General features: G+C 65.3%; 97 protein-coding genes and 1 pseudogene (2 of these 98 running past the window's edge). 51 read left to right on the forward strand and 47 right to left on the reverse strand.

The features are described from left to right. Positions 1-1147, forward strand: partial view of a putative bifunctional diguanylate cyclase/phosphodiesterase gene (locus C7453_RS06550; RefSeq protein ID WP_114726755.1) — the 3' portion only. 983 nt of this gene lie to the left of the window's left edge; only the last 1147 of its 2130 coding nucleotides appear in the window; its start codon lies off the left edge, out of view; the stop codon is at positions 1145-1147. 93 nt (positions 1148-1240) lie between these two features. After that, positions 1241-3745 carry an ATP-binding protein gene (locus C7453_RS06555; protein WP_114726756.1) on the forward strand — a complete coding sequence of 835 codons (2505 nt, stop codon included), beginning with the start codon at positions 1241-1243 and terminating at the stop codon, positions 3743-3745. 172 nt (positions 3746-3917) lie between these two features. Here C7453_RS06555 and C7453_RS06560 read toward each other — a convergent pair whose 3' ends face one another. Together C7453_RS06560 and C7453_RS06565 are read right to left on the reverse strand one after the other, a co-directional pair. Continuing rightward, entirely contained in the window at positions 3918-4871 is a 954-nt protein-coding gene (locus C7453_RS06560; protein WP_114726757.1) for a crotonase/enoyl-CoA hydratase family protein, read from the reverse strand. Between the two features lie 194 nt (positions 4872-5065). Next, positions 5066-5893: an exonuclease domain-containing protein gene (locus tag C7453_RS06565; protein WP_114726758.1), complete on the reverse strand. Its 828-nt coding sequence runs from the start codon at positions 5891-5893 to the stop codon at positions 5066-5068. Positions 5894-6015: 122 nt separating this feature from the next. Here C7453_RS06565 and uvrB point away from each other — a divergent pair, with 122 nt between their 5' ends. The 8 genes from uvrB (at position 6016) to C7453_RS18895 (ending at position 14255) form a co-directional block, all read left to right on the forward strand. Next, positions 6016-8253 carry an excinuclease ABC subunit UvrB gene (uvrB, locus tag C7453_RS06570; RefSeq protein ID WP_114726759.1) on the forward strand — a complete coding sequence of 746 codons (2238 nt, stop codon included), beginning with the start codon at positions 6016-6018 and terminating at the stop codon, positions 8251-8253. 27 nt (positions 8254-8280) lie between these two features. Beyond that, positions 8281-9180, forward strand: coding sequence for an aldose 1-epimerase (locus C7453_RS06575; RefSeq protein ID WP_114726760.1), 900 nt, complete (start codon positions 8281-8283; stop codon positions 9178-9180). Positions 9181-9195: 15 nt separating this feature from the next. Further along, the gene (gene greB, locus C7453_RS06580) at positions 9196-9744 is read left to right on the forward strand and encodes a transcription elongation factor GreB (RefSeq protein ID WP_114726761.1); all 549 of its coding nucleotides are present in this window, start codon (positions 9196-9198) and stop codon (positions 9742-9744) included. Between the two features lie 91 nt (positions 9745-9835). Further along, complete coding sequence (gene gshB, locus C7453_RS06585; protein ID WP_114726762.1) at positions 9836-10831, forward strand: glutathione synthase; 996 nt, start codon at positions 9836-9838, stop codon at positions 10829-10831. 114 nt (positions 10832-10945) lie between these two features. Next, a complete protein-coding gene (locus C7453_RS06590; RefSeq protein WP_114726763.1) occupies positions 10946-11677 on the forward strand; it encodes a class I SAM-dependent methyltransferase in 732 nt (243 codons plus the stop codon). Between the two features lie 153 nt (positions 11678-11830). Further along, positions 11831-13165 carry a cbb3-type cytochrome c oxidase subunit I gene (locus C7453_RS06595; protein ID WP_114726764.1) on the forward strand — a complete coding sequence of 445 codons (1335 nt, stop codon included), beginning with the start codon at positions 11831-11833 and terminating at the stop codon, positions 13163-13165. Continuing rightward, a complete protein-coding gene (gene cyoE / locus C7453_RS06600) occupies positions 13162-14106 on the forward strand; it encodes a heme o synthase (protein ID WP_114726765.1) in 945 nt (314 codons plus the stop codon). The genes C7453_RS06595 and cyoE overlap by 4 nt, the downstream gene beginning before the upstream one ends. A gap of 11 nt (positions 14107-14117) precedes the next feature. Beyond that, positions 14118-14255, forward strand: a complete 138-nt coding sequence (locus C7453_RS18895) for a hypothetical protein (protein WP_170143148.1) — start codon at positions 14118-14120, stop codon at positions 14253-14255. 20 nt (positions 14256-14275) lie between these two features. Here C7453_RS18895 and C7453_RS06605 read toward each other — a convergent pair whose 3' ends face one another. From C7453_RS06605 to C7453_RS06615, 3 genes are all read right to left on the reverse strand, one after another. Then, positions 14276-15736, reverse strand: a complete 1461-nt coding sequence (locus C7453_RS06605) for a transposase (RefSeq protein ID WP_170143149.1) — start codon at positions 15734-15736, stop codon at positions 14276-14278. A gap of 72 nt (positions 15737-15808) precedes the next feature. After that, positions 15809-16462: a VC0807 family protein gene (locus tag C7453_RS06610; protein ID WP_114726767.1), complete on the reverse strand. Its 654-nt coding sequence runs from the start codon at positions 16460-16462 to the stop codon at positions 15809-15811. Further along, positions 16459-17901: an 8'-apo-carotenoid 13,14-cleaving dioxygenase gene (locus tag C7453_RS06615; RefSeq protein WP_114726768.1), complete on the reverse strand. Its 1443-nt coding sequence runs from the start codon at positions 17899-17901 to the stop codon at positions 16459-16461. Before C7453_RS06615 ends, C7453_RS06610 begins: the two co-directional genes overlap by 4 nt. Positions 17902-17929: 28 nt before the next feature. Here C7453_RS06615 and C7453_RS06620 point away from each other — a divergent pair, with 28 nt between their 5' ends. After that, a complete protein-coding gene (locus C7453_RS06620; RefSeq protein ID WP_211311031.1) occupies positions 17930-18502 on the forward strand; it encodes a TetR/AcrR family transcriptional regulator in 573 nt (190 codons plus the stop codon). Between the two features lie 60 nt (positions 18503-18562). Here C7453_RS06620 and C7453_RS06625 read toward each other — a convergent pair whose 3' ends face one another. From C7453_RS06625 to C7453_RS06635, 3 genes are read right to left on the reverse strand one after another with little or no spacing between them, the layout of a single operon-like run. Next, complete coding sequence (locus C7453_RS06625; protein WP_114726770.1) at positions 18563-20389, reverse strand: peptidoglycan-binding domain-containing protein; 1827 nt, start codon at positions 20387-20389, stop codon at positions 18563-18565. Positions 20390-20438: 49 nt separating this feature from the next. After that, complete coding sequence (locus tag C7453_RS19110) at positions 20439-21077, reverse strand: hypothetical protein (RefSeq protein ID WP_114726771.1); 639 nt, start codon at positions 21075-21077, stop codon at positions 20439-20441. Next, entirely contained in the window at positions 21032-22150 is a 1119-nt protein-coding gene (locus C7453_RS06635; protein WP_141288806.1) for a hypothetical protein, read from the reverse strand. The genes C7453_RS19110 and C7453_RS06635 overlap by 46 nt, the downstream gene beginning before the upstream one ends. A gap of 249 nt (positions 22151-22399) precedes the next feature. Between C7453_RS06635 and C7453_RS19610 the strand changes: the two are divergent. Further along, positions 22400-22795 (forward strand): annotated as a pseudogene (locus C7453_RS19610) (nitronate monooxygenase); the annotation flags it as partial. Between the two features lie 79 nt (positions 22796-22874). Beyond that, positions 22875-23441, forward strand: a complete 567-nt coding sequence (locus tag C7453_RS19615; RefSeq protein ID WP_255318171.1) for an NAD(P)H-dependent flavin oxidoreductase — start codon at positions 22875-22877, stop codon at positions 23439-23441. Here C7453_RS19615 and C7453_RS06645 read toward each other — a convergent pair. The 5 genes from C7453_RS06645 to C7453_RS06665 form a co-directional block, all read right to left on the reverse strand. Then, entirely contained in the window at positions 23383-24342 is a 960-nt protein-coding gene (locus C7453_RS06645) for a Tim44 domain-containing protein (protein ID WP_245948890.1), read from the reverse strand. The two genes, C7453_RS19615 and C7453_RS06645, sit on opposite strands and share 59 nt — an antisense overlap. Before the next feature lie 34 nt (positions 24343-24376). Next, the gene (locus C7453_RS06650) at positions 24377-25705 is read right to left on the reverse strand and encodes a TldD/PmbA family protein (RefSeq protein ID WP_114726774.1); all 1329 of its coding nucleotides are present in this window, start codon (positions 25703-25705) and stop codon (positions 24377-24379) included. Beyond that, positions 25702-26967: a M16 family metallopeptidase gene (locus C7453_RS06655; protein WP_114726775.1), complete on the reverse strand. Its 1266-nt coding sequence runs from the start codon at positions 26965-26967 to the stop codon at positions 25702-25704. Before C7453_RS06655 ends, C7453_RS06650 begins: the two co-directional genes overlap by 4 nt. Positions 26968-27031: 64 nt before the next feature. Further along, the gene (gene thrC, locus C7453_RS06660; RefSeq protein WP_114726776.1) at positions 27032-28429 is read right to left on the reverse strand and encodes a threonine synthase; all 1398 of its coding nucleotides are present in this window, start codon (positions 28427-28429) and stop codon (positions 27032-27034) included. A gap of 44 nt (positions 28430-28473) precedes the next feature. Then, a complete protein-coding gene (locus C7453_RS06665) occupies positions 28474-29784 on the reverse strand; it encodes a major royal jelly family protein (protein WP_245948892.1) in 1311 nt (436 codons plus the stop codon). 378 nt (positions 29785-30162) lie between these two features. On the opposite strand from C7453_RS06665, the gene C7453_RS06670 reads away from it, so the two are divergent. Further along, positions 30163-30387: a hypothetical protein gene (locus tag C7453_RS06670; RefSeq protein WP_114726777.1), complete on the forward strand. Its 225-nt coding sequence runs from the start codon at positions 30163-30165 to the stop codon at positions 30385-30387. 481 nt (positions 30388-30868) lie between these two features. On the opposite strand, the gene C7453_RS06675 is transcribed toward C7453_RS06670, so the two are convergent. The 3 genes from C7453_RS06675 to C7453_RS06690 all read right to left on the reverse strand — a co-directional run bounded on the left by C7453_RS06675 (position 30869) and on the right by C7453_RS06690 (position 34809). Then, on the reverse strand, positions 30869-31738 hold the full coding sequence (locus C7453_RS06675; RefSeq protein ID WP_141288808.1) for an SIR2 family protein: 870 nt from the start codon (positions 31736-31738) through the stop codon (positions 30869-30871). After that, complete coding sequence (locus C7453_RS06680; protein ID WP_114726779.1) at positions 31735-32709, reverse strand: ParA family protein; 975 nt, start codon at positions 32707-32709, stop codon at positions 31735-31737. Before C7453_RS06680 ends, C7453_RS06675 begins: the two co-directional genes overlap by 4 nt. A 594-nt stretch (positions 32710-33303) precedes the next feature. Further along, positions 33304-34809: a carboxypeptidase M32 gene (locus C7453_RS06690; RefSeq protein WP_114726781.1), complete on the reverse strand. Its 1506-nt coding sequence runs from the start codon at positions 34807-34809 to the stop codon at positions 33304-33306. Positions 34810-34887: 78 nt separating this feature from the next. Between C7453_RS06690 and C7453_RS06695 the strand changes: the two genes are divergently transcribed. Beyond that, a complete protein-coding gene (locus C7453_RS06695; protein ID WP_114726782.1) occupies positions 34888-36762 on the forward strand; it encodes a tetratricopeptide repeat protein in 1875 nt (624 codons plus the stop codon). A 9-nt stretch (positions 36763-36771) separates the two neighbouring features. Here C7453_RS06695 and C7453_RS06700 read toward each other — a convergent pair whose 3' ends face one another. From C7453_RS06700 to C7453_RS06735, 8 genes are all read right to left on the reverse strand, one after another. Then, positions 36772-38052, reverse strand: coding sequence for an MFS transporter (locus C7453_RS06700; RefSeq protein WP_114726783.1), 1281 nt, complete (start codon positions 38050-38052; stop codon positions 36772-36774). A 139-nt stretch (positions 38053-38191) separates the two neighbouring features. Beyond that, on the reverse strand, positions 38192-39562 hold the full coding sequence (locus tag C7453_RS06705; RefSeq protein ID WP_114726784.1) for an NAD-dependent succinate-semialdehyde dehydrogenase: 1371 nt from the start codon (positions 39560-39562) through the stop codon (positions 38192-38194). 124 nt (positions 39563-39686) lie between these two features. Then, positions 39687-40094, reverse strand: coding sequence for a lysozyme inhibitor LprI family protein (locus C7453_RS06710; RefSeq protein ID WP_170143150.1), 408 nt, complete (start codon positions 40092-40094; stop codon positions 39687-39689). Between the two features lie 174 nt (positions 40095-40268). Beyond that, the gene (locus tag C7453_RS06715) at positions 40269-40964 is read right to left on the reverse strand and encodes a VIT1/CCC1 transporter family protein (RefSeq protein ID WP_114726786.1); all 696 of its coding nucleotides are present in this window, start codon (positions 40962-40964) and stop codon (positions 40269-40271) included. A gap of 214 nt (positions 40965-41178) precedes the next feature. Further along, positions 41179-44070, reverse strand: a complete 2892-nt coding sequence (locus C7453_RS06720; protein WP_174787937.1) for a [protein-PII] uridylyltransferase — start codon at positions 44068-44070, stop codon at positions 41179-41181. A gap of 83 nt (positions 44071-44153) precedes the next feature. After that, complete coding sequence (gene mutS, locus C7453_RS06725) at positions 44154-46802, reverse strand: DNA mismatch repair protein MutS (protein WP_114726788.1); 2649 nt, start codon at positions 46800-46802, stop codon at positions 44154-44156. A gap of 88 nt (positions 46803-46890) precedes the next feature. After that, positions 46891-48459 (reverse strand): murein biosynthesis integral membrane protein MurJ, encoded by a 1569-nt coding sequence (gene murJ, locus C7453_RS06730; RefSeq protein WP_114726789.1) that lies wholly within the window; start codon positions 48457-48459, stop codon positions 46891-46893. Positions 48460-48567: 108 nt separating this feature from the next. Then, a complete protein-coding gene (locus tag C7453_RS06735; RefSeq protein ID WP_114726790.1) occupies positions 48568-49053 on the reverse strand; it encodes a glutathione peroxidase in 486 nt (161 codons plus the stop codon). Positions 49054-49222: 169 nt separating this feature from the next. Between C7453_RS06735 and C7453_RS06740 the strand changes: the two genes are divergently transcribed. The 4 genes from C7453_RS06740 to C7453_RS19115 all read left to right on the forward strand — a co-directional run bounded on the left by C7453_RS06740 (position 49223) and on the right by C7453_RS19115 (position 53649). Next, positions 49223-50464 (forward strand): NupC/NupG family nucleoside CNT transporter, encoded by a 1242-nt coding sequence (locus C7453_RS06740; protein ID WP_114726791.1) that lies wholly within the window; start codon positions 49223-49225, stop codon positions 50462-50464. Positions 50465-50718: 254 nt separating this feature from the next. Next, a complete protein-coding gene (locus tag C7453_RS06745; RefSeq protein WP_259648931.1) occupies positions 50719-52077 on the forward strand; it encodes a M20/M25/M40 family metallo-hydrolase in 1359 nt (452 codons plus the stop codon). 79 nt (positions 52078-52156) lie between these two features. Continuing rightward, entirely contained in the window at positions 52157-52888 is a 732-nt protein-coding gene (locus C7453_RS06750) for a DUF3108 domain-containing protein (protein ID WP_141288810.1), read from the forward strand. Then, a complete protein-coding gene (locus C7453_RS19115; protein ID WP_174787938.1) occupies positions 52888-53649 on the forward strand; it encodes a hypothetical protein in 762 nt (253 codons plus the stop codon). The genes C7453_RS06750 and C7453_RS19115 overlap by 1 nt, the downstream gene beginning before the upstream one ends. A gap of 39 nt (positions 53650-53688) precedes the next feature. Here C7453_RS19115 and C7453_RS06760 read toward each other — a convergent pair whose 3' ends face one another. Genes C7453_RS06760 through tsaD form a run of 3 tightly spaced genes read right to left on the reverse strand, consistent with a single transcriptional unit; the run spans position 53689 to position 56595 of the window. Continuing rightward, positions 53689-54648: an NAD(P)H-dependent glycerol-3-phosphate dehydrogenase gene (locus C7453_RS06760; RefSeq protein ID WP_114726793.1), complete on the reverse strand. Its 960-nt coding sequence runs from the start codon at positions 54646-54648 to the stop codon at positions 53689-53691. Between the two features lie 4 nt (positions 54649-54652). Beyond that, complete coding sequence (locus C7453_RS06765) at positions 54653-55480, reverse strand: 23S rRNA (adenine(2030)-N(6))-methyltransferase RlmJ (RefSeq protein WP_114726794.1); 828 nt, start codon at positions 55478-55480, stop codon at positions 54653-54655. Then, entirely contained in the window at positions 55477-56595 is a 1119-nt protein-coding gene (tsaD, locus tag C7453_RS06770; protein WP_114727046.1) for a tRNA (adenosine(37)-N6)-threonylcarbamoyltransferase complex transferase subunit TsaD, read from the reverse strand. Before tsaD ends, C7453_RS06765 begins: the two co-directional genes overlap by 4 nt. A 77-nt stretch (positions 56596-56672) precedes the next feature. On the opposite strand from tsaD, the gene hemC reads away from it, so the two are divergent. Both hemC and C7453_RS06780 read left to right on the forward strand, forming a co-directional pair. After that, a complete protein-coding gene (hemC, locus tag C7453_RS06775; protein WP_114726795.1) occupies positions 56673-57773 on the forward strand; it encodes a hydroxymethylbilane synthase in 1101 nt (366 codons plus the stop codon). Beyond that, entirely contained in the window at positions 57763-58515 is a 753-nt protein-coding gene (locus C7453_RS06780; RefSeq protein WP_245948895.1) for a uroporphyrinogen-III synthase, read from the forward strand. Before hemC ends, C7453_RS06780 begins: the two co-directional genes overlap by 11 nt. Before the next feature lie 87 nt (positions 58516-58602). On the opposite strand, the gene C7453_RS06785 is transcribed toward C7453_RS06780, so the two are convergent. Next, positions 58603-59922, reverse strand: coding sequence for an MFS transporter (locus C7453_RS06785; protein ID WP_114726796.1), 1320 nt, complete (start codon positions 59920-59922; stop codon positions 58603-58605). A gap of 637 nt (positions 59923-60559) precedes the next feature. After that, positions 60560-61078, reverse strand: a complete 519-nt coding sequence (secB, locus tag C7453_RS06790; RefSeq protein WP_114726797.1) for a protein-export chaperone SecB — start codon at positions 61076-61078, stop codon at positions 60560-60562. Between the two features lie 221 nt (positions 61079-61299). Here secB and C7453_RS06795 point away from each other — a divergent pair, with 221 nt between their 5' ends. The 5 genes from C7453_RS06795 to C7453_RS06815 all read left to right on the forward strand — a co-directional run bounded on the left by C7453_RS06795 (position 61300) and on the right by C7453_RS06815 (position 66308). Further along, positions 61300-61980, forward strand: a complete 681-nt coding sequence (locus tag C7453_RS06795; protein ID WP_141288812.1) for a Tim44/TimA family putative adaptor protein — start codon at positions 61300-61302, stop codon at positions 61978-61980. 107 nt (positions 61981-62087) lie between these two features. Next, a complete protein-coding gene (gene mltA, locus C7453_RS06800; protein ID WP_174787941.1) occupies positions 62088-63221 on the forward strand; it encodes a murein transglycosylase A in 1134 nt (377 codons plus the stop codon). Further along, positions 63221-64075: a DNA-methyltransferase gene (locus C7453_RS06805; RefSeq protein ID WP_114726799.1), complete on the forward strand. Its 855-nt coding sequence runs from the start codon at positions 63221-63223 to the stop codon at positions 64073-64075. The genes mltA and C7453_RS06805 overlap by 1 nt, the downstream gene beginning before the upstream one ends. 96 nt (positions 64076-64171) lie before the next feature. Continuing rightward, a complete protein-coding gene (locus tag C7453_RS06810) occupies positions 64172-65596 on the forward strand; it encodes a cytochrome-c peroxidase (RefSeq protein WP_114727048.1) in 1425 nt (474 codons plus the stop codon). A 121-nt stretch (positions 65597-65717) separates the two neighbouring features. Beyond that, positions 65718-66308 carry a Smr/MutS family protein gene (locus tag C7453_RS06815; protein WP_114726800.1) on the forward strand — a complete coding sequence of 197 codons (591 nt, stop codon included), beginning with the start codon at positions 65718-65720 and terminating at the stop codon, positions 66306-66308. A gap of 24 nt (positions 66309-66332) precedes the next feature. Here the strand turns inward: C7453_RS06815 and C7453_RS06820 are convergent, their stop codons facing one another. Both C7453_RS06820 and hemF read right to left on the reverse strand, forming a co-directional pair. After that, complete coding sequence (locus C7453_RS06820; RefSeq protein WP_114726801.1) at positions 66333-67427, reverse strand: type 2 periplasmic-binding domain-containing protein; 1095 nt, start codon at positions 67425-67427, stop codon at positions 66333-66335. Between the two features lie 159 nt (positions 67428-67586). Continuing rightward, positions 67587-68489 (reverse strand): oxygen-dependent coproporphyrinogen oxidase, encoded by a 903-nt coding sequence (gene hemF, locus C7453_RS06825; RefSeq protein WP_114726802.1) that lies wholly within the window; start codon positions 68487-68489, stop codon positions 67587-67589. Positions 68490-68637: 148 nt separating this feature from the next. Between hemF and C7453_RS06830 the strand changes: the two genes are divergently transcribed. Genes C7453_RS06830 through C7453_RS06840 form a run of 3 tightly spaced genes read left to right on the forward strand, consistent with a single transcriptional unit; the run spans position 68638 to position 71556 of the window. After that, positions 68638-69870: a cytochrome b gene (locus C7453_RS06830; protein WP_114726803.1), complete on the forward strand. Its 1233-nt coding sequence runs from the start codon at positions 68638-68640 to the stop codon at positions 69868-69870. A gap of 8 nt (positions 69871-69878) precedes the next feature. Beyond that, on the forward strand, positions 69879-70649 hold the full coding sequence (locus C7453_RS06835; RefSeq protein WP_114727049.1) for a cytochrome c1: 771 nt from the start codon (positions 69879-69881) through the stop codon (positions 70647-70649). Continuing rightward, positions 70639-71556: an S-methyl-5'-thioadenosine phosphorylase gene (locus tag C7453_RS06840; protein WP_114726804.1), complete on the forward strand. Its 918-nt coding sequence runs from the start codon at positions 70639-70641 to the stop codon at positions 71554-71556. Before C7453_RS06835 ends, C7453_RS06840 begins: the two co-directional genes overlap by 11 nt. Before the next feature lie 113 nt (positions 71557-71669). Here C7453_RS06840 and C7453_RS06845 read toward each other — a convergent pair whose 3' ends face one another. Together C7453_RS06845 and C7453_RS06850 are read right to left on the reverse strand one after the other, a co-directional pair. Continuing rightward, positions 71670-72869 carry an MFS transporter gene (locus C7453_RS06845; protein WP_211311032.1) on the reverse strand — a complete coding sequence of 400 codons (1200 nt, stop codon included), beginning with the start codon at positions 72867-72869 and terminating at the stop codon, positions 71670-71672. 12 nt (positions 72870-72881) lie between these two features. Then, the gene (locus C7453_RS06850) at positions 72882-73550 is read right to left on the reverse strand and encodes a dienelactone hydrolase family protein (protein ID WP_114726805.1); all 669 of its coding nucleotides are present in this window, start codon (positions 73548-73550) and stop codon (positions 72882-72884) included. A 46-nt stretch (positions 73551-73596) separates the two neighbouring features. Here C7453_RS06850 and C7453_RS06855 point away from each other — a divergent pair, with 46 nt between their 5' ends. Next, positions 73597-73797, forward strand: coding sequence for a DUF4169 family protein (locus C7453_RS06855; protein WP_114726806.1), 201 nt, complete (start codon positions 73597-73599; stop codon positions 73795-73797). Between the two features lie 31 nt (positions 73798-73828). On the opposite strand, the gene C7453_RS06860 is transcribed toward C7453_RS06855, so the two are convergent. Then, on the reverse strand, positions 73829-74089 hold the full coding sequence (locus C7453_RS06860; RefSeq protein ID WP_114727051.1) for an usg protein: 261 nt from the start codon (positions 74087-74089) through the stop codon (positions 73829-73831). Positions 74090-74359: 270 nt separating this feature from the next. Between C7453_RS06860 and C7453_RS06865 the strand changes: the two genes are divergently transcribed. Both C7453_RS06865 and groL read left to right on the forward strand, forming a co-directional pair. After that, positions 74360-74650, forward strand: coding sequence for a co-chaperone GroES (locus C7453_RS06865; RefSeq protein ID WP_114726807.1), 291 nt, complete (start codon positions 74360-74362; stop codon positions 74648-74650). Positions 74651-74703: 53 nt separating this feature from the next. Next, a complete protein-coding gene (groL, locus tag C7453_RS06870) occupies positions 74704-76344 on the forward strand; it encodes a chaperonin GroEL (RefSeq protein ID WP_114726808.1) in 1641 nt (546 codons plus the stop codon). A gap of 97 nt (positions 76345-76441) precedes the next feature. On the opposite strand, the gene C7453_RS06875 is transcribed toward groL, so the two are convergent. Further along, positions 76442-77335: a LysR family transcriptional regulator gene (locus C7453_RS06875; RefSeq protein ID WP_114726809.1), complete on the reverse strand. Its 894-nt coding sequence runs from the start codon at positions 77333-77335 to the stop codon at positions 76442-76444. A gap of 109 nt (positions 77336-77444) precedes the next feature. Here C7453_RS06875 and C7453_RS06880 point away from each other — a divergent pair, with 109 nt between their 5' ends. Both C7453_RS06880 and C7453_RS06885 read left to right on the forward strand, forming a co-directional pair. Then, complete coding sequence (locus C7453_RS06880; RefSeq protein WP_114726810.1) at positions 77445-78503, forward strand: YeiH family protein; 1059 nt, start codon at positions 77445-77447, stop codon at positions 78501-78503. A 220-nt stretch (positions 78504-78723) separates the two neighbouring features. Continuing rightward, positions 78724-78927 (forward strand): cold-shock protein, encoded by a 204-nt coding sequence (locus C7453_RS06885; protein ID WP_012225746.1) that lies wholly within the window; start codon positions 78724-78726, stop codon positions 78925-78927. Positions 78928-78935: 8 nt separating this feature from the next. Here the strand turns inward: C7453_RS06885 and C7453_RS06890 are convergent, their stop codons facing one another. Beyond that, complete coding sequence (locus C7453_RS06890) at positions 78936-81893, reverse strand: ATP-dependent DNA helicase (RefSeq protein WP_114726811.1); 2958 nt, start codon at positions 81891-81893, stop codon at positions 78936-78938. 108 nt (positions 81894-82001) lie between these two features. On the opposite strand from C7453_RS06890, the gene C7453_RS06895 reads away from it, so the two are divergent. The 3 genes from C7453_RS06895 to C7453_RS06905 all read left to right on the forward strand — a co-directional run bounded on the left by C7453_RS06895 (position 82002) and on the right by C7453_RS06905 (position 86556). Further along, positions 82002-83624 (forward strand): lysine--tRNA ligase, encoded by a 1623-nt coding sequence (locus tag C7453_RS06895; RefSeq protein ID WP_114727052.1) that lies wholly within the window; start codon positions 82002-82004, stop codon positions 83622-83624. A 42-nt stretch (positions 83625-83666) separates the two neighbouring features. Continuing rightward, positions 83667-85730 (forward strand): lysylphosphatidylglycerol synthase domain-containing protein, encoded by a 2064-nt coding sequence (locus C7453_RS06900; protein ID WP_114726812.1) that lies wholly within the window; start codon positions 83667-83669, stop codon positions 85728-85730. 94 nt (positions 85731-85824) lie between these two features. Next, positions 85825-86556, forward strand: coding sequence for a MarC family protein (locus C7453_RS06905; RefSeq protein ID WP_114726813.1), 732 nt, complete (start codon positions 85825-85827; stop codon positions 86554-86556). Here C7453_RS06905 and C7453_RS06910 read toward each other — a convergent pair. From C7453_RS06910 to thpR, 5 genes are all read right to left on the reverse strand, one after another. Next, positions 86531-87163 (reverse strand): uracil-DNA glycosylase family protein, encoded by a 633-nt coding sequence (locus tag C7453_RS06910; RefSeq protein ID WP_114726814.1) that lies wholly within the window; start codon positions 87161-87163, stop codon positions 86531-86533. The genes C7453_RS06905 and C7453_RS06910 overlap by 26 nt on opposite strands. Next, the gene (locus C7453_RS06915) at positions 87160-87882 is read right to left on the reverse strand and encodes an NAD-dependent deacylase (RefSeq protein WP_114726815.1); all 723 of its coding nucleotides are present in this window, start codon (positions 87880-87882) and stop codon (positions 87160-87162) included. The genes C7453_RS06910 and C7453_RS06915 overlap by 4 nt, the downstream gene beginning before the upstream one ends. A gap of 91 nt (positions 87883-87973) precedes the next feature. Further along, positions 87974-89371 carry a c-type cytochrome gene (locus tag C7453_RS06920; protein ID WP_174787939.1) on the reverse strand — a complete coding sequence of 466 codons (1398 nt, stop codon included), beginning with the start codon at positions 89369-89371 and terminating at the stop codon, positions 87974-87976. A gap of 57 nt (positions 89372-89428) precedes the next feature. After that, complete coding sequence (locus C7453_RS06925; RefSeq protein WP_114726817.1) at positions 89429-91636, reverse strand: PQQ-dependent dehydrogenase, methanol/ethanol family; 2208 nt, start codon at positions 91634-91636, stop codon at positions 89429-89431. 372 nt (positions 91637-92008) lie between these two features. Further along, positions 92009-92551 (reverse strand): RNA 2',3'-cyclic phosphodiesterase, encoded by a 543-nt coding sequence (gene thpR, locus C7453_RS06930; protein WP_114726818.1) that lies wholly within the window; start codon positions 92549-92551, stop codon positions 92009-92011. Positions 92552-92745: 194 nt separating this feature from the next. On the opposite strand from thpR, the gene C7453_RS06935 reads away from it, so the two are divergent. From C7453_RS06935 to cyoD, 5 genes are all read left to right on the forward strand, one after another. Continuing rightward, positions 92746-93528, forward strand: coding sequence for a Bax inhibitor-1/YccA family protein (locus tag C7453_RS06935; protein ID WP_114726819.1), 783 nt, complete (start codon positions 92746-92748; stop codon positions 93526-93528). Between the two features lie 658 nt (positions 93529-94186). After that, a complete protein-coding gene (gene cyoA, locus C7453_RS06940) occupies positions 94187-95110 on the forward strand; it encodes a ubiquinol oxidase subunit II (protein ID WP_114726820.1) in 924 nt (307 codons plus the stop codon). Positions 95111-95115: 5 nt separating this feature from the next. Next, the gene (cyoB, locus tag C7453_RS06945; protein ID WP_114726821.1) at positions 95116-97110 is read left to right on the forward strand and encodes a cytochrome o ubiquinol oxidase subunit I; all 1995 of its coding nucleotides are present in this window, start codon (positions 95116-95118) and stop codon (positions 97108-97110) included. Further along, a complete protein-coding gene (gene cyoC / locus C7453_RS06950; protein WP_114726822.1) occupies positions 97110-97715 on the forward strand; it encodes a cytochrome o ubiquinol oxidase subunit III in 606 nt (201 codons plus the stop codon). Before cyoB ends, cyoC begins: the two co-directional genes overlap by 1 nt. After that, a complete protein-coding gene (cyoD, locus tag C7453_RS06955; protein WP_114726823.1) occupies positions 97715-98053 on the forward strand; it encodes a cytochrome o ubiquinol oxidase subunit IV in 339 nt (112 codons plus the stop codon). Before cyoC ends, cyoD begins: the two co-directional genes overlap by 1 nt. A gap of 136 nt (positions 98054-98189) precedes the next feature. On the opposite strand, the gene fdxA is transcribed toward cyoD, so the two are convergent. The 3 genes from fdxA to C7453_RS06970 form a co-directional block, all read right to left on the reverse strand. Further along, positions 98190-98522 carry a ferredoxin FdxA gene (gene fdxA, locus C7453_RS06960; protein WP_114726824.1) on the reverse strand — a complete coding sequence of 111 codons (333 nt, stop codon included), beginning with the start codon at positions 98520-98522 and terminating at the stop codon, positions 98190-98192. 173 nt (positions 98523-98695) lie between these two features. Beyond that, positions 98696-99013 carry an RNA-binding S4 domain-containing protein gene (locus C7453_RS06965; RefSeq protein ID WP_114726825.1) on the reverse strand — a complete coding sequence of 106 codons (318 nt, stop codon included), beginning with the start codon at positions 99011-99013 and terminating at the stop codon, positions 98696-98698. Beyond that, positions 99010-101655: a helicase-related protein gene (locus tag C7453_RS06970; protein WP_114726826.1), complete on the reverse strand. Its 2646-nt coding sequence runs from the start codon at positions 101653-101655 to the stop codon at positions 99010-99012. Before C7453_RS06970 ends, C7453_RS06965 begins: the two co-directional genes overlap by 4 nt. A gap of 133 nt (positions 101656-101788) precedes the next feature. Between C7453_RS06970 and C7453_RS06975 the strand changes: the two genes are divergently transcribed. From C7453_RS06975 to C7453_RS06985, 3 genes are all read left to right on the forward strand, one after another. Then, entirely contained in the window at positions 101789-103207 is a 1419-nt protein-coding gene (locus C7453_RS06975; protein WP_114727053.1) for a leucyl aminopeptidase family protein, read from the forward strand. 167 nt (positions 103208-103374) lie between these two features. Next, entirely contained in the window at positions 103375-103782 is a 408-nt protein-coding gene (locus tag C7453_RS06980; RefSeq protein WP_114726827.1) for a MarR family transcriptional regulator, read from the forward strand. 193 nt (positions 103783-103975) lie between these two features. Beyond that, entirely contained in the window at positions 103976-104440 is a 465-nt protein-coding gene (locus C7453_RS06985; protein ID WP_114726828.1) for a hypothetical protein, read from the forward strand. Between the two features lie 32 nt (positions 104441-104472). Here the strand turns inward: C7453_RS06985 and C7453_RS06990 are convergent, their stop codons facing one another. Further along, entirely contained in the window at positions 104473-105516 is a 1044-nt protein-coding gene (locus tag C7453_RS06990; RefSeq protein WP_114726829.1) for a glycosyltransferase family 4 protein, read from the reverse strand. Positions 105517-105589: 73 nt separating this feature from the next. On the opposite strand from C7453_RS06990, the gene C7453_RS06995 reads away from it, so the two are divergent. Genes C7453_RS06995 through C7453_RS07010 form a run of 4 tightly spaced genes read left to right on the forward strand, consistent with a single transcriptional unit; the run spans position 105590 to position 109823 of the window. After that, positions 105590-107581 carry a polysaccharide biosynthesis protein gene (locus tag C7453_RS06995; RefSeq protein ID WP_245948896.1) on the forward strand — a complete coding sequence of 664 codons (1992 nt, stop codon included), beginning with the start codon at positions 105590-105592 and terminating at the stop codon, positions 107579-107581. After that, on the forward strand, positions 107578-108723 hold the full coding sequence (locus C7453_RS07000; RefSeq protein WP_114726831.1) for a DegT/DnrJ/EryC1/StrS family aminotransferase: 1146 nt from the start codon (positions 107578-107580) through the stop codon (positions 108721-108723). The genes C7453_RS06995 and C7453_RS07000 overlap by 4 nt, the downstream gene beginning before the upstream one ends. A gap of 18 nt (positions 108724-108741) precedes the next feature. Beyond that, on the forward strand, positions 108742-109224 hold the full coding sequence (locus C7453_RS07005; protein ID WP_114726832.1) for a hypothetical protein: 483 nt from the start codon (positions 108742-108744) through the stop codon (positions 109222-109224). Then, a complete protein-coding gene (locus C7453_RS07010) occupies positions 109221-109823 on the forward strand; it encodes an HAD family hydrolase (protein WP_114726833.1) in 603 nt (200 codons plus the stop codon). Before C7453_RS07005 ends, C7453_RS07010 begins: the two co-directional genes overlap by 4 nt. An 86-nt stretch (positions 109824-109909) precedes the next feature. On the opposite strand, the gene C7453_RS07015 is transcribed toward C7453_RS07010, so the two are convergent. Then, complete coding sequence (locus C7453_RS07015; protein WP_114726834.1) at positions 109910-111040, reverse strand: AI-2E family transporter; 1131 nt, start codon at positions 111038-111040, stop codon at positions 109910-109912. Positions 111041-111292: 252 nt separating this feature from the next. Beyond that, complete coding sequence (locus C7453_RS07020; protein ID WP_114726835.1) at positions 111293-113176, reverse strand: ABC-F family ATP-binding cassette domain-containing protein; 1884 nt, start codon at positions 113174-113176, stop codon at positions 111293-111295. 171 nt (positions 113177-113347) lie between these two features. Here C7453_RS07020 and ndk point away from each other — a divergent pair, with 171 nt between their 5' ends. Further along, on the forward strand, positions 113348-113770 hold the full coding sequence (ndk, locus tag C7453_RS07025; RefSeq protein WP_114726836.1) for a nucleoside-diphosphate kinase: 423 nt from the start codon (positions 113348-113350) through the stop codon (positions 113768-113770). A 357-nt stretch (positions 113771-114127) separates the two neighbouring features. After that, positions 114128-114814, forward strand: the start of a protein-coding gene (locus C7453_RS07030) for a GGDEF domain-containing protein (protein ID WP_220791189.1). The gene runs 1038 nt beyond the window's last position; 687 of the gene's 1725 nt are visible here — the first part of the coding sequence; the start codon lies at positions 114128-114130; the stop codon falls past the right edge of the window.

The raw sequence follows: 114814 nt of genomic DNA on the forward strand, positions 1-114814 counted from the left end.
GCAGGTAGCGGCCAGGCTGCAGTCGCTTCTGCCGCATGCGGGCCTGATTGCCCGTCTGGGTGGCGATGAGTTCGCCATTCTTCATGATGTCGACGACATGAACGATGCCGGCGAACTGGCCGAGCAGATTACCGGGGTTTTTGTTGCGCCCTTCATTCTGGGCGACCTGGTAATGAATGTCGGCGCCAGTGTCGGTATTGCCTTGTCCCCCGATCCGGCCCTGACGTTCGAGACGATGCTGAAGCGTGCGGATCTGGCGATGTATCGCGCCAAGAACGAAGGCCTGCAGCATTATGCCTTTTTCGAAACCGCAATGGAGCATGCGGTTTCCGTCGCGGCCGACCTGGAGCAGGCATTGCGTCAGGCGACCGAGAACGGCGCGTTCACGTTGCATTATCAGCCCGAGATCGACCTGGCATCGGGCATGGTGACGGGGGTCGAGGCGCTGATCCGATGGGTGCGGCCTGATGGAGAACTGGTTTATCCCGGTCATTTTCTGCCGCTGGCCGAAGAAACGGGGCTGATTGTGCCGATGACGGTCTGGTCGTTGCGTGAAGCCTGCCGTCAGGGGACCGTCTGGGCGCGGGAGGGCATCAATATCCGCATTGCGGTCAATCTGTCCGGCATGTTGTTCCGTCATCACGATGTTCAGAAACTGGTGCTGGACGCAATTACCGAAACAGGCCTGGACCCCGCCTTCCTTGAACTGGAACTGACCGAGACGGCATTGATCGAAAATCCCGAAGTGGCGGGACGGCAACTGGCGGCGTTGCAGGACATGGGCGTCTCCGTGGCGATCGATGATTTCGGGACGGGCTATGCGTCAATGATTTATCTGACGACGATGCCGATCCGTAGGTTGAAGATCGATGCGCTCTTTGTTCGGGAAATCGATTCTTCGTCGAGTAGCCGGGCGATCATCAAAGCGATCATCGCGCTGGGCAATAATCTGGATATTCGCGTGATCGCGGAGGGCATAGAACGCGAAGACCAGTTGCTGTGGCTGAAGGAGCAGGGATGCGATCAGGCACAGGGATTCCTGTTCAGCCGTCCGGTTCCGGCCGAGAAGTTCCAACAAATGGTGCGCGCCGGCGTTCTGACCGTGTCGGACGGTCAGGGGGCGACCGAACGACCTGATGGGCGTTGAGGCATCGTGGATCGCGCGTATGCACCAGGGTCGTGCGGTGCCTCCGGGCGGCGTGCGTGCTGTCCGGGTTGCGCAACCTGAGGGGCGGAGCAGATGGGCGGACGTGACCTGCTGGCGCGTATGCGGCGCGGGGGCGATGGGGAGCACCAGATTGTTCTGAACAGGTTGGTGATTGGCGTCATCCTGCTGGTCTATGTCGTCGGGCTCTTTCTTTATGGTGGATTCGCGACACGGGCGCTGTTCGTCTGGTCGATCGTCTGTGCGACCCTGTATCTTGCAGGCGGTCTGGCAATCGCTGCGACCCTTGTCGCGTGGCCGCGTCCCTCGCCGGCGCGGCGGATTATCCAGATGACAGGAGATATCGGTTTCCTCTCGTTTGGCATGTATCTGGACGGGGTGGCCGTCATTCCTTTTTATCCTCTCTATCTTTGGGCGATTCTGGGATACGGCTTCCGGTTCGGCCTGCCTTACCTGACGGCCGCTGCCGTCATGTCGGCAGGCGGGTTTACGCTGGCCGTGCATGCGTTGCCCGTGTGGCGGGATGCCGGGCATCTGCTGATGGGGCTGACGCTGGGCCTGCTGGTCGTCCCGCTTTATTCGGCGTCGCTGATCCGATTTCTGTCCAATCTCAGGCGACGTGCGGAGGAGGCCAGCCAGGCGAAGACGATGTTCCTGGCCAGTGTCAGTCACGAACTGCGCACGCCGTTGAATGCGATGATCGGCATGACGCGCCTGCTGAACGACACGAAGCTGGATTCCGACCAGCACGAGATGGTGCAGACGGTACGGATCGCGGGAACGTCTCTTCTGGGAATGGTCGAGGGGTTGCTGGATTTCGTTCGGATCGAGAATGGGCGCATGCCTGTGCAGATGCAGCCCTTTGGAGTGCTGGGAGTGCTGGAGGCGGTCCGGCGCATCGTGGGGGTGGCAGCACATGAAAAGGGGCTGCTGCTGACCTGCCATGTTACTGCCCGCACACCGCTCTGGCTGGTCGGTGATGAAAAGCACTTGCGGGACGTGCTGCTGAACCTGGCTGGCAATGCGGTCAAGTTCACGCAAAGCGGGCATGTGCTCATTGCGGTCGATGGCCAGCCTGTCGAAAATGATGGACGGACCCGTCTGGCGATCACCGTGATGGATACCGGTATCGGCATTCCCCAGGCTGCCCTGGAACGGATTTTCGAGCCGTTTACCCAGGCGGATGCGACCATGATCGACCGCTTCGGCGGGGCTGGGCTGGGGTTGTCGATCTGCCGCCAACTGGTCACGCTGATGGGAGGGGAGATCGGTGTGCGCAGTCGGGAAGGGCAGGGCAGCACGTTTCGTGTTATCGTGCCGTTCGGGATTGCGCAGGGGGAGCGCGACGAAACCGGAAGGGATCTGCCACCTCTGCTGTTATGGACGCACCAGTACGATCGTTATCATGCGCTGCATGCCCGTCTGGTGGCTCTTGGGGCAAGGATTACCGTCATGTCTCCCGATGAGGGGAGTGCTGAGGCTTTGGAACGGCTCGTGCGCCCGCATATCGTGCTTACCGACCTTGCGGAGGAGCGGGTGGATCTGCCGGCCGTCGTTCCGGTGGTGTTGCTGCGGCCGGCCGGTGCCGGGGAGTTGGCGTCCGAAGCCGCGCAGCGCGAGTACGTTTCGACGTTGACGGCCGATGCCGATGACCGGTCGATCGTGACGGCGTTGGCCGTTGCTTCGGCTTTCATGCCCATGCCCGTAGGGGGCGTGTCCGAACCGGATGCTGCTATACCCGATCGTGCCGCAGGCCCTTCGCTCTCGATCCTTGTGGTCGAGGATAATATCGTGAACCGGAAGATCCTGTGCAGGTTGCTGACGCGTGTCGGGCACCGATGGGAGGCTGTGGCGAATGGGGAAGAAGCGCTCGATATCCTGCAGGAACGGTCGTTCGATCTGGTTCTGATGGACCTGAACATGCCGGTCATGAACGGGATCGAAGCCACGAAGCTTCATCGCTTTTCCGAGGTCGGAGGAGTGGAGGCACTTCCGATCGTGGCTTTGACGGCCGATGGTACGCCGGAAACCCAGCAACGATGTCGCGAGGCCGGGATGAATGCTTTCCTGCTGAAGCCCGTGATGCTTGAGGATCTGGTATCGACGATCGCGGCGCTGGTGCCTTCCGAGGCCGGACGATCGCATGCTGTCGGCAGATTGCCGGCCGGTGGCCAGCCGTCTGAGGACGGAGGCGCTGCCGTGGTGGTGCCGTTTCCGGTTCCGACCATCAATCGCAGGTTGGTGCAGGATCTGCTCGATCTGGGGGGCGCGCATTTCAGGGCCGAAGTCATTGGCGATTTTCTGCGGGATGCCGAGGAGATTGTCGGGCGAATGGCGCAGGCACTGCAGGAGGCCGATCGGGAGCGCCTGCTGGATGAGGCGCATGCGTTGCGCAGCGCCGCCGCCAATGTCGGAGCGGAACGACTGGCGGCATTGTGTCATGAATGGCGGATCGTTCCCCATCAGAACGGGCCGGAAAGGCCGCAGGCGCATCTGAAGACGATCCGGCTGGAGATGAACGCGGTGCAGGATGCGCTGCGGCCTTATGCGACCGTGCCGGCGGCGGGCGGCTTGCCCTGAAAAACGGACAGAGAAGTCGAGCGTTCTCAACAGGATGAAGCCTGATGAGAACGCTCTTTCCTGCCGTCCTGGAGCATTTCCACCGAAAACCGGTTCGGTGGAAGTGCTCTAGTATATTGTTTTTGTAAGCATCTTCACCTGTTTGAATGCACGCATTCAAACAGGATCTGCTCTAGCTGGCGACGCTCTTGGGTTCCGGCGTGGCGATGCGACGGTTCTGGGCGTTGACCAGGCGCAGCATCTTGCGGAGGTCGGCCTCTGTCAGCTTCAGCGCGGCATCGACCCAGATATCGGTAATGTCGCGTAGTTCCTGATGGCTGATCGGATTGACCATGCGCTTGACGTGCTGGATCGCATCATGTGCATTCTGGCGCTTGCCGATGCGGGCCAGATAGTCGCTGACAGCGGCTTCGCCTTCTCCCGTTTCGGCGACGACGTCGACGATGCCCATCTCATGCAATTCCATGGCCGTATACATCTGGCCGCTGAGGATGATTTTCTCGGCCATGCGGGGATTGAGGCGCCGCGACAGCAATGTGAATGCGCCCATGCCGGGGAACAGGTTGAACAGGATCTCCGGCAGGCCGAACTTGGCATGTTTTTCGGCAACGATGACGTCGCATGACAGAGCCGCCTCGAACCCGCCGCCGAGTGCGTCGCCCTGCACCAGTGCGATGGTGGTCAGGCCATGGCCGTAGCCGTCGGCGTTGGCGAAGACCACATCGACACAATGATGGGCGTAGTGACGCAGGCCTTTACGGTCACCCTGCATGATTTTCTCGGCGAACAGGGACAGGTCGCCGCCAAGATTGAAGATGCCGGCGACCCGTGATCCCACGACGATATTGCGAAACGGCAGGGCACCATCCGTTTCAACGGCCAGATGGTGGATATCCTGTTGCACGGCATGCAGGTCGCGCAGCAGGGACGGCGAAAAGCTGGGGCGACCGCTGGGCCGCATGAAGGTCCATAAGGTCTTTGCGGCATGATCGAGTCGGATCTCTACGTGGGGCAGGCTCTCCAGGGTGGGGGCGGCCTGATCGGGCAAGGCGCCGCCGGGCGCCAGGTGGGCCGGGTTGCTGGAGGAAGCGGGCGTGACGGCTCGAAGGCTGGATTGCAGTGACATGGCATTCTCCTGTGCGGAACCGGATAGACGCCGCCCTGTGGGATGGATGGGCGCGTTTCGGTTCGTCGTGGAGCCTAGCGGCCAGTCGAGCGCCGTGGCGATCACCAAGTGAATCGATCCCGTTTCTTGTACCGGCAGAGTGAATATTGTTGATGGATTATTCTGCTCTGACGGTGCTTGTGGACTGTTTCCGGCTACGGCGGGTCGGAGTCTTTCAGGCCCGAGGCCTTGGTAAACGGCAGGGATAATTGTCCCGAAGGGGGAGGTGTATCTTCGTCCATGCTCCGTCGGGCGCGTTCGGAGCGCAGGGTAAACGCCATGTCGGGCCCGATGGGGCGGGGGCTCGCCAGCAGTCTGTCCAGGTCTTCCGTGGCCAGGGTCCGGATGCGGCGCCCGCGTAGCGGGCCATGCGGGACCCGCACCAGAAGGGCCGGTTGGCGTGACCAGAGTAGCAAGTGCTCGATCGGAGCCATCGTCAGCATGTCGCGCAGATGGTGGGCCGTGACGTAGGCATCGGGAGCGGCGCGGTGGGCGGGATTGCCCAGATGTTTTTCCAGCCCGGCCGGGCGACGGGAATAGCGCAGACCCTGGTTGGAGTGGCCGGGCTCGTCGGGCCATAGGCGCAGCGCGCATTTGTAGGTACAGATCCACCCCGTGCCGGCCATCAGTCGGGGCGACAGGAGCGCACGCAGCCAGTTCTGCTCGAAGCTGGCGCGGTGGGCGGCGAAGGCAAGCGGACGGGCCGGTGGACGCAGGATGTCCGGTGCGACGGCGGTGATGGGTGGTGCGTCGTGTACGTCGTGATCGGTGATGTGGTGAATGGCCGTGGTCCATGGAGCAATGGGACCGCCCGGATTGGTCAGGTATGCGTGGGGCCCCTCCGTCACCTGCCAGCCTTCGGATGTGCGCACCACGTCCTGCCAGCCGATTTCGACGATCCCGCCCTGCGTGGCGTCGCGGCCGCTGGTTTCCAGATCGATGACCCGGACATAAGGCCGGGCATTGGGCTCGTCACCATGCATCAGGGCAGTCTAGGGGACTGGCCGGGCAGTTGCCAAAAGTGAATTGGCTTGTCCGGCGTTTGGGCTGATGCGCGCACGATGGCTCTTGCGCTGGCGCCGGGTGATCCCCACAGTCCTGAACCATGCCCGCGCCCGCCCGCAAAAAGACCCGCCGTCCCGATCCGTCGGAAGAGATCGTGACCTTCGAGCCCGAACGCCAGCCGGCGAAGGAGAAGACGCGGCGACTGGTCATCCAGTCGCCCTACGAGCCGGCGGGCGACCAACCCCGCGCAATCGCCGAACTGGTGGCCGGGGTCGGGGTGGGGGAGCGCGACCAGGTGCTGCTGGGCGTGACCGGGTCGGGCAAGACCTTCACGATGGCGAAGATCATCGAGGCCACCCAGCGGCCGACGCTGATCCTGGCGCCGAACAAGACCTTGGCGGCGCAGCTTTATGGTGAAATGAAGCAGTTCTTCCCTGATAATGCGGTAGAATATTTCGTCAGTTACTACGATTACTACCAGCCGGAAGCCTATGTACCGCGCTCGGACACGTATATCGAGAAAGACAGCCAGATCAACGAGCAGATCGACCGGATGCGCCATGCCGCGACCCAGGCTCTGCTGGAGCGCAACGACGTCATTATCGTGGCCTCGGTGTCGTGCATCTACGGTATCGGGTCGGTCGAGACCTATTCGCGCATGGTGGTGCGGCTGGAAACCGGGGGCGAGATCGACCGCGACAAACTGGTCAAGGCGCTGGTCGAACTGCAATATCGTCGTAACGATGCCGCCTTCCAGCGCGGGACCTTTCGTGTACGTGGCGAGACCGTCGATATTTTCCCGGTGCAGAACGAGGACCGGGCCTGGCGGGTTTCGCTGTTCGGCGACGAGATCGACTCGATCACCGAATTCGATCCACTGACGGGCGACAAGACCGGCGATCTGCAGGAGGTCAGTGTCTACGCCAACAGCCATTATGTGACGCCGCGCCCGACGCTGACCCAGGCGGTGACCAGCATCAAGCATGAACTGCGCCAGCGGTTGGCGGATTTTACCGCCGAGGGGAAACTGCTGGAGGCCGAACGGTTGCAGCAGCGGACCACGTTCGACCTGGAGATGATCGAGACCACCGGTGTCTGCAAGGGGATCGAGAACTATTCCCGTTACCTTTCCGGTCGCAAGGCGGGAGATCCGCCGCCGACCCTGTTCGAATATCTGCCTGAGGATGCGCTGCTGATCGTCGATGAAAGCCACGTGACCGTGCCGCAGATCGGCGGCATGGAGCGGGGGGATTTCGCGCGCAAGTCTATCCTGTCGGAATTCGGGTTTCGGCTGCCGTCCTGCCTCGATAACCGGCCGCTGAAATTCGCGGAATGGGACAAATTCCGTCCGATGACGGTGTTCGTCAGCGCCACGCCGGGGCCTTGGGAGATGGGGCGTGTGGGAGGGGTGTTTGCCGAGCAGGTGATCCGCCCCACAGGATTGATCGACCCGGTGACCGAGATCCGTCCGGTGGAGCGGCAGGTGGACGATCTGCTGGCGGAATGCCGCCTGACGATTGCGGCGGGAGGGAGGGTGCTGGTCACGACCCTGACCAAGCGCATGGCCGAGGATCTGACCGATTACATGAACGAGGCCGGTATTCGGGTCCGCTACCTGCATTCCGACGTCGATACGCTGGAGCGGATCGAAATTATCCGCGACCTGCGCCTGGGGGCGTTTGATGTGCTGATCGGCATCAACCTGCTGCGCGAGGGGCTGGATATTCCGGAATGCTCGCTGGTGGCGATCCTGGATGCGGACAAGGAGGGCTTCCTGCGATCGCGGACCTCGCTGATCCAGACCATCGGGCGGGCCGCGCGCAATATTGACGGGCGGGTGCTGCTGTATGCCGACACCATGACGGATAGTCTGCGCTATGCGATCGAGGAAACCGCGCGACGGCGCGCGAAACAGTCGGAATGGAATGCCGAGCATGGGATCACGCCGCAATCGGTCCGCAAACATATCGGCGAGGCGCTGTCTTCTGTCTTCGAGCAGGATTATGTGACCGTTACGCCGACCAAGGACGCTGATGTGGCGGAATTCGTCGGCAAGGATCTGGGCAGTAGCATCGCGGAACTGGAAAAGCGGATGCGTGCGGCGGCGGCCGACCTGGAATTCGAGACCGCAGCGCGGTTGCGCGACGAAATCAAGCGGCTGGAGGCGTTGGATCTGGGGCTGGACCCGGTGCCCGTGCCGGTTTCGACCGCGGGTGTCGCCGGCAGCACCGGCAGGCCAGCACGGCGGAAAGGGCAAGGGCCCGAACCCTTGGGGCCGGGCGGCGGCGGTTATGACCCCGCCAAGGGACGCGGTGGCCGTCGGCGGGGTGGACGCTAGAGAGAACACGGACGGGAACAGAGACGGATGATCGAACTGAAGGCGGGAGCAGCGCGGCTAGGCCTGCTTCCTGAACTGGGAGGGGCGGTGACCTTCTGGAAAAGTGGGGAGGTCTGCGTGCTCGAGGCCGTCAGCGACCCGAATCTGCTGGCACAGAAGGGGCACAGGGTTGCGGCCTATCCGCTGGTGCCGTTCTCCAATCGCGTCGCGGACGGACATTTTCGTTTTGACGGGGCGGAATATCGGATGAAACCGAATTTTGCCGGCGAGCCGCATGTCATCCACGGCAATGCCTGGCAGCATCCGTGGGAACTCGCGCTGCTGGCCGACGACAGCGCCACGCTGCAACTGGAATGGCATCCGCCCTATGACCGCCCCATGGATGAGTGGCCGTTCGCTTACCGGGCGCAGATCCGTTTCGACCTGCGTGAGGAGAGCCTGGCGGTGGGGATGGTGATCGAGAATATCGACCAGCGGCCGCAGCCGGTCGGGTTGGGGCTTCATCCTTATTTCCCCCGGCGGGGCGGGGTGAAGGTGGGATTTTCGGCTGATACGGTTTGGACGAATGACGAGCGTCATCTGCCGGCGCTGCGCGTGCCGGCCACGGGGGAATGGTCGTTCGAGCATATGCGGGCCATCACGGACCAGGCGATCGACAATTGCTATGCAGGGTGGGACGGTGCGGCCTTCCTGCGCTGGCCCGATGACGGGCTGGCGCTGACCATTACGGCTAGTCCGACTTTTCGGCATCTGGTGCTGTTCACGCCGCCGGACAGGAATCCGGACAGGAATTTCGTCGCGATCGAGCCGGTGAGCAATATGAACGATGCGTTGAATCATGCCGGCGTGATGGACCGGGGGATCACGATCCTGGCGCCGGGGGAGCGGCTGGAAGGGCACATCCATTTTGCACTGACCGCCTGCTGAGGCACTATGCGGCCTATGACGCATAATGATGACGACGATGACGAGGCGCGGCCGCGTGCCATAGACGGGGTCTCGCGCTATATCACTCCGGTCGGCATGGCGACGACGCGGCGGGAACTGAGTGCCCTGCTGTATGAAGAGCGGCCGCGTATCGTGGAGATCGTGTCGTGGGCCGCCGGCAATGGCGACCGTTCGGAAAATGGCGACTACCTGTATGGTAAAAGGCGCCTGCGCGAGATCGATCGGCGGGTGCGCTTCCTGACGCGTCGGATCGAAAAGGCGATTGTGGTCGATCCGGCTGCGCAAACCCAACGGAATCGGGTCTTCTTCGGGGCGACCGTGACCTATGTGACGGAAGAGGATCTGGAGCGTACGGTCGTGATCGTGGGGGTGGACGAGGCCGATCTGGCGGTAGGGCAGGTCAGCCTGGCATCGCCGATCGCGCGAGCGTTGCTGGGCGGTCGGGTGGGGGACGAAGTGCGGGTGATGACGCCGGCGGGAGCCGAGTTGATCGAGATCCTGGCCATTTCCTATCCCGATCCTGTCGGGATGGATGCGCTATGAGGTTTTTCGCGGGCGAGAACTCGACTAAGAAGCAGGGGCTGGTGACAGATCGTGTCATCAAGGTATCGGATTGTGCCTGGAGGTCGCGTTCATGTCCCGCTCGCTGAAGGTTGCCGTGCAGATGGACCCCCTGTCGGGGATAGACATCAATGGCGATTCGACTTTTGCCCTGATGCTGGAAGCTCAGGCGCGGGGGTACGATCTGTTCGTCTATCAGGTGCCGGGGTTGAGCCTGCGCGAGGGGCGTGTGGCCGGCGGCGCGCGAGCCGAGCGGTTGACGGCGCGGGCACGTCCGGCGCGGGTTCGGCGGGTCGCGGGTGATCATGCCGAACTGGGTGAGGAGCAGGTGATCGACCTCGCCGCGATGGATGTGATCCTGATGCGGCAGGACCCCCCCTTTGACATGGCCTATATCAGCGCCACCCACATGCTGGAGCATGTGCATGGCGTCGGGCCGGGCAAGGCGCTGGTGGTCAATGACCCGGAATGGGTGCGCAATGCGCCCGAGAAGCTGCTGGTTACCCATTTCCCCGACCTGATGCCACCGACCCTGGTGACATGGGATGTGCTGGCAATCCGAGCGTTTCGCGCCAAATGGCGCGATATCATCGTCAAACCGCTGTTCGGCAATGGCGGGGCGGGGGTGTTCCGCATCCGCGAGGATGACGAGAACCTCAATTCTCTGCTGGAGATGCATTTCGCGCGCTCGCGCGAGCCGCTGATGATCCAGCGTTACGAACCGGCGGTGCGTCGGGGGGACAAGCGGATCATCCTGGCTGACGGTGCGCCGATCGGTGCGATCAACCGTGTGCCGGCGCAGGGCGAGGCGCGGTCTAACATGCATGTGGGCGGCAAGGCCGTGAAGGTCGAACTGAGCCCCCGGGACCGCGAGATCTGCGAGGCGATCGGGCCGATGCTGCGCGAGAAGGGCCTGATCTTCGTGGGAATAGACGTGATCGGCGATTGGCTGACGGAGATCAATGTCACGTCGCCCACGGGGTTGCAGGAAATCGATCGTTTCGATGGCATCAATTCCGCCGGGTTGATCTGGGACTGCATTCTGCGACGGCTCGACGGTGGCGAATAACGGGCGCCGGGACGGCGGACGAGGAAAAGGAATGGGTGATTTGCGCTGTGGCATGGGGCTTTGGTCCGCTATCCCCTTGAAGACAAGCGCCCGGCAGGGCACAGAGGGTTCCCGATGAGCAACGTTCTTCAAGATGCGCCGGCCGAAGCGGATGCCTCGGCCGGCCTTGCCTGTGCCCCGGCTCCGCGTTCGGCCCTCGATGCTGCGGCCGTCAAGGCCGCCTATCGCCGCTGGGCCGGTGTTTATGACACGGTATTCGGTGGCGTTTCGGCCTTTGGCCGGAAGCGGGCAGTCGCAGCAGTGAACAGCCTGCCGGGCACGGCGGTGCTGGAGGTCGGTGTTGGAACTGGCCTGGCCCTGCCGCATTATCGCGCCGACAAACGCATCACCGGAATAGACCTTTCGGGTGACATGCTGGATCGCGCGCGACAGCGGGTGGCGCGGATGAATCTGCGCAATATCGACGCCCTGTTGGAAATGGATGCCGAGGAGACGCGGTTCGCGGATGCGTCATTCGACATCGCGGTGGCGATGTTCGTGGCGTCGGTCGTGCCCAATCCCCGTCGCTTGCTGGCGGAATTGAAGCGCGTGGTGCGGCCGGGCGGGCATATCCTGTTCGTCAATCATTTCCTGGCCACGGGCGGCGTGCGGCTGGCGGTCGAACGCGGCATGGCGCGGGCATCGCATTCGCTGGGCTGGCATCCGGACTTCGCAATGGAAGCGTTGCTTCCGCCGGACGATCTGGCCCGCGCGACCATTCAACCCGTGCCTCCTGCCGGACTGTTCACGCTGGTGACCCTGCCGCGCCTGGGTACCCCGGCCCGGGTGGAGAAGCCCGCCGCCTGAAACGGCCCTGCCATGTCGTCATGACCGGAATGCCGGCCATGCCGCTGGTGGGGGCTGGTGGCTCTCGTCTTGGAGGGCGGGTTTCGGTAACATGATCACGATTTCGAGCACGGTCGCCCCCTGGGCGGCCCATCGGCCCAGGAGAAGTGGCGTATGCCGGCAGAGAGACAGGTCCGGATGAAGGTTGCAACCGGCGGTTTCCTGACGCGAAGCGGCGGGCTGAGCGGCCATAAGGCGGTTGGAACGCTTTATCTGGTCATGGCAGTCTTGGCCGGTCTGATCGGGGGCGGTCTGGCGTTGCCATTGCGCATCGGGGCGGAGGGTACCTCCTGGGGGCGGATGGCGATCGATCATGGTGCGCTGATGGTGCTGTTCTGCGCGCTGCCAGCACTGGTCGGTGGGTTCGGCTCCTGGTTTGTGCCGCTGCTGGTGGGCGCGCCCGACCTGGCGTTCCGTCGCCTGAATCTGGCCTCCTGGACCGGTATCGCCGTCAGTTTCGGGCTGGTTGTAGCCGGAATCTCGACGGCGGCTGCGATGGTGCTGTGGTGTGTGGCGATGCTGGGGCTGGCGATCAATATCGTTGCAACGGCTTTGAACATGCGCGGCCGTATGGTCGCGCTGGGTGCCATGCCCCTGTTCGTCTGGGCGCAGGTTCTGACGGCGATGATGATGGTGATGGTTCTGCCTGTGCTGGCGGCGGCGCTGACGCGCGGCCTGCTTGCCGGGACGGGCACCGATATCGTGGCCCGGGCGCTGCGTGCCTTTTCGGGCCCGGAAGCAGGGCTGCTGCTGCTGCCTGCGGCCGGTGTGATCTGCCAGTTGGTCGAAACCTTCTCCGGTGTGGCGCTGCGATTTCGCGAAGCCGCCCTAGGGGCGATGGTGGTCCTGTCGGTCGGTGGAGCATCGGTCTGGGTGCATGATGTATTCGCCACCGGGTTGGCGGCGCAGCCTGCGGCGCGGCCGCTGGTCGAGCAGGCCGTCATGGCATTGCCGATGCTGATACTGCTGGTGGCGTGGGGCAGGACGATTTTGGCCGGGCGGCCGGTCTTCCGCGTGCCGATGCTTTGGGCGGTCGCTTTCATGGCGATGCTGGTTGCGGCACCGTTTCAGGCGCTGGCGGATGGTGGAGCCGATGCGCATGCGCTGGTGCTGCCAGCCGCGCTGTTTGCCGCATTCGGCGGATTTTACTACTGGATCGGCAAGATGGCCGGCGGTGCCTATCCTGAATGGATGGGACGCGTGCATGTGGCGCTGGCCGTCGGTGGCAGCATCACGACTCTGCTGCCGGGTGGTGTGATGGCGGGTGTGGCGATGCAGGGCCTGTCGATGCTCGTCTTTATTGCCGTGCTGGCCGTGGCGTTGCTGGGATATCGCCGTGTTTCTGGCAATTACTGGGGGGCGGGTGCGCGTACCCTGGAATGGACGCTGCCCTCGCCCGCACCGCGTGATTCCTTTGCCGGCTTCATGGTCGGAGGAACCGGGGCATGAGTACTGGCGCCGCCGCATCCGAGGTACCGCGTTTCGACGCGGCGCTGGTCGGGACCGAGGCCCGTGACTGGTTCGCGCTGCTCAAGCCGCGCGTGATTTCGCTGGTCGTGTTTACCGGTGCGGCCGGCATGGCCATGGCACCGGGCCATCTGAACCCGGTGATCGCCTGTGTTGCCATCCTGTGCATCTGCATGGCGTCGGGCGCGGCTGGTGCGATCAACATGTGGTACGACCGCGATATCGACGCGATCATGACCCGTACCGCGCGCCGCCCCATTCCCGACGGGCGCATTCGTCAGGACCAGGCGCTGGGGTTCGGTATCGGCCTGTCGACGGCGTCGGTGTTGCTGATGTGGCTGGCGACGAATGCTCTGGCTGCGTTCATCCTGGCATTTTCGATCTTCTTCTATGCCGTGATCTACACGATGTGGCTGAAGCGTTCGACGCCTCAGAACATCGTGATCGGCGGGGCAGCCGGCGCGTTTCCGCCCATGATCGGCTGGGCGGCGGCGACTGGGTCGCTGGATGTGATGCCGATCGTGATGTTTGCGATCGTGTTCCTGTGGACGCCGCCACATTTCTGGTCGCTGTCGCTCTATGCGTGCAAGGATTACGGCCGGGCGGGTATTCCGATGCTGCCGGTAGTGCGGGGAGCGAGGCATACGCGTTGGCAGATCCTGATCTATACACTGATCCTCTCGGCGGTGTCGCTGGTGCCGTCGGTGCTGCATCAGGCGGGGTGGCTGTATTCCGCGACTGCGGTTCTGTTGGACGCGGGCTTTGTGGGCTGTGCCATCCGTGTGCTGCGGGACCGGCAGGATGCAACTGGCGTCAGCCTGACCGGTGATGGTGCTGCCCGGCAGGCTTTCCGCTTCTCGTTGCTGTATCTGTTTCTGCTGTTCTGTGGCCTGCTGGCCGATCATTTCCTGATCATGGGCTGAGGAGGCCGGTGATGGATCAACCGCTTGTCCTGACCCCCGACCAGACCCGTGAATGCATGCGCCGTCATCGCGGTCGGGTTCTTGGGGTGGCCTTTACGCTGCTCGGGCTTGCTGCCGTGTTTTATGGTCTGGCCTTGGTGCGCATGTAACGGCCTGCGGTTCGGGAATCTTAAGAGACTGTTTTTCCGGCTGCGTTCAGGGTCATGAAGAGGAACGCAAGTGCGGTCTGATCGTTGGGGAAATGACCGTATGCCCGGGCGGCCTGCCTGAGCATTGCGTGCATCGCCTTGATGGCGTTTGTGGCGGACAGGAGCATTTGTCCCCACAGGCTGTCAGCAAGCGTAGCGGAGGACATTTTCCCGGCCGGGAGTGGGTGGCTCTGCAAGGCGACGAAATCCGGTAAATGATGCAGTAGGTCGTCGATCGAGGGATGGATCTGTGCCTGTGGGAAAGCCGCGTGGATGGCAGCCGGAAAACCGTCATGTTCATCGACTACGGCCATAAGAATATCTTCCACACCCCGTTGCTTCAGCGCGCCCATGATATGTTGCGCTGCCGATGCCGGGTTTTCCTGATGTTCGATCCATAGGCCGAGAATATCCACCGTACCGTCGAGACGCATGCCCAGCACAAGATGGACCGGTTTGTCGCGCATGATGCCGTCGTCACGGATCCTCACTGACAACGTATCGAGGAAGATCACGGGATAGAGTGCACTCAGCCGGCGCCCTTGCCAGGCGGTGGCTGTGTCGAGAAGAGGGGCCGTTACTCCAGCGGTCGGCTCCGGATGCGGCTCTTCATCTTCCGGCACAGGCTCCCGGATCGTGCGGTTGCCCATGGGAGGGGCATACATTGCGACCATCCGTTCATCGATACCGGGTGGATATTGGATCTCCGGAGCGAGTGACTCGGCGGTTTTTTCCGAGAGGTCGCGGGAGAGGTCCGTCACCACGGCATCGGTACCGGCCTGTGTGATGCGCGACGTGTCGGCGCGATCGGTATGACGACCGGTCAGGAGATGGGTGCCCGGGTTTTCATCCAGGCCGCTGTCGAGCAGACGTTCGGCCAGTATCTTTTTCGTTTCGGTCGCACGGATACTGCTCTCTGCCATATTGGGGGGCGTGGAAGCCGTTTGACCCTGATTTGGCGGGTGGACGGTTCTTTCCGCGCTGGTGGGCGAGGCGGTCTGATCCAGCGCCGACATCAGGGTGCGTTCGTAGGCGCGTTCCCGAAGGGTTGGATTGGACATTTCCTCATCGGTCGCCATCATGAAGAAAGCTTGGTCCATACCGGCTTGCATGGCCTCGTCGGCGGTTGGGAAGATCTGGCCTGCCGGGACAGGTGGCGTGTCCGGGTCGCTGATATGGTCTGCGTCGGCAGGAAATGCGTTCGGCGGGATTGAGGCGCTGGGGAGGAGGGCCGGGCCGTCGGGAGCCTCTGCCGAAAGCAAGGCCAATGCCGCGATGGCTTCCGGCGACAGGGTGACGGTATCGCCTTCCGTGGAGATCGGAGAATTGTCGGAGCGGTTGCTGACGCCGGACGGAGTGGTGCCGGCTTTGGAGGTATCGCTCTCTGCTCCTGGAAAGGAGATGGGGACCGACTCCGGTTGTATGGGGGCGATCCTGGTCATCGGGCTTTCCATTGGCGGATGGTAAGTTGGTACGGTCCCCTTCAAGAATTAGCAAATCGTTAAGGGGATGTATTATGTCGTGGTCGTGGCCTGACTTATGGTGCCGTGCCGTATCCGGTAGCGCCTATAGAGAACCGTCCATAGCGCCAGCCCCCCCATCGTGGTGTAGCCGAGGATCGGGCCGAGCATGAGATATGTGCTGATCGACAGGCTATAGATGAGCGCGACCGAGACGACGACGTTTGCCAGCAGGCCGAAGCCCCATACCAGCGTCATGGCCATGATGGTGTGCCGGACGGAGGCGTCGTTTCGGCCCGCGTCGAAATCGGCGAGGGCCTGACTGGATTGGCGTGCCATTGTGGCCCGTGCCAGCGGGTAGATCAGTGGTTTGCCGATTGCAGCCGAGAGGAGAAAAGCGAGGCCGATCAGAAAAGTCACCGCCTGTTCGCGAAGTTCGAGAAGTCGTGCCGATCCGCTGCCGATGAATGCGAGCAGGGAGAGCGCGATGCCGGCCAAGGCAATGAGGGAAAGCGCATCGATCCGTCTTCTGACCAGAAAGCCGCCGATGCTCCACGCCAACGGTGGTATCGACGAAGCCATGAGTGCGTCCACATCGCCCCGGACTGCCTGCATCTGGTTATAGATCAGCATGGGAGCGGCGAAATTCACCGCCATGTCGACCACGAAAAGCGCAAGGCTGGGGCCGCGACGGCGCAGGGTGTTCATCGTGTTTCATTCCTGATCCAGTTGCCGTGGAAGCCGGGCGGTATGCGGTGGGGCAGATGGATGGTGGCGACGGGCGGTTCCTGAAACCGGCGGGCATCGAGGATGACGAGGTCGGTCGTTTCTGTTGCCATGTCGATGACGAAGCCGATCAGCCAGCCATGACCTTCGGGACTGTCCGCAGTCTCGGGCACGAAGACGAATTCGCCGGGATGGCGGTTGGTGCCGAAATCGTGGATCTGCCGTTCGCCCGTTGTGAGGTCGTGCGCGTAGAGCGCCGTCGCGCCGAGGAAGCGGCTGGCTGGATCGGCCGGCAGGGCGAGGCTCCAGACATGCCGATAGGGCTGGCCGAAGAAACGTTCGTCCGGACGGGGGAATTCCTGCGGAGCGGCGTCGAGCGTGCGGATTGTGACCGTGCGGCTGGCGGGGGCGATGGTCCAGCGCTCCAGCCCGCGCGAGCGTGCATCCGGTCCCTGCGCATCGTCTCCGAACATCGTATCATACACACATAGATCCAGGATTACCTGTCCGTCTTCCGTGTCATGGGCGTTGGCGACGTGGAAGGCATACCCCGGTGTCACCGGGCACCAGATGATGTCTTCCTGCCTGCCATGGCGCGGCATCAGCCCGACCCGCGCGGCGTGTCCCGGGTTCCAGCGATAGGGGAAACCGTGGCCCGAGATGAGGGCCTTCATCGAAAAAGTGACGGGAAGATCGAGGATAATCACGAAGCGATCGGTGATTGCGCAATCATGGATCATCGGGCCGTGCTTCACCGCGACAGGTTCCTCGCGGATCACCTGCCCGGTGGCATCGATGACGACGTGGCGGATGGTGCCCGGCTCGCGACCCTCGTAACAGATCGCGTGCTGTTCACCGGTTTTCGGATCGCGGTGTGGATGTGCGCTGAAGGAACCCTGCAGCGTGCCGTCGAAAGGGTTGTAGCGCTGGTCGTCGAGTGTTTCGCCGAGTTCGACCGGGTAACTGCCTGCCTCGACTAGGGCGAAGGTACGGCCATCGATATCGACGACATTGGTATTCACCGTATCGAAGACGTGGCGTGGGCCCGGCGCAGGAACGACGCCGCGCGCGCTGGCGACGGCGTTCGAGCGGATCCAGCGGTTGCGATACCAGAGCGCCCGGCCATCGGTGAGCGCCACGCCGTGGACCATGCCGTCGCCAATGAACCAGTGATAGGCAGCCGGGTCGGGCGCGACCGGATTGGGACCGATACGCAGGTAGCGCCCGTCGAGTCCGGCGGGGATCGTGCCTGTCACGACCAGTTCGGTGAGTGTCCGTTCCTCGGTCATGGGCGCGTGTATGCCGGTCAGGAACGGGTTGGCGTGCGTGGGGGCGGGCATGCGTTTGCGGTTGAACGTGGCCAGAGCCTCAACGCCCCTGGTTATTGCGTCACGGATCAGCGTTTCGATCGGGCTTCCCATGGCAGCCTCCAATGTTTACACTGTTAATATGTGTGATAATGATAACAGTGTCAACATAAAGAAGGTCGCCTATCATCACGGTGATCTGCGTGCGGCATTGATTGCCGAGGGGCTGCGGTTGCTGGCGGAGCGGGATGTGGACTCTTTGTCGCTACGTGCGGTGGCGCGGGGGGTCGGGGTCAGCGCGACCTCGGTCTATCGCCATTTTCCGGACAAGGAGGCGCTGCTGACGGCATTGGCGCTGGAGGGGCTGGAGCAACTTGGTGTGGCGCAACATGCGGCGGCGCAGGAGGCAGGTGACGGTTGCACCGGCTTTGCGGCGACCGGCCGGGCCTATGTGCGCTTTGCGCTGGCCAATCCGGCCCTGTTTCGCCTGATCTTTGCGTCGCCGGTACTGGCGCCGGCGAAGGCTGCCGGTAAATTAGACACGGAGGTCGCGAGATTGCTTCAGGCCAATGCGGCGGTGGTGGCCGCACAGCGTGGGGGAGAGGCTGCTACCCGCGCCATTGAAGCCTGGGCCTTGGTCCACGGCCTGGCCATGCTGATGCTCGACGGCCAGATTCCGCAGGATGAGACGATCATTGATAAGGTGATCGGGTAGAGGGGGCTGTCATATGCTGATCGCCGGGATCGGCGACAGGACAACCCCGTTTGCACTCGGTTACGAATGATCGCGGTCGCCGCGTTTGCGGCTGACGCGGATGGCGATCAGTGCCGCCATGACGCATGCGATTACGAGGGGAAGGATCAGCCCGATGGATACGCCAGCGGATCCGTGTGTGCGTGCAGCCGGTGATGTGGCAGGTGCGTGGGCAGGGGCAGGTGATGCGTCCGTAGCTGTGGCCGTGGCTGCTGGCGGGAGCGGGGTGGCTGGAGCGGTCTCGGCCGGTGGCGGGATCAGCGTGGCCGCGTCGTCGTCGGAGAGGAATCCGTCGGTTGCCGGGCGGTGGGCTGCCTTCTGCCACGCCGTGATTGCCGCGCGCGTAGCTTCGCCATACACGCCGTCCACGACTGTATCCGCCGGCAGGTAGCCGAGTTCGACCAGCTTTTTCTGGAGGGCGATGTGGCGGTCTAGTGGACGCTGGCTTTCCATGAGCGCGGCGCCGGAGAGCCTGACGCGATATTGTGCGGCCAGCCGGTCCATGGCGTCGTTGTAGCAGGTAGCGCCGTTCTGCGGCAGGTCCTGTGGTCCGTCGCCGGGAATGGGTAAGCCACAGGACTGGTTGGCCGCATTTTCATCGAGGACGACCTGCTGCTTCAGGTCTTTCCATCCGTCCTCCCCGGCCTGATGACGCAGTGCGTAATAGACCTGGTCGAACATCAGTTCGTGCCGCGCGGCCTCGCTGTCATGGCATAGCATCGAGGCTACGCCGTTGCCGGCCGGCGGAGGGTCGCAGGAGAAATCGGGATGGTAGGGGCCGGAGGGCGCGGAGCCGGCGCCCGTCGCGGGCCTGTCGGACAGGAGTGCGCGGGCTTGTGCCTGTGAAATATAGTCGTTGCGGGTGAGGAAGGCAGCCAGCCCCTGCGGAAAGGGAAGCGGGGCGCGATTGGCCTTGGAGCAATATCGGCCGTTCGCTGTTTCCTCGGAGGATTTCAGACTGCATGCGGATACGCCGAATCCGCTTTTGGCGGTGCTTTGCGCGCGTGGCAGCATGTGCGCCCAGGCGGTGGAGAGTTGACCGAGGCGGGCTTTGGTCGCGACGTAGTAGGCCAGATAGCCATTGGGCTCTGACCGACCGGAGGCTTCCCATTGCCGGGTCTGCTTCGCCAGCTCCTCTTTCAGGTAGGCATGATATGCCGGGTCGTTGCTGACGTTTATGAGTTGGCCGTCATGATAGCGATAAAGAATGACCGGGGCAAAGGAACCGGCATGCGAGGCGAAGGTATAGAGAAAAGCCTGATCGTACGTCACGATGACCGGGTCGGGCGCGCCTGGTACGGCAATGATGCTGGGAGGGCCGCCGCCATCCTGCATGCCGAGATCGGCATGTGCCCATTGACCGTCCGGACGCAGGCCGAAGATGGAGGTCGTCTCGCAGCAATGCGCGCCGCCGGTATAGGCCGAGACCATGACCTGCGGCAGGGTGGATGTGGCATCCAGCCTCTGGATGCTCAACTTCAGGTCCATGAAGCCGGCATCCTGTCCATAGGGGGCCAGCGGAAACAAGGCCGGACGGGTCTGGCCTCTGGCCTTGATGGATAACGTGGCGATGCGACAGGAGGGGGACGGGCTGGGATCGGCCGGTTGCCATACCATGGCCACGCCGCATTGCGTCGAGGATTTCAGCGTGACCGATGCCGTCAGGCTGTCGGCCGTGAGATCGAGCCGCGGCTGGTCGCCGAGGCCCGCTTCCGCCAGAGCAGGTAAGACACGCGAGGCGTCGGCATGCGCCAGCCGGCTGCCTGCCGCCAGCAGGGCAAGGGTGAGGAGGCCGGACGTGGCAAGCCGGTTGCCAACCATGGTGCGTCTGGGAAATGTCTTGGGCATCAAGCCGCCTTTCCGCTTGCAAGTTCCGATGACGTCCTGCCGTCGAACGTTATTTCGGCTTTCTGGGGGTGTTTTTGCGTGGGGTTTTGTTGAAGGACGATCGTAGGGGCGCCTTTTTGGGGGAAGACATGATATTCATCATAAGGGTCATGAGTTCTTCGTCGGCTTCCTCGGGCATTTCGTCATCCATCGGGGGATGGTTTGTAAGACGTGCATCGAGAGACTGATCGAAAATCGTGAACATTATGGGAATCTTCTGTAGCGGCCGGCCCCGGGTGATTTCGTGGGCCGTGATCGCGAAGGAATGTGCGAGAGGATCCTGGCGGTTCTGCAGGAGCAGGGCCGTGCGCGCAATAATGGACGCCCAGAAATTTCGTTGTGTTTCAAGATGTTTCCATAGCGCCTTCGCTCGGGCTTCGGTGGATGCGGCGCCGTCGAATATGTCGTCCTTGTCCTCGAACCAACTGGTGATAACGGGATAGCGGGCAGCCCAGTTCTTGCTGGCGGCAACAAGAATCTCGCACTCTTCCTCGTCGAGGGATGCGAGATCGCCTTTGGGATCATACCTGTCGAGTAATGTCTGGACGGATGCGTCATTCATCGGTCGTAGCGCTATTATAGTGCACGCATCCACGATATCGATCAGGCCGGGTGCCGGGTACGTGTCGTTCTTGAGGCCGTCGGCCAATGCGATGTCCAGGACTGTCTGCAGATAGTCCGCCGAGATGTCGCCATCCTGACCGGGACCTGAAATCTGTTGCAGGATGCCGCGCTGGCGCAAGGAGCGATGTAAGCATCCTTGATGCCGAATTCCTGCTTGAGCAGGATCAGGGCGATGGAGCGTGTCCGCCCTTTCTGAAGCGCGATCGCGAGACTTTGGGCGCCTGCACCGTCGATGGGGCTGGAGACGCATCCCACGATCCGGTATGGCGACACAGTTTCCTGATCGGGGGCAATGCCGGACCGGATGGCGTGTCTGACCAGAGTGTCCAGGCGTCGTCGAACGGATTTATCGACGATCCACGTTTTCAGAATCGCCAGGCGGCCGAGTGCCTGAGCACTGAGAATTCCGGCGGCCAGCCGATCGCCCAGGCCCTCGATCGCGCCGCTTCTGACGGGTTCGGAGGGATCAAGAAGCCACGCGCAGGCCAGCGGCTCGAAGCGCCAGTCGGGATTGGTTGCCGCCAGTCTGCACAACATGCGTCTGCCGACCACCGGAATCCCGGGAAGAACTTCCGCAAAGGTTTGATGCAGCATCGAGGGGTCATCGCCGACGGCAGTGATTACCTCGTCGAGAATAGTCGCGAACGCTGCTTCAGGATGCGCGTCTTCCCCAATGGAAAGCGAGGATGCCGCCTCCATGGCCGTATGTTCGTCGGGAGCAAGGTGTTCGGGAACCGGTACGCCCGCCCGTACGTAGCATCTGGTGATCGCGATGCCGCCACCGAGGGTGAGCGCATTTTTCCCGGACAGGGCGGCAAGATGCCGGGATACGGCATCCAGGCATTCAGTGCCGAAACGCTGGCCGCTTTCCTGCGCCATCCGGGCCTGGTCGAGGGTCAGCGTCAGAAGTTCGCAGAGTTCGTCTTCCGGATCGGATCCGGTTGCCGTGGATGCAATCGCCTGCGCGAGTGCCAGGACATTCTGGGGATCCATGGCAAGTGCTCGCGCTGCTTCCACCTTCATCTCATGAAACAGGCGGTTTGAGTCCGAGTTTGCCTGAGAGGTCGGAGGAGTGCTGGATTTCTTTTTCTTGACCATGTTTCCTCGCGGCTGCCAGCAGGCGCTTCGAGATTCTATGGGGCACTTCCCGGCCGGGTCAACCATACTGCGCGGGCAGGGCGCGTATGGTTCGGCGCTCTTCGTGGTGGATGTGCGTGCCGTTGGTCGCGGTGCAACGCGGTAGCCTGATGCCGCACGTGCAGGAGAGGGTTCATGTCCGGTCTTGATCGTATTGGCTTGGTTCTTCCGCTGATTCAGGCGCCCATGGCAGGTGTTGCTACGCCCGCCATGGCGGCGGCGGTGTCGGAGGCGGGGGGCCTTGGGTCCATCGGAGTCGGTGCGGTCGATGCGGCCGGTGCGCGGGCGATGATCGCCGAGATCAGGGAACGGACGGATCGTCCTTTCAACGTGAATCTGTTTGTTCATCCCGCACCGTGTCGCGATCCGGTGCGGGAGAACGCATGGCGGGGATGGCTCGCGCCATTGTTCGCCGGGTTTGATCGGCCGGTTCCGGCGGAATTGGGGGTGCCCTATAAAAGCTTTACCGACGATCCGGAGATGCTGGACATGCTGTGTGCAGTCCGGCCGCCGGTCATCAGCTTCCATTTCGGTATCCCTTCGGCGGAGATCGTTGCAGCTTTGCGAAAGACCGGGGCGGTTCTGCTTGCCACCGTGACCAGCCTGGACGAGGCGCGGGCGGCCGAGGATGCCGGTATGGACGCGGTTGTCGCACAGGGAATCGAGGCGGGGGGGGCATCGGGGGATGTTCGATCCTGCCGCGCCGGACGATGGGTTGGGCACTTTTGCGTTGACGCGGCTGCTGGTCCGGCAAGGGCATTGCCCGGTAATCGCCGCCGGGGGGATCATGGACGGCGCGGGTATTGCTGCCGCGCTCGATCTGGGCGCGGTAGCGGCCCAGTTGGGGACGGCCTTTATACTGTGCCCCGAATCTGCTGCCGACGCGGCCTATCGTGCGGCACTGATTGGGCCAGGGGCCTTTCATACGCGCCTGACCAGCCTGATTTCGGGACGTCCGGCGCGGGCGTTGGCGAACCGTTTTACGGCTCTGGCCGATGAGGAGAACGTGCCGGCACCGCCGGATTATCCTGTCGCCTATGATGCTGGGAAGGCTCTCCATGCCGCCGCGAAGGCTTGTGGAGAATACGGGTTCGGTGCGCAGTGGGCCGGGCAGGGAGCGCCACTGGCCCGTTCAATGCCGGCGGCGCACCTGGTCGCCTGCCTGGGCGACGAACTTGCCGCCGCCCGTGCTGTCAGCGTGTCTGCTGGATTGCCGAAAGCAGCCAGCTGCCCCCGCGTGACGGGCGCATGAACGTCCAGAGTTCGGTGATGGTGACCCGTTCGGTCGAACTGCCGTCGATGACGCGGCCGGTCATGTCGGTGGTGATATCGACCATCGAGTAGCGCATGGCCACGGTGGCGTAGTCGAATCCGTTCTCGCTCCATGCCTCGGACAGGTCACCATGTTCGAAGCGGACATCCGAGACGACGTTGCGAGCGCCACGGCTGGCCAGGTCGGAAAGCTGGGCGTTGAAATAGCCCACCATTTCCGGCGTTGCCATATGTTGCAGGGCCGGGAGATTCTGCTGGCTCCACGCGGCCTGAATATCCATCAGCAGGCGCTGGAAGGCACGGTAATCGTCCGGTGTGATCGTCACCTGGGCCGCCGCCGAGGGGCCGGCCTGGCCGTAGGAGGGGGGAGCCGCGATCGTGGCACTCCGGCGGGCGCCGCTGCCGAACCGGCGCACCAGCCAGCCGATCAGCAGTCCCAGCAGCAGAAGCTGGATCAGCAGGCCGAAGAAGCTGCCGCCACCGGTCAGGCCGCCGGCGATGCCGTGGCCGAACAGTACGCCGAACAGACCGGCGCCCAGCATGCCGCCCAGGAAGCCGCTGGCGAACGGATGCGGTCGCGCGGCATAGGGCGAGCCGTAGGGGGCACCGTAGGGCGAGCGCGGATAGGAGGACGGCCCGTTGGCGTAGCCGCCGGACGAAGGCTGGGTGATCGAGCGCTGCATCGGCGACGCGCCGTAGGGCGAGGTCTGGGTGGGGGCGGGCGCGCTGTAGGTGCGCGAGCCGCGGCTGCCCATCGAAGAGCCGCCACCGGGCCGGGCATCGGCGCCGTGCGACAGGAGGGGCAGGACGGCCAGGGCGGCGCCGAGGAGCAGGATGCCGGAACGACGGGCGTTGCGGACGGGCTGGTGCGGTTTGGTCATTGCTCTGTCCATATCCTGTCGCGAAGGGCGGCGTTCAAGCCCCGGCGATCATCATATCCTCGATGCGGATCGTGGGTGCGTTGATTCCACGACGGAATACCAGGTCGTTCGCCAGGATCAGGCGGGCGAACATGTCGTTCAGATTTCCGGCGATGGTCAGTTCCGCGACCGGTTCGGCCAGCGTGCCGCCCCGGATCATGAAGCCGGAGGCGCCCCTGCTGTAATCGCCGGTCAGACCGTTGATGGCCGAACCCATTAGTTCGGTCACGTAGATGCCCTCCGGGATATCAGCCATCAGTTCCGCCGGGGTGGGCGCGCCGGGGCGGGCATAGAGGCTGCCCAGAGACGGGCTGCCGCCACGGCTGGCCCGGCCGTTGCCCGGCAGGCCCAGTTGCCGGGCGCTGCGGGAGTCCAGCGCCCAGTTGGTCAGCACGCCGTCCCGTACGATCACCAGTTCGCCGCAGCGCACGCCCTCGCCGTCGAACGGGCGGGACGACAGGCCGCGCAGCCGGGTGGGGTCGTCGAGGATATCGACGCCCTCGGGGAGGATACGCTGGCCCATCTTCTCTTTCAGGAACGACGTGCCGCGTGCGATGGCGCTGCCGTTGACGGCCCCGGCCAGATGGCCCAGCAGGCTGGATGACACGCGGGGATCGTAGACGACCGGCAGGCTGCCCGTGCGTGGGCGGGTGGGATTCAGCCGGGCTACCGCCTTTTCGCCGGCGCTGCACCCGATCGTTGCGGCATCCGCCAGGTCCGACAGATGGACGGTGGCATCGTAATCGTAATCGCGCTGCATGCCTGTGCCCTGGCCGGCCAGCACGCTGACGGACACGGAATGGCTGCTGCGGGCATAGCGGCCGGAGAAGCCGGCCGATGTCATCAGCACGATATCCGCCAGCCCGAAACTGGCCGAACCGCCGCTGCTGTTCGTCACGCCCTTCACCGCAAGCGCTGCGTCTTCGGCCGCGCGGGCGCGGTCCATCAGGGTTGCCGTGTCGGGGCGGGCCGTATCCAGCAGGTCGAGCCCGGCGGCATCGACGAAGCCCTGTTCGGTCTGGGGCGATAGGCCGGCATAGGGGTCTTCCGGCAGGACGCGGGCCATGGCCAGGGCCTGGTCGACCAGCGCGTCGAAGCGCGCGGGGTCGAGGCTGGTGGCCGAGACGGTGGCGGATTGCCGGCCGAGGAAGACGCGCAGGCCGAGGTCGCACGTCTCCGAGCGCTCCAGGTCCTCGGTCTTTCCGTTGCGGATCTGCACGCCGTGTGCCGTGTGCGCCGAATAGGCGGCGTCCACCGCGTCGGCGCCGGCGGCGCGGGCCTTGGCGATCAGGGTGCCGATCAGGTCGAGCGGGTCGGTGCTCATGCCGCCAGTGCCTCGGCGATCGACCCCAGGGTGGGGATATTCTGCACCGGGCCCAGCGAGGCCAGCGTGGGCGTGCCCCGGAACACGCGGGCGGCGACGCGCTTGACGTCTTCGATCGTTACCTTGTTGACCAGGCTCACCGTTTCGGCCGTGGGGACCAGGCGGCCGAAGACCTGCAACTGCCGGGCCAGTTGCTCGCACCGGCTGCCGGTGCTTTCCAGCGACATCAGCAGAGAGGACTTCAACTGTGCCCGTGCGCGGTCCAGTTCGTCCTGTCCGACCTGAAGCTGCACCTTGCGCAGTTCCTCCAGCGTGACGGGCACGAGTTCGCCGGCCTGGTCGGCGCCGGTGCCGGCATAGATGCCGAACAGGCCGCCATCGCGGAACGGGGCGTTGAAGGAATAGACCGAATAGACCAGCCCGCGTTTCTCGCGGATTTCCTGGAACAGGCGCGATGACATGCCGCCGCCCAGCAGGGTGGAGAGCAGCAGGACGGGATAGTAATCGGGATCGCCATAGCCGACCGAGGGGAAGCCCAGCACGACATGGGCCTGGTCCAGATCCTTCTCGCGCCGGAATTCGCCGCCGGCATAGCGGGAGTCGAAGCTGGCGGGGCTGCCCAGCGTCGGCAGGTCGCTGAAATGACGCTCGGCCAGGGCGACCACATCTTGATGATGCAGGTTGCCGGCCGCCGCGACCACGGTGTTGGCGGTCGTGTAATGGCCGCGCATGTAGCGCATCAGGGTTTCGCGGCTCATGTCGCGGATCAGCGCCTCGGTGCCCAGCGTGGGGCGGCCCATCGGCTGCTCGGGGAACGCGGTTTCCTGGAAATGGTCGAAGATGATGTCGTCGGGCGTGTCGTTGGCCTGCCCGATTTCCTGCAAGATCACGCCGCGCTCGCGTTCGACTTCCTCGGGGGCGAAGCTGCTGTGGGTGAGGATGTCGCCGATGATGTCGGCGCCCAGGGCGAGGTCTTCCTTCAGCAGCTTGACGTAGTAGGCGGTGTGTTCGCGCGCCGTGTAGGCGTTGATATGGCCGCCGACATTCTCGATTTCCTCGGCGATGCCGGAGGCGCTGCGGCGCTCGGTGCCCTTGAAGGCCATATGTTCGAGGAAATGCGAGACGCCGTTTTCCTCGGCGTGCTCATGGCAGGTGCCGGCGGCGACATAGGCGCCGAACGACACGGTTTCGACCCTGTCCATACGCTCGGTGACCACAGTGAGGCCGGAAGGGAGGCGGGTAACGTTGATCTGGTCGGTCATCAGGGTCCTGCGTGACGGTCCGGCCGGCTGGGCCGGACGTCCGAAGAAAGGGGAGGTGAAGGCTTCAGCTATTTTTCATTGCCGCCGCGCGAACGCGGTTTTCCACCGTATCCAACTGGTTGGGCACGACATCATAACGCTCCGGCCGGTCGAACAGATCCGCCAGGTGGGGCGGAAGAGCGGGCCGGATACCCACCGCCTGTACCATCGCGTCGGGGAATTTGGCCGGATGGGCGGTTGCCATCGCCACCATCGGAATACCGGGCTCGCGGAACATCCGCCCGGCGGCGATGCCGATGGCACTGTGCGGGTCTGCCAGATACTGGCTGGAGCGGTAGAGATTACGGATTTCGGTCTTCGTGTCCTCGTCTTCAAGGGCGAGGGCGTGGAAGAGGCCGGATGCCTGACGCCAGACCGCATCGGGGACGCTCATGCGGCCGGTGCGGCGGAAATCGGTGACGGTGCGTGCGCAGGCCTCGGCGTCGCGGTTCAGCAGTTCGAACAGCAGGCGCTCGAAATTCGAGGAGACCTGGATATCCATAGACGGCGACAGGCTGGGCACCACCTCGCGCGCGCTCATGTCGTTGTCGCGCAGGAAGCGGGTCAGGATGTCGTTGCGGTTCGAGCCCACGCAGAGCGCGCGGACCGGCAGGCCCATGCGGCGGGCGGCCCACGCGGCGAGGATATTGCCGAAATTGCCGGTCGGGACGGCGAACGAGACTTCGCGGTCGGGCGCGCCGAGATTGAGCGCGGCGTAGACGTAATAGGGGATCTGGGCCGCGATGCGTGCCCAGTTGATCGAATTGACCGCCGAGAGGCCCATTTCCTGCCGGAAGGGGGCGTCGGCGAACATCGCCTTCACCAGGTCCTGGCAATCGTCGAACGTGCCCTGGACGGCGAGGTTGGTGACGTTGGGTTCCAGCACCGTGGTCATCTGCCGGCGCTGTACGTCCGACGTGCGGCCCTCGGGGTGGAGGATGACGATCCGCACGCGCTCGCGCCCGCGACAGGCCTCGATCGCGGCCGAGCCGGTGTCGCCCGAGGTGGCGCCCACGATGGTGACGCGCGCGTCGCGCTCGGTCAGCACATGGTCGAACAGCCGGCCCAGGAGTTGCATCGCCATGTCCTTGAAGGCGAGCGTGGGGCCATGGAACAGTTCCTGGACGAACAGGCCGTCTTCGACCTGGACCAGCGGCACGATGGCGGCGTGGTCGAACCCGGCATAGGATTCACGGCACAGGCGCAGCAGCACGTCCGGCGCGATGCAGCCGGCGGTGAAGGGCGCGATGATCCGCGCCGCCAGGTCGGGGTAGGGCAGGCCACGCAGGGCCCGCCATTCCTCGGCGGTGAGGACCGGCCAGCTTTCCGGCAGGTAGAGGCCGCCATCCTCGGCGAGGCCGGCCATGAGAACCGAGGAGAAATCGCGGACGGGGGCCTGTCCCCGGGTCGAAACGTAGCGCATGCCCCCTTCATACCGCCAAGCGGGCGCCACGCGAAGGGGTTGCGTCAGCGTACTGGTGCGGGAAGGGCGGCGGTGTCGATGCGGTAGATCGTCAGCGGCCATTGCACCGCCATCTGCCCGTGATTGAAGCGGGGCGTGCGGTCGAGTTGTGCGGTGGGGATATAAAGCTGCCCGGTCGCAGTGATGGTGGGGGTGGCCGGCCAGCGGAGGCGCGGATCGACGATGATGCGTTGATAGACGCGCCCGGCGGTGAAGCGGAAGATGCTGCCGGTCGAAATGTCGTCGAAATACAGCGTGCCGTCGCGGGCGACCGTCATGCCGCCCAGCGGTGGCGTCTTGTACCAGAGGGTGGGGCTGTCATCGAGTTCGAAGCTGGTGATGGTGGTGTCGGTCAGCAGGTCGGTGCCGAGCCGGTAGAGGGGGCCGCCGGTGGACTGATAATACAGCCATTGTTCGTCGGGGCTGATTTCGATCTCGTTCGCATTGACGATCGCGGTGTGGCCGGTCGTGTCCTGCATCACGCGGCCGTTTACCGTGATCGGGTGTTGGGCGGTGAGTGACGGGTTATGGTCCATCAGGCGCCGTTGGGTGCCGTGCTCCAGATTGACGACGATCAGGCCGGGCACGCCGGAATCCAGGATGAAGGCATGGCCCTTGCCGACCCGGACGCCCGCCACATGGCTGCCGGGGCGGAGCACGGCGGGGTCGATCGTCCAGCTTTGGGTCACGCTGGCGGTGTGGGTGTCGAACTTTACCAGTTTCGCGGGGGCGACGGCGTGATCGGTGCCGTCGAAACCGCTATCGAGGGCCCATAGCGTGCCGTCATCGGCCAACTGGATGCTTTCGGCCGAGATCAGGCGCTTTTCCGCCAGGGTGGCGGGGTCGTTCCATCGGGCGTCGGGATAGGGGTGGATCGTGCCGTCGGCGTCGCGCAGGGCGAGCGTGGGGCCGGGGGCGCCGGTCCAAGCCGGGGCGTCGAGGATCATGCGGCCATCGGGCAGCACCACCAGTGCTGTCCAGACCTGCGTGGTCGATTCGGCCACGGCGACCATGGGCGCGGACGGGTCGAGCGGGGGCGCGGGCTTGGCGGCCAGGGCCGGCATGGCGGCGGTGAGGATCGAGACGGCCAGCGCGGCCGGGATCACGCGGGACGGGAGGGTGCTGGTGCGGAACATCGGCGCCATGTCGCCACGATCGGCCGCCGAAGGCAACCGGCCACGCGGTATGGCGGCTATGGTGTTGTTGACGTTGGCCTGCTCCTTGCGTCGCCATTCGGGCGGGGGCTGGGTGGATACGTCGTTCAGTCCCGGATTTCGATGGTGCAACCTTTGCGCGAGGGCCGCTGCAACAGCCATGGGGCAAGTTTGCCGGAGGGCGCCGCTTCGAAGACCATCACGACCGCGTAGCATCTACGCCAGCCATTCCATGCTGATCGGCCGGGAGGTGACGGGCGGCTTTGTATCGTGCTAAACTGACAACGGCGCGTGATAACGCCTTTTCAAAAGGGCGGCCTCCTATGTCGGGTGGCCTGCCGAATACAACACCCGGACCTATGGTCCAGCGGTGCGCGGTTTCTGCCGCGTGTCGTCTGGGAAATAGGCAGGGCGTGCTTTTGCCCTTTTGAAACACGTTATCACCCGCCCGACGCCAGGAAGGGGGTGCGATGCGTGTGCAGATTCGCCTCTGTTTCGTTCTGCTGACGTCGAACGCCGTTGGTCGTGCATGAGGTCGAAATGGTGGATCGGGACAAAAGCGACGCGCTGCACATGTCCGCCCATGACGTTGCGGCGTGCCTCATCAGAGGCTTCGGGCCGGACGCCTATCTTGCTGTCCGTCGCCAGATCGTCCGGTGTGTGGAACAGAAACTTGCCGACGAAGCAGTATTCTGGGTGAAAGTCAGAGAACAAGTTGAGTTGCTGACGCGCGTCGTTCGGAGGAAAGATGAACGACTTCAATGAAGATGCTTTCGTTTCTTCATGGCGGTAGAGCCCGGTCGAGAAGACGGTGGTTTTCCGGCTGACCGGGTATCGGCACGCGGAGAACGCCGTTATCGCAAAATGATCTCGGGCGTGTTGGAGGCAAACGAGGCCATCGTCTGGAAGGGTGGGTTCGCCGGAGCCAGCGCTATCGGGTCTTGGTGGTATCTGGTAAAACCTTGCTGAAAGTGATCATTACAAATGCCTTAAATAGATTAAACGATTCATACGGAACTGGATAGTCCGTTTTCGCCTCATGTCGGACATCGAAGTGGTGATGGCAGCTGCCCGAAAGCCGTCATTCCCTGCGACGGCGGCTTCTGATGGAAGGAGGCGTTACCACCCGGACCGATTCATCGGCGCGGAACGTGCAACTGTGGTGGCTTTTTGCCCATCCGCTTCCAGGGATCGAAAATGGTCGCTGAGAAGCCGGGCGCCGTCAGTACCCTATTTCCTTCGCTATTCACCAGTTGGTAGTGCTAACCAACTCGAAGCGCTCAGCCTCGACCGCTCCGTTGAGAGCTTCAAGTTCAGTTACGAGTCCACTATGATCCGCGTCGACCGGATCATATTCTAGCACTTTAAGGTTACGGTTCTCACGTAGCGAGTATTGACGATCTTTATTGAAGCCGTGGGAGGTTACAAAATAGTGCGGGGCTTGCTCCTGATAACGAAAATTTTGGTTTTCAAGTAGCAAATTGACATCGGGGTCCGAAATGCCGCAGCCTAAAAATATAAAAGTATGAGTCAATAGCGCGGCATCGAATGCCTGATAAAATGCCGAGTTATTAATGCGGGCTTGAGAATAGTCTTTTTGGGTAAATATTAGATCTGCCGTTGAGTTCAAGTTTCCATGGACTTTAATTATGTATCGCCCGGGTCCACGAAGAAATTCCTCAACGTCTTTATCGTAATAGTTTTTGATGATATGTGAGCCCCGATGGATGCTATCAGCATGGCGCTCATAAATATCGTCAAAATTGAGTGTAAATACTACCCGGCTATCCAATTTAAGAATCTGTTCGTGAATAGGGGCGGGAGAGTAGCCAGGCGTGGAAAACGTGTCGCGCAAATATTTTGCCCAGCGAGAATCGTACCGCTTCTTTAGCCATTCACAAGCATGAAGGAAATCGCCCGACGCAAGGGCCTCTTCGATCGCCGCCATGTCCGACTTATCCGGACAATCCAACGCTGCTTGCGCGAGAAAGTCTTTCCATGTTGGAGGCTTTTTGCCGTTGGAACCAGTGGAGTGACGCGAAATGCCACTGCCGAGTACTAGAACCGCTTTGCGGCGGCCTAAGTCTGGCGCGACTTCACTCCAGTCGATGCTCACTGGGTCCGCTCCAAGAACTCAGCGGTTACGTTGCCAAAAATGTCCCGGGCCTCTTTCACCTTGGCAAAATGCGCTCCGACAACGCCATCGCCTGCCGTAAGGGAAAAAATGGGCGCATGACTTGACTGAGACATAGGAACCAAGCTGAACAGGTTTGGAACCGTACCGATCTCGAATGCCCGTCCGTTCAGATGCGTGGCCAGCCCATTGTCGATGATAACTTGGTCAATCTTCTGCCGTATGTTCTCGTAAGCTTGGACGGCTCTCCGCTGACCCTCTTTATCTCGCTTCGCGAGATAGCTTTGGGTTACGTAACCAATAAATTCGGGTCGGGAATATGCTAGATTTGGGATAAGTTCAGGGCGGCGAGTAGTCTTAAGGCCATTTTCCCACTCTCTCCACCAGCCCTCGATCCACGACGCTATGTTTTCGAACGCTTTGAGCGAGAAGATGTCGAGAGATACAGGACTAATAAAATAGTCAGCGCTTAGCATGATCGAACGATTTATCGCACCGAGCGACGGGCTGACGTCAAACAGGACATAATCGTAGCGGGACAGCTGCTTCAAGAGTTCTGAGAACGCGAGACTAGTCCTAATGCCTCGCACATCGCCAGCTTTAGCGCTCCCCCAATCGTTTGCGAGCAAATCCTCAGTCAACGCGAGACGAGGATCTCCGGGCAGAACGTCAACTTCAAACCGTGGCGCCTTTCGGACCATGACTTGATCGCTGTAGCCCTCGCCGAGTGAAAGCGGCTCAAGCATCTTGTAAACGGTAAACTCGCCCGAATTCGAATAAAACGAGTTTACGGATTCATCGTCGAAGAAATACTGAGTGGCATTGCACTGCGGATCAGCGTCAACGACGCATACTTTTTTTCCGTAGTTTTTAGCGATGAAAGCTGCCACGTTACAGAGGAGCGTGGTTTTGCCTACGCCACCTTTGTTATTGAAAAACGCGACTGACTTCACCCGAACCTCCTGACATGTTGATCAAGGAATAGACCCTCATTGCTGTCAATGACAATCGGCCACACCGTTATGCTGTGGAATAACGAGAAAGCCAGATTGACGAGCGGCGGCGTGTTGCGACCAAAAAGCTAGCGAAGGGGCTTCAAATGACGGCCAAGTGGCGAGGGCTGACGGTGAGACGACAAAGCAGTAGGTTGAATGTCTACCATATGCTGTCTGCTTCCACGGCGCCAGTTTAGGTATCGCTTTATCCTGGCATGAAAGTACGATGGCTTTCGAGCAGGTCCTGAGCCTACCTGGACGGCCGGGCGCGGGGGTGCAGACCGACGGCTTCATGACGCTAGATCGGCGGCTCTTGTCAAATCTTGACGTTCGCATCCCTACGGGGGACGGCGATATCTGGTCGGTAGGCGCCAAGAATATGGGCGCAGGCTATGTCTGCATTCGGCTAATCGCTTCCCGATTGCCGACAACCCGCTTACCCCCCCCATAGCTGACTGCCTTCCGCCTGGAACAGTTGCTTCAACGCATAGGGGTGAAGGGGACAGCGGTCCCCTTCCGGGTCCAGGGCGGCGCCCTGGTCTTGGGGTGTTTTTATTGTGGGGTGGCGCCGCAATAGCGTTCGCGCAGGTGAGTGCGGTAGGCGTCGGTTGAAGGTGGTGTGCCGGTGGCGGCGGCGACGATGCCGGCGGTGGAGAGGCGGCTGGCCTGGGTGTGCACATGGGTGCGCAGCCAGGCCAGGAGTGGGGCGAAATCGCCGTGTGCGATGCCTTGGGGGATGGCGGGATCGCTGTCGAAGGCGGCTTGGCGGAGTTGGGCGGCGAGGATGGCGCCCAGTGTGTAGGTGGGGAAATAGCCACAGGCGCCGGATGGCCAGTGGATGTCTTGCAGGCAGCCGAGGCGGTCGTTTGGCACGGTGAGCCCCAGCAGGTCGTGGATGCCGGCGTTGAAGGCTTCCGGCAGGTCGCGCAGGGCGAGCGTGCCGTCGATCAGCGCGGCTTCCAGTTCGTAGCGGACCAGGATGTGGGCGGGGTAGGTGATTTCGTCGGCGTCGACGCGGATGAAGCCGGGTTTGACCTGCGTGACCGTGCGATACAGCGCGTCGGCCGACCAGCCGGCGTCGGCTTCGGTGGCGCCGAAGGTTTCGCGTAGCGCGGGTGCGATCCAGTCGATGAAGGGCCGGGAGCGCGCGATCTGCATTTCCATCAGCAGGGACTGGCTTTCGTGCAGGCTCATGCCGCGTGCCTGGCCCACGGGCAGCGTGTGCCATTCCGTTGGCAGGCCCTGTTCGTAGAGTGCGTGTCCGGTTTCATGCACCACGCCCATCAGGGCGGAGAGGAAATCGGCGTCGTCATAGCGGGTGGTGATGCGGACATCGTCCTCGGCGCCGCCGCAGAAGGGGTGGATGCTGACATCCAGGCGGCCGCGCGCCATGTCGAAGCCCAGCGCGGTCATGATCTGGCGACCCAGGGCTTCCTGCCGGGCGACGGGGAAGGGGCCGGCGGGGGAGACGATCGGCGGGAGCGTGGCCTGGTGGGCCTGGGCTTCGGCGATCAGGCCGGGCAGGTCTCGGCGCAGTTCGGCGAAGACCGGGTCGATATCGGTGCGGCGGGTGCCGGGGTCGTACTGGTCCAGCAGGGCGTCGTAGGGGGCGAGGCCGAGGGCCGCGCCCTTGACGATGGCGAGTTCGCGCGTGCGGTCCAGCACGTCGGACAGCAGGGGCAGCAGGGCGGCGAAATCGCCGTCGCGCCGGGCCGTGCGCCATGCGACCTCGCACCGTGAGGCGGCGCGGGAGGAGGCTTCGACCAGTTCGGCGGGCACCGAGGCGGCGTGCAGCCAGGTGCGGCGCATTTCGTGCAGGTTCGCGGCTTCCCATGTGCCGGCGGGGGCCTCGGCGCGGTCCAGCAGATCGCCGATGCGCGGGTCGGTCAGCATGTCGTGGCACAGGACGCTGAGGGTGGCGATGCTGTCGGCGCGGCTGTCGGCGGCGCCCGAGGGCATCATGACGTCCTTGTCCCATCCCAGGATGCCCAGCGCGTTGCGGATGCGCCCGATGCGGGCGAAATGGCTGGTGAGATCCTGGTAAGCGCTTTGTGGCATGGTCTCTCTTCTTGCGAACGGGACGGGCTGCCGCACTGTGGGCGATGGCGGGCGGCGGATGCAACCGGGACGGATGGAATGGACGGACGACAGGACAAGGTGGCCGGGGCGATGAAGCTGCTGGCCGATGGCGACCGTGAGGGCGCGACGGTGTTGCTGCGCGCGGCGTTGGCCGACGTGCCGGACGACCCGGATGGCCTGCATGGCATGGCCTGCGTTGCCCGCGCGTCGGGCCGGCCGGATCTGGCGATCGGGCTGGCGGGACGGGCGATCGCGATTCTGCCCGCCGCGCATTTTCACATTACGCTCGGTTGCGCATTGCAGGAGCAGGGGCATCTGGAACCGGCCCGCGCGGCCCTGCATGTGGCGACCCTGCGCGAGCCGCGTGACCCACGGGCGCATGCCGCGTTGGCGGCGGTGTTGGGTGAGAGCGGGCGTTGGGCCGAAGCCGAAGCGAGCCTGCGTGCCGCGCTGGACCTGCGCCCGGCGGATACCGCTTTGCTGCTGGATTGGGGGCGGGCGGCCATTCTGGCCGGTGGAACGGATGTTGCGCCTCGGTTGGCGGCGGGGCGGTTTGTCGCGGAGGATGCCGGGCGGCTGCATGAACTGGCCGGGCTGCTGTCGGAGCGGGGGCGGAATGCGCAGGCGGAGAGACTCTATCGGCTGGTGCGGGATCTGTGCCCGGAACGCGGTGCCGCGTGGGCCAATCATGGGGCCGTCCTGTTCGCGCTGAACCGGCATGAAGACGCATTGGCGGCACTGGAACAGGCTGACCGGCTGGCGCCGGATGTGGCCGAAACGTTGAACAATCTGGGGCTGGTGCTGATGGCGCTGGGGCATCTGCCACGGGCGGGTGAGGTGCTGGCGCGGGCACGGCGTGCCGCACCGGACGATGTGCGGATTGCCATCAATGATGCGACCGTCCTTGCGGACCTGGGAGAGGATGGGGAGGCGGACCGTCTGTTGCGTGGCGTGCTGGCGGACCCGGTTGCCGCGGGGGGCATGGAGGGGGTGCGGGCGGTGTTCAACAGGGGGACGCTGCTGCTGGCGAGGGGTGATCTGGCGGAAGGGTGGCGGTCTTTCGAGGCGCGCACCCTCCTGCTGCCGGAGACACGCTGGCCGGATATCGGTCCATGGGATGGATCGGCGCTGCCGCATGGCCGGCTGCTGCTGCATGCCGAGCAGGGGATCGGCGATGCGATCCAGTTCCTGCGTTATCTTCCGTTCTGTCTGCGTCGGGTTCGGGTTGTGCTCGTGTTGCCGCCCTCGTTGCATCGGCTGGTGCGGACCATGCCTGACCCGGATGGGCTGATCGCGTCGCGCTGCATGGTGCTGTTGCCCGGTGCACCGGTGCCGGATGATGTGGTGGCCCGGTGTGGAGTGCTTAGTCTGCCGCATCTGCTGGATATGGCGGAGGTGCCGCCTTTTGCGCCCTATCTTTTGCCGTCCGGGTTTGAAGGGGCGGTTTCCCGGGTTGGAGTGTGTTGGGCGGGTAATCCGGCATTTCGTTTCGATCGCAGGCGGTCGATCGCGCCTGCGATGCTGGCGCCTTTGGGTGATGTTGCCGGATTGACCTTCGTCAGTCTTCAGCATGGGGCGGCTGGCGCGGATCGGCCGTTTGCGATGGAGACTGCGGCCATGGGGGACTGGCTGGAGACCGCGCAGGCGATCGCAGGGCTGGATCTGGTCGTCACGGTCGATACTGCGATTGCGCATCTGGCCGGGGCGATGGGGCGGCCGGTCTGGTTGCTGAATCGGTTTGGTGGTGACTGGCGGTGGTCGGCCGGGTTCGATCGGGCGGAGCCGCCATGCTGGGGGAACGGGACCAGCCGGTGGTATCCGTCGCTGGAGCAGTTCAGGCAGACCGAGCCCGAGGGGCTCGGTGATGCCTGGCGGGCGCCGATCCGGATGCTGTGCGGTGCTCTGGCGGGTTGGCGGCGTGCTGATTTGTGAAGATGCTGATTATTTCGCGATTTTCATATCGACGCCCTGCAAGGCGCGCAGGCGGAAATAGCTGAAGAGCCCCAACGCGGCGGTTGCCGACATCATCCAGCCCGGGATCATTGGATTGCCGCTGATGGCGATCAGCCAGGTGACGGCGGGTTGGGTGAGGCCGCCGAACACGGACACCGCGAGCGCGTAGATGACGCCGAACAGAAAGGAGCGGTTGTGGGGAGGCAGGGCATCGAGCAGAATCTTCCACATGCTGGTCATCACGAAGCCTGAAAGCGCGAACATGGAAATGTTGAGTGTCAGTTGGCTGCTCATGCCGGGATCGTGGATGGCGTAATAATAAATGAATGGCGACAGGATGCCCGTCAGGATGGTTACGCCGATGACCGCGCCTGACGGGTGCGGATGGCGGGCGATGTAAGCCATGCTGGCCAGTACGCTGAGTGCGCCGGCGGCAAGGCCGGCTGTCATGGCGGCCATTCCGGTTGCCGGTGAGAGATGCAGCACCGATATCGCGTAGCTGACGCCGAACGTGCGCAGATAGGTGGAAACGGTTCCGCTGACGATGGCGAGGAAGACGAACAGGATGATCTTGCGCACCGCAAGCCGTTCCTCGGGGGAAGGCGGCTCTGCGGGACGGTGGGCTGCGATGGCGTGGCCGGCGGCAACGCGGCGGAGGAAAAGACCCGCCGGAACAATGACGAGGCCGAAGACGAAGGGGACCCGCCAGCCCCAGGAGAAAAGGGCATCGTGCGACATGCTGACAGACAGGACGAGGCCCAGCAGGACGGCAAGCAGGCTGCCGAGCAACTGCGTCATGTACTGGAGCGTGCTGTAGACGCCGCCGAGACCGCCGGGGGCGGCTGAATAGAGCAGTTCGGTCGCTGGCCCGACCTCGCCGCCATCGGAAAAACCCTGTAGGATACGGGCGAAAATGATGATGATCGGGGCCACGATGCCGATGGAGGCGGCCGGAGGTGTTGCGGCGATCAGGAACGAGCCGACGCCCATCATGCCGAATGTCAGCATCAGGGCCGCATGCTGGCCGTGGGCCCTGGCGAAACGCCCGACGAGGACGGCGCCCAGTGGCCGCATGACGAACCCGACGGCGAAGGTCATCAGCGCATACAGCAGGTTCATCAGGTTGCTGCTGCCGGCAGGAAAGAACGCATGGCCGATCATGGGTGCGAAGAACGCATAGGCCATGAAATTGTAGAATTCGAGAAAATTGCCGGCGCAGGCTGCGCCGATCAGAAGACCTGTTCGGGTATGGCCGGCATTCTCTGCCATCGGTGCGTCTCTCCGTTCTGTTCCGGCCGACCGGTGGCCTGGGCGCCACGGTATATTGCCGGTTCTGGAACGTCATGGAAACGGTTCGATGGCCGATGGACCCCGGCGCGATGCGGAGAGCGCGCCGGGGGATTGTCGATCAGGGCGTGTGGATCAGTTTGTGATTGACGAATTCGGTGATGCCGAATTCAGACAGTTCGCGACCGTAGCCCGAATTGCCGATGCCGCCGAAGGGCAGGTCGGGGGCGGTGCCGGTGACGTCGTTGACGAAGACCATGCCGGTCTCGATCTTTTCGGCAACCTTGCGGCCGCGTGCGACGTCGCTGGTATGCACCGAGCCACCGAGCCCGTAGGGCGAGTCATTGGCCAGGGCGATGGCTTCTTCCTCGCTGCCGACGGAGTGGATGGTGGCGACCGGGCCGAAGATCTCTTCGTAGAAGATCGGGTTGTCCTTGGTGACGCTCCGGAGGATCGCGGCCTTCATGAAGAAGCCTTCGCGCTCAAGCTGTTTACCGCCGGTTATGAGCGTTGCGCCGTGTTGCACTGCCTTGTCGACCTGCGCGATCGCGCGCTTCATGGCGTCTTCGCTGCTCATCGGGCCGTGGGTCACGCCCTGTTCCAGCGGGTCGCCATAGCGGAATTCGCCGATGGCCTTTTCCAGGCGGATGGTGAACTCGTCGACCAGTGAGTCATGGACGATCAGCCGCTTGGCGGCGGTACAGACTTGGCCGTTGTTCCACATCCGCCCCGCGACGGCGTTGGGGATGACCTGATCGAGGTCGGCGTCGTCGAGCACGATGAAGGCGTCGGCGCCGCCGAGTTCCATCGTGCTTTTCTTGAGTGCGCGCCCGGCCTGGGCGGCGACGGCGCTGCCGGCGCGTTCGCTGCCCGTCAGGGCGACGCCGCGGACTTCCGGGCGCGCGATCAGCGTTTCCGACTGGTCGTTGGTGATGAACAGGTTGGTGTAGGCACCGGCCGGAGCGCCGGCCTCTCGGAACAGGGCCTCGAAGGCTTCGGCGCATTGCGGCACGCCCGGCGCGTGCTTCACCATGACGACGTTGCCGGCCATCAGGTTGGGGGCGGCGACGCGTGCGAGCTGGTAATAGGGAAAATTCCAGGGTTCGACACAGTAGATCACGCCCAGAGACTGGCTCAGCACCGTGGCGTTGCCCTTTTCGACGTCCAGCTTCAGCGGGGCGAGGAATTGTTCTGCCTTTTCGGCGTAATAGGCCAGGATATCGGCCGAGAGTTCGATCTCGCCGATGGCTTCGGGAAGGATCTTGCCCATTTCGATGGAAATCAGGCGCGCGTGCTTTTCCTTGTCGCGGCGCAGGATGTCGGCGGCCTTCTGCACGATGGCGCGGCGTTCGGCGAAGGAGCGGTGCCGCCAGTCATCCTTCCAGAGCGTATGGGCGGTCTCCAGCTTCGTGACGACCTCGCGATCGCTGTGCAGATCGAAGGTTTTCTCGGTCTTGCCAGTGGCGGGGTTGATGGTGCGGTACATGCTCATCGGTCGGTCCTTCCTGGACGGTCTCAACACACACCTTTTCAGGTGGGGTCGCGCGGCGTGGATCACCAGAGCGTAGTCGCGAAGGCGTGATCATTCTGATGGACAGAATCCCTGTGCGGTCGGTTCAGGGTGTGTTCGAGAGGGTCGGCGCGCCGAATTTTTCGACCCGCCAGTGAAAAGCCGTCTGTAGGTCCGCGATATGGTGGCGGGTCAGGGCTTCCAGGCAGGCCAGGCGGGCAGGTGGGCCGCCCGAGCCGCCGGCGAAGGAATGATATTCGGTATCGCAGAATGTATCGCGATAGGCGGTCCATGCGCGCTCGCTCCGGCCGAGTTCCATGCGGGTCTGGCTGGTCACCGCGTCTGTAATCTGCCGGTACGTGGAGTCACGTTGAAGATCGGCCTGCTTTTCGGCCGCCGCGAGACAGGCGACCAGGGGGTGGGTTTGCGTCATAGCGCGGCATGGCGCGTCGGCGGCGTTCATGTGCTGCGCGTGGGCGGAGGCCGTGCCACCCAAGAGCGCCAGGAGGAGCATGGCGCGGAATGCCGACCTTTTTCGTATCTGTGGCAGCATGGAGCGGCTTTTTCCCTGCGGGGACGAGTGCGGCTGCCATCTTGCCAGTTGCGGAGGCGTGATCGCAATCTGAATGCCTCATGCACGGAGGGGGCTGTCAGGCGGGACAATGCAGACTGGTCTGCCGCCCGTGGGTTACACGCCGAAAACCTGTCCGATTCCACCGGTGACGATCATGGCGACGAGTCCCCAGAACGTGACCCGCAGTGTGGGGCGCAATGGCGGTGCCCCGCCCGCCACCGCGCCGATGGCCCCCAGAGCCGCGAGCGCCAGGATGGAGATGATGGATACGCCCCAGGAAACATAGGGTGCCGGTGTCAGGATCGCCGCCAGGACGGGGAGGATCGCCCCCGAGGAAAACGCCGATGCCGAGGCGAGGGCCGCCTGGAACGGCCGGGCCGTCGTGGCGTCGGACAGGCCGAGTTCGTCACGGGCGTGGGCGCCGATGGCGTCGTGCTTCATCAGTTCGACCGCGACCTGGCGGGCGAGGGCTTCGTCCAGCCCGCGTCGGCGGTAGATGCCGGCCAGTTCGGCGACCTCGCCGCTCCAGTCTGTCGCCAGTTCGCGCTTTTCGCGGGCGATGTCGGCCTGTTCCGAATCCGCCTGGGAACTGACGGAGACATATTCGCCGGCGGCCATGGAGAGTGCCCCGGCGACGAGGGCCGACAGGCCCGCGACGAGAATGCTGCCGTGCGACGCATGGGCGCTGGCCACGCCCACGATCAGGCTGCCGGTCGATAATGTGCCGTCATTGGCGCCCAGCACGGCGGCGCGCAGCCATCCGAGTTTTTCGACGGCGTGGTGCTCGGCGTGCATGCGAAGTCGCGACATGGGCGGGCCGTCCTGACCGGTGGAAGGGGCCGCTATCTATGATGCGGAAAACGACTTTTGCGGCATGCGTTTTTTGAAAAGGGCGGATGCCTCGCCCCAGTCTGTTTTTGCATCCGCCAGCCCTGTCCGTTCAGGCTTCCGTCAGGAAACTGTGCCATGATTTCCGGTTTGACCTGGGGGCAGGCAGCCTGCCCCCCAGTGAAACGGGTCGGCGTCAGATGGACAGGGTTTCGACGGGCGGGATTTCGGTGTCGCTGGTGGCGGCTTCCTCGGCCTGGCGCAGGCCGTGGATCAGGGCTTCGCGGATTTCCGTCAGGCGGCGTTCGTCGGTGATCTTCAGGCCGAACAGGTCCTTGACGTAGAAGACATCGACCGCGCGGACGCCGTAGGTGGTGATGTGGGCCGAGGCGATCTGCAATTTATGGTCGCTGATCGCCTGCGTGACATCGTGCAGCAGGCCGGGACGGTCGCGGCCGTTGACCTCGATGACCGTGTAGCTGTTCGAGGCGCGGTTATCGATGACCACGCGCGGCGGCACATGGATCGCGCGCATGCGCCGCCCGTAGCGCATGCGGCCGATGCCGCCGATTTCGCGCGCGATGTCGGTGCGGCCCGACAGGGTCTGCTCGACCAGTGTGGACAGGCGGGCGAGCTGGTGCGGCTCCTCGAACGCTTCGCCGCTGGCGTCCTGAATCCAGAACGTGTCCAGCGCCATGCCGTTGATCAGGGTGTGGATGCGCGCATCGACGATGGAAGCGCCGGCGATGGCGAGGGCGCCGGCGATGCGCGAGAACAGGCCGGGATGGTCGGCGGTGTAGATGGTGACTTCGGTGACGCCGCGCGTCGGCAGGGGCTGGGTTTCGACCGTCAGCGGCGACTCGCGGCGTTCGGACTCCCGGATCAGCAACGCGTGGCGGGCGTGGGTATCCTGATCGAAGGACAGCCAGTAGCTGCCATAGCCCATGCCGAGGAACTGCTCGGTCTCCTCGGGCGAGAAGCCGTCTTCCTCCAGGATCTCGCCGACCGCTTCCTTGGCGCGGGCCACGCGCACGTCGCGCTCGGTAGTGGCCAGCCCGCCTTCCAGCACCTCGGCCACGCGCATGTAGAGTTCATGCAGCAGGGTGGCTTTCCAGGCGTTCCACACGCGGGGGCTGACGGCGCGCATGTCCACGATGGTGAGCAGCAGCAGCAGGCGCAGGCGCTCGGGCGACTGGATGGTGTCGGCGAGGTCGAGAATGGTCTTGGGGTCGTCGATATCGCGCTGGAAGGCGGTCTGGCTGAGCAGCAGGTGGTGCAGCACCAGCCATGAGACGGTTTCGGTCTCCTCGCCGGTCAGGCCCATTTCGGGGCAGACTTCCAGCGCGATCTCGGAGCCCAGTTCGGAATGGTCGCCGCCGCGCCCCTTGGCGATGTCATGCAGCAGGATGGCCATGTACAGCGCGCGGCGGGACTGGAGATTGCGGGCGAGGTCGTAGGCCAGCGGGATCTCGTCGGCCATCGCGCCGTGTTCGATCCGGCCGAAGATGCGGATGGCCTCGATCGTGTGCTCGTCGACCGTGAAGACGTGATAGGTGTCGAACTGCATCTGGCCGACGATGCGCGACCAGTCGGGCATCAGGCGGCCCATGATGCCGGTTTCGTTGAGGATGTGCAGCCAGTAGGCGTTGCCCTGGCGCCGGTCTTCGGCAGTGGCGTGGAAGCTGGGGACTTCCTCGCGCGGTGTGCCGTCGGCGGCGGCGAGGCGGGGGGCGCGTTCGGGCGGGGCGCCGCACAGCAGGTCCAGGAAGATGCGGGCGGCCTCGGGATTGCCGCGCAGGATGGCGGCCCGGCGCTCCCACCGGATCAGCTTGTGCATGGCCAGCGGGTGGATCGGCAGCTTGCGCGTGCGGGCCCATTCCAGCAGGCGCATCATCTGGATCGGATCGTCATCGAGCGAGGTGCCGCGCTCGGGCAGGATCTGGCCGTCCAGCACCGTGAAGCCGGCGTCGCGCATTGCGCTGTCGGCCTGCGGGGCGTTGGCGGTCGGGCCCAGGGCCTGGCGCATCACTGCCGGTTCCAGCACATGGGTGAGGCGCATGACCTCGCGCACCGTCAGGAAATAATGGCGCATGAAGCGCTCCACCCCGACCTGGCGGCCGTGACGGGTATAGCCCATGCGGGCGCCGACCACGGGCTGGACGTCGAAGGTGAGCCGTTCTTCGGCGCGGCCGGAGATGTAGTGCAGGTGCAGCCGCACGCTCCACAGGAAGTTCCATGAGCGGCGGGCGCGCTTGGCCTCCTGCTCGGTCAGCAGGCCCAGGCTGCTGAAGCCGGGGGCCAGCAGGTCCGAGACATGGCGGGTGCCGAACGTGTAGCGGCACATCCAGTACAGCGTTTGCAGGTCGCGCAGGCCGCCGCGCCCTTCCTTGACGTTGGGTTCCACCAGATAGGGACTGTCGCCGAAGCGATGGTGGCGGGCGGTACGTTCGCGGCGTTTGTCGGTGATGAAGCGGGCGGCCCCGGCCTCGACGCAGGCGACGATGTAGCGGGCCTCGAACATCGCGAACAGGGCGTCGTCACCAGCCAGCAGGCGGGCGTCCAGCAGGGTGGTGCGGACGGTGGTGTCGGCCTCGGCCTCGGCGATGCATTGGGGGATCGAGCGGGTGGCGTGGCCGACCTTCAGCCCCAGATCCCACAGGAAATACAGGATATATTCGACCACGCGGCTGACATCGGCCGAGGGGTCGTCGGGCGTGAGGAACAGCAGGTCGATGTCGCTGAAGGGGGCCAGCATGCCGCGCCCGTAGCCGCCGGTCGCCGCCACGGCGAGGGTCGGCCGGCCGGCGCCCGGCGCGAAATCCAGCGCGTGCTCCATGGTGAAATCGACCAGGGTGCGGATCATGCCGTCGGTATGTTCCGCCAGTTGCTTGGCGGCGGAGGCGCCATGGAGGCGGTGGGCCTCGAATTCCTCGCGCACCGATGCCTGGAAGCGGGCGAGATGACGGCGGAACAGGCCGATCGCCACGTCGCGCGGGACGGCAGCGCCCGTTTCCGGCGACAGGAGGGAGGCCGCGAGGCTTCGGGTCAGGTCCCTGACGGACAGGGAAGGAGAAGACAGAGTCGGCATCGCGGCGTGATCGGTTTCCTGAAAATGTTTACGGCCGGCCATTCGGGCCGTCCCGGAGGCTGTTTCACAAGCCTCCCGTCACTCTATCCGTGGTCCAGATGTCGCGATTCTTCAAGCATCAGTTTCTTGAGCGCATAGACCATGTCCAGCGCGCCGCGCGGCGTCAAGGCGTCCGGATCGAGCTGTTCGAGCATCTGGCGCACCGCTTCGGGCACGCCGGGCTCGGCCGGATCGGCCGGCTCCGGGGTTGCGGGGGCGTCGGTGGACGCGAAGAGCGGCAGGGGGCGGGCGCCGACCGCGCGTTCCTTCTCCAGGCCGGTCAGAAGCCTTGCCGCGCGGCGGACGACGGGCTCCGGCACCCCTGCCAGCCGGGCCACATGCACGCCCCAGCTTCGGCGTGCCGAGCCCGGAACGACCTCGTGCTGGAACACCACCTGGCCCTTCCATTCGCGCACGCTCATGGTGTGGGGGGAGAGGCGGGGGAGGCTTTCGGCCAGTTCGGCCAGTTCATGAAAGTGCGTTGCGAAAATCGAGCGGCACCGCAACGTGGAATGCATGGCTTCCAGCACCGCCCAGGCGATGGCCAGACCGTCCAGCGTGGATGTGCCACGGCCGATTTCGTCGACCACCACCAGCGAGCGCGGGCCGGCCAGATTGAGGATCGCCGCCGTCTCGGTCATTTCGACCATGAAGGTCGAGCGGCCGCGTGCGAGATCGTCCGACGCGCCGACGCGGGAGAACAGGCGGTCGACGATGCCGATCCGCGCTGCCTTGGCCGGGACCGGCAACCCGGCCTGCGCCAGGATCACGGCCAGGGCGTTCTGGCGCAGGAAGGTCGATTTGCCGGCCATGTTGGGGCCGGTGAGCAGCATGACGCGCTGGGCGGGGTCGAGCACGCAGTCGTTGGGCGTGAAACGCTCGCTGCGGGGCAATGCGGCCTCGACCACCGGGTGGCGGCAGGCGGTGAGGGTGAAGGCGGCGTCGTCGGTGACTTCGGGGCGGCACCACAGGCCGCCGGCTGCCAGATCGGCGCAGGATTGCAGCACGTCCAGTACCGCCAGCGCGTGGGCGATGGCCGGGACCGCCGGTTCGGCCAGGATGTCGCGCACCAGGGCGGTGAAGATGCCGCGTTCGCGGGTGCTCGCGCGGTCGCCGGCTTCGGCGATGCGGCGGTCGAGGCTGATGAGTTCGTCGGTCGAGAAGCGGGCGGCGCTGGCGGTGCCCTGGCGCAGGATCAGGTCCGTGCGGTCGCGCACGCGGGCGGCGGCGGCGCTGGGGATTTCGATGACGTAGCCGAGTTGCGCGTGGTGGCGGATCTTGAGGCTGGCGATGCCGAACTGCTGCGCGTAGTCGTTCTGCAAACCCGCGATGATGCGGCGGCTGTCGTCGCGCAGGCCGCGCTCGGCGTCCAACTCGGGGTCGAAGCCGGGGGCGATGACGCCGCCATCCTCGACCCGGGCGGGCAGGGATTCGGCCAGGGCGCGTTTCAGCAGGTCTTCCAGCGCGGTGGCGCCACCCAGATGGCCCATGGCCTCGGCGATGGGGGCGGGTGGGGCCGCGCCGCCGTCGGCTAGGGCGGCTGCGATGTGCCGGGCGATGGAGAGGCCGTCGCGCACGGCAGCCGCGTCGCGCGGCAGGCCCCTCCCCAGGGAGAGGCGGGCCAGGGCGCGGGCGATGTCGGGCGTGCCGCGCAGGCCCTGGCGCAGGGCGGTGCGTACGCCGCCTTCCTCGATCAGCCATGACCATCCGTCCTGGCGGGCGGCGATCGGTGCGCACTGTGTGAGGGGGGCGGCGATCCATTCCGCCAGCAGGCGGCTGCGCGGGGCGGTGACGGTGCGGCTGACGCTGGCCAGCAGCGTGTGTTCGGTGGTGCCGTCGCGGGTGCGCAGCAGGTCCAGGCTGGTACGGGTGGCCGGGTCCAGCCCCAGGATGCCGCCATTTTCATGGGCGTGGGGGTGGGCCAGGCGCGGCATCTGGCCGGCCTGACTGCGCCGGACATAATCGAGTGCCATGGCGGCGGCGACGGCTTCCTCGTCCGAGAACGTGCCGAAGGCGTCGAGGCTGGCGACCTCGAAGGTTTCGGCCACGCGGCGGCGGGCGGTGGCCGCCGCCGGGGGCGTGGCTTCCGGCGCGCGTCTTGCGTCGAAATCGCCCAGGTCGATGCCGCCGGCGGCGAGGATCTCGGCCGGGTCCAGGCGGCCCAGCAGGTCCATCAGCCCGTCGGGCGAGAGGGACGCGGTTTCGAACGCGCCGGTCGAGATGTCGATCCACGCGACGCCCCAGCCGCGGCTGGCGCGGCCCGCGGCAGCCGCCACGGCCACCAGCAGGTTCTGACGCCCGGCTTCCAGAAGCTCGTCCTCGGTCAGGGTACCGGGTGTGACCAGTCGCACCACGGCGCGGGCCAATGGACCCTTGGCGACGCCCTTGCCGGGCTTGCGTGGCGGTTCGGTCTGCTCGGCCACCGCGACGCGGAAGCCCCTTCGGATCAGCCGTGCCAGGTAGGCCGAGGCCGCAGCGACCGGCACGCCGCACATCGGGATCGGCATGTCGCCATGCGTGCCGCGCGTGGTCAGCGAGATGTCCAGCGCGCCCGATGCCGCTTCGGCATCGGAGAAGAACATTTCGTAGAAATCGCCCATGCGGAAGAACAGCAGGGCTTCGGGATGTTCGGCTTTCAGGGAAAACCATTGCGCCATGGCCGGGGTGGCGCCGTCCGGGGAAGGGAGCGTCATGCGGGCCTGTGTACAGGCCCGGGTGCGGTTGTGCCAGCCGGGAAATGCGCGGCGGAGGGTCGTGAGAGGGGGCGTTTCGGGAGTTGCCTCATGCCGTGCGTCCGCGCCGTCGGGCCAGACGGCCGCGCAGCATGGCGATTGCGGCGCGCAGTTCCATCACGCCCAGCACCTGCAGCCCGATGCCGTAGGCCAGCATGCCGGCCGCCACCAGGACCATGAGCGCCACGATCCGCAAGGGGCCGTGATGGACGGCCAGGGGGCCGAGGGCCGTCAGGTTCAGCATTACCAGCATGGCCGCCATGCCGAGTGCCGCGAGCAGCATCCGGACGACGCGCGAGATCGTGGCCGGGAAGATGCGCAGCAGCGCGCGGCGGCGCAGCAGGAAGCCGAGAATCCCGACATTGACGATGGCGGCCAGGCTGCTGGCCAGCGGCGGGCCGGCATGGAGCAGCGGGTGCATCAGCAGAAGATTGAGGGTGAAGTTCAGGGTGAGGGTGAACAGGCCGATGCGTACCGGGGTGGTCGTGTCGCCCCTGGCGAAGAAGCCGGGGGCCAGCACCTTGATCAGCACGAAGGCGGGCAGGCCGATGGCGAAGGCGCGCAGGGATTGCGCCGACAGCATGGCGTCGCGCTCGGTGAAGGCGCCGTGCTGGAAGAGGGTGGCGATGATGGGGTGGGCCAGCACGATCATGCCCAGCGCGGCGGGCAGGGTGAGGACCATGGCGTAGTCGATCGCGCGGTTCTGTGCGGTGTGTGCGCCGTCATGGTCCTGGGCCGCGACGTGGCGGCTGAGGACCGGCAGCAGGGTGGTGCCCGCCGCCGCCCCCAGCACGCCCAGCGGCAACTGGTTGATGCGGTCGGCGAAATAGATGAACGACACGCTGCCGGCCGGGAGGAACGAGGCGATCATGGTATCGACCAGCAGATTGATCTGGCTGATGCCGCTGCCCAGGCAGCCGATGGCCATGCGCCGGAGCAGGATATGGACGCGGGCCGTGAGGCGGGGCGGCAGCAGCATGAGGCGGAAGCCGGCGCGCCGTACCGCCAGCAGCAGCAGGCCGAGCTGGACGACGCCCGACAGGGTGACGCCCCAGGCGGCGGCCTGCCCGACATCGCCCGTAAGTGGCGGGAGCAGGAGGATGGCCGCGATGCCCACGATGTTGAACGAGACGTAGGCCGCCGCCGCGACGCCGAACCGGTGCAGGCCGTTGAGCACGCCTGACACCAGGGCCGCCGCGCAGATCAGCACCAGGTAGGGGAAGGTGATGCGGCTGAGCGTGACCGCGATATGGTAGCGCTCGCCATCCATGGGGAAGCCGGCGGCGATGACGCTGACGACCTGCGGCATGAAGATTTCGCCCAGCACCGCGATCATGACCAGCCAGGTCAGCAGCACGCTGAAGGTCTCGCTGGCGAAGCGGCGAGCCTTTTCGGTGCCGTCGGTGGTGAGGGTGGCGGAGAAGATCGGCACGAACGCCGTGTTCAGCGCGCCTTCGCCGAAAAGCTGGCGGAACATGTTCGGCAGGCGGAAGGCGATCTGGTAGGCATCCTGGACCGGGCCGGCCCCCAGGAAGGCCGCCAGTAACTGGTCACGTACCAGGCCCAGGACGCGGCTGAGCATCGTCCAGCCGCCGACGGTGAGAAAACCCTTGAGCAAACGGGACCTCCTGCCTTGGCCGCGCGCAGGATGGGCGGGCGCCTCCCGCGCGCATACTGCACGACCCCGTGGTTTCGGCCCAGCGTGATTCGTGTGGCGGGAACGGGGTTAGTGATCGAGAATCGCGCGTTCGACGGCCAGGCGCATGCGCCGCGATTCGGGGGAGGTGAGGCTGACGAACCAGTTGGCCAGCGTGCCGTCGCGGCCGATCAGGTATTTGTAGAAATTCCAGCGCGGGCGGGCCAGCACGCCGCCTTCCTGCCCCAGCCAGCGGAACAGGGGAATCGTCTCGGGGCCACGGACATGGCTGCGCGTGGCCATGGGAAAGGTCACGCTGTAATTGCGGGCGCAGAAGGTGGCGATCTGCTGGGATGAGCCCGGTTCCTGATTGCCGAAATCGTTGGACGGCACGCCAATGACCGTCAGGCCGCTGCCGCGATAGAACGACCACAATGCCTGCAACCCCTCGAACTGGGGGGTAAAGCCGCATTGCGAGGCCGTATTCACGATCAGCACCGGTTTGCCGCGCAGGGCGCCGAGGTCGATCGTGCCGCCTTCCAGGGCCGGGAGGGTAAAGTCGTACGCGGTCGTCATGGAGCCGATTCGATCTGTTGTCGCCTGTAAGGGAATGGAAGCCTAGAGCAGTTTCCGTTGCCGCACGAGTGGGCAGGGGCGGCGCCATCCGCCACTCTGGACAGCACATCGCGCAGGGCACAATGTCGTTACGGTGCAAGTCATTGCGGTTTTGGATTGGTAGGGTGGAATGGCGGTCCTGCATGGAATTCTGGGGCTGGCCTGCCTGATTGCGCTGGCGGTGGCGTGTTCGGCGGATCGGCGGGGCATTCGTCCCCGGATCGTCCTGGCCGCCGTGGCGATGCAGGTGGCGCTGGGCGGGCTGATCCTGTTCGTGCCGCCGGGGCGGGCGGCGCTGCATGTGATTTCGGGCGCCGTCGATACCGTGCTGGGCTATGGCGCGCAGGGCAGCGCCTTCCTGTTCGGCCCGTTGGTCGGGCCGCGCATGGATACGCTGTTTCCCGGTGGCGGGTTTATCTTCGCGCTGCGGATATTGCCGCAGATCGCCTATATCTCGGCGCTGATCGCGATCCTGTATTATTACCGCATCATGCAGCGGCTGGCGCGGCTGCTGGGTGGGCTGCTGCGGCGGGCGCTGGGTACGTCGATGATCGAATCCTTCTCCGCCGTCACGACGATCTTTCTTGGGCAGAGCGAGATGCCGGTGGCGCTGCGGCCGTATGTGCCGCTGCTGACGCGCGAGGAACTGTTTGCCGTCATGTGCAGTGGGACGGCCTCGGTCGCGGGCTCGGTGCTGGTGGGGTATGCGGGGCTGGGCGTGCCTATGGATTATCTGCTGGCGGCGTCGGTGATGGCGATTCCGGGTGGGCTGCTGTTTGCAAAAATATTGATGCCGTCACGCACGCCGACGCGGGTTTCGGGCCTCGACCTGGAATTCGGGCATGAGCATCCGGTCAATGTCTTCGAGGCTATCGCGATCGGCACCGCCAGCGGTGTCGGCGTGGCGGTGGCGGTGGGGGGAATGCTGATTGCCTTTATCGGGCTGATTGCGCTGGCCAATGGGCTGATCCATGGGCTGGGCGGCTGGTTCGGCGTGGGCAATCTGTCGCTGGAGACGATTTTCGGCGTGATCTTTGCCCCTCTGGCGTGGCTGATCGGGGTGCCGTGGCATGAGAGCGGGGTGGTTGGCGCGATCATGGGGCAGAAGCTCGTGTTCAATGAATTCGTGGCCTATGTCGCGCTTGGGCCGCATTTTCACGATGCGACGCTTGATCCGCGCGCGCTGGCCATTGCGTCTTTCGCGTTGTGCGGGTTTGCCAACCTGTCGTCGGTCGGCATCCTGATCGCCGGGTTCGGCAGTATCGCCCCCGAACGGCGGGGGGAAGTGGCCAGCATGGGGCTGCGGGCTGTGTTTGCCGGGTCGCTGTCGAATTTCGCCAGTGCCACGATTGCCGGCATGTTCGTCGGCTAGCCCGATATGTGGCGGTACGGACGCGACGGATTGTTGTCGGGATTGTTGGAAACGATACTGGAAGTCCGTGCTCTGAGGGCATGATGAATGTGGCGGCTTTCCATCCGTGATGATCGTGCGATATGGTTGTTACTTGATGGTAACTTTCTGGGGCGCGTCCATTGGTTCTCCGCAATCTGTTCCGGCCTGACCGTGGCGGCGGGTTTGTTCGACTGAAAAAGAGCGCGTGTGCGTGTGTCGGCGTGGCGCTGGCCCTGGGGGCGGTGGAGCCTGCCGGGGCCGCGCCGGCTGGTGATCGCCATGCTGTGGAGGCGTCGCTGGCACTGGCGGAAAAGGCGATTGCGTTGCGCTCGGTCGCCGGGCAGGGGAACCAGACGCCGCAGGTGGCGCAACTGTTTCGGGATGCGCTGGTCGCGGGTGGGTTTTCAGCATCCGATATTACGATCACGCCTTACAGGGACACCGCTTATCTGATCGCGCGGTGGCCGGGGAGTGATCCGTCGCTTAAGCCGCTGGTGATTTCGGGGCATATGGATGTCGTCGAAGCCAAGGCCGAGGATTGGACGCATGATCCCTTTACGGCGAAAATTGAGAAGGGCTTTCTGCTGGGGCGTGGTGCCACGGACATGAAGCTGGACGATGCGATCGCGATCGAAGCGCTGGTCGGGTTGAAGCGCGCGGGATACAGGCCCCGGCGCGATATCGTCATCGAATTTTCCGGCGACGAGGAGACGACGATGGCGACGGGGGCCATCATCGCGGAGAAGCTGGCCGGTGCCGAACTGGTGCTGAATGTGGATGGGGCGAACGGAGTTATCGACGAGAAGACGGGCAAGCCCGATTATTTTGCCTGGGAGGGCGGGGAGAAGACCTATGCCGATTATCGGCTGGTCGTGACCAATCCTGGTGGTCATTCCTCCGAACCGCGTCCTTTGAATGCGATTGCCGAGATGGCGGAAGATATTCTGCGCATTCAGCATTATCGCTTCCGACCGGAAATCAATGAGTTGAGCCGGGGGTATTTTCTGGGTGCGGCGCAGTGGGAAGCGGCACCGATCGCGGCGGCGATGCGGGCCTTCGCGGCCGAGCCGACGAATGAGGCCGCGATCGAAACCCTGTCGGCCGATCCGTCCTTCGTCGGGCGGATCGGCACCACCTGCGTGGTGACCGAAATCAATGGCGGGCACGCTCTCAACGCACTGCCGCAGCGGGTGACGGCCAATGTGAATTGCCGGATCTTCCCCGGCCATCCGCGCGCGGAGATTCTGGACGAATTGAAGCAGGCGGCGGCCGATCCCGCCATGACGATCACGGATGTGACGGAAGGATCGGTCGAGACGCCGGCCTCGCCCATGCGGGCCGATGTCGTCGGTGCCATCGAGCATGCCGTGCATGGCGTCTATCCGCGCGTGGCCGTTTTTCCGTCATTGGGCTCGGGGGCCAGCGACAGCATGTGGTTCCGGTCGCATGGAGTGCCGAGTTACGCCGTGAGTCCGCTCTTCATCAGGAATTCGGACTCGTTCATGCATGGGCTGAACGAGCGGACGCCCGTGGCGAGCGTGGCGCCAGCCCTTGAGATCATGGCGGCGATGGTGACTGAGCTTTCGCATTAGAGCAGATCCTGTTTGAAGGCGTGCATTCAAACAGGTGGAGATGTTCTGGGTGCGGCCAGCCGGGTGGGAGTGTGACGGGATGAAAAGGCTTTTCCTGACTGCCGCCTGTCTTGTGCTGACGGCCGCAGCCCCGCCGCCGATGCAGGGGGAGCGGCTGGAAGCAGGTGCGACGTATTTTATCCTGAAGATAAACGGTCATGAAAACGGCCGTCTCTGGCGCGTTCTTCGGAAGACGGAACTGAACGGTCGGCGGGTCTGGGATATCGTGCTTCATCTGAAAGGGGTCGGCTGCGAGGCGCGCGAGCACTATGTGGTGGATCGCACCAGCCTGCTGCCGATCATGATGGATAGTACGCGCGGACGTGACCGGCGCGACAGGAATTGGGAGCGTATCCGCCTGCGCTATGATGCCCGGCGAATATGGGGGACTCGGGAAAGTTCCGCCGGTAGCAAGACGATTTCCGTCGCGCTGAACGGACCGACCTGGGAGGGCCATCTTTTGGGGGTGACGCTCGCGGCCCTGCCACTGGCCGAAGGCGGCCGTTACACGTTGCCGACATGGCATTATGATGGGGGAGAAAAACAAATCACCGCAGAGGTGGTCGGGGATATCGTGGCCCCGTACGATGGCAGACCGGCCTGGGTGGTGGAGGCCGGCGATGGTTCGTCGGACAGGGTCCGTTATGAAATCGCCCGATCTCCGCGTGCTGAAATGGGATACAGAGTGGATCTCCACGCGCCGGGATGTGTGAAGATATGGGAAACGAGCGAGCCGGTTCTGCATGTCTCCCAGCTTGAGGCGAGGCGTTGATGCGGGGAACGGGTCTGCGCAATTGCGGCCACATGCTGGGTTTTGGGGGCGCTGTCCTGATCTCGGTTCTGTTTGCGCATGCGTTCAATTTCTTCGCGCATGAATATGCGCATGCCTTTGTGGCGTGGGGCCTGGGGTGGAAAGGCGATCCGTTGGCCCTGCATTACGGAACGGGCGCCATCGACAATATTCTCCTTCAGCAGCAGATCGATGAAAATGTTGATTATGCGCCGATCTTTGCGAGCGGGTGCGCCTGGCAGGCCGCGCTGATCGCTGCGGCGGGGCCTTTGCTGGCCAATGGTGGAACGGCCATGATCTGTCATCGGCTGATCATGGGTCTGATCGGGCGCGCGACACGACTGGTCGCCTTGTGGGGGCTGGTTTGGGTCGATGCGTTTTCGACCTTCAATGTCTGGAGCTATGCCCCGCTTCGGGTTCTGACCAGTCATGGCGATATGGCGCTGCTGGCCAGGGGCTTGGGGATTTCGGTCTGGGGTCTGTTTCCGTTTGCCAGCGCGTTCGCGGTCTGGCTCGTCTGGCGCTTTGCCTGCCACGCGCTGCCGGCGGCGCAGGCGCGGCTTTTTTCGGCGGACAGGCAGAAGATTTTCAGCATGACGGTTCTGGCCGTCAGCCTCGGGTTCTTTTCCATTCCCGGTTTTCTGGGTGGTTATGGGTCTTTCTGTGCCGTCTTGAGCGTGGTCAGCTTCTTTATGGTGTTGCCGGTGCTGTTGGCGGCCCAGCAGGAGCCTGCTGGTGGTTGAATGGGCAGTTTCTACGATAAGTTGTTATTGACGAAGGGATTATTCGAAACCGACGGGGCGGCTGAGTAGGCGGTTGCGGGCTTCGGGCAGGTCGATGTCGCCGGCCAGGAGCAGCGACACGGTCTCGATGACCGGGACCGTGATGCCGTGGGCGCGGGCCAGGGCGAGGATGGCGGGGGCGGTGGCGACGCCTTCGGCGACGGTGGTGCGGCTGCCCAGGATTTCGGCCAGTGATTCGCCCCTGCCCAGCGCCAGGCCGAGGCTGAAATTGCGTGATGACGGGCCGGTGCAGGTCAGGATCAGGTCGCCGACGCCGGCCAGGCCGGACAGGGTGGCGGCGCGGCCGCCCAGACCTAGCGCCAGGCGCCCCAGTTCGGCCAGGCCGCGTGTCATCAGCGAGGCGCGGGCGTTCTCGCCCAGGCCTGCGCCGATAGTGGCGCCGGCGGCGATGGCGATGACGTTCTTGGCCGCGCCGCCGACCTGCACGCCGATGGCGTCGTCGCTGGCATAGAGGCGGAAGGTCGCGGTGGTCAGGTGATCGGCCAGGGTGCGGGCCAGCGACAGGTCGGCGCAGGCCAGTACGGCGGCGGTGGGCAGGCCCTGGGCCACTTCATGCGCGAAATTGGGGCCGGACAGCACCGCGCGCGGTAGGTCGGGGTGGCGGTCCCCTATGATCTGCAATGGCAGGGCCAGCGTGTCGCGCTCCACGCCCTTGCAGCAGGCGATCATCGGGCCGGCGGCGGGCATCTGTGCCAGCACGGCGCGGAGATGCTGCATCGGGACGGCCAGCAGCACGGCGTCGGCCTGGGTGGGCATTGCGTGGGTGACGGTGATCGTCTCCGGCAGCGTGATCTGCGGCAGGCGGGGCAGGGTGCGGGCGTCGGTCAGGGTTTCGGGGTGGCGGGCCCACAGATGGACCTGTGCCCCGGCGCGCGCGGCCTGGGTGGCCAGGGCGATTCCCCAGGCGCCGGCGCCGATGACGGCGATGCGTGCGGCCATACTCCTATTCCTCCACGATGCGCGTGACGGTGGCTTCTCCCGTGCCGTCGGGGGAGAGAGGGGTCAGGGCGCGCAGGGCGGGAAGGGCGGATTCGATGAAGCCGAAGGGGGGATTGATCACCACCAGTCCGCAGCCGTTGAGGCGTGTGGGGTCGAGCGGTGGGCGCAGGGTGAGTTCTAGCGCCACGATGTCGCGAATCCCCGAACCGCGCAGCGAATCGAGGAAGGCGCGCACGGGGGCGCGGTGCTTGATCGGATACCAGCCTGCCAGGATACCGGTGGCGAAACGCCGGTGTGCCGTCTTCAGGCCCTCTGCCAGGCGGGCGAATTCGTCGGGTTGCTCGAAGGGCGGGTCGATCAGGACCAGGCCGCGCTTTGCCTCGCGCGGGGGGAGAAGGGCTGACAGGGCGGCGTAGCCGTCGCGGGCATGGACCGAAACCTGGCTGTTATCCGCGAACAGGCTGCGCAGGGCCTGGCTGTCTTCGGGGTGCAGTTCGCAGCAGACCAGCCGGTCCTGCGGGCGCAGCATCATCGCCGTGATCAGGGGGGAGCCCGGATAGATGTCCGGCGCGCCGGCCCGGCGGACCAGATCGAGATAGGCGGGGGGCAGGTCGGCCGGCGGGGCGTGCAGCAGGCGGCCGATCCCGCCTTGCCATTCCAGGGTGCGGGTGGCCTGCGTGCCGCCCAGATCGTAGCGGCCGATGCCGGCGTGGGTGTCCAGCACCGAAAAGGTCGCCGGTTTGCGGGCCAGCGCCTGGAGCAGCAGCACCAGCAGCGCGTGTTTCATGCAGTCGGCGAAATTGCCGGCGTGGAAGGCGTGGCGGTAATTCATGCGGCGGTGACGTCCAGGCGTGCCGCCATCTGATCCAGTGGCCAGCGGGGGCGGGGAAGAAGGTCCAGTTCGTCCAATGGTGGCAGGCCGAGGGCGTGGCGGGCGCGCAGGGTCTCGATGGCTGCCCAGCCGACCATGACGGCGTTGTCGGTGCACAGGCGCAGCGGCGGCGCGGCGAAGGGCAGGCCGCGTGTCTGGGCGAGTGTGTCGAGGCGGGCGCGCAGGGCGCCGTTGGCCGCGACGCCGCCGGCTGCGACCAGCAGCGTGGCGTCCGGCATCATGTCCAATGCGTGGGCGACGCGGTCGCCCACGATATCCGCCACCGCGTTCTGGAAGCTGGCGGCGATGCCGGCGGCGACCGGGCGGGGCAGGGCGTCCATGGCGTAGGGTGCCAGTTTCTGCGCTACGGCGGTTTTCAGGCCGGAGAAAGAGAAATCGCATCCGGGCCGGCCGTGCAGGGGGCGTGGGAGTGGCCAGGGAGCGGGATCGCCCTCGCGCGCCAGGGCCTCGACCGCCGGGCCGCCGGGCCAGCCGAGGCCGAGCATCTTGGCCACCTTGTCGAATGCCTCGCCGGCTGCGTCGTCGATCGTGCCGCCCAGCTTGCGGTAGTGCCCCACGCCTTCGACGGCGATGCACTGGCAATGGCCGCCGGAGACCAGCAGCAGCAGGTATGGGAATTGGGCACCGCCGGGCACCAGGCCGGGCAGGCGGGCGGTGAGGGCGTGGGCCTCGATATGGTTGACCGCGATGAAGGGGCGGCCCAGCGCCACCGCCAGCCCCTTGCCGACGCCGGCGCCCACGATCAGCCCGCCGATCAGGCCGGGGCCGGTGCTGGCGGCGACGGCGCCCAGGGCCTCGGCCGGCAGGCTTGCCACGTCGAGCGTCTGGCGCACCAGGCCGGGGAGGGCGGCCAGATGCGCGCGGGCCGCGATTTCCGGTACCACGCCGCCGAAGGGGATATGGCCGGACTGCGAGAGTACGGTCTCGGCCAGGATTGTGCCGTCGGGGGTCAGGATGGCGCAGGCGGTATCGTCGCACGACGATTCGATCGCCAGAATAGGCGCTTGGACCGCAGATTCGGCCGGCGCCGGGGCGCCGAGGGAAGGTGAAGACATGATCATTGCATAAAAGACAGTTCCGTCGGGCGTTATGTCATCTTTTCTTCGGGGCGTCGCGGGAATAGAGACAGCAAATGGTTTTCGTTCCGCCCTCCGTCTCCGACCGGCCGACCGCCCAGGCATCGGCATTGCAAAAGATCGCGGCCGAGGCTGCCGCGCGCCAGAAGCAGGGCGTTCTGCGCCCGGCCCTGCCGCACCGCCGGCAGTTGCCGCTGCGTGTCGGCACGCGGGCGTCGCCGCTGGCGCTGGTGCAGACGCGGGCCTTTCTGACGATGCTGACGCGCTTCTGCCCCGTGCTGCGCGACATGGGGGCGTTTCAGGAGCATCAGATCAACACCACCGGCGATCAGGTCCAGAACCGCCGGCTGGCGGAAATCGGCGGCAAGGGGCTGTTCGCCAAGGAAATCCATGAGGCGCTGTCGGACGGGCGGATCGATTTCGCGGTTCATAGCCTGAAGGACCTGGAGACCACGTTGCCGCCCGGCCTGGTGCTGGCCTGCACCCTGCGGCGCGAGGATGCGCGCGATGTGCTGATCCTGCGGCCGGGGGCCGTGCAGCCGGACCAGGTCGATCCGGCGGCGCCTTTCGACAGTCTGCCCCGGGGCGCGCTGGTCGGCTGCGCCTCGGTGCGGCGGCAGGCGCAGATGCTGCATGACCGGCCCGACCTGCGCTTCGGCCTGCTGCGCGGCAATGTGCAGACGCGGCTGGACAAGCTGGCGGCGGGGCAGTGCGAGGCCACCCTGCTGGCGCTGGCGGGGCTGCGGCGGCTGGGCATGGGTGATCGGGCGGATATCATTCTCGACCCCGAGATCATGGTGCCGGCGGCTGGGCAGGGGATCGTGGGCGTGACGGTGCGGGAGAGCGACGTCGAACTGCGCGAACTGCTGTCGGCGATCGAGGATTACGAGGCGCGGGCCGTGTCTACCGCCGAGCGCGCGTTGCTGGCGGAACTGGATGGATCGTGCCGCACGCCGATTGGCGGGTATGCCCGGCTGATCGACGATGCGCAGGGTGGCGGGCCGATGTTGCGCCTGACCGGACTGGTGGCGCGGGAGGATGGGTCGTTCCTCCTGCGGCGCGTCGTGACCGGTGCGCCGGCCGATGCCGAGCGGATGGGGCGCGAACTGGGCCACAGCCTGCGGGCCGACAGCCCTGCGGATATTTTTGCGCCCTGATCGGGTGGAGGCTCCGCCGTCGGGCGGGGCACGACCGGCGGTGCTGGTGACCCGGCCGGAGCCGGGGCTGAGTGAGACCATGGCGGCCGTTACGGCGCTGGGCTGGCATGCGGTGGCGCTGCCGGCATTGCGGGCCGAGCCGATTTTGCGTGGGCCGCTGCCGGTGCGCGGCGTGCAGGCGATTCTCGTGACGAGTGGGCAGGCGGTGACCGCGCTGGCGGGGCGGGTGCCGGCGGATATGCCGATTCTGGCGGTTGGTGCCGCGACGGCGCGGCGTGCGCGGGCGGCTGGTTTTGTGCAGGTGACGGCGGCGGATGGGACGGCCGATGCGTTGGCCGATCTGGTGCGGGCGGAATGGCGCCCTGCCGGTGGTGCGCTGCTGCTGGCGACGGCGCCGGGATATGGGCTGGATCTGGCGGACGCCTTGCGGCGTGGCGGTTTCAGGGTCGTGCGGCGATGCGTTTACCGCATTCGGCCCGGGATGCCGTCTCCGGAGGAGCTGCGGGCGCTGATCGGGTGCGGTGGCGTGGCGGCGGCGTTGTTCTTTTCGGCCGAGACGGCGCGCCAGTTCCTGCGACATCTGCCGCGCGATGTACGGGATATGTTGCGCGAGGCGCGGGCCATCGCGATTTCCGACAAGGCGGCCGAGGTGCTCGCCTCGGTGCCCTGGGGGGAGATCGTCCGGGCGGCGACGCCCGATCAAGCGGCGATGCTTGCCCTGCTGGGGGTGGCGGCCGGCTAGAGCGGATCCTGTTTGAATGCGTGCATTCAAACAGGTGGAAATGCTCTGGGTGGGCCAGGCCGCCTGTCGGGCGGTCTGGCATCTGCGTCAATGGAAGGCTGCGGCGCCTGCGCTCAGATCCTCGCCTCGGGCACGGGCCTGGCGCATATAGGCGCGCGCGTGGTCCGGGATCGAGAGGGACAGCGTCAGCAGGCCGGCGAAGACATAGAGGCCGGAGAAGATCCAGATGATCCCCTCAATGCCGTGCCAGGCCTGGAACCAGGTGACGATGGCCGGGCCGACCCAGGTGCTGGCCCCGGCGCCAAGGCCCAGGGCCGACAGGGCGGCGGCCTTCTCTTTCGGGCAGATCTGCGGGACCAGACCCGACAGCGGGACGAACGCCGCGATGGTCGCGCCGTAGAAGATGCCGACCAGAGCCGCGATGAAGAAATTGCCGTGAAAGGCCAGTGGCACATAATAGAAGGCCGGGACCGAGATTGCGGCACCGAGGCAACCGGCGACCGACACCACCGTGCGATGGCCCAGCCTGTCGGCCAGCATGCCGGACATCAGGTTGAACAGGATGTTGCTCATGAACACGATCGAGAGCAGCACCAGCCACTGCGACAGGGAGAAGCCGACCACCTTGGTGAAGAAGGCGGGCATGATCACCAGGAACGCATATTCGGACGAGGTGTTGATGGTGCGGACGATCAGCGCCATGAACGTACGGGGTTCGCGCCACAGGATGGAGATCGAACCGAAGAAGATGCCGCCCACCGAGACATTGGCGGGGGCCAGGCGGCTGGCGCCGCGCGGTTCGTGCGTCATCAGCAGGGCGACGCAGCCGCCTGCGACCACCAGCACCAGCGACAGCCAGAAGGTCGTGATCTCGCCGACCAGCGGGATCGTGACGCTGGCGAACAGCGAGCCCAGGGTGGGCAGGCCACCGGAGAAGGCGAACCAGAACCAGCCGGCGGCCGAGCCCAGTTGGCGCGGCGGGGTCGCGGCGGCGATCCAGACCAGGAAGCCATAAGCGAACAGCGGATAGCCCAGGCCGCGCAGCGTGTAGGCGGCGAGCATGACCGTGTAATTGCCGGTCATGATGCCGGCCATCAGGAAGACGACTTCGAAGGCGGCCCAGATGGCCAGGCCGATCCACATGACGCGCTTCGGCCCCCACAGATCCGACAGCGGACCCGACAGCCAGGACGAGATGGACACGGCGACGCCGTAGATGGTGAACAGGAAGGCCACGTCACGCGACGTGACGCCGTGATTTTCGAGATAGGGGGCCAGGTAGCCGGCCTCGACCCCATCGCCGACCATGAACAGAAGCAGCCCGATGAAGCCCCAGAGCAGGGAGCGCGGGATGCCCATTCGTTCGACGAGGGAAGGGCTGGGAAGCAGAGTATCTGTCTGCGTCAAGGGGAGGGTCTCCTCTTTAACAGGCAGCCAACATAACGGTGAGGGGCTTCGCCTCATTACGAAGCATCGATGCAAGCTGCGTTCGAAATCGCGATGCGGCGCGCGCAAGGATCGATTCCGAAATCATCATGTAGGGATGCGCGTCCAGGACGCGGAAATCACCATTTCCATGGCGAAATCTCGGTGTGCGATAATATATCGCGTGGGACGGTTTTTATTATAAAAATATTCTGAATAGTTCAGAATAGAGTAAAACCGATATTGATTCCACATTTACGCATTGTGTGCGCAAGTGATACTTCGTTTTCTCCCGTTATCAATCTTGTGTGCGCATAGTATGAGAAATATACGCAGATTTGAAGGAGGAATATCGTAAAATATGGAGAAATTTTGGCAAATATATATCAATGTTTCTGTATATTATTCGTCAAATAAATATGTTATGTGAGGAATTATTTTCAAAAAATTGGAATTTTTTATATAAATACTGGATTATTTTTTATTATACTGTTTGATATCTGTTTAGATAAAAAAATATATGTTCTTGGATTGCTCGGGGCGGGTCGCCGTGGTCCCCAAAAGAGAAAGGCCCGCACGGGGCGGGCCTTTCCATTCGATAACAGTGACTTGGAGTGGATCAGGCATTCCCGGCCGTCTGCGGGAAGTTGGCGCGTTTGGCCTGCCACAGGGCAACGAAATCGATCGGCTGCAGCGCGACCGGCGGGAAACCGCCGTCACGGGTGACGTCGCTGATGATGCTGCGCGCGAACGGGAAGATCAGGCGCGGCACCTCGACCAGCAGGATCGGCTCGACCAGGTCGTCGGGTGCATTGCCCAGGGTCACCACCGCGGCATAGGCCAGTTCGGCGACGAAGACTGTGCGGCCAGGGGCGGCGCCTTCTTTTTCCGGTGCTTCCACGGCTTCGGCCTTGATCGATAGCACGACTTCGAAGACCGGCTGCTCGGGCGGCAGGCGGCTGGCCTGCACGTCGATGTTCACCGAAATCTGGGGATTCGAACGCAGCGTGGCGAAAATCTCGGCGCCCGAGGGGACTTCGAACGACAGATCCTTGATGTACTGGACGTTGATGGCCAACGGCAGCGCCGGCGGGGCATTCTGGCTTCCGTCGGCGGGGAGCTGGGTCGAATCTGACATGAACGAGGATTTCCTTGCGGGCAATGAAGGCGGATAACGGGTATCGCCGGTAGCATGCCCCGCGACGTTCGCCAACCTCGGGGATCGGCGGGATGGAAATTCATCCTGCCCTGTATCGTCCTGCCGCATTGTGTCGGCAGGATGCGTTGCCTATGTGTTAGGGCAATGGAGAGAGATTGCGCTGCCGGCTGGTCCGGCGCGCCTTTCGGTTAGGCGTGGTGATGGATTTTTCGTTTAGTCATTTTCCGTTCGACCTGGTGCTGTTCGGGCTGATCGCGGCGTTTCTGGCGCTGCGGCTGCGCAGCATTCTGGGCACGCGCGTGGGGGTCGAGCCCGCATCGCCCGCCGCCCCGGTGCCCCGTCCCGGCCCGGTGATCGAAGGCCGCGCCGAGCCGCCGGCCCCGTTGACCGACTATGACGTGCCGGCGCCCGAGACCCGGGTGGGGCAGGTGCTGGCGGCCATCGCCGGACAGGAGCGCGATTTCGTGCCGGCGCAGTTTCTGCGCGGGGTCGAGGTCTCGTTCCGCCAGGTGGTCCAGGCCTTCGCCGCCGGCGACCGGACCATGCTGCGCGAACGCCTGACCGCCGAGGCTTTCAACGCCTTCGATGCCGCGATCCAGTCGCGCGAGCAGGCGGGGGAGACCCAGAAGAGCGAGGTGCGCGCCATGACCAGCCTGGCGATCGTCGATGCCGCCATCGACCAGTTGGCCGGTGCGCCGCGGGCGCGGATCGACGTGCGCATCGTCTCGGACCAGATCAGCCTGACGCTGGACAAGGATGGGCACCCCGTGGCGGGCACCGATGCGGTGACCGAGTTCTCGGATCTGTGGACGTTCGAGCGTCTGCTGGGGGCGTCGATCGGTGGCGCGGCGTGGCGTCTGACGGCCAGCCGCAGCGCCTGATCGCGCGCGCCCGAGCGATCCTGTCCGGCGGCGGTTGTCCGCCCATCTTTCGCATACATAGAGCAAGTCTGGCTGTTTCCTTGAGCTATTTCCGTCTGCCTGCCGTCATGCGGGGCGTTTGTGCCGCCGCAATCCTTCTGCTGTCCGCCTGCGCCGAAACGGGGCAGGAGGGCGAGCGCCAGCCGGTCGCATTCGCCGCCCTGTCGGGTTGGGGACCGGACGAGGCGGCGCGTGCGTTGCCGGCTTTCCTGGCGGAATGCCGCTATCTGGGTCGCCTGCCGGCCGAGGCCACGCTGGGGCCTGACAGCGGGCTGGGCGCGCATGTCGGCGACTGGCTGCCGGCCTGTCAGGCGGCGACGGCGGTGCCTGCCGGAGACGGTGTGGCGGCGCAGCGCTTCTATGAAACATGGTTCGCACCGGTGCTGGTGTCGTCCTCCGCGCTCTTTACCGGCTATTACGAGCCCGAGATTCGGGGCGCGCTGTCGCGGGGGGGGATTTACCAGACACCGGTCTATCGGGTGCCGGAGGATCTCACGCGGGCGCGGGCGACCGACGGGCGTTCGGTTTCCGGCCACTGGCAGGGGGGGCGGTTCGTACCTTACTGGTCGCGGGCGCAGATCGATGCGGGGGCGCTGGCCGGGCGGAACCTGGAATTGCTCTGGGTGGCCGATCCGGCGGACCTGTTCTTCCTCCAGATCCAGGGTTCGGGCCGTGTGCGCCTGCCCAGCGGGCAGATCGTGCGGCTGGGCTTTGGCGGCAAGAACGGACAGCCTTATGTGCCGCTGGGGCGCGTGCTGGTGCAGAAGGGCGAGATGAGCGAGGATGCGGTGAGCATGCAGTCGATCCGTGCCTGGCTGACGGCCCATCCCGCCCAGGCCCGGGCGGTGATGGAGGAGAATCCGAACTACGTGTTCTTCAATGCTCTGGACGATGTGCCGGCAAGCCAGGGCGCGCCCGGTGCGATGGGCGTGCCGCTGGAACCGGGGCGCTCGGCGGCCGTGGATCGGCGCGCAATTCCGCTGGGCACGCCCGTTTGGGTTGAGACGACCTTGCCTGCGCCGGCGAACCAGACCTGGCGTCGGCTGGTCTATGCGCAGGATATCGGGACCGACATCAAGGGTGCGGGACGGGCTGACCTGTTCCTGGGCTGGGGCGATGAGGCCGAGCAGACCGCCGGCGCGATGCGCCAGCATGGTCGGATGATCGCCCTGACGCCGCGCCCCGTCGTTACCCGACCCTGATGGCACCGCGAAGCGGGCCGGGAGGCGGCACCCGTGCCCCCCGCGCCGTGCGCCAGGCGATGGGGCCGCATCTTCTGGTGCGCAACGACTGCCTGCGCGAACTGCGCCGGATGGAGGCGGATTCGGTCGATGTCGTCGTGACCTCGCCGCCCTACAATATCGGCCTGGGGTATCGGACCTATCGCGACCGCATGTCGGAAGACCAGTATCTGGACTGGATGATGGCGGTGGCGCGCGAATTGCATCGGGTGATGCGGCCTGACGGGTCGTTTTTCCTGAATATCGCGGGATCGTCGGCGCAGCCCTGGCTGCCGTTCGAACTGGCGGTGCGGCTGCGCGAGATCTTCCATTTGCAGAACCATATTAGCTGGATCAAGTCGATCTCGGTCCATGACGATACGTATGGTCATTTCAAGCCGGTCAACAGCGCGCGTTATCTGCACCGCAATCACGAGCATCTGTTCCATCTGACGCGTTCCGGCACCGTGGAACTGCGCCGGCTGGATATCGGGGTGCCGTACAAGGACAAATCGAACATCGCGCGGCGCGGGCATGAGCAGGACAGGCGCTGCCGGGGGGATACCTGGTTCATCCCCTATGAGACGGTGCGCGACAAGGCGCAGAAATTCAATCATCCGGGGACGTTCCCGGTGCAGTTGCCGCGTCAGTGCATTCGTCTGCATGGCCGGCCGGATGCGGTGGTGCTGGATCCGTTCATGGGTACAGGGACCACGCTGGTGGCTGCCCAGATGGAAAGCGCGCGCGGTGTCGGGATCGAATTGGACGCTGCCTATGTAAAAGTGGCGCGGGAGCGGCTGAAACTGGCCATGGAAGGGGATCAATCTTCCGTCTGATCGACCAGTTCAATCGTTTTTATTAAAAATATGATTTTGACAGATGTTTTCTATATCCGGCACACCCTCCCTTGAGACGAAAGTGGAGGAGTGGACGTGTCGGTGCGTAAAGCAATAGTTTCGGTCGCGGTTCTGGGGATTGTCGCCTATGGCGGCGTTGTGGGTTATCTGACCCATTTCGACCATGAAACGGCACCGACGCTGGATACCCATTCGCCGACGCTGGCGGACCCGGTGACTTCGGCCGCGTTCGCGGCGATTCGTGAGGCACGATGCGATTATTGCCATGCGCGCAATGTCGAACTGCCTTTCTATTTCCATGTGCCGGTCGCCAACCAGTTGATGCAGCGCGATGTCGACCAGGGGTTGCGCCATTTCCGCATCGAGCCGGTGATCGAGGCGTTCCAGACCGGGGCTGTTCCGTCCGAGGAGCAACTGGCGCGGATCGAGGAAGTGATTCGCCAGAACCGGATGCCGCCGACGCTGTATCTGCTGATGCATTGGCATGCCCATCTGTCGCAGGCGCAGCGTGACGCGCTGCTGAACTGGGTCGCCGCCGAGCGCCGTGCGCATTATGCGACGCCGGGTGTTGCCGCGCGCTTTGCCGGAGAGCCGGTCCAGCCCGTGCCCGAGAGCGTGCCCGTAGATGCGGCCAAGGTGGCCCTGGGCCAGCGGCTGTTCTTCGACAAGCAACTGTCGGGTGACGGCACGCTGAATTGCGCCAGTTGCCACGCGCTGGATCATGGGGGCGTGGACGGGCGCGTCACGGCGCTGGGGATTGGTGGCCAGCATGGGCCGATCAACGTGCCGACCGTTTATGATTCGGTCTTCAACAAGAGCCAGTTCTGGAACGGACGCGCCGCGACGCTGGCCGAGCAGGCGGCCGGGCCGGTGATGAACCCGCTGGAAATGGGTTCGCATGACTGGGCGATCGTGGCGGACAAGGTGAAGGAAGATCCGACCTATGTCTCGGCCTTCCATGATGCGTTCGGGTCCGACGATATCGACAAGGGGCGGATTACCGATGCCATCGCGGAATATGAAAAGACGCTGATCACGCCCGACAGCCGTTTCGACCGCTATCTGAAGGGTGACGAGCAGGCGCTGAATGCCCAGGAAAAGAACGGGTATGCGCTGTTCAAGAGCGTTGGCTGCTCGGGTTGCCATACCGGCGTTTCGCTGGGCGGGCAGGCCTTCGAGGTGATGGGGCTGGAGGGCGATTACTTCGCCGCGCGCGGCGGGGCCGTGACCGATGCCGACAAGGGGCGCTTCACCGTGACCCAGTCGCCTGACGACATGGAACGCTTCAAGGTGCCGAACCTGCGCAATATCGCGCTGACCGCGCCCTATTTCCACGATGGCAGCGTCAAGACCCTGGAAGAGGCGGTGCGGCTGATGGCGCGTTACCAGACGCCCGACCATACACTGTCGGATCATGATATCGCTGATATCGTGGCCTTCCTGCGCACTTTGACCGGCACCTATCAGGGGCAGCCCCTGGCCGGCACGCAGGCGCCCTGACGCGCCTTACTTGATGCAGCGCGCGTCCGGGCTTCGATCCGGGCGCGAACTGCTTTAAGATCAGGCGGATCGGGACGATGGGCGGCATTGGGCCGCCCGCCGGCGGGCGGGGAGAACAGGGGTGCGCCGTCGACGGGTCCTCGGGAAAGACGAAAAGGCGCTGTGGTCGGCCTTCGTGCGCGATATCCAGCCGCTGGCCCGCAGGGCTGCCCGGCCGGCGCCTTTGGACGCTGCGCCGCCGGCTCCGCCTGCCGCCGGCCCCGCGGCGGAGCGACGGGAGCGTGTTGCCCCCTCCGTGCCTGTCGCGCCGCAATCCGAGGTGCCTCGCTTGGGGCGGCCGGGCTTTACGCTGGTGCGGTCGCGGGCGGAGGTTGCCATTGGCCATCGCGGGCCGGGTCTGGACGATACGAGCTGGCGGACGCTGGTCAGCGGCAAGCTGCGCCCGTCGCGGACGCTCGACCTGCACGGCCAGAACGCCCATGCGGCCTTCCAGCGTCTGCATGGTTTTCTGATCCAGGCCCGGTCCGACAATCTGCGCTGTGTGGAAGTCATTACCGGTCTGGGGTCGGGCCGCGATGGCGGGGTTCTGCGCCGGGAACTGCCCTTCTGGCTGGGGCGCCCGGACCTGCGGCCGCTGATCCTGGCGGTGGTGCATCCGCATGCCGCCAATCAGGGATCGGTGCGTATCCTGCTGCGCCGGGCGCGCGTCTGACGCTGGTGCCGGGCGGGGAGAGGCCTATCCCAGGCGCCATTCCGCCATGTGAACGGCCAGCCAGCGGCGGAGCATCAGCACGGCGGTGATCTCGCCGGTCATGTCGTGCAGGTAGCGGCCGCAATCGGGGCCGCTGACCAGGGCGCGGCCGGCATCGTTCTTCAGCGTGTCGAGCGCGCCCTGGCTGCTGGCGAGGCCGACCGCGTGGCGCCAGCCGGCGACCTGTTCCGGCGGGGTGAGCATCGGCAGCATCAACCCGATATCGAGCGATGCGGCGGCGGCGACGATCTTCCATGCGTCGTAGAGGAGGCCGGCCGGGGGGCGGCCGCGTTCCTGATTGAAGCGTTCGGCGAAGCTCGGCACCGGCTTGCCATGCACGGTCGCGCGGACATTGTCGGTCAGCGTGAAGAGTGGCGTGGCGCCGGCCTGTTCCAGCGGGGCCAGCAGGGCGTCCAGCGCCTGGGGCGGCATGGGGTCGGAGATCTGCGCCACGTCCACCTTGCCGTCACGCAATGCGGTCAGGGCTTCCTGCGGCGTGGCGAAGCCCGTGACCGGGATCGGGCGGAAGCCGAAGATGGCCATGGCCATGACGGTGGCCAGTTCGATGCCGTGATCGCTGGACACCGCAACCCGGATCGGGCGGTCGCGCACCAGGTCGCGCAGGGTGCGGTGCAGGTCCGCCCGGCCGACCACGATGGGCGAGACCAGGCTGAACAGCAGTGGCACCCAGCGGCCGAAATCGTAATGGGCGCGAGGATCGCCGGCCAGCGAGGCCACCAGCGCCGCGCCGGGGACCAGCAGGGCGGTGGCGCCGTCCGGCACCGTCTGGGTATCGAACTGGTTGGCGCCGGTCACGCCGTCCAGCCCGCTGGTGAGGTGCGTGGCCAGCGGAGAGGGCGAGCCCAGCCCCTGTGCCAGGGCCGGGGCCAGCACGGTGCTCCAGCGGCCCGCGGCGCTTTCGGCGCTGCCGGCGACCAGCAGGGTGGGGTCGATGACGGTGCCGCCGGCAGGGGCGATGGCGGCGATGTGCGTCAGGCCACCCGCGCGGGCGGCGGCGGGAATACCGGCGAGTGCGGAGAGACCCGCCATGGCAAGAAACTGGCGGCGGTGCATGCGCATCTAGGCCCGACCGGGCCGTTGGTCAGAACAGGGAACAGGTCGGGTCGCGGGCAAAGGCGGCATCTCCACGGCAGGGGACATTCCAACGCCTGTTTCGCGCTGGAATGCGGCGAGTCTATGGCAGGTGCCGGGGAGGCCCTCGGCGGCGAAGGCGAGAGTTTACGGCCAGTGGACCTCGGGGGGAAGACTCATCAGGATCGCCTCGGTATTGCCGCCGGTCTTCAGGCCGAACAAGGTGCCGCGATCGTGGATCAGGTTGAATTCCACGTAGCGGCCACGCCGGACCAGTTGCGCGCGGCGTTCTTCCTCGGTCCAGCGTTCGGTCATGCGGTGGCGGACGATGGCGGGGTAGGTTTCGAGGAAGGCCAGGCCGACATCGCGGGTGAAGGCGAAATCGGCCGCCAGGTCGCCGGTATTCAGCCGGTCGTAGAAGATGCCGCCCAGGCCGCGCGGTTCGTTGCGGTGGGGCAGGAAGAAATAGCGGTCGCACCATTCCTTGAAACGCGGGTAGTAGGCCGGGTCGTGCGCGTCGCAGGCCGCGCGGAAGCCGGCGTGGAAGCGTACGGCATCTTCCTGGGCCTCGGGGCTGTCGGGGAACATCGGTGTCAGGTCGCCGCCGCCGCCGAACCAGCCCTGGGTGGTGATGATCATCCGCGTGTTGAAATGGGCGGCGGGGACGCGGGGATTGCACATATGGGCCACCAGGCTGATGCCGGTGGCGAAGAAGCGCGGGTCTTCGGCGGCGCCGGGGATGGTGGCGCGGAACTCGGGGCTGAACGTGCCTTCGACCGTCGAGACGTTGACGCCGACCTTCTCGAACACCCGGCCGCGCATCAGGCTGATGACCCCGCCGCCGCCCGGCGTGCCGTCCTCGTTCACGCGGTCCCACGGGGTGCGGGTGAATGTGCCGGGAGCATCGCGGCCGGGCAGGGTCTGCACGTCGCCGGCGTCCTGCTCGATCTGCTCGAAGGCGGCGCAGATGCGGTCGCGCAGGGTTTCGAACCAGGCGCGGGCCTCCTGCCTGAGATGGTCATGGGGGATGGGCGCGCGGGTTTCTGTCATGGTCGGGTCATCTTCTGCGTCGGGCGGGTCGGCGGAACGGGGGGTTTGAAACGCTGTCCATAGAGTCCGATCATGGGGGCAATTGCAAGAAGGGGCGGGGGGCCGTTATGGAAGGCGGGCGCCGTTGGGGCGGAGGATTGAGGACCGAATGACGGACGAAGGTTCCCGCGACAGGCAGGATCGACAGGAGAAGACGGGCGTTCTGCCCTGGCTGGACGCGCGACTGCCGGTCGTCTCGGCCTTTCGCCGGGAATATGTCGAGTACCGGACGCCGCGAAACCTGAACGGGCTGTGGAATTTCGGCGCGATCCTGACGGTCGTGCTGCTGGTGATGCTGGCGACGGGCATTTTCCTCGCGATCCATTACACGCCCACCGCCGCCGGGGCGTTTGCGTCGATCGAGGCGATCGAGCGCCAGGTACCGAGCGGGTGGCTGCTGCGGTCGATCCATGTGACCGGCGCCAGCATGTTTCTGGCCGCACTGTATATCCATCTGTTTCGCGGTCTGTATTACGGGTCTTACAAGGCGCCGCGCGAAATGCTGTGGCTGACCGGACTGGTGCTGCTGGCGATGGTGATGTTCACCGCCTTTGCCGGCTATGTGCTGCCCTGGGGGCAGATGTCGTATTGGGGCGCCGATGTTGCGGGCAAGGCTGTCGATGCGATTCCGGGCATCGGGCCGTGGCTGGAGCATTTTCTCCAGGGGGGCGATGCGCCGGGGGATGTGTCGCTGCATCGCTTCTTCATCCTGCACATGGTGCTGGCCTTCGCGGTGCTGGGCGTGGTGGGGGTGCATGTCGCGGCGCTGCATGTGACGGGCTCGAACAACCCGCTGGGGATCGAGCCCAAAGGGCCGCGCGATACGGTGCCGTTTCACCCTTATTATACCAGCAAGGACGCGCTGGGGCTGATCCTGTTCGCGCTGCTGTTTGCGGTGGTGGTGTTCTTTCTGCCCAACGTGGTGTTCGAGGCCGAGAATTTCCGGCCCGCTAACCCGCTGCATACGCCGGCCGATATCGAGCCCGAATGGTATTTCCTGCCGTTCTACGGGATTCTTCAGTCGGTGCCGTCGAAATTCGGCGGGTTGCTGGCCTCGGTGGGGGCGATCCTGGTGTTGTTCCTGGTGCCGTGGCTCGACCGCTCGCCGATCCGTTCGGCGCGGTTTCGGCCGCTTTATCGGGTCGGCATGGGGGTGCTGGTCGTCTGCTTCATCCTGCTGGGCTTCGTCGGCCGGCATCATGCGCAGGGGGGGTGGATGATCGCGGGGCGGATCGCGGTCGTTTATTATTTCGCGCATTTTCTGGTTCTGCTGCCGCTGTCTGCGCGGTGGGAGCGTGGGGTCGTGCTGCCGGAGAGCATTGCCGGGGGGCGCGGCGTATGAGGGGCGGGATGATCCTGCGGTGCGTGTCGGTGCTGGCCTTTGCCGCGCCGCTGGCCGATCTGTCGCCCGCCGTTGCGCAGGCGGGGCCGCATGACCGGGCGCCGCATCAGGCCTGGAGCTTCGAGGGGCCTCTGGGGCGCTTCGATCTCTCGGCCGTCCAGCGCGGTTATGCCGTCTATGCTCAGGTCTGTTCGGCCTGTCATGGCATGAAGGCCATGACCTATGGCGACCTGACGCGCATGGGGCTGACCATGGAGCAGGTCGGCCGGATCGCGGCCACGCAGCAGGTGCCGGGCGGGGTGGACGCGCAGGGCGACCCGGTGACGCGCGCCGCCACGCCGGCCGATCATTTTCGTGACCCGTTCGTCAATCCCCAGGCTGCGGCGGCGGCCAATAACGGGGTGGCGCCGCCCGACCAGTCGCGGCTGGCGCTGGTCTATCCCGGCGGGCCGGACCGGATCTATGCGGTGCTGACCGGATATCGGCAGCCGCCGGCGGGCTATCGGCCCAGCCACGCCGGCGCCGTCTACAACCCCTATGCCAGCGACCGCGAAATCGCGATGCCGCCGCCGTTGCGCGACGGGCAGGTTGTCTATACCGACGGCACGCCCGCCACCACGGCGCAGGAGGCGCGGGATGTCACCACCTTCCTGGCGTGGGTGGCGCAGCCTCATCTGGAGGCGCGCCACCGGCTGGGCGCGCAGGTGGTGCTGTATCTACTTTTCCTTGCCGTTCTGGCGTTCCTTCTGAAACGGAGAATCTGGTCCGATGTCCATTGAAACCGCCCCTCTTGCGTCTGCTCAGGACGCCATCGAACCCGTGATCGGCCTGATCGGCGGATCGGGCCTGTATGATATCGACGGGCTGGAAGACAAGGAGTGGCGCACGGTCGAAACGCCATGGGGCCAGCCATCCGACCAGTTGCTGTTCGGCCGGCTGGACGGCGTGCGCTGCGTGTTCCTGCCGCGCCACGGGCGGGGGCATCCGATCCCGCCGTCGCGTCTGAACTATCGGGCCAACATCGCGGCGCTGAAGATGTCGGGCGTGACCGACATCGTGTCGCTGTCGGCCGTGGGGTCGCTGAAGGAGGAACTGCCGCCGGGGCATTTCGTCATCATCGACCAATTCATCGACCGGTCCTTCGCGCGGGAGAAGAGCTTCTTCGATACCGGCTGCGTGGCCCATGTGTCGGTGGCCGACCCGCTGTGCCCGCGCATCGGCGACGTGCTGGAAGAGGCGGCACGGGACCTGAAATTGGATGTGACGCGCGGCGGCACCTATCTGGTGATGGAAGGGCCGCAATTCTCGACCAAGGCGGAGAGCAATCTTTACCGTTCGTGGGGCTGCTCGGTGGTCGGCATGACCAACATGCCGGAAGCCAAGCTGGCCCGTGAGGCGGAGATTTGTTACGCGACCGTGGCCATGGTGACGGATTACGATTGCTGGCACCCCGACCATGACAGCGTGACGGTCGATGCCGTCGTGAAGGTCATGCTGTCGAACGCCGACCGGGCCAGGGCGCTGGTGAAGTCGGTGATCCCGACCCTGGGCCGTCCGCGCGGGCTGTGCCCGGCCGGGTGTGACCGGGCGCTGGAGCATGCGCTGATCACCGCGCCGGAGAAGCGCGACCCGGCTCTGCTGGCCAAGCTGGAGACCATCGCCGGGCGCGTGCTCTCGCGCGGCTAAGGCAGATCCTGTTTGAATGCGGGCATTCAAACAGGTGGAAACGCTCTGGAAACCTGCCCCGGCGGTGCGGCCTGCGTGGTCTGCATCATCGGGGCTTGCGAATATGTGCCGTTTCAGTGCCGGTTGCCGTCGATGAGGGGGCGCTGAAGCAGGGAGCCCATGAGCGCGGCGACCAGCAGTAGCAGGCCGACCATTGCGAGTGCGACGGACAGGCCGGCTGCCCCGGCGATGAAGCCGAGTGCGGCCGGCCCGATCAGGATACCGGAATAGCCGAGGGTGGTGATGGCGGAGATCGCCAGATGCTCCGGCATCCGCTTCTGCCGGCCGATGGCGGAATACAGGACGGGCACCACGTTGGCGCAGCCCGCACCGACCAGGGCATAGCCCGCCAGGGTGAATTGCCAGACGGGAACGGTTGCGACCAGCAGCATGCCCGCCGCCCCCAGGAGGCAGCCGGCGACGACCAGGATATGCCCCGCGACATGGCGGACCAGCCGGTCACCCAGCAGCCTGCCGGCCGTCATCGTGCAGGCGAATGCCACATAGCCGAGGCCGGTATGACGGACGTCCACATGGCGGACCGTGGCCAGGAACACGGCGCTCCAGTCGATCGCGGCACCTTCGGCGAGGAAGACGATGAAGCACATCATGCCGATGACCAGTACGACGCCGTGCGGGAGCGTGAAGGCGGTGTGCTCGGACGAAGCCGTGGGCCGCGTCAGCAGGCCGGGCAAGGCGAGCAGGCCGCCCAGAAGAATCAGCGCGACGACCGTCATCGTGGTTGCAAGGGGGGAGAGGCCGAGGCTGAGCAGGCCGCTGGCCCCTGACGCCCCCAGCAGGCCGCCGACGCTGAACAGGCCGTGAAAGCCGGACATCATGCCCCGGCCGCACGCGCGTTCGACAACGACCGCCTGGAGGTTGACGACGCAGTCGATGGAGCCGATGGCCGCCCCGAAGAAAGTGAGGGCGAACGCCACGACGGCAATCGACCCTGACGTGGCCAGGATCGGCATGGTGCAGCAGACCGCAAGCGTTGCGACGCCAATGATTCGTCGGCATCCCAGCCGGCCCGCCAGTGTCCCCGCCACCGGCATGGTGAGGATGGACCCCATGCCGAGGCAGAGCAGCAGGAGGCCGAGATGCGTGTCGGTCAGACCGCATCGGAGCCTGACATAGGGGATGAGGGGGGCCCAGGCGGCCCCGGAGAAACCGGCGATCAGGAAAGCCAGCCGGGTGGCGCGCCGGGCCTCGGGCGAGGCCGGAGACGGGCCGCCCATGAGCGGCCGGCCGGCAGTCGATGCGACATTCGACATGTGAGCGACGATTCAGAGCAATCGGTCGAAGAAGGCCAGGCTGCGGGTGCGGGCGAGGTGGGCCGCCGTGGCGTTGAAGCTGGCGCGTTCCGGGCAGCCGAAGCCGTGCCCGGCATCCGGGTAGGTGTAGACCGGCAGATCGGGGTAGGCGGCGCGGATGGCGGCGATGTCGGAGAGCGGGATCGAGGCGTCGGTCTCGCCGAAATGCAGTTCTACCGGGCAATGCGGCACAAGGGTTCGCTCGGCGGCGATGCCGCCGCCATACCAGCCGATGGCTGCGCCGAAAACATTGGTGCGGCAGGCGGCCTGCCAGGCGATGGTGCCGCCCCAGCAATAGCCGATGATGCCGGTATGGGCCGGTGGCAGACCCAGTGCGCGGGCGGCGGCGGTGATGTCGAGCAGCGTGTCTTCGGGCGGGATCGCGGCGCGCAGTTTCAGGCCCTTCTGCACGCCATCCTGGTCGTAGGGCAGTTCCACGCCGCCCTCCGCGCGGTCGAACAGGGCGGGGGCGATGACGCGGTAGCCGTCGGCGGCGAAGGAGTCGGCAACCGCGCGGATGTGATGATTCACGCCGAAAATCTCCTGCACCACGACCAGTGCGCGGGCGGCGTCGGCCGGGCCGGCGGTGTAGGCGGAGAGCGTGTGGCCGTCGGTGGCGGTCAGGGTGATGGTCTGGCCCATGAGGCAGGTCCTTTTCTGTCCCGATAAGGGCCGGTAGAGTGGCGGTATGACCGAGATCGTCAACCTGCGACAGGCGCGCAAGCGCAAGGTTCGCGCGGAGCAGGCCGCCATTGCGGCGCGCAATCGGGCGCTGCACGGCAGGACGCTGGCCGAACGCGACCGCGAGCGGCAGGAGGCCGAGCGGGCCCGGCGGATGCTGGACGGCGCGCAGCTCTCCGCCGGGCCGGAGGGGGACGGGCAGGGGTGATGAACTCCTGGGGGCCGTCAGGGGCGTGCGGTCAATGTAACGTGAGGCATACCGTGGCGTGGCGCAGCACCGGCGGGGAGATCGGCCCCTGTTGGGTCACCCTGACCGAGTGCAGTTGCCCCTCCAGCGAGCGGGTCCAGAAATCGAGGAACCGGCGGAGTTGCGGATAGGACGGCGCCAGGTCGAGTTCCTGCCAGATGTAGGTCTGGAGCAGGGTCGGGTGATCGGGAAGGCGATAGAGGATTTCGGCGGTCGTCAGGCGGTAGTCGTTGAGCTGGAGCCGCAGAGACATGGACACCTCGCTGGATCGACGGTTGAGACGCAGCGCCAGCCTGCGTGAGCAGGCATGAGGATTTCAAGAAAAATTCTTTGTTCCCAGAAACTTGGCAGTCGTCGAAAGAAAGTGCTGCCAAGACGTTGACAGGGAGGGGGTGGGCTCCTACCTGTTGGTTGGCACTCTCGCAAGGAGAGTGCTAAAGCGACGCGGCTCTGGCGCGCGTGCCAACCCGGTGGCGTTGCTTATTCAAGGGCGTTACCTTTTTTAGACGTGGAGCGATCCATAATGACGAATTTTCGGCCCCTGCATGACCGTGTGGTCGTCCGTCGCCTGACCGGCGAAGAGAAGACGGCTGGCGGCATCATCATCCCCGACACCGCCAAGGAAAAGCCGATGGAAGGCGAAGTCATCTCCGTCGGCCCCGGCGCGCGGAACGAGCAGGGACAGATCGTCGCCCTCGACGTGAAGGCGGGCGACAAGGTGCTGTTCGGCAAATGGTCGGGCACCGAGGTCAAGATCAATGGCGAGGAGCTGCTGATCATGAAGGAAAGCGACATCATGGGCGTGATCGCCTGAGGTCCTTCTACTTTCCTTTCTGATTAACGAGTTTCCTACAGGAGAATTCTGAAATGGCAGCCAAGGACGTAAAGTTCGGCGGTGAAGCACGCCAGCGCATGCTGCGGGGCGTGGACATTCTGGCCGACGCGGTGAAGGTGACCCTGGGCCCGAAGGGCCGGAACGTCGTGCTCGACAAGAGCTTCGGCGCGCCGCGCATCACGAAGGACGGTGTGTCGGTCGCCAAGGAAATCGAGCTGGCCGACAAGTTCGAGAACATGGGCGCCCAGATGGTGCGCGAAGTGGCCTCGAAGACCAACGACGTGGCCGGCGACGGCACGACGACGGCGACCGTGCTGGCGCAGGCGATCATCCGTGAGGGTGCCAAGGCCGTGGCCGCCGGCATGAACCCGATGGACCTGAAGCGCGGCATCGACAAGGCCGTCGTGGCCGTCGTCGAAGAGCTGAAGAAGAACACCAAGAAGATCACGACCCCGGCCGAGACGGCCCAGGTCGGCACGATCTCCGCCAACGGCGAGCATGAGATCGGCGAGATGATCTCGCAGGCCATGCAGAAGGTCGGCAGCGAGGGCGTCATCACGGTGGAAGAGGCCAAGGGCCTGCACACCGAGCTGGACGTCGTCGAGGGCATGCAGTTCGATCGCGGTTACATCTCCCCGTATTTCATCACGAATGCGGAAAAGATGATTGCCGATCTGGATAACCCCTACATCCTGATCCACGAGAAGAAGCTGTCGTCGCTTCAGCCGATGCTGCCGCTGCTCGAGAGCGTCGTGCAGTCGGGCCGTCCGCTGCTGATCCTGGCGGAAGACGTCGATGGCGAAGCGCTGGCGACCCTGGTCGTCAACAAGCTGCGTGGCGGCCTGAAGATCGCTGCCGTCAAGGCGCCGGGCTTCGGTGATCGTCGCAAGGCGATGCTGGAAGACATCGCGATCCTGACCGGTGGCCAGGTGATCAGCGAAGATCTGGGCATCAAGCTGGAAACCGTGACCCTGGCGATGCTGGGCCGCGCGAAGAAGGTCCGGATCGAGAAGGAAAACACCACGATCGTCGAGGGTGCCGGTGCATCCGACGACATCAAGGGTCGTTGCGCCCAGATCCGCGCGCAGATCGAGGAGACCTCCTCGGACTACGACCGCGAGAAGCTGCAGGAGCGTCTGGCGAAGCTGGCTGGTGGCGTTGCCGTCATCCGCGTCGGCGGCTCGACCGAGGTCGAGGTGAAGGAGCGCAAGGACCGCGTCGACGACGCGCTGCATGCGACCCGCGCCGCCGTCGAGGAAGGCATCGTTCCGGGTGGTGGCACGGCGCTTGCGCGTGCGTCGACCGCGCTGAGCCATCTGCACTTCCACAACGAGGACCAGCGCGTCGGCGCGGAGATCATCCGCAAGGCCCTGCAGGCTCCGCTGCGCCAGATCGCCCACAATGCGGGTGAAGATGGTGCGGTGATCGCCGGCAAGGTGCTGGAAGTCAGCGACTACACCTATGGCTTCGATGCCCAGATCGGCGATTACAAGGATCTGGTCGCGGCCGGTATCATCGACCCGACCAAGGTCGTCCGTACCGCGCTGCAGGATGCGGCGTCGGTTGCCGGCCTGCTGATCACCACCGAAGCGATGGTGGCCGAGAAGCCGGAAAAGAAGGCCCCGCCGGCCCCCGGTGGCGGCATGGGTGGCATGGGCGACATGGATTTCTGATCCATCGAGCCTGTCGGTCCGGGCCTTGTGCCCGGACCGGAAGCTGCTTTTTCCGGCAGGAAAAGAGCCGTCCGTTCGCGGGCGGCTTTTTTTTGTTCTATTGGCCGGGGGCGACGCCGGTGTGGGCGGTGATGAAGGCCAGCAGGGCTTCCGCCGCCCTGCTGCGATAGCGCTCCTTATGGCGGAGCCCGAAAAAGGGCCTTGGGCCGAACGAGAAGGGCGCCGCATGCAGGATCCCTGCGCGGATGCCGGGGGCGACGACCAGGGAGGACAGGGCGGCAATGCCGGCGCCGGCCTCGACGGCGGTACGCACGCTTTCGTTGGATGGCAGCACCAGGGCGATATCCAGCGTATCGGGGGCGATGCCGAGCCGGCGCAGATGCTGGTTGAGTGTCGAGCGCGTGCCTGAGCCTTCCTCGCGCATGATCCAGCGCGCCTGTTGCATCCATGCGGCGGTGATGGGGGTATCCGGGAAGGGCTCGGCCTGCACCAGCAACAGCCTGTCCTCGCCGATCGGCCAGTGTGCCAGGGCCGGATCGTCGATTGCGCCCTCGACGATTCCGATATCGGCTTCGCCGTCATGGACCTGTGCCGCTGCCTGTTCGGTGTTGCGGATCGTCAGGTCGACCGACAGGGCCGGATATTGGTGACGGAACGCCGCGAGGAGGGCGGGCAGCCAGTAGGCGGCGATGGTCTGGCTGGCGACAATGCGCAGCGTGCCGCGCCTGAGCGCGCCGAGATCGTCCAGCACATGTTCGGCGGCGGTGGCGCGGGCCAGCACGGCGCGGGCCTCGGTGAGGAACAGCCGGCCGGCCTCGGTGAGGGTGATGCCCCGGCCGACCCGGTGGAACAGTTTGACCCCATGGCGTTCCTCCAGCGCCGCGATCGCCGCCGATGCGGCCGATTGGGTGACGTTCAGCGCCCGGGCGCCAGCCGTCATGTGCTCGCGTTCGGCAACGGCGATGAAGAGGCGAAGCTGTTCCAGGGTCATGGAGGGGGCGGGTCCTGACTGATCTGTTTTTCTGATTGAAACGACAAAAACGATGCGTTGGATAGAATGATTGGTTCGGGAGTAGCACGGGTGGCGAAAGGAAGCTGCCATGACGATTCCCGTCCTTCATCCCGTGGCGATGCCCGCCTGCTCCACCCCGGAACGGCTTGCGCCGGGCATCGTGCTGTGCCTGCTGGTTACGGTCCTGGCCTATGGGCTGGCGGAAGCGGAGCGTGTGTTGACCGGCAGGGCATGGCTGGAGGCGCTGGTTCTGGCGATCCTGTGCGGAACGGCACTGCGCAGCCGGTGGGTACCTGCCCGGAAATGGCGGGCCGGCATTGCCTTCTGCGCGAAATACCCGCTGGAAATCGCGATCGTGCTGCTGGGCGCGTCGGTCAGCGATACGGTGATCCGCGCTGCCGATCCGGCGCTGCTGGCCGGTATTGCCGGGGTGGTGGCTGTGGCGATCGTGCTGGGGTTCGGGATCGGCCGCCTGTGCGGTGTGCCGGCGCGCATGGCGTTGCTGGTTGCCTGCGGCAATGCGATCTGCGGCAATTCGGCGATTGCGGCGATCGCCCCGGTGATCGAGGCCGACGATGACGAGATCGCGGCGGCGATCGCCTTTACCGCGATGTTCGGTGTGGCGGTCGTGCTGGGTCTTCCGCTGCTTGGCATCATGCTGGGCATGGGCGGCGTTGCCTATGGTGCCTTGGCGGGATTGACCGTCTATGCCGTGCCGCAGGTCATTGCCGCCGCCGCGCCGCTGGGGACGGTGGCGGTGCAGATGGGCATGCTGGTCAAACTGGCGCGGGTGCTGATGCCGGGGCCGGTCTGCCTGGTGCTGTCGCTGGTGACGCATTCGGCCGGCGGAGAGGGGCCGGAAGGGGCGGTGGCGGGTGCGCGGCCGCGCCTCGTACCGTGGTTCCTCGTCGGTTTTCTGGCCCTTGCGGCCTGCCGGCTGCTGGGGCTGGTGCCCGTTGGCGTGGTTGCGCCGCTTGGCGATGGCGCGGCGGTCCTGACGGTCGTATCCATGGCGGCGCTGGGGCTGGGGGCCGATCTCCGCATGGTGGCCAGGGCAGGGGGACGGGTAATGGCGACGGTGGCGCTGTCGCTCCTTGGCCTGACGGGACTTGGGCTGGGTCTGATCCGGATGCTGCATCTGGCCTGATGTCCGGGTTCGGTCGCGCCGGGGGTGCGTTACGGAATTCCGGTGATGTCGCGATTTTTAAAAAACCGGGCACCCGGATGGTTTGACAAACCGGCCGCGTTCGTGCGCCCATAACCGCATCTGGATCGATGCTGGTCGTCGGCGGTAGCCCGCCGGGTATCGCGTGTCGGGCAGACATCGGTCGAGCGGCATCATGCCGGCAACAAGGGACGAAGTGACTATGGCGACGGGTACCGTGAAGTGGTTCAACGCAACCAAGGGTTTTGGCTTCATCATGCCCGAGGACGGGGGCAAGGATGTGTTTGTGCACATCACGGCCGTTCAGGCGGCGGGTCTGCGGGGCCTGAACGAGAACCAGCGCGTCAGCTATGACGTCGTGACCGAGCGCGGCAAGGCGGCGGCGTCGAACCTCAAGCCGCTCTGACGGCAGGATTACGGGGCGGGGGGCATTGTATGTTCCCCGTCCGCCGAGGCGCGCAGGAAGGCCTGTAGTTCCCGTGCGGTTTCGGCCAGGCCGGCCCGGTGGACGGCAACGCCATCGGGGAAGGCCGACATCAGCCGTGAGGGTGCCCGGCGGTCGAGCAGTACGAACGCCCCCCGGTCCCCCGTGCTGCGGATCAGCCGGCCGAATGCCTGGCGCAGGCGCAGGCGCGCGATCCGGTCGTCATACTCGCCCGGCGCCCCGTGCGATAGGTGCGTGCGGCGTTCGCGATGCAGGATATCGGGGCGGGGCCACGGCACGCGCTCGAACACCACCAGACGCAGCGCATTGCCGGGGACATCCACCCCGTCGCGCATGGCATCCGTACCCAGCAGGCAGGAATTTTCTTCCGAACGGAAGATATCGACCAGCGTGGCATTGTCCATGCCGTCGACATGCTGGGCATAGAGCGGGATGCCCGCTTCCTCCAGCGGTTGGGACAGCCGCCGATGCACGGCACGCAGGCGGGAAATCGCGGTAAACAGGCCCAGTCCTCCACCGCCGGCGGTCAGGAACAGGGTGCGATAGGCGGCGGCCAGCGCGCCGATATCGTCATGGGCCACGTCGGTGACGACGAAGGCGCGGCTCTGGTGGCGATAATCGAACGGGCTGGCCAGCGCGGCGCGCAGCGCGGGCGAGGGCAGGTGGCTGGCGCCGGTCCGGGCCTCGGCAGCTTCCCACGCGCGCTCGGCTTCTTCCGGGTCGCCCTTGGCGTTTTCGTCGCGCAGGGTGGCCGAGGTGATCAGGACGCCATGGGCCGGGGCCGCCAGCACAGTGGCGAAGGGGATGGTGGGGTCCAGCCAGTGGCGGTGCAGCCCGACATCCTGCTCGCCGGGGCGCTGGCCCTCGCGGCGGTCCATGCGGATGAAATCGACATATTGCGGGGCGCCGAGGCTGGTGCCGTCGCGGACCTCGCCGATTGCGCGCAGCATCGCGCTCCATCCGTCGACCCGGCTGAGGGCGCGGCGGCGCATTGTGCGAACCGCGGCCTCGATCCGCTCGCGGGTGGCGGGGTCGAGATCGCCGGATTCGTCGTCCAGGCGCTCCAGCAGGCGGTCGATCAGGGTGCGCAGGGCGACCGACAGCCGGTCCAGCGCGCGTGCCAGTGTGTTGGCGGCCGGCGAGACATTCTCGGCCAGCGGATGCAGGTCGCATTCGATGGCGCCCGGCATGGTGTGCGGCTGGGCCGGGTCGCCGGCGCGGCTGCGGGCGAGAACCTGGCAGGCCAGCAGGTGCAGGAACTGTTCGCAGGGATTGGGCAGCGTGTCGCGCGGTGTGGGTGGTGCTTCGGCTGTCGGCGCAGCCTCGCCGGGCGGCGATGGCATGGATGCGCGGAGCATGTTGGCCAGACGGCCGGACCAGCCGGGTGCGGGCAGGGCGTGGGCGGCCTGCAACACGGCATCCAGCGGAGATTCCAGTCTGGCGTCGCCGACCACCAGGTCGTCCAGGCGGCGCTTGAGGCCACGGGCGCGGGAGCGGGCCCCTTCGGCGCCCAGCAGCCAGCGGCGGAGTTCGGCCGCTTCCAGCCCCGACAGTTCGACCGAGAAGGCGCTGTCGGCGGCGTCCATCACATGATGGCCTTCGTCGAACACGTAGCGCGTGGGGATATTGTCTTCGTCGGAGGCCGTGTCGTCGCCCATGGCGTGCCATGCGGCCTGCGTCATCACCAGCGCATGGTTGGCGATGACCAGGTCGGCCTGGCGGGCGCGGCGGATCGAATGTTCGACGAAGCAGCGTTGATAATGCGGGCAGGCGCCGTGGATGCATTCGCCCCGCCGGTCCGCCACGCCTGCCAGCGTGCCGCGCCCGAACAGGTCGCCGAACCAGCCGGGCAGGTCGCCGCCCATCAGGTCGCCATCGGCGGTGACGCCGGCCCAGCGGGCCAGCAGCGACAGCGCGACAATACCGCCGGAGGGGCCGCCCCGGTTGCCGGCGACGTTCACGGCTTCTTCCATGTTCAGCAGGCACAGGTAGTTTTCCCGCCCCTTGCGCAGGACGACATGCTGCCGCCGGATCGCCGGGTCGGGGTGAAGCCGCGCCAGTTCGCCCTCGATCTGGCGTTGCAGGTGCCGTGTGTAGGTGCTGATCCAGACGGAGCCGCCATTGCGTTCCGCCCACAGGCTGGCAGGGGCGACATAGCCCAGTGTCTTGCCGGTGCCGGTGCCCGCTTCGGCCAGGACCATGTGCGGGTCGCCGCGCGTCAGGCGCGGGGCGAAGGCGGCGCTGGCGGCGCCCGCGAAATCGGCCTGGCCGGCGCGGCTTTCCGCCTGGGTGCCCAGCATCTCGGCCAGCCGGCGGCGGGCGTCGGCCACCGAGACAGGCAGGCTGGACGGGGCCGGGCGGGGAGCCGTTTCCTCCCATTTGGGCAGGCGGCGCCAGACGCGGATGGCGTCGCCCGGTTGCAGGGATTCGGCCGGCAGGGGATGGGCGGCGCCGAGGGTGGCCAGCACGCTGGGACCCCAGGCCCAGCCGGCGTGGTCCATCCTGACCGCCAGCGCCGCCATTTCCTCGCCCGCCGGGGTGGGGCGCAGGGCCGCGATGTGGTCGAGAAGGATATCCGTGAGGTCGGGCAGCAGGTCGGCTTCGGCCTTGCCGATCCGCGCCGCGTCCAGCCCCAGGGCCAGGGCCAGGCCGCGCGCGGTCGGCGGGACCGTGCGGCCGGGCATCGTGAACAGGAACAGTTCCAGCAGGTCCAGCCACGCTGTCGGCTGGGGCTGGGGAGGCAGGCCCAGCCGGCGTGCGGTCAGTGGCGCGTGGATGACCAGGGGCGGCGGCATGTCCCGCAGCATCCGTGCCGCTTCCTCGCCCGGCACGGCCAGGAGTTCGCCGTCGGACGTCAGCAGCGAGCAGGTGCCGTGACGCGCCACCAGGGCGGGCGGCATGTCAGTGGAGGGGGGCGGTGTGGCCATCACGGGAACATATAGGGGACAAATCGCCGTCTGTCGCCCACCGGATGGAGGGATGATGTATGGTATGGATTGACCGGTCAGGTTTCAGTTCATAGCTTCCTGCGCATCATGTCCGATCAGAACCGTCTCGATCCCGCTTCCCTGCCCAAGGCCTGGCCGTTCGAAGAGGCGGCCAAACTGGCCGCCCATGTCGAACGCAAGGCCCTGCCGGCCGATGCGCCCGCCCTGCTGGAAACGGGCTATGGGCCGTCTGGCCTGCCGCATATCGGCACCTTTGGCGAGGTGGCGCGGACCAGTTGGGTGCGGCAGGCCTATACGCGCCTGACGGGACGGCCGACGCGGCTGCTCGCTTTTTCCGACGACATGGACGCGCTGCGCAAGGTGCCGGACAACGTGCCCAATGGGGACATGCTGCGCCAGCATCTGGGCAAGCCGCTGTCGCGCATTCCCGACCCGTTCGGCACCCACGAATCCTTTGCCGCCCACAACAATGCGCGGCTGCGGTCGTTTCTGGACGGATTCGGCTTCGAATATGAATTTGCGTCCTCCACCGAATATTATGCCAGCGGCCGGTTCGATGCGGCGCTGCGCCGGGTGCTGGAAGTGCATGACGAGATCGTTGCCGTCATTGCCCCGACGCTTGGCCCGGATCGCCGCGCGACCTATTCCCCCGTTCTGCCGGTTCATCCGCGCACCGGGCTGGTGATGCAGGTGCGCATGGACGGGATCGACCCCGTGGCGGGGACGGTGCGCTGGACCGACGAGGACGGCGAGACGTTCGAGACGCCGGTGACCGGCGGCCATGCGAAGATGCAGTGGAAGGCGGACTGGGCCATGCGCTGGTTCGCGCTGGGCGTCGATTACGAGATGTCGGGCAAGGACCTGATCGACAGCGTGAAGCTGTCGGGCAAGATCTGCCGCATCCTGGGTGGCGAGGCGCCGGCCGGACTGACCTACGAGCTGTTTCTGGACGAGAACGGCCAGAAGATCTCCAAATCCAAGGGCAACGGCATCTCGGTCGAGGAGTGGCTGCGCTATGCGCCCGCCGAGAGCCTGGGCCAGTATATGTTCAATGCGCCCCAGCGGGCGAAGCGCCTGTTCTTCGATGTCATTCCCAAGGCGGCGGACGAGTATCTGGCCAATGTCGCACGGGCCCGCACGCAGGAGGCCGATGAGTCGGCGCAGCTGGCCAATCCGGCCTGGTTCATCCATGCCGGGCGGATCGACGACCGCGCGGGCAGCCCGCTGACCTTCGCCATGCTGCTGAACCTGGCCAGCGCCGCGAATGCGGATACGCCCGACGTGCTGTGGCGGTTCATCCACCGCTATGATGCGGCGGCGTCGCCCGAGACCTGCCCGATGCTGGCGCGGCTGGTGGATCACGCGATCGTCTATTATGCGGATTTCGTGCGGCCCTCGAAGACCTACCGGGAGCCCGACGCGCGGGAACGCGCGGCCCTGGCGGATCTGGCGGAGACGCTGCGCGGGCTGGAGGGGGAAGCGACCGATCCCGACATGTTGCAGAACCTGGTCTTCGAGATCGGCAAGCGGCATGGATTCGAGCCGCTGCGGAGCTGGTTCGGCTGCCTGTACGAGGTCCTGCTGGGCCAGAAGGAGGGGCCGCGATTCGGTATTTTCATCGGTCTTTATGGGGTGGCGGAAACCGTGGCGCTGATCGAGGCGGCGCTGCTTCGGGCGGCGGCCGGGACCGCGTCTGTCGTCGCCGGTTGACGCAGGGGTGGTGACCTCTGCCATGGCCGGGTTCGCTCTCTGATGGTTCTGAATTGCTCCCTTCCGCCGGATGGCCCCTCGCCGCCGGCGCCGGGTTGGCGGCGGCTGCTGCGGCATCTGCCGCATGTGGTGGGCCTGTGCCTGATGGTCGCCGCGATCGTCGTGGTCCAGCATGAGGTGCGGGACCTGCATTGGGATGATATCCGGGCGGCGCTGGGGACCATACCGGCCACGACCATGATGCTGGGGATCGGCTGTACGGTCCTGTCCTATTTCATCCTGGCCTTTTACGATTGCCTTGCGGTGGTGCAGGTCGGGCATCGGCTGTCGTTTCGCAAGGCGGCCTTTGCCTCGTTCTGTTCCTACGTGCTGTCGCATAACCTTGGTTTCGCCGCGATTTCCGGGGCGGCCGTGCGCTTTCGGCTGTATGGCAACTGGGGGCTGGGGGCGTTTGATATCGCCCAGATCATCGCCTTCTGTTCCGCGACCTATCTGCTGGGGGCGGGGGCGCTGATCGGTGCCGTGCTGCTGCTGGAGCCCGGTGCGATTCCGGTCATCGGGGCGCATCTGCCGCATCTGGTGCTGGCGGGGATCGGGTTGCTGCTGTGGGCGGTGGTGGGGGGCTATATCCTGCTGGGGCTGTGGCTGACGCAGGTGCGGATCTGCCGCTGGACCATCGTGCTGCCCCGGCCGCCCATGGCGTTTGCCCAGATGGTGGTCGCGGCTGCCGAGGTCGCCGCCACGGCCGGGATTGCTTACATCTTCCTGCCGTCGGGGATCGGGCTGGGATACGGGGTGTTCCTGGCCATCTATATCGCCTCCTACACCGCCGGTCTGGTGGCCAGCGTGCCGGGGGGGCTGGGGGTGTTCGACGGGGCGATGATGCTGGCGCTGGGGGCGTATCTGCCGCCGTCGCAGATCGTCAGCACCATTCTGGTCTTCCGGCTGTTCTATTACATCATTCCGCTCTTTCTCGCCGGGCTGATGTTTGCTGGGCATGAGCTGTTCCTGCGCGGGGATGCTGCCCTGGCGCGCAAGGGGGCGCCCCGCGTCCCCCGGCGCGGGCCGCGCGAAGTCCGGCCCAGCCATGTGATCCGCGAGAGCGAGGCCGATTTCTCGGTCGTGGTGGCGACGGGGGCGGTTTCGATCTGCGGCGCGCTGCTGATCGCGCTGACGATCCTGGACCCTGCGTCGTGGAGCAATGCCGGCGGCCTGCATCATCTGGTAGGGGTGGCGGGCGATTACCTGCTGTCGCTGATGGGGGTGGCGCTGATCGGCCTGGCCGTGGGCCTGTCGCAGCGTGTGACGCTGGCCTGGAAACTGACGCTGGGCCTGCTGGTGGGGGCGGCCGCGCTGACCCTGCTGCGGGGGGCATCGCTGGCCGTGCCGGGTATTCTGGGGCTGGTGGCGGTTCTGATCGCACCGTTCCGTAGTTCCTACTACCGGCATGCGCGGATTCTGAGCGAACCGCTGTCGTTCCGGACCGGGCTGTCGCTGGTGCTGCTGATCGGCTGCGTGCTGGTGCTGGTCTGCTCCGGGCCGCAGGACGAGGTTGGCGGGAGTTGGTGGGAGGTCATGCTGTTCACCTCCTCCCACGGTATTGCGCAATGGGTCATGGGGCTGGCCGTCCTGCTCGGTCTGGTCATGATCGGCCGGCTGGTGCGTCCTGGACGGATTGCCGTGCGACCCTGGGACAGCACCGCCGAAGCCGAATATCGGGCGCTGGACCATGCGTTGGACGATCTGGGGCCGATCCCGCCCACCGGGCTGATCCCCGGCGAAGCCGGCCTTGCCCTGCTGCCGTTCGTGCGGACGCAGACCTTTCTCATCGGGCTGGGCGATCCTGCCGGGAAGTCGGCCGATTGTGCCTCTGCCATCTGGTGGCTGCGGGACCTGGCGGTGCAGGAGGGCAGGCAGCCAGCATTCTGGCAGGTCGGGGCCTCGATGCTCGATGTCTATAACGATCTGGGCCTGACATCCTGGCCGCTGGTGGAGGAAACCGGCGACGACCTGTATCTGTGCTGCCTGCCGCAGAGCGTGCAGCCTGTCATTGCTGTGATGCAGACGGACGGGAGCGTGCCGGCCATGCGTCTGGACGGGACTTGACGGCCGCGTCAGTCTGGGAAAAACGATAGCCGGCTTTCGACTGGTGGCGACTGGTCGGGCATTGCCGCCAGATCGCTCCTTGGAATGCGTTCCGATGTCCCCAGGCCTTCATGGCATTGCTTCCCTCGGTTGGAAGGATGCGCTCTCCGTCTTCAGCAATACGTTTCTGCTGGCGTTTCCCGCCCTATTCTCGATCGTCAATCCGATTGGGGCGTCGCTGATCTTCTCGCAGGTGACCGCCGGGCGGGAGCGGAGCGAAACACTGGCATTGGCCCGGACGGTCGCGCTCTATTCAGCGGCGCTTCTGATTGCTTCGATCTGGGCCGGCAGCGCGATTCTCGCATTTTTCGGCATTACGGTGGATTCGCTGCGGATCGCCGGCGGGCTGGTGGTTGCCGTTCGGGCCTGGTCGCTGCTTCAGGCGCCGGAGGAAGCCGCCGCGCGCAAGGAAAAACAGGCCATGCAGGGCGGGCGGACCGTCACGCTGCCGAGCTGGACGGAAATGGCCTTCTTTCCGATGACCATGCCGTTCACGGTTGGGCCGGGTTCGATCGCGGTCGCGATCGCCCTGAGTGCCTCGCGGCCGGCATCGCCCGCGTGGCTACCCTTCTATCTCGCGGTTTCGGCGGCCGCGATCGTCGTGGCGGGGACGGTGTGGCTGGCTTATTCCTATGCCGAACGGCTTGTCGTTCTGCTGGGGGTGACGGGAGCGCGGATCGTCTCGCGCCTTGCCGCGCTGATCCTGCTGTGTATCGGCGTGCAGATCCTCTCGGCGGGGATCGAGGGGCTCGTGGTGACGATTATGCATGCTGTTGCGGCGTCGTGACCTGTCTGGACGGTGCCAGCAGGGGGGCGATGGCCGCGCGTAGCGCCGGGAGGACCTCTGCCGTAAACCAGGGATTGCGGCGCTCCCACGCCCCGGTGCGCCAGGACGGATGCGGCAGGGGAAAATAGCGGGGCAGATAGGCGCGGAAATCGCGCACGCGGTCTTCCACCTTGCCAGGCCCCAGGACAGCCGCCTGGGCGTAGGACCCGACCAGCAGGGTCAGAGTGACGTCGGGCATGCAGGCCAGCAGCTTCTCCCGCCAGAGCGGGGCGCATTCCGGGCGCGGTGGGCGGTCGCCGCCCTTGGGCATGCGACCCGGATAGCACAGGCCCATCGGCAGGATGGCGATGCGCCTGGAGTCGTAGAAGGTCTCGCGATCCATGCCGAGCCAGCCCCGTAGCCGGTCGCCGGAGGCATCGTTGAACGAAATTCCCGTTTCATGAACCCGTGTGCCGGGGGCCTGGCTTGCGATCAGCAGGCGGGCGGTCGGTGAGACATGCAGCACCGGGCGTGGTCCCAGCGGCAGGCTGTCGGCACAGACACGGCATGCGCGCACCTGTGCCACGAGAGCGGTGAGATCGTCCGCCGCCTTGGCGCGGTCTGTCATGCGCCCAGGAGTTCTGTGACCCATTGGGGGACCATGCGGGTCGCAGGGCCTACCAGCGTGCGGTCGAACAGGGTGGGGATCTGGGGCGCGTCCAGGTTGATGTCCACCGTTTCTGCATGGTCGCGGACCTCGGCCACGAAGCCGGCGGCTGGATAAACCGTGCCGGAGGTGCCGATCGTCACGAAACGGTCGCAGCCGGCCAGGGCGGTTTGGATACGGTCCATATGAAGCGGCACTTCACCGAACCAGACGACATCGGGCCGCAGGGTGGGGCGGTGGCAGGCCGGGCACGGGGTGTCGGGCAGGCAGTCGTCCAGCCATTCGGGCGTGGCGCCGCAGGACGTGCAGCGGACCCGCCGTAATTCGCCATGCATATGCAGCACGTTGCGGCTGCCCGCGCGTTCGTGCAAATCGTCGATATTCTGGGTGACGATCAGGAGTTCGCCGTTCCAGCGCCCGTCATGCGCGGCTCGCTCCAGTTCTGCCAGGGCCAGATGGGCGGCGTTGGGCTGGACGCCCGCCAGTTCCGCGCGGCGTCCGTTATAGAAACGGTCGACCAGCATCGGGTCCCGGCGGAAGCCTTCCGGTGTGCAGACATCCTCGATGTTATGTCGGCTCCACAGGCCGTCGGCATCACGGAACGTCTCCAGGCCGGATTCCCGGCTGATTCCGGCACCTGTCAGGACAACGATGCGTTCCGCTGGATGATGCTGAGTCATGTTTTATCTATGCCCGATCGCCGGACATAAGAAAACCGCCGCGGGGAGGCCCCGCGGCGGCTGAAAAGAGACCTGGCTGGTCGGACGCTGTTTACTGCGCCTCGTCCACCCCGGCATGGGTCTGCGGCGCGAAGGTCCAGCCTGCGCCATAGGGCTGCGGGTGCAGCAGCAGCCAGCCGCTGCTCGGCGCGCCGAAGCCGCCGCCCGAGATCGCCGCGCCGGTATCGCGCAGCTTGGCGACATCGGCCGCCGTGACGTTCGCCGGCGCATGGTTGCCCCATCCGGTCCGGATGAAGTTGACCACATCCGCGATCTGCTGGGCCGACAGCGTCTTACCGTAGCCCGGCATGGCCACCGCGGACGGCGCCCAGTTGGTCGGCGGCAGCACGCCGCCATGGACGACCACATTGACCAGCGAGGTCGGGTTTTCCGTCGCGACGACGGGGTTGCCGGCCAGCGGCGGGAACATGCGGGCCACGCCGCCGCCGTCATTGCGATGGCAGATGGCGCATTCGCGCAGGTAGACTTCCGCGCCCGGAGACGAGGTGGTCTTGCCCGTGTTCAGCATGTCGGCGGTCGAGGCATCATACGTGTAATTGCCCTGGGCCGGAGGAACCGGCGGCAGGCTCTTCAGGTATTTGGCCATCGCGCGCAGATCGTCGTCGGTGAAGTACTGGGTGCTCCAGCCCACCACGTCGGCCATGCCACCGAAGACGGCGGAATGATCGATACGACCCGTCTTGAGGAAGTAGTACAGATCGTCCTCGGACCAGCGGCCGATACCCACCACCGGGTCGTTACGCAGGCTGGGCGCCACCCAATTGTCGATCGGCGCGCCGCCGGCCAGGAAGACCGGGCCGCCACTGGCATCGAGCGCCTTTTCCTGCATGGCAAAGCCGCGCGGGGTATGGCAGGCGCCGCAATGGCCCGGGCCGGTGACCAGATATTCACCGCGCGCCACGTCCGGATCGGTGCCGGCTGCGGGCTTGAATTCGGTCGGAGCTGGCGCGAACAGCGTGCGCCAGATCGCCAGCGGCCAGCGCATGGACATCGGCCACGAGATCTCGTTGGCGCGGTTGGGCTGGGCCACCGGCTTCACGCCATGCATGAAATACGCATAGAGCGCGCGCATGTCGTCCTGCGTCATGCGCGAGAAGGCCGGGTAGGGCATGGCCGGATACAGCGTCGAGCCGTCCTTGCGGATGCCGTGGCGGACCGCCTGGTCGAATTCCTCGAAGCTGTAGCCGCCGATGCCGTCGGAACTGGGCGTGATGTTGGTGGAATAGATCGTGCCGATCGGGCTCTTGATCTCCAGACCACCCGCATAGGCCTGTCCGTGGAGGGCGGTGTGGCAGGCCACGCAGTCACCCAGGCGGGCGACATAGGCGCCCTTGTCGATCAGCGCCTGATCGGGCGCCTGAGCCATTGCAGCGGTGGCAAGGAGGCTGAACGCCGCCGTGCCGATCGCAACTTTAAGCCTGTTGAGCATTCTGTTCACCATGCGTCGCGTTGATGCGGAAAAAACGGAAGATCGAGCGGAAGTGCCTCATTGTGCGGGAATGCCTTCCGCGTTCTTCCGGGCATCAACCTCCCTCTGGTAGGTCTCGTTGGCGCGCTTCAGCAGGAACTGCCGGATATCCTCGATCTGCTCGGGCGACATCGAGGAATCGAAGCGATCCATGCCGTAGGCCGTCAGAGCGCCGCGACCGACGACGTTATAGAACGCGTCCTGGTGGCGGATCGCACCGGACCAGCGCAGATCGGGCAGAACACCGCCGGCTTCGCCATTGTCGCCATGGCAGGCCGCGCAATAGGTCTGGAACTGGAAGTAGCCGTTATCCGTCCGCTTCTCGTCGAATTCGGCGGGCGGCTTGACCGGCAGGTAGCCCTTGTCGTTCTGCGGGGGCAGCTTGGCCTTGCCGTCGAGCGAGAAGGCGATGACGCGGGAATGGTTGACGGTCCAGCCGCTGGTGCGCGCAAGCCCGCCCAGGAAGAACGGATAGATGCCGCCCCAGCCCACTTCGACGGCGACATACTGCTTGCCGTTCGCCAGGTAGGTGACCGGCGGCGCGATGATGCCGCTCTGGGCCGCGAAGCTGAACAGGTCGTTGCCGTTCGTGGCGTCGTAGGCGTGGAATTCGCCGTTCGCCAGGCCCTGGAACAGAAGGTCGCCGCCGGTGGCCACGATGCCGCCGTTCCACGGTCCCTTGTGATCGACGCGGAAGGCTTCCTGCTGCTTGATCGGATCCCAGGCCACGATCCAGCCCTTCAGGTCCTTGATGAAGGCGTCCTTGGCGTCCTGCTTGTCGGGCAGGCCGACCTTGTTCATGTCGAGGCCGAGATTCCAGCTGTCCGGGTGGGCTTTGAAGCCGCCGACCTGGTTGGAATACACGAACGGAACCTGCTGCGCCGGGATGTAGACCAGGCCGGTGCGCGGGCTAAAGGCCATTGCCGCGAAATTATGACCGCCCAGGTCGCCGGGGATGCCGTACCAGTCCTTGCCGGTGAGGGTCCACAGGGCTTCCGGATTATAGATCGGCCGGCCGGTCTTCGGGTCCAGGCCGCTGGCCCAGTTCACGTAGACGTAGTTCTTGCCCGACAGGAACTCGCCGGTCTTGGCGTCGATGACGTAGAAGAAGCCGTTCTTGGGCGCATGCACGATGACGTGGCGCATTTCGCCATTGATCGGCAGGTCGAGGGTCATGATCTGCTGGACCGAGGTGAAATCCCACTGGTCCATCGGCGTTTCCTGGAAGTGCCAGACATATTCGCCGGTATCGGGCTTGATCGCCACGATGCTGCCCAGGAAGAAATTGTCGCCCTTGCCGTCGGAGCGGAACTTGTAGTTCCACGGCGAGCCGTTGCCGACGCCCAGATAGACCAGGTCGGTCACCGGGTCGTAGACGATCGAGTCCCACACGGTGCCGCCGCCGCCCTGCTTGGTCCAGGCGCCGGTGGGGCTCCAGGTCTGGTAAGCCTTGTTCATCAGCACGCTATCGGACGCGGCGTGATCGGGCTTGTTCTCGGGATTCGGAACGGTGAAGAAGCGCCAGTCGAGCTTGCCAGTCTCGGCGTCGAAGGCCGAGACGAAGCCGCGGGCGCCGAACTCCGCGCCACCATTGCCGATAATGACACGGCCGCGGGCGATGCGCGGCGCGCCGTCAACCGTATAGGAGCGCTGATGGCCCAGTGCGGCGTCGGTGGGGATGGTGTTGACGCTCCAGACCAGCTTGCCGGTCTTGGCATCCAGCGCGATCAGGCGGCCGTCGAACGTGCCGAAATAGACCTTGCCGTTCCAGTAGGCCGCGCCACGATTGACGGTATCGCAGCAGCCCTTGTCGGCGATGTTGCCGGGCACGCGCGGGTCGTACGCCCAAAGCAGCTTGCCCGTGGCTGCATCGAGGGCCTTCATCTTGCTCCAGTTCGTCGTTGCGTACATGACGCCGTTGACGACGAGCGGTGTGCCTTCCTGGCCGCGATTGGTGTCCAGATCGTAATACCAGGCCAGCTTCAGATTGCCGACATTAGAGCGGTTGATCTGGTCGAGCGGGCTATAGCGCTGCTCGGAATAGGTCCGGCCGTATGTCATCCAGTCGCCAGGATGGTCATCGGCATGGATGATCGCCTCTCCTGTATCGTTTGCAACAGGGTCAGCCGCAATGGCGGCATAGCCGCACAGTGTGACGGCGCATATCGTTCCGGCGGCAAGCGTTCCTCGCAGAGAACGTCCTTTCCGGAAAGCAGCTCGCATCATGTCCGATGTCCTCGTGACAATAGAAAATATAGCCCGACAGCCCCGGTCCTTGACCGGGAGGAAGCAGGCCCACGGCGACCATACTGGGGCTGTAAATTCAGTCTTCTGACGATTTTGTGTGCTCCGGGAGGCGTGCCCTGACACATCGGGATGTGATGGGGTGTCACGGAACCCGTGACGTAAGAGCATGTTGCGGCTCATCAGACTGATTTTATGCCTTTTTTTTACAGTCGGTCGGGGATGTATAATATATTTCCGGTCTCTGGGCGCAACATTAATATGCATTAATGTAATTAAATATATTCATAATTCGGATGAAATTGGGTGTCGGGTTTTCGGCGGAACCGGAATTGAGGGCGGACGAGAATCCTGTCACCTGGCCAGATCGTACTCCGCTAGACTTTCATAAACGGGCTCGTCTGTGCCGCGCAGCGATCGGAAAAGGGTCAGGCGCGGGACCTCGATGGGCGGAAGGGGCAGGGGGGACCAGCGGGCCAGCCAGGAAGCGAGCAGGTCGGGTGCCGGTGAGGTGATTGCGCCGATGGTGATGTGCGGCATGAAGCGCCTGCGTTCGATTTCCATGCCTGCCGAGCGGCGCAGAGCGGTATCGACCTTGCGGTGCAAATGCAGCAGGGGATCGCTGCGTTCGATTCCGATCCAGAGGGTTTGCCGGCCGTCATCGTGCTGGAAGACACCCGGCGCTTCCGGCCGCAGGATGATGCTCGGAGCGCGGATGGCCGAGAGGGCCATGTCGATGTCCTCGAGCCGGTCACGGCCGGAGACCTCGCCGAGGAAGCGAAGCGTGACGTGACAGGTGGCGGGATCGGCCCATCGCACACCAGCGAGGCTGCCGCGCATGGCGGCAATGGCGTCGCTGAGGGGCGATCCGACACCGAGGGCGATGAAAAGTCTCACGGTCGTGCTTCCTGCATGTGGAAGGTTTTCGCTCGTCCTTCCGTTGCCTTATAGTATGCGTCGTTATGGTGTGAGCGAGCCTATCTTGCGGAAAAGTCATCCGGAAACGAGACGATTTTCCTTGAAATGTCGTCGGCTCCTCCCACATCTCAGCTATGTTGTGTCCGGAATTGCCCGGACAAAGGAAGGATGTCATGGCTTTCAGCCCGGATTTTCGAACAATGTCCCGACCCGCAGGCACCGGGGTCGGCGCTGGAGTCATCGACCAGGGGCTGCGTGCCTATATGCTCCGGGTCTATAACTGGATGGCGTCAGGACTGGTGCTGACCGGGCTTGTGGCCTATCTGGTCGCCAACACGAGCCTGCGGGGCGCGTTCTTTGCCGAAATGCTGATGCCCAACGGTGGTGTGGCCGTGCGGCCGACCGGGCTAGGCATGCTGGCGATGTTCGCGCCGCTGGGCTTTGTCCTGGTCATGTCGCTGGGGGTGAACCGGCTGTCGCGGCAGGCGGTGCAGATGCTGTTCTGGGCGTTCTGTGCCGTCATGGGCGCCAGTCTGTCCAGTATTCTTCTGACCTTCACCGGCGTTTCGGTGGTGCGCGTGTTCTTTGTGACGGCCGGCACGTTCTCGGCCATGTCGATCTGGGGGTATGTGACCCGTACCGACCTGACGCGCTTCGGCTCGTTCCTGATCATGGGCCTGTTCGGGCTGGTGATCGCGGGGGTGGTCAATCTGTTCCTGCACAGCCCGATGGTCTATATGCTGTACAGCGTCGTCGGCGTGTTCATCTTTATCGGCCTGACTGCGTTCGACACGCAGCGGATCAAGATGACGTATCAGCAGTTCGCCTATTACGACGGGCCGGACGGTGCGGCCAAGCGGGCGGTTTATGATGCCTTGTCGCTGTATCTGAACTTCATCAACCTCTTTCAGTTTCTCTTGCAGTTCATGGGTGTGCGTAACAACCAGAACAATTGAGATTACTCGAATCGTTTCCGGATCGTGTGCGACGATCCAGGCCCTGCCGAAAGGCGGGGCTTTTTTTTATCCGTCGCCGATCGAAGCCGAAAAATCAGGCCGGTGGTGACGAGCGGTGTGAAATTTCGGCCAAAATAAGACTTATTCTTCCAGGGAAAGAGTGAGATGACGCGGATGTGATGTTGGGCATCTCATTCCATCCGATTGAAATAAAACAAATTAATGCTGTTGGTTTGGTCTGATTGAAATGATCTGAAACATTATGTGAAGGCTTGCTTGTGAGGTCCTTCCGGTCGGATAAGGCGGTAAGAGAACTATGAACGAAAGGATAGCTGCGCAGACAGGACGCTCGAGGCACGCGGCGGCACATGAGGCCCGGTCTGGTTCGGTGGGATGGAAAATACGTATGACCATTCCGATCCTTGATCAGGATCAAGGCCAAGAAGCCGACGAAAACTCATGACGGGATCGATCCGGCGAAGGCCTCCTATTCCAAGAGGGAGGTAGACGGCGGTTGGATATCAACGGATGTAACATACGGCGAGAGACCCACACCGGGATTCGCGGCAGACGTGAAGCATGGCCGTTGTTGCTTTGGGGGCCCGTGAACGAAGCGAGCATATGAGCAAGGGTGATGTCGAAACCAACGAGGCGTGAGATGAAGAAAAAAATCTTGCCAAGATTATCGAGTTTATTGTGTTTGTCCTCAGCGTTCCTCTTGGCGGGATGTGACTGGGCACTGTTCGATCCGAAGGGTACTGTCGGTGCCCAGGAGAAGAGCCTGATCCTGACCTCGACCTATGCGATGCTGCTTGTGGTCGTGCCGGTCATCGTTCTGACGCTGCTGTTTGCATGGCAGTATCGTCATTCGAACACGAGTGCCGAATACCTGCCGAAATGGTCGCATTCGAACAAGATTGAAGTGGTGATCTGGGTTGTTCCGTCCCTGATCATTCTCTTCCTGGCAGTGCTGACCTACCAGACCTGTCATTCTCTGGACCCCTACCGTCCGCTTGAAGAAGAAGCCAACGTGAAGCCTATTCACGTCGAGGTTGTCGCGCTGGACTGGAAGTGGCTGTTCATCTACCCCGACGAGGGGATCGCGACCGTCAACCAGCTGGCCTTCCCGGTGAATACGCCGGTTGACTTCCGGATCACGTCCGACGCGGTGATGAACTCGTTCTTCATTCCGCAGCTTGGCTCGCAGATCTACGCGATGGCCGGCATGCAGACCCAGTTGCACCTCGTGGCCAATACGGCCGGCAACTACCTGGGCGAGTCCGCGAATTTCAGCGGCCGGGGCTTCTCGGACATGCGCTTCCGTGCGCTGGCGCTGAGCAACGACGATTACGCAGCCTGGGTCCAGAAGGTGAAGGCGGCGTCCGAGCAGCTCGACAACTCGAACTATTCGAAGCTGGCCGCGCCCAGCGAGGCGAATCCGGTCGAGTATTTCTCGCATGCGGAACCTGGCCTGTTCGACCAGATCGTGGCCAAGTACAATAATGGCATGGTCATGGATAAGAGCACGGGCAAGATGTTGCATGTGCAGTCCGCGATGTCCGACATGAATATGAAGGAATAGGACCGATGTTAGGAAAATTAAGCTGGTCGGATATTCCGATCGATGTGCCTATTCTTGTCGGCACCTTTGCCGGTGCGGCGATCGCCGGTCTGGCGGTGCTTGGGCTCATCACCTATTACGGCAAGTGGGGCTATCTCTGGAAAGAGTGGTTCACGTCGGTAGACCACAAGCGTCTGGGCGTGATGTATATCGTCCTGGCCCTGGTCGCCCTGTTCCGTGGCTTCGCGGACGCCATCATGATGCGCTCGCAGCTCGCGCTGGCTTATGCCGGCAACCCGGGCTACCTGCCGCCGCATCACTACGACCAGATCTTCTCGGCCCACGGCACCATCATGATCTTCTTCATGGCGATGGCGTTCATGACCGGGCTGATGAACGTGATCGTGCCGCTGCAGATCGGCGCGCGCGACGTGGCCTTCCCCTTCCTGAACTCGCTCAGCTTCTGGATGACGACCATCAGCTTCGTGCTGATCAACGTGTCGCTGTTCATCGGTGAGTTCTCGCAGTGCGGCTGGCTGGCGTATCCGCCTCTGTCCGAGCAGCAGTTCAGCCCTGGGGTCGGTGTCGACTACTATATCTGGGCGGTTCAGCTTTCGGGTGTCGGCACCCTGCTGACCGGCGTGAACTTCTTCACCACCATCGTGAAGATGCGCGCTCCGGGCATGACCTACATGAAGATGCCGGTCTTCACCTGGACCATCTTCTGCACCAGCGTGCTGATCATGCTTTCCTTCCCGATCCTGACCGTGGCCCTGGGCCTGCTGGGTCTGGACCGTTACCTGGGCATGCACTTCTTTACCAATGATGGTGGCGGCAACCAGATGCTCTATCTGAGCGTGATCTGGGGCTGGGGACATCCGGAAGTTTACATCCTGGTTCTGCCCGCGTTCGGTGCGTTCTCGGAAATCACGCAGACCTTCTCGCGCAAGCCGCTGTTCGGCTACAACACCATGGTCTATGCGACCTGCTCGATCATGGTCCTGTCCATGGTCGTGTGGCTGCATCACTTCTTCACCATGGGTGCCGGCGCCAACGTCAATACGTTCTTCGGCGTCATGACGATGATCATCGCCATTCCGACGGGCGTGAAGATCTTCAACTGGCTGTTCACCATGTATAAGGGCCGCGTCGAGTTCCACGCGACCATGTACTGGGTGATCGGCTTCATGATCACCTTCACCATCGGTGGCATGACCGGCGTCATGCTGGCCATTCCGGCCGCTGACTTCGTGCTGCATAACTCGCTGTTCGTTATCGCCCACTTCCACAACGTCATCATCGGCGGTGTGTATTTCGGCTATGTCGCGGCGATGAACTTCTGGTTCCCGAAGGCTTTCGGCTTCAAGCTGAACGAAGCCTGGGGCAAGCGGGCGTTCTGGCTGTGGTTCGTTGGCTTCTACTTCGCGTTCATGCCGCTCTATGTCCTGGGCTTCGAAGGCATGACCCGTCGTATGAACCACTACGACAACCCCGAGTGGTATCCGTGGCTGCTGGTTGCCGAAGCCGGCGCCGTGATGATCGCCCTGGGCATCGTCTGCCAGCTGACGCAGCTCTATGTCTCGATCCGTGACCGCAACCTGGCCGAAAACCGCGATCTGACGGGTGATCCGTGGAACGCGCGCACGCTGGAATGGTCGACCTCCTCGCCCCCGCCGTTCTACAACTTCGCGGTTGTTCCTGCGGTGCATGACCTGGATGCGTTCGCCCATAACAAGGAAGCCGGCATCGATACCCGTGCCGCCGGTTCGAACTACCAGCCGATCCATATGCCGAAGAATACGGCTGCTGGCTTCAGCATCGGTGTGTTCAGCCTGATCCTCGGCTTTGCCGCGGTCTGGTGGATCTGGTGGCTGGCAGCGGTCGGCCTGATCGGTGTCATCGCGACCGTGATCGCGCGGAGCAGCAACAACGATGTCGACTACTACGTGCCGGCGTCCGAGGTTGCCCGTATCGAGAACGAGCATACCCGTAACCTTCTGGCAGCACAGGCGGCGGAATAATGGCGCACGATATGACTGCTGATGCGGCCCACGCCCACGACGAGCACCACGAATCTCCCGTGGTGTTCGGGTTCTGGCTGTATCTGATGACCGACTGCATCATCTTCGGAACGCTGTTCGCGGTGTTCTCGGTGCTGCGGAACCAGTTTGCCGGTGGTCCCACCGGCAAGGACGTCTTCGAACTGGGCGGGGTCGGGATCGAGACGGCAATCCTGCTGCTCAGCTCGATCACCTACGGCTTCGGCATGATCAGTGCGCACCAGAACAAGCTGGGCGCGCTGCGGGGTTGGCTCGGGATTACCTTCCTCCTGGGCCTGGGCTTCCTGTTCATGGAAATCCGTGAGTTCTCGCACATGATTGCGGAAGGCAACGGACCGGATCGCAGCGCGTTCCTGTCGGCCTTCTTCACTCTGGTCGGGACCCACGGGCTGCACGTGACCTGCGGCCTGCTGTGGATGGCGGTTCTGATTGTTCAGACGGGCGGCCAGACCGTTCTGTCCGAGCGGATGACGAACAAGCTGACCTGCCTCAGCCTGTTCTGGCACTTTCTGGACATCGTCTGGATCTGTGTCTTCACCTTTGTCTATCTGATGAGTGTGATCTGATGGCTGACGCGCACGCGCATACGGACCATTCGGGAGCGAGCCACGGGAGCGTAGGGTCTTACCTTACCGGGTTCGTTATCTCTGTCCTGCTGACGGTCGCGGCTTTCGGCATCGTGATGGCACACAGCTTCTCGCCCTCCGGGACGATTGCTGCCATTGCGATCCTGGCTGCCGTGCAAGTTGTGGTTCATCTGGTGTTCTTCCTCCACATGAACACGTCGTCGGAACAGCGTTGGAACGTGATGGCGTTTGCCTTCACGGTTCTGACGGTCTTCGTTCTGGTTGTCGGCACGCTGTTCATCATGCATGACACGTCGATCAACATGATGTCGCGCTGATATCCGTCTGTCCGGGTGCCGCGAGGCACCCGGATTGGATGGATGCCAGACATGAAAAAGGCCGGTGAGGTTTCCCTCACCGGCCTTTTTCATGTCTGGGTCGAAAGCGGCGGAGTGCCGCTCCGATCTTGTGGGGTCAGTCCTTGTGCGGTTCCGGCGACAGCAGGTCCTTCTTGCCGGGCTTGTCCTTCCATTCCTCGGCATCGGCGGGAGCGGTGCCCTTGCGCGTGATGTTGGGCCATTTGACGGAATAGCTGGCATTGATCTCGGCCCACGCGGCGGCGCGGTCGTCGCTGTCGGGGACGATGGCTTCGGCCGGGCATTCCGGTTCGCACACGCCGCAATCGATGCACTCGTCGGGGTTGATGACCAGGAAGTTTTCACCGGCATAGAAGCAATCGACCGGGCACACCTCGACACAGTCCATGAACTTGCAGCGGATGCAGTTTTCGGTGACCACGTAGGTCATCGTTCATCTCCGATTATCTGTAGCTGCGATAACGTCGTGATGACGACATCATCAGCCTTGGGCCTGCGAGGCGCCGCGAACGGGCTCCTCGCCTATGATGCGGGCTGGTATGAAAGTCTTTTGAAGCCATGGCAAGTCAAAGACGCCATGCCGCCGCGTCGGGGTGCTGGCGTTTACTCCGCGGGCGACAGGGCGCGTTCGGGCACGACCTCGTAGAGCAGGCGTGCGACGGGTGCCGATCCGCGCCGCTGGGCCAGCGCCACGATGCGCAGCACCATCACGCCCTCGCCGGTCGGCGGCGGCAGGGTCAGGACGTCACCGGGGCGCACCAGCGCATGGGCCTTTTCGGTACGCTGCCGGTTGATCCGCACCAGGCCGGCCTGGGCGATGCGGGCGCAGTCGCTGCGGCTACGGGCGAAGCGGGCGCACCATAGCCAGCTATCGAGCCGCTGGGTTTCGGCTTCATCGGGCGCGGGGCGTTCGCGGCTCATCGCCTTGGGTATTTCAGGGCGGCGAGTGCTGCGAACGGGCCGTCGGGGATGGGACGGGGTGCCCGGACGGCCGGGATGGGACGAATGGTGCCGGATGCCTGCCCCTTGGGTTTTGATGGACGGGCTGGTCCTTCAGTCGGCGGGTTGGGAGCGCGGTGCCGCTGCCGGCGTCGGGCATCCTGGGTCACCGCCAGCATTGCCGGCGCGGCCGGGCCGTATTCGCTGGCGCCGAGGGGGCGGGCGGCGCGGACGGGGATCTCCAGTGCCTTCAGGATCGCCGCCACCATTTCCGGACGGACGCCCAGCCGCGAGGGCAGGCCGTCGGGCAGGGGGACCGGGCCGTTGCGCGCGCGCCAGCGTAGCTCGCCGGACAGTTTCTCGGCGATATCCAGCCTGAGACGCACCGGGCCGGCGGCGATCCAGCCCAGTTGCGCCAGGATGGCGTCATGCGGGCCGTCGGCGGGGATCGAGACCGCGCCTGCGGGCGGCAGGTCGGGTAGTTTCCGCCCGGCCCGCGCCGCCAGCAGGATGGCGCGCAGGTGCATGGCGTGGGGGCGGAGCAGCGACGGCATCAGCACCGCATGTCGCCCGATGCGCACGCCGAGCGCCTTGAGGCGGGCCCGCTGGGCGGGGGGAACGGACAGGCTGTCGGCCACTACGCCGCCCTGTTCTTCCAGCCGGTGCAGGATGCCGCGCAGGGTCGGGTCCGCTTCCACGGCGGCGCGGGCGGCGAACAGGGGGGCCATTGCGCCGCGCACCTGCCGGTCCAGCCACTGGGCGAGATGCGCCCGGATGCGTTCCTTCTGCGCGCCGTCGAGAAAGGAATTGTCCATGACGTCGATGCGGGGTCGCAGCAGGTGGTCTCCGCCGCGCAGGCGGGCGACCGTGCCGCCGTCCCATTCGACGAAGCGCCCGTCGGCGGAGAACGCGAAGGCGTCGTCCGGGGCCTGGGTGAGCGCCTGGACGCGGCGGGGGATTTCGGTGCGCAGGGCACGGCGTGCGGCGCGCAGAAGGAGGCGCTGGTCGGGCAGCGCGCAGGCGACGTCCGCCACCAGGTCCAGGCCGACCACCCGGCCCACCGGATGGCCTTCCACCACCACTTCGCCCTGGGCGGTGACGGCGGACAGCAGGTCTTCCTCGGCTGATTCGTCCAGGCGGCGGATCAGGGAGGCGGCGCGGCGGTCGACGAAGCGGGCGGTCAGCCGTTCATGCAGCGCATCCGACAACTGGTCCTCGACCGCGCGGGTGCGCTCCTGCCACTGGGTGGCGTGCCGTACCCAGTCGCGCCGGGCGGCGATATAGGCGCAGACGCGAATGCCCGAGAGGCGGTGCATCAGGGAGTCGATATCGCCGTCGGTCTTGTTGAAGCCCGCGATCTGGGACTCCATCCACGCCTCGGGCACATGCTCGTCGCGTATGACGTGGGTGAAGATCCGCGCGCAGAGCCTGGTGTGGCTCTCGTCGCCCAGCTTGCGGAAATCGGGGATCTGGCAGGTCTCCCATAGCAAGCGGGTGGCGCGGGATGAGCGGACGAGGGCGCGGATATCCGGCACCGCCGCCAGGCTGCCGAGGGTCAGGACGTCCGTGGCCTCGTTGCCGGCAGTGAGGCCGATTGTCGGCGGGGGACGGTTCAGGCTGGCCAGAAGGGCCTCGGGATTGGAGAAATCCAGATCGCTGTTACGCCAGAACAGGCGCTCGATCGGGTCGAAACGGTGGGTTTCGACGGCCTCGACCACCTCCTCGGGCAGGGGTGGACAGGTGCCGGCGGTGCCGAAGGTGCCGTCGCGCATGCCGCGTCCGGCGCGGCCGGCGATCTGGGCGATTTCGGCCGGGTAGAGCCGGCGGGCCCGCATACCGTCGAATTTCGACAGGCCGGCGAAGGCGACATGGTTGACGTCCATGTTCAGGCCCATGCCGATGGCGTCGGTGGCGACCAGGTAATCGACCTCGCGCTCCTGATAGAGTGCGACCTGTGCGTTGCGCGTGCGCGGGGAAAGCTGGCCCATGACCACGGCGCAGCCGCCGCGCCGGCGCCGGATCAGTTCGGCGATCGCGTAGACTTCGGTGGCGGAGAAGGCGACGATGGCGGAGCGGGGGGGCAGGCGCGTCAGCTTGCTCGCACCCAGGTGGGTCAGGCTGGAGAGGCGGGGCCGGGTATCGATCTCGATGCCCGGTACCAGGCGGCGCAGCAGGGGGCGAATGGTCTCCGCGCCCAGGAACATGGTTTCCACCATGCCGCGCGCATGCAGCAGCCGGTCGGTGAAGATGTGACCCCGGTCGGGGTCGGCGCAGAGCTGGATTTCGTCGACCGCGACGAATTCGGCACGCTGGTCGAGCGGCATGGCCTCGACGGTGCAGGAGAACCAGCGGGCATTCGGCGGGACGATCTTTTCCTCGCCGGTGATCAGCGCGACGGCGCCGGCACCTTTGACGGCGACCATGCGCTCGTAATTCTCGCGGGCCAGCAGGCGCAGGGGAAAGCCGATGATGCCGCTGGAATGGGCGAGCAGCCGCTCGATGGCGAGATGGGTCTTGCCTGTATTGGTCGGCCCGAGGACGGCCCTGATTCGCCTGGCATGCGCAGGGTGGAAGGCGTGTCGCGCGGCACTGGGGGAGCCGGCCCCCGGGGATGCACCCATCATGGAGCCATGCTCAGATGACGTCGGATGGATTGCAAGCAAAACCCGCGCCCTGATTGTAGAATGCGTACGCGACCGGTTGCGTTGCCCGACCGCAGGACGCACGCTGATGGTGTTCGGGTTGCGGAGGTCGCTGATGTCCATTGAAGAATTCCCCTGCCTGCTGCCGTCCACGCGGGGGCGACGCAGCGGTGTGCGCGTGATTCACGCGATCACGCATGCCGAGTTCGGCACCCTGGCCGAACGAGTCGGTGAATCCGGCGCCGCATTCCTGCGCGAGTCGGGTTTTCGGGGGCAGGTCGGGGAACTGGGGCTGGTGCCGGGCAAGGGCGGCGTGGCGGCGGCGGTGCTGGGCGTGCAGGCGGGGGCGGACCCGTTTCAGTTCGGCACGCTGGCGAAGGATCTGCCGCCGGGCGCGTGGAAGATTGCGCTGCCTGAGGGCATTGCCCCGGATATCGCGGTTCTGGGCTTTTGCCTGGGGGCGTATCACATGCCCGCCTTTGGCCGGGCCGCGCGGCCGGAGCGGGATATCGCGCGCCTGATCGTGCCGGCCGGCGGTGCCGCCGGGGCGGAGGTCGCGCAGGCGATCCGGCTGGGGCGGGACCTGATCAACGCGCCGCCCAACCTGATGGGGCCGGCCGAACTGGCCGAGGCGGCCCGTACCCTGCTGGAACCGCTTGGCGCGCGGGTGGAGATCGTGAAGGGACGGAAGCTGGCGCGGGCCTATCCCACTGTCGCGCATGTCGGTGCGGGATCGGAGCGGGCGCCCAAGGTGGTGATCGCGCGCTGGCAGGGCAGCCGGGCGGGCGCGAAAGCGCCGGTGCTGTCGCTGGTGGGCAAGGGGGTGTGTTTCGATACCGGCGGTTACGACATCAAGCCGGCGGCGGGCATGCTGCGCATGAAGAAGGATATGGGCGGGGCCGCCATTATGCTGGCCCTGGCCCGCCTGGTGATGGTACGCGACCTGCCCATCCGGCTGGAGTTGCGCCTGGGATGCGTGGAGAACAGCATTTCGGGTACGGCCATGCGGCCATCGGATGTGGTCGTTACGCGGTCGGGCCAGACGGTGGAGATCGGCAATACGGATGCCGAGGGCCGGCTGGTGCTGTGCGACCTGCTGACCGAAGCCAGCGAGACGGACCCGGACCTGCTGATCGACGCCGCCACCCTGACCGGTGCCGCCCGCGTGGCGCTGGGCCCGGACCTGCCGGCGCTGTTCAGCAATGACGACGAGGTTGCGCAGGCGATTCTGGACGCCGGCACGTCTTGCGGCGACCCGCTGTGGCGGCTGCCCCTGTGGGACGATTATGCCTCGTGGCTGCGGAGTCCGGTGGCCGATCTGAACAATGTGGCGGCAAAACCCATGGCGGGCGCGCTTACGGCAGCGCTGTTTTTAAAAAAATTCATCAAAACAGGCGTGCGCTGGGCACATATCGATGTGTATGCGTGGAACGATCATTACCGTTCCGGACGGCCGGAAGGAGGGGAAATTCCAGTTTTACGGGCCGTGTACGCATCTTTGTTGCGGACCCTTCACGCAAGGGACAGTACGTAATCGTGAAATAATGACCATGAACGAACTATTCTCATTTCACGGGCTTATATCTGCCGCATTCTGAAACTATATACGGTTCTGGAATGACCGTCGGACCCTGAGCGGGAACGCTGACGGCAAAAATTTTGGGGGGCGTTGCCGACCTCCTCGGGAAAGGCTTTTTTACTATGGCTCAGAACTCATCGACCACCGACCAACTGGTCAACACCCTGCGCGACACCATCGTTGCCATGGTGCGCCGTGACGGGCCGGATCTGTCGGCCCGCCAGCTTGCCGTCTTCCTCACCTGCTACCTTGAGGAAGGGGCGCATACCGTCCGTGGCCTCGCTGCCGCGCTGAACGTGTCCAAGCCGGCCATCACCCGTGCGCTCGACCGGCTCGGCGAACTGGATCTGGCCCGCCGCAAGGTGGACCCGATGGATCGCCGCTCGGTTCTGGTGCAGCGCACGCTGAAGGGCTCGGCCTATCTGCGTGAACTGCGTTCGATCATGGGCGAGGCCGCCGGTGTGTCGACGCCCGCCCGCACGGCCAAGATCGTGCGCGAAGAGCGCGCGCCGCGTCGCGCCGCCGGCTGATGCGGCTGGGCGGTGGCCCGTCCGGGCCACCGCCCGTTCCATTCTGGAAGACGACAGATCGATCGGATGAATTGGCCGGTGGCCGTGCGTGACCGATGGTCCGCACGCGCGTTCCTATGCTCGCCGATTCCCTTCAGGGCGTATGTTCGGGCGTCAATTCAGCCGATCAGAACAGACGATTAGGAGAAAGATCATGCGTATGGCATCGCGTATCGCTGCCGTGGCCGCTCTCGCCGTTCCGTTTCTGATGACGTCCCTTCCTGGCCCGGTAACCGCCCGCGCCGCCGATGACCTGGGTACGCCCGTCGGGCATATCCGGCTGGTTGCGAAATCGGCCGATGTCGGCGTCGGCTGGACGTGGGGCTCCGGCAAGCTGACCTACGGGCATCATACCTACAACTTCACCGTCAAGGGCGGCTCGATCGCTGCGGTCGGCTATTCGAAGATCGAAGGTACGGGCACCGTCTATAACCTGAAGAACCTGCATGATTTCGACGGCACCTATGTGGCCGGCAACGGTGAAGCCACGGCTGGTAACGGCGTGGGTGGCAGCCTGCTGCACAATGGGAACGGCGTGACGATCAAGATCGAAACCGTCTCGAAGGGTGCGCGACTGGCCGCCGCTGCCCAGGGGCTGGAACTGACGCTGACCCACTGACGGGTCTTTCGGCACCGGGCCCGGTTCGTCGCTCAGACGGGCCGGGTCGGTTGCCGCATGCGCCGCTCGACGAAGGCGCTCCAGGCCAGCTGCGGCAGCAGGACCGCGAGCAGGCCGGTTGCCGTTCCCGACAGGCCATGCAGGACGGTATAGGCCGTCACGCTTCCCCACAGAACGAACCCCCAGTGTATGAGGGTGACGGTGACCGGCGAGAGGCCGGACTGTGTTGCGCGTTGGTAGAGATGCTCGCGATGGCCTTCCATCAGGCGGGCGCCGTTCCGCCAGCGACGGGCCAGCGTATAAAGGACATCATAGATCAGTCCGGCCAGCAGCATCGGTACCACGTACCACGCGGCCTGGCCGGGATGGCTGGCGCAGGCGAGGCCGAACGCGCCGGCCAGCAGGCCGCAGGGCTGGCTGCCGACATCGCCCATGAAGATGCGGGCCGATGGAAAATTGAACGGCAGGAAACCGGCCAGGGCCGCCGCCAGCACCAGAGCCATGCCGCCGAGGGTTGTTCCCGTCGCCAGGATGCCGATGGCGAGGCCGGCCAGCATGACCGAACCCGATACCAGCCCGTTCAGCCCATCCATGAAATTGACCGCGTTGGTCATGAACACCAGGCAGCAGACCGACAGGACGAACCAGACGGGTGCGGCAAACGATGCGGCCCAGGGAATGGGCAGCATGGCGGGCAGGCCGGTGGGGACCGGGAGCGTGAGGGCCACCAGGACCGATGCCGCGACCTGGGCCGCCAGCTTCAGGAGGGGGGACCATTGATACACGTCGTCCAGCCAGGAGATCGCGCCCAGCAGGGTCGTCGCGGCCAGCAGGCCGGCGAGGGGCAGGTCCAGCGGCGGCAGGCCGTGCAGCATGCGCCCGGCCGGGACCGCCAGCACGAAGGCCGCCATGATGCCGATGCCGCCGCCCTTGGGGGTGGGCCGCGTGTGCGAACTGCGATGCCCCGGATGGTCCATGACGCCCAGGCGGATCGTCGCCGCTACGGTCAGGGCGGCGGTGATCCAGGTGGCGAACAGCAGGAACGGGAAGGCCAGGGGCGAGGGAGGGGCGATCACGACCGCCTGCCGTGCTGTTTTGTCGTCATGGCTTCTTCTAGCATGGAATGGGCTGGGCTATATGATCGGGACAATGGCTTCGCAACGCCCTGACCCCGGTGACGACCCCGGCGAGCCCGACGCCGGGCGGCGCCCGGTCAACCGAATCGCCGTCAACGTGATGCTGGATGGGGGGCTTGCCGCGCTCTCGGCCCCGCTTGCCCGCTGGCTGGCCGACCCTGGCGGCGGCCTGTTGCATCCGCTGTGGTTTATCGCGGGTGGGGCGATCACACTGGTGATCAGCAGTGTGCCGTTTCGTGTCCAGCAGCAATATTGGCGCTTTTCCGGGGTGGATGACCTGCTGGGAATCGCCGGGGCCTCGGTGGCCAGCGCCGTACTGTTCTCGCTGGGTCTGTATGTCACCGGTTTTTCGATTCCCACGCCGGCTTTTCCGTTCATTCATGCGTTGGTGCTGCTGGTGCTGCTGGGCGGCGTGCGGGTGGTCTATCGCCTGTCCTGCCGGCATTCCACACGGCGCTATCCGTCCGTCCAGGTGGTGCTGATCGGGTCCGATCAGTCCGCCGACCTGTTCATCCGCGCCATCGAGCGCGCGTCACACCCGGCGTTTCGGGTCGCGGGCATCATGACCGGGGGGCGGCGGCAGACGGGGCGCCGAATCCACGGTGTGCCGATTCTGGGCCATGTGCGGACGATGGATGATATCCTGGACCGGGCGCGTGGTGGGAGCGGGTGGCCGGACCTGCTGATCGTGACCGATGCCGAATTCCGGGGCGAGGAACTGGCGCGGGTGCTGACATCGGCCGAGCAGCGCGGCCTGTCCGTCCAGCGGGCACCGGACCTGACGGACCTGACCCCCGCCGCCCGGCTGGAATTGCGGCCTATCGCGATCGAGGAACTGCTGAACCGGCCGCAGATCGATCTGGACCAGGCGGGGATGGCGGCGCTGCTGGGCGGCCGCACGGTTCTGGTGACCGGGGCGGGGGGATCGATCGGCTCGGAACTGGCGCGGCAGATCGCCGGATATGCGCCGGGGCGCCTGCTGTTGCTGGACCATGGGGAGTTCGCGCTGTGGCAGATCGACCTTGAATTGTCCGAACGCGCGCCGGATATCCGCCGCGAGGCGATACTGGCCGATGTTCGCGATCACGACCGGATGGAAGAGGTCTGTGCCCTCTATCGCCCCGAACTGGTCTTTCATGCCGCTGCTCTCAAGCATGTGCCGATGGTCGAGGCGAACCCGTGCGAGGGGGTGCTGACCAATGTGATCGGCACCCGCGTGGTGGCCGATGCGGCGGCGCGCAACGGGGCGCTGGCCCTGGTCATGGTCTCGACCGACAAGGCGGTGAATCCGTCCAGCCTGATGGGGGCCTCCAAGCGCGCGGCCGAGATGTATTGCCAGGCGCTGGATGTCGCGGCGCGGAGCGGCGGCGGCGAGGCCATGCGGTGTGTGACCGTGCGGTTCGGCAACGTGCTGGGATCGACCGGATCGGTCGTGCCGCTGTTTCGCCGCCAGTTGGAGCGGGGCGGGCCGCTGACCGTGACCCACCCCGACATGCAGCGTTATTTCATGACGGTCTCGGAAGCGGTGGGGCTGGTCCTGCAGGCCAGTGTGCGCGGGACGATCCGCGACCAGGCGGGAAGCGGGACGGATACGCTGCTGCGCAATGGCGGCATTTTCGTATTGGACATGGGCAAGCCGGTGAAGATCGTCGATCTGGCGCGGCAGATGATCCGGCTGGCCGGCCTGCGCCCGCAGGTGGATGTGCCGATCCATTTCACCGGTCTGCGGCCTGGCGAAAAGCTGTTTGAGGAACTGTTCCACGGGCGCGAGGCGCCGGTGGCGACCGATCACCCCGGCCTGCGCATGGCGACGCCGCGTATCGTGGACAGCCGCGCGGTGGGGCTGGTGATCGACCGGCTGGCCGTGGCCTGCCATAGGGGGGACGCGCCGGCCGTCCTTGCGCTGATCAGGGGTCTCGTTCCCGAATTCGCCCATAACCCGACTGGCGATCCGCACGATACGATGGCGGAACCGACCGACGCCGAAAGGACGATGCATTCATGACTGCTCCGCTGCCCGACAGCCTTCCGCCCATCGCGTTTCTCGACCTGCCGGCGCAGCAGGCGCGGCTGGGCGATGCGATCCGGCGGCGGGTCGATACCGTGATGGCGCATTGCCGGTTCGTGATGGGCCCCGAAGTGGCGGAACTGGAGCAGGCACTGGCGGCCTATGCCGGGGCGGACCAGTGCGTGGGCGTGTCCTCGGGCACCGATGCGATCCAGATCGTGATGATGGCCGAGGGAATCGGGCCGGGGGATGCGGTGTTCCTGCCGGCCTTTACCTACACGGCGACGGCCGAAGTGCCGCTGCTGCTGAAGGCGACGCCGGTTTTCGTCGATGTCGACCCCCGGACCTTCCAGATCGACCCGGCCAGCCTGGAACGGCGGATTGCCCAGGTGCGGGCCGACGGGCGGCTGCGCCCGCGTGCGATCGTGGGGGTCGATCTGTTCGGCCAGCCGGCGCCGTGGCCTGAACTGCGCGCGATCGCGGAGCGGGAAGGGCTGTTCCTGATGGATGATTGCGCCCAGTCGTTTGGCGGCGCGCTGTCGGGCCGCAAGCTGGGATGCGAGGCGACCGCCACCACCCTGTCCTTCTTCCCGTCCAAGCCCCTGGGCGGCTATGGCGATGGCGGCGCGATCCTGACCAACGACCCCGAGCGGGCGGACCTGTATCGCTCGCTGCGTACCCATGGCGAAGGCAAGACGCGATATGAGGTGCTGCGCATCGGCATGAACGGGCGGCTCGATACGCTCCAGGCAGCCGTCCTGCTGGCGAAGCTGGAGGGGTTCGACGACGAACTCGCGCGCCGCGACGCCATCGCGGACGCGTATGACGCCGGGCTGGAAGGGCATGTCGTCACGCCGGCGCGGGTGCCGCATTCGCAGAGCGCGTGGGCGATCTATGCCGTTCTGACCGAAAATGAAGCCGCGCGCGTGGCCTTGCAGGACCGGCTGAAAGCGCGGGGCGTGCCCTCGGCGATCTATTATCCGCGGCCCCTCCACCTTCAGCCCGCATATCAGGGCTCGCATGACGGAACGCCGTTGCCTGTTGCCGAAGATCTGGCTTGCCGTATTCTTGCGCTGCCCATCCACCCCGAACTGACGGATGCGGAGGTCGCGCGGGTTATCGCGGCCGTTCACGGATAAACGAGAAAGACATCAGGCATGAGACGGGAAACAGCACTGCTTCTGGGCTTCCTGACGGTCACGGTCGGGACTTCGGCCGTGCTGTGGTCCTTCGCGATGCCGAATTTCAAACCCCTGGCGATTCCCGAGATGACGAATGGCGTCATCAGCGTGGGGCCGATGCGCCAGCAGCGCGCGCTGTCGGCGGCGGAGATCCATACGCTCAATGACTGGTTGCAGCATCATCGCACCGTCTGGGGGCCGTTGGGACAGACGCCGCCTTCATCGGGCGATGCCACCATCACCCTGACGGCGAACCGGCCGGCAGGAGCGGATGGCAAGCCCGTTCCCTACAGCATGACGCTGTGGACCGGCATCAGCGCCGCCGATTGGAACAATACCGTGTTCCTTGAGGATCGGCCGGGTGCGGTGATCCGCGTGCATCAGTTTTCCGAAGCCGATTTCGCGGCGTTGCGCCGGCTTGTGGACCAGCATCCGTACGAGCGGACCGCTTTTCCGTGATCGCGGTTCCGTCGCGAACGGCGGCGCTGATCTTCGATTGCGACGGCACCCTGGTCGATACGCTGCCGCTCTATCTGCGGGGATGGCTGGCGGCCTTGCAGGCGGAAGCCGCGCATGAGGTGGCGCCGGAATGGTTCCACGGCCGGGGTGGCCTGTCGGAACATATGGTGCTGGACCTGATGGAAACGGAACTGGGGCGGCCGCTCGATCGCCCGGCCATTCTCCGTGCCGCCCGGCGGAACGTGCTGGCCGCCATGACCGATCTGCGGGAGATCGCGGTGGTGGCGGACCTTGCCCGCCGCTATCGCGGCACGTTGCCGATGGCCGTGGCCTCCAGCGGTTCGCGGGAGATCGTTTTGGCGTCCTTGACCCGTACAGGGCTGCTTGAGCTGTTCGATACGGTGGTGACGATCGACGATGTGGCGCGGGCCAAGCCGGCGCCGGACCTGTTTCTGGAGGCCGCGCGCCGGCTTGGCGCCGCGCCCGAATGTTGCCTGGTGCTGGAGGACAGTGCCGAAGGGCTGGCGGCGGCGGGTCATGCCGGCATGCAGGGCGTGGATATCCGTCCCTATATCCGCCCGGTGAACGACCAGCCGTGACGACCTGACAGCCTTGTGGAGCCTGACCGAGACTATGGGCTGGTGAGCCAGACCATAGTCTCTATCGGGATTTCTCCGTCGGGCTTTCAGACCCGGTCGGAGTCCTTGAGTGGCGGGCTGGCGCGGTCCATCACGGCCAGCAGCGCGGCGGTCAGGGGTGAGGCCAGGATCAGGCCGGGGAGGCCGAGGATGGTGCCGAACACGGTCTGCGACAGGATGGTGACGCCCGGCGGCATCTGCACCGCGTGGCGCTGGATCAGCGGTGCCATGACATTGCCCTCGAAGAACTGGATGGCGGTGTAGAGCGCCAGCACCATCAGCCCCTCGCGCGTGCCGACCGACAGGCCGAGCAGGATGGCAGGGATCGCGCCGATGAAGGCGCCGATATAGGGGATGAAGTTCGCCAGGCCGGCGACGACGCCCAATGCCAGGGCCAGCGGCACGCCGATGAACCACAGGCCGAGTGCGGACAGGACGCCGACGACGAACATGTCCAGCGCCTGTCCGGCGGTCCAGGCCCACAGGGTGCGCCCCGCCACCAGCAGGAGTTCGCGGGCGGTGGGACGGTGGGCGATGGGGAACAGGCGCAGCAGGCCGTTGACGTAGAGGGTGGGCGACAGCGCGAAATAGAGCCCGGCGATGAGGATGACGGCCAGCGTGCCGACCGCGCCGAAGGCCGAGGACAGGACGCCGGTCATGGACCCGGCGATGCGCGAGCCCATGCCGTCGGTGCCCCCGCCGGTCTGGTTGCCGCCCAGCGCCTGCGGCAGGTGGTCCAGCAGCGTGCGCCCGAACTCGCTGGTGCCCAGTTGCGTCCGCACGGCATAGGCCTGCGTGGTCAGCGCTACGCGCAGGCGTGTGGCCTGCTCGGCGATGGTGGGGCCGCTGCTCCAGATCAGGCCGCCGAATGCGGTCAGCAGGATGACGACGACCAGGGACAGGGCCAGCCAGTAGGGGAGCTTGATCCAGCGTTGGGCCAGCGTTGCCAGATTATGCAGGATGACCGCGAGCAGCGTCGCGGCGAAGACGACCATCAGCACGGGGCCGAGCAGCCAGATCGACAGGATCACGGCGGTCAGCAGGATCGTTCTCTGGAGCAGGGTGTGGATTTTGGCCAACTGCTCGGCGCGGGGATCGGTGGGGGACGTGTCGTGCTGGGATTCCCGCTTTTCCTCGGAAGTGGCGGGTTGGGAGTCGGTCACGGCGATGGAGGGCATGGCGTTTCCGCTTTGTGGTCGGCTGGTGGCCCGGAACAGGCCACGCATCATTGATTCAAGAGCTCTGGGTGACAAACCCGGCACCCGATGGATTTCAGGGGCTGGCACCCGGGAAGGGTTCGCATATCCGCCTGCCTGCGTCGATGTCGTCGGGACGAGGCGAGGCGGAACACTATCCTGACAACGCCCCGATGAACGAAAGGATACCGGATGGCGGTCCGGGCCGGCGAGCGGGGCTGCCCTGTGGTGCGGTCATTCCTGGGCCGAGGCTTCCTCGATTGCCGCTTCGGCCAGCAGCCATTCCTCCTCGGCCGCAGCTTCTTCGCGGCCGATCGCGGCGAGGCGGGTGTTGATGGCGGTGACATCCTCCGCGCTGCCGGCGGCATAGAGGGCCGGGTCGGCCAGTCGGCTTTCCAGTCGGGTGCGTTCCGCCGTCAGCTTGCCGATGCGGGCTTCGGCGTCGCGGGCCTTCTTGCGCAGGGGGGCCACGGCCTTGCGGGCTTCGGCGCGGTCGCGCCGGTCCTCGCGCCTGGGAGCTGCTGCGGGTGTTGCCGGGCGGCTGGCGGCGCGGGCGCGCTCGGACAGCCAGACGCGATATTCGGCCATGTCGCCATCGAAGGGGCGCACCGTGCCGTCGCCGACCAGCCACAGCCGGTCGGCGACCAGTTCGACCAGATGCGGGTCGTGACTGATCAGCAGCACCGCGCCTTCGAATTCGGCCAGCGCGCGGATCAGTGCCTCACGCGCGTCGAGGTCCAGATGGTTGGTCGGTTCGTCCAGGATCAGCAGATGCGGGGCGTCGCGGGTGGCCAGCGCCAGCAGCAGGCGTGCTTTCTCGCCGCCCGAGAGGTCGCGCGTGACCGTGTCCGCGCGGTCGGCATCCAGCCCGAAGCGGGCGAGCTGGGCGCGGACCGCTGTGGGAGGCGCCTTGGGCATGGCGCGGGCCATATGGGCGACCGGCGTTTCGTCCGGCACCAGTTCCTCGGCCTGATGCTGGGCGAAATAGCCGACCCGCAGGCGCGGATTATAGTTGGCGGTGCCCGATAGCGGGGCCAGGCGGCCGGCGATCAGCTTGGCGAAGGTCGATTTGCCGTTACCGTTCGCGCCCAGCAGGGCGACCCGGTCTTCCATGTCCAGCCGCAGGGACAGGTTGGAGAGGATCGGCTTGCCGTCATAGCCGACCGACACGCGGTCCAGCGTCAGCATCGGCGGAGGGAGAGGCGTGGGCTCGGGGAAGGCGAAGCGGGTGGGGGTGTCCTCGATCACCGCCTCGATCACCGGCAGTTTTTCCAGCGCCTTGACGCGGGCCTGGGCCTGCCGGGCCTTGGTGGCCTTGGCGCGGAAGCGATCGACGAAGGATTGCATATGCGCGCGCTGGGCGGCGATGCGCTCGGCGGCACGGGCCTGCTGGAGGGCCTGCTCGGTGCGGATGCGGACGAATTCGTCATAGCCGCCGGGGGTCAGCGACAGGCGGCGCTGGTCGAGATGGGCGATGGCGTCCACCGAGCGGTCCAGCAGGCCGCGATCGTGACTGACGATCAATGCGGCGCCGGAGAAACGGGCCAGCCAGCTTTCCAGCCAGATCGTGGCTTCCAGGTCGAGATGGTTGGTCGGTTCGTCGAGCAGCAGCAGGTCCGGGTTGAGGAACAGGGCGGTGGCCAGCGCCACGCGCATCCGCCAGCCGCCCGAGAAATCCGAAACCGGGCGGGCCTGGGCGGCGGCGTCGAAGCCCAGCCCCGAGAGGATGGTGGCGGCGCGGGAGGGGGCGCTGTCGGCGCCGATGGCGCGCAGGCGCTCGTGGATGTCGGCCAGGCGCGCCGGATCGGCCGTGGTTTCGGACTCGGCCAGGAGGGTCGTGCGTTCGATATCGCCGGACAGCACAGTATCCAGCAGGTTGGCGTCGCCCGAGGGAGCCTCCTGCCGGATGCGGGCCATGCGGGCGCGGGAAGACAGGGTGATGGTGCCGCCATCGGGCGCGATGTCGCCGGCGATGGCGGCCAGCAGGGTGGATTTGCCCGCACCGTTGCGCCCGACCAGGCCGATCTTGCGCCCCGGATCGACGCTGAGAGACGCCCCGTCCAGCAGGGTGCGCCCCGCGATGCGGAGGGTCAGGTCGGAGATGACGAGCAGACTCACGGGGGCGGGCTCCGGAAATGTGACGGCGTGCCCGGCTGGTCGGGCAGGATTCGTGACGCTGTACCTACCAGTCCTGCCCAATATGCTCTAGATGGCGCGCGTAAGGGGCGCCGGTCCGGATGGGCAGGAGGTCCCGGTCATGCAACGCGACCATAAAAAAGGAGCCATATCATGGCGACCGAACGTACCCTCTCGATCATCAAGCCGGACGCGACCCGGCGCAACCTGACCGGCAAGATCAATGCCGTGTTCGAAGATGCCGGCCTGCGGATCGTGGCGCAGAAGCGCGTGCAGCTGACCGAAGCGGTCGCCGGCGCGTTCTACGCCGTCCACAAGGAGCGTCCGTTCTACGGCGACCTGGTGTCGTTCATGATCTCCGGCCCGGTCGTGGTGCAGGTTCTGGAAGGCGAGAACGCCGTCCTGAAGCATCGTGACGTCATGGGCGCCACCGACCCGAAGAAGGCCGCCCCCGGCACCGTGCGCGCCGAATTCGCCGAGAGCATCGAAGCGAACTCGGTCCATGGTTCGGACAGCCTGGAGAGTGCGAACAACGAGATCGCGTTCTTCTTCGCGCAGACCGAAATCCTGCCCTGATCGGCATGTGACGGTGCCGGCTGCCCTGCTTCCGGATTTCGGGAGCAGGGGAGGCGGTTCCTGTTCAGGAAAGGCTGGTTTTTTCAGTTGAAGAAACTGGAAAGATGTTTCCTGAATTGTTTGAGTGTTTTGTTCATATTCGTTTGAATATTCTGTATTATTTTGTGATTTTTATTTGGATTTTTTTGTAGGTAGGTTGGCGGATCGTTCGAAGTGTTCAGGATGGACGCTGAGAAGCTGGAATGGAAAGGTCTGTCAGGTTCGGACTTTTGCGATCTTGAATGCCGATTGAACGTCTCGTGCAACTGACCTGATGTTGTATTGACGACGCTTGGTACCGAACCGGCGTTTTTTGTCATGATCTCCGATAGCGAATACCGACCGCCGCGCCGGTTCTGGATCGGCAGGCGTTTGTGGATCAGCGCCGCGTGTGCCGTGCTGCTGTTCACCACCGTGAGCGGACTGATTCTGGCACATGCCTTTTTCCAGACCTTTCTGCGTGCCCGGCACGATGCTGCCGGGGTGGAGAGGTTTCGGCAGGTGCTGGAGACGGCCAATGACATCAGTGCCGAGCGTGCGCCGTCCAATATACTGATGGGTGGGGAGACAGCCTTGTCGCGCAGCCGGTTGCAGGCCGCGCGAGCAAGGACCAATCGGGATCTGGCGCGGGAGGCCGGCATCGTGCCGGCCAAGCTGCTTCAGGAGACGGCAAGGCTGCTGGGTCGGGCACGGGCATTGGTCGATCGGGCCGCCGCGCAGCCGGTGCCCCGGCGTGAGGCGATTCAACAGGCGATCGAGGCACAGTTCGCGGCCTATGATGGCTATCGCGCCGTGATCACGGCGGAAGCCGCATTGCTCATGCGGACCGATTCCGGGTTGGCCGCGCCCGTTCAGTTCGCGCTGATTCTCTGTACCCTGCGCGATGACGGCGGGCGGCTCGGCTCGGTCGTCGTGCCCGCGCTGATTACCCATGAGGCGATCTCGGAGCGCGATATCTCTGCCCGCGACCGGTTGGCGGGCCGCATGGCCATACAATGGGAGTTG

This window comes from Gluconacetobacter liquefaciens (assembly GCF_003350405.1).
Taxonomy (GTDB): Bacteria; Pseudomonadota; Alphaproteobacteria; order Acetobacterales; family Acetobacteraceae; genus Gluconacetobacter; species Gluconacetobacter liquefaciens.

What these genes read in the sequence shown, in the direction of transcription:
- ndk (WP_114726836.1), top strand. Translation starts at nt 113,348, where the DNA reads ATGGCGACCGAACGTACCCTCTCGATCATCAAGCCGGACGCGACCCGG.
- C7453_RS19115 (WP_174787938.1), top strand. Translation starts at nt 52,888, where the DNA reads ATGCGGGGAACGGGTCTGCGCAATTGCGGCCACATGCTGGGTTTTGGG.
- C7453_RS06740 (WP_114726791.1), top strand. Translation starts at nt 49,223, where the DNA reads ATGGCGGTCCTGCATGGAATTCTGGGGCTGGCCTGCCTGATTGCGCTG.
- C7453_RS06995 (WP_245948896.1), top strand. Translation starts at nt 105,590, where the DNA reads ATGGCTTCGCAACGCCCTGACCCCGGTGACGACCCCGGCGAGCCCGAC.
- C7453_RS06850 (WP_114726805.1), bottom strand. Translation starts at nt 73,550, where the DNA reads ATGGGCCAGACCATCACCCTGACCGCCACCGACGGCCACACGCTCTCC.
- groL (WP_114726808.1), top strand. Translation starts at nt 74,704, where the DNA reads ATGGCAGCCAAGGACGTAAAGTTCGGCGGTGAAGCACGCCAGCGCATG.
- C7453_RS06910 (WP_114726814.1), bottom strand. Translation starts at nt 87,163, where the DNA reads ATGACAGACCGCGCCAAGGCGGCGGACGATCTCACCGCTCTCGTGGCA.
- C7453_RS06975 (WP_114727053.1), top strand. Translation starts at nt 101,789, where the DNA reads ATGTCCATTGAAGAATTCCCCTGCCTGCTGCCGTCCACGCGGGGGCGA.
- C7453_RS18895 (WP_170143148.1), top strand. Translation starts at nt 14,118, where the DNA reads ATGGATCAACCGCTTGTCCTGACCCCCGACCAGACCCGTGAATGCATG.
- C7453_RS06720 (WP_174787937.1), bottom strand. Translation starts at nt 44,070, where the DNA reads ATGCCGACTCTGTCTTCTCCTTCCCTGTCCGTCAGGGACCTGACCCGA.
- C7453_RS07015 (WP_114726834.1), bottom strand. Translation starts at nt 111,040, where the DNA reads ATGCCCTCCATCGCCGTGACCGACTCCCAACCCGCCACTTCCGAGGAA.
- C7453_RS06715 (WP_114726786.1), bottom strand. Translation starts at nt 40,964, where the DNA reads ATGTCGCGACTTCGCATGCACGCCGAGCACCACGCCGTCGAAAAACTC.
- C7453_RS06620 (WP_211311031.1), top strand. Translation starts at nt 17,930, where the DNA reads ATGTGTGATAATGATAACAGTGTCAACATAAAGAAGGTCGCCTATCAT.
- C7453_RS06885 (WP_012225746.1), top strand. Translation starts at nt 78,724, where the DNA reads ATGGCGACGGGTACCGTGAAGTGGTTCAACGCAACCAAGGGTTTTGGC.
- C7453_RS06645 (WP_245948890.1), bottom strand. Translation starts at nt 24,342, where the DNA reads ATGACCAAACCGCACCAGCCCGTCCGCAACGCCCGTCGTTCCGGCATC.
- C7453_RS06980 (WP_114726827.1), top strand. Translation starts at nt 103,375, where the DNA reads ATGGCTCAGAACTCATCGACCACCGACCAACTGGTCAACACCCTGCGC.
- fdxA (WP_114726824.1), bottom strand. Translation starts at nt 98,522, where the DNA reads ATGACCTACGTGGTCACCGAAAACTGCATCCGCTGCAAGTTCATGGAC.
- cyoB (WP_114726821.1), top strand. Translation starts at nt 95,116, where the DNA reads ATGTTAGGAAAATTAAGCTGGTCGGATATTCCGATCGATGTGCCTATT.
- C7453_RS06665 (WP_245948892.1), bottom strand. Translation starts at nt 29,784, where the DNA reads ATGGCTGTTGCAGCGGCCCTCGCGCAAAGGTTGCACCATCGAAATCCG.
- cyoA (WP_114726820.1), top strand. Translation starts at nt 94,187, where the DNA reads ATGAAGAAAAAAATCTTGCCAAGATTATCGAGTTTATTGTGTTTGTCC.
- C7453_RS06970 (WP_114726826.1), bottom strand. Translation starts at nt 101,655, where the DNA reads ATGATGGGTGCATCCCCGGGGGCCGGCTCCCCCAGTGCCGCGCGACAC.
- C7453_RS06840 (WP_114726804.1), top strand. Translation starts at nt 70,639, where the DNA reads ATGTCCATTGAAACCGCCCCTCTTGCGTCTGCTCAGGACGCCATCGAA.
- secB (WP_114726797.1), bottom strand. Translation starts at nt 61,078, where the DNA reads ATGTCAGATTCGACCCAGCTCCCCGCCGACGGAAGCCAGAATGCCCCG.
- C7453_RS06615 (WP_114726768.1), bottom strand. Translation starts at nt 17,901, where the DNA reads ATGGGAAGCCCGATCGAAACGCTGATCCGTGACGCAATAACCAGGGGC.
- C7453_RS06835 (WP_114727049.1), top strand. Translation starts at nt 69,879, where the DNA reads ATGATCCTGCGGTGCGTGTCGGTGCTGGCCTTTGCCGCGCCGCTGGCC.
- C7453_RS06565 (WP_114726758.1), bottom strand. Translation starts at nt 5,893, where the DNA reads ATGCATGGTGACGAGCCCAATGCCCGGCCTTATGTCCGGGTCATCGAT.
- C7453_RS06735 (WP_114726790.1), bottom strand. Translation starts at nt 49,053, where the DNA reads ATGACGACCGCGTACGACTTTACCCTCCCGGCCCTGGAAGGCGGCACG.
- C7453_RS06855 (WP_114726806.1), top strand. Translation starts at nt 73,597, where the DNA reads ATGACCGAGATCGTCAACCTGCGACAGGCGCGCAAGCGCAAGGTTCGC.
- C7453_RS06575 (WP_114726760.1), top strand. Translation starts at nt 8,281, where the DNA reads ATGATCGAACTGAAGGCGGGAGCAGCGCGGCTAGGCCTGCTTCCTGAA.
- C7453_RS06915 (WP_114726815.1), bottom strand. Translation starts at nt 87,882, where the DNA reads ATGACTCAGCATCATCCAGCGGAACGCATCGTTGTCCTGACAGGTGCC.
- C7453_RS06670 (WP_114726777.1), top strand. Translation starts at nt 30,163, where the DNA reads ATGGTGGATCGGGACAAAAGCGACGCGCTGCACATGTCCGCCCATGAC.
- C7453_RS06860 (WP_114727051.1), bottom strand. Translation starts at nt 74,089, where the DNA reads ATGTCTCTGCGGCTCCAGCTCAACGACTACCGCCTGACGACCGCCGAA.
- C7453_RS06865 (WP_114726807.1), top strand. Translation starts at nt 74,360, where the DNA reads ATGACGAATTTTCGGCCCCTGCATGACCGTGTGGTCGTCCGTCGCCTG.
- C7453_RS06700 (WP_114726783.1), bottom strand. Translation starts at nt 38,052, where the DNA reads ATGGCAGAGAATGCCGGCCATACCCGAACAGGTCTTCTGATCGGCGCA.
- thrC (WP_114726776.1), bottom strand. Translation starts at nt 28,429, where the DNA reads ATGCGCTACGTTTCGACCCGGGGACAGGCCCCCGTCCGCGATTTCTCC.
- C7453_RS06605 (WP_170143149.1), bottom strand. Translation starts at nt 15,736, where the DNA reads ATGACCAGGATCGCCCCCATACAACCGGAGTCGGTCCCCATCTCCTTT.
- C7453_RS06695 (WP_114726782.1), top strand. Translation starts at nt 34,888, where the DNA reads ATGGACGGACGACAGGACAAGGTGGCCGGGGCGATGAAGCTGCTGGCC.
- gshB (WP_114726762.1), top strand. Translation starts at nt 9,836, where the DNA reads ATGTCCCGCTCGCTGAAGGTTGCCGTGCAGATGGACCCCCTGTCGGGG.
- C7453_RS06650 (WP_114726774.1), bottom strand. Translation starts at nt 25,705, where the DNA reads ATGAGCACCGACCCGCTCGACCTGATCGGCACCCTGATCGCCAAGGCC.
- C7453_RS06935 (WP_114726819.1), top strand. Translation starts at nt 92,746, where the DNA reads ATGGCTTTCAGCCCGGATTTTCGAACAATGTCCCGACCCGCAGGCACC.
- C7453_RS07005 (WP_114726832.1), top strand. Translation starts at nt 108,742, where the DNA reads ATGAGACGGGAAACAGCACTGCTTCTGGGCTTCCTGACGGTCACGGTC.
- C7453_RS06830 (WP_114726803.1), top strand. Translation starts at nt 68,638, where the DNA reads ATGACGGACGAAGGTTCCCGCGACAGGCAGGATCGACAGGAGAAGACG.
- mutS (WP_114726788.1), bottom strand. Translation starts at nt 46,802, where the DNA reads ATGACGCTCCCTTCCCCGGACGGCGCCACCCCGGCCATGGCGCAATGG.
- C7453_RS06560 (WP_114726757.1), bottom strand. Translation starts at nt 4,871, where the DNA reads ATGTCACTGCAATCCAGCCTTCGAGCCGTCACGCCCGCTTCCTCCAGC.
- C7453_RS06705 (WP_114726784.1), bottom strand. Translation starts at nt 39,562, where the DNA reads ATGAGCATGTACCGCACCATCAACCCCGCCACTGGCAAGACCGAGAAA.
- uvrB (WP_114726759.1), top strand. Translation starts at nt 6,016, where the DNA reads ATGCCCGCGCCCGCCCGCAAAAAGACCCGCCGTCCCGATCCGTCGGAA.
- C7453_RS06710 (WP_170143150.1), bottom strand. Translation starts at nt 40,094, where the DNA reads ATGCTCCTCCTGGCGCTCTTGGGTGGCACGGCCTCCGCCCACGCGCAG.
- C7453_RS07000 (WP_114726831.1), top strand. Translation starts at nt 107,578, where the DNA reads ATGACTGCTCCGCTGCCCGACAGCCTTCCGCCCATCGCGTTTCTCGAC.
- C7453_RS06765 (WP_114726794.1), bottom strand. Translation starts at nt 55,480, where the DNA reads ATGAATTACCGCCACGCCTTCCACGCCGGCAATTTCGCCGACTGCATG.
- C7453_RS06880 (WP_114726810.1), top strand. Translation starts at nt 77,445, where the DNA reads ATGACGATTCCCGTCCTTCATCCCGTGGCGATGCCCGCCTGCTCCACC.
- C7453_RS06920 (WP_174787939.1), bottom strand. Translation starts at nt 89,371, where the DNA reads ATGCTCAACAGGCTTAAAGTTGCGATCGGCACGGCGGCGTTCAGCCTC.
- cyoD (WP_114726823.1), top strand. Translation starts at nt 97,715, where the DNA reads ATGGCTGACGCGCACGCGCATACGGACCATTCGGGAGCGAGCCACGGG.
- C7453_RS06555 (WP_114726756.1), top strand. Translation starts at nt 1,241, where the DNA reads ATGGGCGGACGTGACCTGCTGGCGCGTATGCGGCGCGGGGGCGATGGG.
- C7453_RS06965 (WP_114726825.1), bottom strand. Translation starts at nt 99,013, where the DNA reads ATGAGCCGCGAACGCCCCGCGCCCGATGAAGCCGAAACCCAGCGGCTC.
- tsaD (WP_114727046.1), bottom strand. Translation starts at nt 56,595, where the DNA reads ATGTCTTCACCTTCCCTCGGCGCCCCGGCGCCGGCCGAATCTGCGGTC.
- C7453_RS06895 (WP_114727052.1), top strand. Translation starts at nt 82,002, where the DNA reads ATGTCCGATCAGAACCGTCTCGATCCCGCTTCCCTGCCCAAGGCCTGG.
- C7453_RS06985 (WP_114726828.1), top strand. Translation starts at nt 103,976, where the DNA reads ATGCGTATGGCATCGCGTATCGCTGCCGTGGCCGCTCTCGCCGTTCCG.
- C7453_RS06820 (WP_114726801.1), bottom strand. Translation starts at nt 67,427, where the DNA reads ATGCGCATGCACCGCCGCCAGTTTCTTGCCATGGCGGGTCTCTCCGCA.
- cyoE (WP_114726765.1), top strand. Translation starts at nt 13,162, where the DNA reads ATGAGTACTGGCGCCGCCGCATCCGAGGTACCGCGTTTCGACGCGGCG.
- C7453_RS06690 (WP_114726781.1), bottom strand. Translation starts at nt 34,809, where the DNA reads ATGCCACAAAGCGCTTACCAGGATCTCACCAGCCATTTCGCCCGCATC.
- C7453_RS06845 (WP_211311032.1), bottom strand. Translation starts at nt 72,869, where the DNA reads ATGTCGAATGTCGCATCGACTGCCGGCCGGCCGCTCATGGGCGGCCCG.
- C7453_RS06590 (WP_114726763.1), top strand. Translation starts at nt 10,946, where the DNA reads ATGAGCAACGTTCTTCAAGATGCGCCGGCCGAAGCGGATGCCTCGGCC.
- C7453_RS06875 (WP_114726809.1), bottom strand. Translation starts at nt 77,335, where the DNA reads ATGACCCTGGAACAGCTTCGCCTCTTCATCGCCGTTGCCGAACGCGAG.
- C7453_RS06795 (WP_141288812.1), top strand. Translation starts at nt 61,300, where the DNA reads ATGGATTTTTCGTTTAGTCATTTTCCGTTCGACCTGGTGCTGTTCGGG.
- cyoC (WP_114726822.1), top strand. Translation starts at nt 97,110, where the DNA reads ATGGCGCACGATATGACTGCTGATGCGGCCCACGCCCACGACGAGCAC.
- C7453_RS06900 (WP_114726812.1), top strand. Translation starts at nt 83,667, where the DNA reads ATGGTTCTGAATTGCTCCCTTCCGCCGGATGGCCCCTCGCCGCCGGCG.
- C7453_RS06750 (WP_141288810.1), top strand. Translation starts at nt 52,157, where the DNA reads ATGAAAAGGCTTTTCCTGACTGCCGCCTGTCTTGTGCTGACGGCCGCA.
- greB (WP_114726761.1), top strand. Translation starts at nt 9,196, where the DNA reads ATGACGCATAATGATGACGACGATGACGAGGCGCGGCCGCGTGCCATA.
- mltA (WP_174787941.1), top strand. Translation starts at nt 62,088, where the DNA reads ATGCGGGGCGTTTGTGCCGCCGCAATCCTTCTGCTGTCCGCCTGCGCC.
- hemC (WP_114726795.1), top strand. Translation starts at nt 56,673, where the DNA reads ATGGTTTTCGTTCCGCCCTCCGTCTCCGACCGGCCGACCGCCCAGGCA.
- C7453_RS06625 (WP_114726770.1), bottom strand. Translation starts at nt 20,389, where the DNA reads ATGCCCAAGACATTTCCCAGACGCACCATGGTTGGCAACCGGCTTGCC.
- hemF (WP_114726802.1), bottom strand. Translation starts at nt 68,489, where the DNA reads ATGACAGAAACCCGCGCGCCCATCCCCCATGACCATCTCAGGCAGGAG.
- C7453_RS06890 (WP_114726811.1), bottom strand. Translation starts at nt 81,893, where the DNA reads ATGGCCACACCGCCCCCCTCCACTGACATGCCGCCCGCCCTGGTGGCG.
- C7453_RS06610 (WP_114726767.1), bottom strand. Translation starts at nt 16,462, where the DNA reads ATGAACACCCTGCGCCGTCGCGGCCCCAGCCTTGCGCTTTTCGTGGTC.
- C7453_RS06925 (WP_114726817.1), bottom strand. Translation starts at nt 91,636, where the DNA reads ATGATGCGAGCTGCTTTCCGGAAAGGACGTTCTCTGCGAGGAACGCTT.
- C7453_RS06905 (WP_114726813.1), top strand. Translation starts at nt 85,825, where the DNA reads ATGTCCCCAGGCCTTCATGGCATTGCTTCCCTCGGTTGGAAGGATGCG.
- C7453_RS06655 (WP_114726775.1), bottom strand. Translation starts at nt 26,967, where the DNA reads ATGACCGACCAGATCAACGTTACCCGCCTCCCTTCCGGCCTCACTGTG.
- C7453_RS19615 (WP_255318171.1), top strand. Translation starts at nt 22,875, where the DNA reads ATGTTCGATCCTGCCGCGCCGGACGATGGGTTGGGCACTTTTGCGTTG.
- C7453_RS06595 (WP_114726764.1), top strand. Translation starts at nt 11,831, where the DNA reads ATGCCGGCAGAGAGACAGGTCCGGATGAAGGTTGCAACCGGCGGTTTC.
- C7453_RS06635 (WP_141288806.1), bottom strand. Translation starts at nt 22,150, where the DNA reads ATGGTCAAGAAAAAGAAATCCAGCACTCCTCCGACCTCTCAGGCAAAC.
- C7453_RS06760 (WP_114726793.1), bottom strand. Translation starts at nt 54,648, where the DNA reads ATGGCCGCACGCATCGCCGTCATCGGCGCCGGCGCCTGGGGAATCGCC.
- C7453_RS06805 (WP_114726799.1), top strand. Translation starts at nt 63,221, where the DNA reads ATGGCACCGCGAAGCGGGCCGGGAGGCGGCACCCGTGCCCCCCGCGCC.